The 112,804-nt window shown below is 68.4% G+C and carries 102 protein-coding genes and 1 riboswitch (1 of these 103 cut by a window edge); of the genes, 61 read left to right on the top strand and 41 right to left on the bottom strand.

From position 1 onward, the window contains the following. Positions 1-112 precede the first annotated feature (112 nt). A complete protein-coding gene (locus CVV76_RS14825) occupies positions 113-736 on the bottom strand; it encodes a class I SAM-dependent DNA methyltransferase (RefSeq protein WP_102225456.1) in 624 nt (207 codons plus the stop codon). A gap of 5 nt (positions 737-741) precedes the next feature. After that, positions 742-2,157 (bottom strand): UDP-N-acetylmuramoyl-L-alanine--D-glutamate ligase, encoded by a 1,416-nt coding sequence (murD, locus tag CVV76_RS14830; RefSeq protein WP_102225457.1) that lies wholly within the window; start codon positions 2,155-2,157, stop codon positions 742-744. A 295-nt stretch (positions 2,158-2,452) separates the two neighbouring features. Here murD and CVV76_RS14835 point away from each other — a divergent pair, with 295 nt between their 5' ends. From CVV76_RS14835 to CVV76_RS14845, 3 genes are all read left to right on the top strand, one after another. Further along, positions 2,453-4,246 carry an ABC transporter transmembrane domain-containing protein gene (locus CVV76_RS14835; RefSeq protein ID WP_102225458.1) on the top strand — a complete coding sequence of 598 codons (1,794 nt, stop codon included), beginning with the start codon at positions 2,453-2,455 and terminating at the stop codon, positions 4,244-4,246. 158 nt (positions 4,247-4,404) lie between these two features. Continuing rightward, a complete protein-coding gene (locus CVV76_RS14840; RefSeq protein WP_102225459.1) occupies positions 4,405-6,300 on the top strand; it encodes an acyl-CoA synthetase in 1,896 nt (631 codons plus the stop codon). 129 nt (positions 6,301-6,429) lie between these two features. Then, positions 6,430-6,969: a hypothetical protein gene (locus tag CVV76_RS14845; RefSeq protein ID WP_146010302.1), complete on the top strand. Its 540-nt coding sequence runs from the start codon at positions 6,430-6,432 to the stop codon at positions 6,967-6,969. Positions 6,970-7,025: 56 nt separating this feature from the next. Here the strand turns inward: CVV76_RS14845 and CVV76_RS14850 are convergent, their stop codons facing one another. Further along, positions 7,026-8,600, bottom strand: coding sequence for a 5-guanidino-2-oxopentanoate decarboxylase (locus CVV76_RS14850; RefSeq protein ID WP_102225461.1), 1,575 nt, complete (start codon positions 8,598-8,600; stop codon positions 7,026-7,028). Between the two features lie 130 nt (positions 8,601-8,730). On the opposite strand from CVV76_RS14850, the gene CVV76_RS14855 reads away from it, so the two are divergent. From CVV76_RS14855 to CVV76_RS14870, 4 genes are all read left to right on the top strand, one after another. Then, entirely contained in the window at positions 8,731-9,546 is an 816-nt protein-coding gene (locus CVV76_RS14855; RefSeq protein ID WP_102225462.1) for an ABC transporter ATP-binding protein, read from the top strand. Positions 9,547-9,612: 66 nt separating this feature from the next. Then, positions 9,613-10,386, top strand: a complete 774-nt coding sequence (locus tag CVV76_RS14860; RefSeq protein ID WP_102225463.1) for a transporter substrate-binding domain-containing protein — start codon at positions 9,613-9,615, stop codon at positions 10,384-10,386. A 9-nt stretch (positions 10,387-10,395) separates the two neighbouring features. Next, positions 10,396-11,148 (top strand): ABC transporter permease, encoded by a 753-nt coding sequence (locus CVV76_RS14865; RefSeq protein ID WP_102225464.1) that lies wholly within the window; start codon positions 10,396-10,398, stop codon positions 11,146-11,148. Beyond that, positions 11,145-11,933 (top strand): ABC transporter permease, encoded by a 789-nt coding sequence (locus tag CVV76_RS14870; RefSeq protein ID WP_102225465.1) that lies wholly within the window; start codon positions 11,145-11,147, stop codon positions 11,931-11,933. The genes CVV76_RS14865 and CVV76_RS14870 overlap by 4 nt, the downstream gene beginning before the upstream one ends. A 28-nt stretch (positions 11,934-11,961) precedes the next feature. Here CVV76_RS14870 and CVV76_RS14875 read toward each other — a convergent pair whose 3' ends face one another. The 4 genes from CVV76_RS14875 to CVV76_RS14890 all read right to left on the bottom strand — a co-directional run bounded on the left by CVV76_RS14875 (position 11,962) and on the right by CVV76_RS14890 (position 16,295). Then, complete coding sequence (locus CVV76_RS14875; RefSeq protein ID WP_102225466.1) at positions 11,962-12,537, bottom strand: TMEM175 family protein; 576 nt, start codon at positions 12,535-12,537, stop codon at positions 11,962-11,964. 7 nt (positions 12,538-12,544) lie between these two features. Continuing rightward, positions 12,545-12,859: a hypothetical protein gene (locus tag CVV76_RS14880; protein ID WP_102225467.1), complete on the bottom strand. Its 315-nt coding sequence runs from the start codon at positions 12,857-12,859 to the stop codon at positions 12,545-12,547. Between the two features lie 128 nt (positions 12,860-12,987). Then, positions 12,988-15,522: an ABC transporter permease gene (locus CVV76_RS14885; protein WP_102225623.1), complete on the bottom strand. Its 2,535-nt coding sequence runs from the start codon at positions 15,520-15,522 to the stop codon at positions 12,988-12,990. Between the two features lie 2 nt (positions 15,523-15,524). After that, on the bottom strand, positions 15,525-16,295 hold the full coding sequence (locus CVV76_RS14890) for an ABC transporter ATP-binding protein (RefSeq protein WP_102225468.1): 771 nt from the start codon (positions 16,293-16,295) through the stop codon (positions 15,525-15,527). Positions 16,296-16,365: 70 nt separating this feature from the next. On the opposite strand from CVV76_RS14890, the gene CVV76_RS14895 reads away from it, so the two are divergent. The 3 genes from CVV76_RS14895 to CVV76_RS14905 all read left to right on the top strand — a co-directional run bounded on the left by CVV76_RS14895 (position 16,366) and on the right by CVV76_RS14905 (position 19,768). Further along, the gene (locus tag CVV76_RS14895; protein ID WP_233192968.1) at positions 16,366-17,037 is read left to right on the top strand and encodes an arylesterase; all 672 of its coding nucleotides are present in this window, start codon (positions 16,366-16,368) and stop codon (positions 17,035-17,037) included. A 110-nt stretch (positions 17,038-17,147) separates the two neighbouring features. Then, positions 17,148-18,560: an FAD-binding oxidoreductase gene (locus tag CVV76_RS14900; protein ID WP_102225470.1), complete on the top strand. Its 1,413-nt coding sequence runs from the start codon at positions 17,148-17,150 to the stop codon at positions 18,558-18,560. A gap of 179 nt (positions 18,561-18,739) precedes the next feature. Then, positions 18,740-19,768, top strand: a complete 1,029-nt coding sequence (locus tag CVV76_RS14905; RefSeq protein ID WP_102225471.1) for an NADP-dependent oxidoreductase — start codon at positions 18,740-18,742, stop codon at positions 19,766-19,768. A gap of 172 nt (positions 19,769-19,940) precedes the next feature. Here CVV76_RS14905 and hemC read toward each other — a convergent pair whose 3' ends face one another. Continuing rightward, positions 19,941-20,900 (bottom strand): hydroxymethylbilane synthase, encoded by a 960-nt coding sequence (gene hemC, locus CVV76_RS14910; RefSeq protein ID WP_102225472.1) that lies wholly within the window; start codon positions 20,898-20,900, stop codon positions 19,941-19,943. A 123-nt stretch (positions 20,901-21,023) separates the two neighbouring features. Between hemC and hemE the strand changes: the two genes are divergently transcribed. The 20 genes from hemE (at position 21,024) to lpdA (ending at position 44,893) form a co-directional block, all read left to right on the top strand. Next, the gene (gene hemE / locus CVV76_RS14915; RefSeq protein WP_102225473.1) at positions 21,024-22,061 is read left to right on the top strand and encodes a uroporphyrinogen decarboxylase; all 1,038 of its coding nucleotides are present in this window, start codon (positions 21,024-21,026) and stop codon (positions 22,059-22,061) included. Positions 22,062-22,484: 423 nt separating this feature from the next. Next, the gene (locus tag CVV76_RS14920; RefSeq protein ID WP_102225474.1) at positions 22,485-24,044 is read left to right on the top strand and encodes a 2-isopropylmalate synthase; all 1,560 of its coding nucleotides are present in this window, start codon (positions 22,485-22,487) and stop codon (positions 24,042-24,044) included. Positions 24,045-24,290: 246 nt separating this feature from the next. Next, complete coding sequence (locus tag CVV76_RS14925; RefSeq protein ID WP_102225475.1) at positions 24,291-25,328, top strand: rod shape-determining protein; 1,038 nt, start codon at positions 24,291-24,293, stop codon at positions 25,326-25,328. 38 nt (positions 25,329-25,366) lie between these two features. After that, on the top strand, positions 25,367-26,362 hold the full coding sequence (mreC, locus tag CVV76_RS14930; protein WP_102225476.1) for a rod shape-determining protein MreC: 996 nt from the start codon (positions 25,367-25,369) through the stop codon (positions 26,360-26,362). Continuing rightward, positions 26,355-26,894, top strand: coding sequence for a rod shape-determining protein MreD (locus CVV76_RS14935; protein WP_102225477.1), 540 nt, complete (start codon positions 26,355-26,357; stop codon positions 26,892-26,894). The genes mreC and CVV76_RS14935 overlap by 8 nt, the downstream gene beginning before the upstream one ends. Further along, a complete protein-coding gene (mrdA, locus tag CVV76_RS14940) occupies positions 26,891-28,837 on the top strand; it encodes a penicillin-binding protein 2 (protein ID WP_102225478.1) in 1,947 nt (648 codons plus the stop codon). The genes CVV76_RS14935 and mrdA overlap by 4 nt, the downstream gene beginning before the upstream one ends. Positions 28,838-28,852: 15 nt before the next feature. Then, the gene (gene rodA, locus CVV76_RS14945; RefSeq protein ID WP_102225479.1) at positions 28,853-29,998 is read left to right on the top strand and encodes a rod shape-determining protein RodA; all 1,146 of its coding nucleotides are present in this window, start codon (positions 28,853-28,855) and stop codon (positions 29,996-29,998) included. Between the two features lie 185 nt (positions 29,999-30,183). Continuing rightward, a complete protein-coding gene (locus tag CVV76_RS14950; protein WP_102225480.1) occupies positions 30,184-31,125 on the top strand; it encodes a 2-hydroxyacid dehydrogenase in 942 nt (313 codons plus the stop codon). Positions 31,126-31,248: 123 nt separating this feature from the next. After that, positions 31,249-32,610, top strand: coding sequence for a glutamine synthetase family protein (locus CVV76_RS14955; RefSeq protein ID WP_102225481.1), 1,362 nt, complete (start codon positions 31,249-31,251; stop codon positions 32,608-32,610). After that, positions 32,607-33,014, top strand: a complete 408-nt coding sequence (locus CVV76_RS14960; protein ID WP_102225482.1) for a VOC family protein — start codon at positions 32,607-32,609, stop codon at positions 33,012-33,014. The genes CVV76_RS14955 and CVV76_RS14960 overlap by 4 nt, the downstream gene beginning before the upstream one ends. A 348-nt stretch (positions 33,015-33,362) precedes the next feature. Further along, positions 33,363-34,325, top strand: coding sequence for a malate dehydrogenase (gene mdh, locus CVV76_RS14965; protein WP_102225483.1), 963 nt, complete (start codon positions 33,363-33,365; stop codon positions 34,323-34,325). Between the two features lie 305 nt (positions 34,326-34,630). Beyond that, on the top strand, positions 34,631-35,824 hold the full coding sequence (gene sucC, locus CVV76_RS14970) for an ADP-forming succinate--CoA ligase subunit beta (protein WP_102225484.1): 1,194 nt from the start codon (positions 34,631-34,633) through the stop codon (positions 35,822-35,824). 55 nt (positions 35,825-35,879) lie between these two features. Next, the gene (locus tag CVV76_RS14975) at positions 35,880-36,155 is read left to right on the top strand and encodes a hypothetical protein (RefSeq protein ID WP_102225485.1); all 276 of its coding nucleotides are present in this window, start codon (positions 35,880-35,882) and stop codon (positions 36,153-36,155) included. A 152-nt stretch (positions 36,156-36,307) separates the two neighbouring features. Beyond that, positions 36,308-37,192: a succinate--CoA ligase subunit alpha gene (gene sucD, locus CVV76_RS14980; protein WP_102225486.1), complete on the top strand. Its 885-nt coding sequence runs from the start codon at positions 36,308-36,310 to the stop codon at positions 37,190-37,192. 305 nt (positions 37,193-37,497) lie between these two features. Continuing rightward, positions 37,498-40,452: a 2-oxoglutarate dehydrogenase E1 component gene (locus CVV76_RS14985; protein WP_102225487.1), complete on the top strand. Its 2,955-nt coding sequence runs from the start codon at positions 37,498-37,500 to the stop codon at positions 40,450-40,452. Between the two features lie 6 nt (positions 40,453-40,458). Beyond that, positions 40,459-42,000 carry a 2-oxoglutarate dehydrogenase complex dihydrolipoyllysine-residue succinyltransferase gene (gene odhB / locus CVV76_RS14990; protein WP_102225488.1) on the top strand — a complete coding sequence of 514 codons (1,542 nt, stop codon included), beginning with the start codon at positions 40,459-40,461 and terminating at the stop codon, positions 41,998-42,000. A gap of 66 nt (positions 42,001-42,066) precedes the next feature. Continuing rightward, on the top strand, positions 42,067-42,462 hold the full coding sequence (locus CVV76_RS14995) for an MAPEG family protein (RefSeq protein WP_102225489.1): 396 nt from the start codon (positions 42,067-42,069) through the stop codon (positions 42,460-42,462). A gap of 139 nt (positions 42,463-42,601) precedes the next feature. Continuing rightward, a complete protein-coding gene (locus tag CVV76_RS15000) occupies positions 42,602-42,991 on the top strand; it encodes an MAPEG family protein (RefSeq protein WP_102225490.1) in 390 nt (129 codons plus the stop codon). Positions 42,992-42,996: 5 nt separating this feature from the next. Next, on the top strand, positions 42,997-43,512 hold the full coding sequence (locus tag CVV76_RS15005) for a hypothetical protein (protein WP_102225491.1): 516 nt from the start codon (positions 42,997-42,999) through the stop codon (positions 43,510-43,512). Beyond that, positions 43,505-44,893 carry a dihydrolipoyl dehydrogenase gene (gene lpdA, locus CVV76_RS15010; protein WP_102225492.1) on the top strand — a complete coding sequence of 463 codons (1,389 nt, stop codon included), beginning with the start codon at positions 43,505-43,507 and terminating at the stop codon, positions 44,891-44,893. The genes CVV76_RS15005 and lpdA overlap by 8 nt, the downstream gene beginning before the upstream one ends. A gap of 288 nt (positions 44,894-45,181) precedes the next feature. Here lpdA and CVV76_RS15015 read toward each other — a convergent pair whose 3' ends face one another. The 6 genes from CVV76_RS15015 to metZ all read right to left on the bottom strand — a co-directional run bounded on the left by CVV76_RS15015 (position 45,182) and on the right by metZ (position 50,683). Next, positions 45,182-45,838 (bottom strand): DUF1523 family protein, encoded by a 657-nt coding sequence (locus tag CVV76_RS15015; protein WP_233192969.1) that lies wholly within the window; start codon positions 45,836-45,838, stop codon positions 45,182-45,184. A gap of 36 nt (positions 45,839-45,874) precedes the next feature. After that, positions 45,875-46,147, bottom strand: a complete 273-nt coding sequence (locus CVV76_RS15020; protein WP_102225493.1) for a hypothetical protein — start codon at positions 46,145-46,147, stop codon at positions 45,875-45,877. Continuing rightward, entirely contained in the window at positions 46,147-46,491 is a 345-nt protein-coding gene (locus tag CVV76_RS15025; RefSeq protein WP_102225494.1) for a hypothetical protein, read from the bottom strand. Before CVV76_RS15025 ends, CVV76_RS15020 begins: the two co-directional genes overlap by 1 nt. A gap of 155 nt (positions 46,492-46,646) precedes the next feature. Continuing rightward, positions 46,647-48,095 carry a TrkH family potassium uptake protein gene (locus CVV76_RS15030; RefSeq protein WP_102225625.1) on the bottom strand — a complete coding sequence of 483 codons (1,449 nt, stop codon included), beginning with the start codon at positions 48,093-48,095 and terminating at the stop codon, positions 46,647-46,649. A 160-nt stretch (positions 48,096-48,255) separates the two neighbouring features. Further along, complete coding sequence (gene folE2, locus CVV76_RS15035; protein WP_102225495.1) at positions 48,256-49,380, bottom strand: GTP cyclohydrolase FolE2; 1,125 nt, start codon at positions 49,378-49,380, stop codon at positions 48,256-48,258. 121 nt (positions 49,381-49,501) lie between these two features. Continuing rightward, complete coding sequence (gene metZ / locus CVV76_RS15040) at positions 49,502-50,683, bottom strand: O-succinylhomoserine sulfhydrylase (RefSeq protein WP_102225496.1); 1,182 nt, start codon at positions 50,681-50,683, stop codon at positions 49,502-49,504. Between the two features lie 58 nt (positions 50,684-50,741). After that, positions 50,742-50,820: riboswitch (SAM riboswitch) on the bottom strand. A 264-nt stretch (positions 50,821-51,084) separates the two neighbouring features. Between metZ and CVV76_RS15045 the strand changes: the two genes are divergently transcribed. Continuing rightward, a complete protein-coding gene (locus CVV76_RS15045) occupies positions 51,085-52,368 on the top strand; it encodes an acetylornithine deacetylase/succinyl-diaminopimelate desuccinylase family protein (RefSeq protein ID WP_102225497.1) in 1,284 nt (427 codons plus the stop codon). A gap of 28 nt (positions 52,369-52,396) precedes the next feature. Here the strand turns inward: CVV76_RS15045 and serB are convergent, their stop codons facing one another. Beyond that, a complete protein-coding gene (serB, locus tag CVV76_RS15050; protein ID WP_102225498.1) occupies positions 52,397-53,278 on the bottom strand; it encodes a phosphoserine phosphatase SerB in 882 nt (293 codons plus the stop codon). Between the two features lie 154 nt (positions 53,279-53,432). On the opposite strand from serB, the gene CVV76_RS15055 reads away from it, so the two are divergent. The 3 genes from CVV76_RS15055 (at position 53,433) to CVV76_RS15065 (ending at position 57,202) form a co-directional block, all read left to right on the top strand. After that, positions 53,433-54,587: a phosphoserine transaminase gene (locus CVV76_RS15055; protein ID WP_102225499.1), complete on the top strand. Its 1,155-nt coding sequence runs from the start codon at positions 53,433-53,435 to the stop codon at positions 54,585-54,587. A gap of 102 nt (positions 54,588-54,689) precedes the next feature. Further along, positions 54,690-56,285, top strand: coding sequence for a phosphoglycerate dehydrogenase (gene serA, locus CVV76_RS15060; protein ID WP_102225500.1), 1,596 nt, complete (start codon positions 54,690-54,692; stop codon positions 56,283-56,285). Positions 56,286-56,455: 170 nt separating this feature from the next. Beyond that, positions 56,456-57,202 (top strand): metallophosphoesterase, encoded by a 747-nt coding sequence (locus CVV76_RS15065; protein ID WP_102225501.1) that lies wholly within the window; start codon positions 56,456-56,458, stop codon positions 57,200-57,202. 69 nt (positions 57,203-57,271) lie between these two features. On the opposite strand, the gene CVV76_RS15070 is transcribed toward CVV76_RS15065, so the two are convergent. Beyond that, positions 57,272-58,804, bottom strand: coding sequence for a DUF2125 domain-containing protein (locus CVV76_RS15070; protein ID WP_102225502.1), 1,533 nt, complete (start codon positions 58,802-58,804; stop codon positions 57,272-57,274). Positions 58,805-59,050: 246 nt separating this feature from the next. On the opposite strand from CVV76_RS15070, the gene CVV76_RS15075 reads away from it, so the two are divergent. The 3 genes from CVV76_RS15075 to CVV76_RS15085 all read left to right on the top strand — a co-directional run bounded on the left by CVV76_RS15075 (position 59,051) and on the right by CVV76_RS15085 (position 61,130). Further along, positions 59,051-59,803: an SDR family oxidoreductase gene (locus tag CVV76_RS15075; RefSeq protein WP_102225503.1), complete on the top strand. Its 753-nt coding sequence runs from the start codon at positions 59,051-59,053 to the stop codon at positions 59,801-59,803. A gap of 80 nt (positions 59,804-59,883) precedes the next feature. Then, positions 59,884-60,462: an enoyl-CoA hydratase/isomerase family protein gene (locus tag CVV76_RS15080; RefSeq protein WP_233192979.1), complete on the top strand. Its 579-nt coding sequence runs from the start codon at positions 59,884-59,886 to the stop codon at positions 60,460-60,462. Between the two features lie 5 nt (positions 60,463-60,467). Further along, entirely contained in the window at positions 60,468-61,130 is a 663-nt protein-coding gene (locus tag CVV76_RS15085; protein WP_102225504.1) for a pseudouridine synthase, read from the top strand. Between the two features lie 215 nt (positions 61,131-61,345). On the opposite strand, the gene CVV76_RS15090 is transcribed toward CVV76_RS15085, so the two are convergent. Continuing rightward, positions 61,346-62,794 carry an aldehyde dehydrogenase family protein gene (locus CVV76_RS15090; protein ID WP_102225505.1) on the bottom strand — a complete coding sequence of 483 codons (1,449 nt, stop codon included), beginning with the start codon at positions 62,792-62,794 and terminating at the stop codon, positions 61,346-61,348. A gap of 338 nt (positions 62,795-63,132) precedes the next feature. On the opposite strand from CVV76_RS15090, the gene CVV76_RS15095 reads away from it, so the two are divergent. Then, positions 63,133-63,786, top strand: a complete 654-nt coding sequence (locus tag CVV76_RS15095) for a peroxiredoxin (protein ID WP_102225506.1) — start codon at positions 63,133-63,135, stop codon at positions 63,784-63,786. Between the two features lie 169 nt (positions 63,787-63,955). Here the strand turns inward: CVV76_RS15095 and CVV76_RS15100 are convergent, their stop codons facing one another. Genes CVV76_RS15100 through CVV76_RS15110 form a run of 3 tightly spaced genes read right to left on the bottom strand, consistent with a single transcriptional unit; the run spans position 63,956 to position 68,369 of the window. Then, complete coding sequence (locus CVV76_RS15100; RefSeq protein ID WP_102225507.1) at positions 63,956-64,834, bottom strand: dimethyl sulfoxide reductase anchor subunit family protein; 879 nt, start codon at positions 64,832-64,834, stop codon at positions 63,956-63,958. After that, positions 64,834-65,571, bottom strand: a complete 738-nt coding sequence (locus CVV76_RS15105; protein ID WP_102225508.1) for a 4Fe-4S dicluster domain-containing protein — start codon at positions 65,569-65,571, stop codon at positions 64,834-64,836. Before CVV76_RS15105 ends, CVV76_RS15100 begins: the two co-directional genes overlap by 1 nt. Further along, positions 65,568-68,369, bottom strand: a complete 2,802-nt coding sequence (locus tag CVV76_RS15110; RefSeq protein ID WP_102225509.1) for a molybdopterin oxidoreductase family protein — start codon at positions 68,367-68,369, stop codon at positions 65,568-65,570. The genes CVV76_RS15105 and CVV76_RS15110 overlap by 4 nt, the downstream gene beginning before the upstream one ends. A 218-nt stretch (positions 68,370-68,587) precedes the next feature. Here CVV76_RS15110 and CVV76_RS15115 point away from each other — a divergent pair, with 218 nt between their 5' ends. The 3 genes from CVV76_RS15115 to lpxK are packed head-to-tail and all read left to right on the top strand — an operon-like array spanning position 68,588 to position 71,205. Then, a complete protein-coding gene (locus CVV76_RS15115; protein ID WP_102225510.1) occupies positions 68,588-68,833 on the top strand; it encodes a DUF4170 domain-containing protein in 246 nt (81 codons plus the stop codon). A 12-nt stretch (positions 68,834-68,845) separates the two neighbouring features. Beyond that, positions 68,846-70,210 carry a 3-deoxy-D-manno-octulosonic acid transferase gene (locus tag CVV76_RS15120; protein ID WP_102225511.1) on the top strand — a complete coding sequence of 455 codons (1,365 nt, stop codon included), beginning with the start codon at positions 68,846-68,848 and terminating at the stop codon, positions 70,208-70,210. Beyond that, positions 70,210-71,205 carry a tetraacyldisaccharide 4'-kinase gene (gene lpxK, locus CVV76_RS15125; protein WP_102225512.1) on the top strand — a complete coding sequence of 332 codons (996 nt, stop codon included), beginning with the start codon at positions 70,210-70,212 and terminating at the stop codon, positions 71,203-71,205. Before CVV76_RS15120 ends, lpxK begins: the two co-directional genes overlap by 1 nt. Positions 71,206-71,283: 78 nt before the next feature. Here the strand turns inward: lpxK and CVV76_RS15130 are convergent, their stop codons facing one another. Next, a complete protein-coding gene (locus tag CVV76_RS15130) occupies positions 71,284-71,853 on the bottom strand; it encodes a DNA-3-methyladenine glycosylase I (RefSeq protein WP_102225513.1) in 570 nt (189 codons plus the stop codon). A 235-nt stretch (positions 71,854-72,088) separates the two neighbouring features. Between CVV76_RS15130 and CVV76_RS15135 the strand changes: the two genes are divergently transcribed. The 3 genes from CVV76_RS15135 (at position 72,089) to phbB (ending at position 75,101) form a co-directional block, all read left to right on the top strand. Beyond that, on the top strand, positions 72,089-72,889 hold the full coding sequence (locus tag CVV76_RS15135) for an EAL domain-containing protein (RefSeq protein ID WP_102225627.1): 801 nt from the start codon (positions 72,089-72,091) through the stop codon (positions 72,887-72,889). 198 nt (positions 72,890-73,087) lie between these two features. Further along, complete coding sequence (locus tag CVV76_RS15140; RefSeq protein ID WP_102225514.1) at positions 73,088-74,263, top strand: acetyl-CoA C-acetyltransferase; 1,176 nt, start codon at positions 73,088-73,090, stop codon at positions 74,261-74,263. A 115-nt stretch (positions 74,264-74,378) separates the two neighbouring features. Further along, a complete protein-coding gene (gene phbB, locus CVV76_RS15145) occupies positions 74,379-75,101 on the top strand; it encodes an acetoacetyl-CoA reductase (RefSeq protein WP_102225515.1) in 723 nt (240 codons plus the stop codon). Positions 75,102-75,329: 228 nt separating this feature from the next. Here phbB and CVV76_RS15150 read toward each other — a convergent pair whose 3' ends face one another. The 3 genes from CVV76_RS15150 to CVV76_RS15160 all read right to left on the bottom strand — a co-directional run bounded on the left by CVV76_RS15150 (position 75,330) and on the right by CVV76_RS15160 (position 76,616). Continuing rightward, the gene (locus tag CVV76_RS15150; RefSeq protein WP_102225516.1) at positions 75,330-75,497 is read right to left on the bottom strand and encodes a YdcH family protein; all 168 of its coding nucleotides are present in this window, start codon (positions 75,495-75,497) and stop codon (positions 75,330-75,332) included. A gap of 74 nt (positions 75,498-75,571) precedes the next feature. Beyond that, complete coding sequence (locus CVV76_RS15155) at positions 75,572-76,423, bottom strand: tRNA1(Val) (adenine(37)-N6)-methyltransferase (RefSeq protein WP_102225517.1); 852 nt, start codon at positions 76,421-76,423, stop codon at positions 75,572-75,574. Further along, positions 76,401-76,616 carry a putative signal transducing protein gene (locus tag CVV76_RS15160; RefSeq protein WP_102225518.1) on the bottom strand — a complete coding sequence of 72 codons (216 nt, stop codon included), beginning with the start codon at positions 76,614-76,616 and terminating at the stop codon, positions 76,401-76,403. Before CVV76_RS15160 ends, CVV76_RS15155 begins: the two co-directional genes overlap by 23 nt. 54 nt (positions 76,617-76,670) lie before the next feature. Here CVV76_RS15160 and CVV76_RS15165 point away from each other — a divergent pair, with 54 nt between their 5' ends. Further along, positions 76,671-77,672, top strand: a complete 1,002-nt coding sequence (locus CVV76_RS15165) for a polyprenyl synthetase family protein (RefSeq protein ID WP_102225519.1) — start codon at positions 76,671-76,673, stop codon at positions 77,670-77,672. A 110-nt stretch (positions 77,673-77,782) separates the two neighbouring features. Here CVV76_RS15165 and CVV76_RS15170 read toward each other — a convergent pair whose 3' ends face one another. After that, entirely contained in the window at positions 77,783-78,442 is a 660-nt protein-coding gene (locus CVV76_RS15170) for a YggS family pyridoxal phosphate-dependent enzyme (RefSeq protein WP_102225520.1), read from the bottom strand. A 121-nt stretch (positions 78,443-78,563) separates the two neighbouring features. Then, complete coding sequence (locus CVV76_RS15175; RefSeq protein WP_102225521.1) at positions 78,564-79,505, bottom strand: porin; 942 nt, start codon at positions 79,503-79,505, stop codon at positions 78,564-78,566. Positions 79,506-79,777: 272 nt separating this feature from the next. On the opposite strand from CVV76_RS15175, the gene CVV76_RS15180 reads away from it, so the two are divergent. Further along, positions 79,778-80,302 (top strand): DUF3576 domain-containing protein, encoded by a 525-nt coding sequence (locus CVV76_RS15180; RefSeq protein WP_102225522.1) that lies wholly within the window; start codon positions 79,778-79,780, stop codon positions 80,300-80,302. A gap of 124 nt (positions 80,303-80,426) precedes the next feature. On the opposite strand, the gene CVV76_RS15185 is transcribed toward CVV76_RS15180, so the two are convergent. Together CVV76_RS15185 and CVV76_RS15190 are read right to left on the bottom strand one after the other, a co-directional pair. Then, positions 80,427-80,879: a hypothetical protein gene (locus CVV76_RS15185; protein WP_102225523.1), complete on the bottom strand. Its 453-nt coding sequence runs from the start codon at positions 80,877-80,879 to the stop codon at positions 80,427-80,429. 9 nt (positions 80,880-80,888) lie between these two features. Further along, complete coding sequence (locus tag CVV76_RS15190) at positions 80,889-82,130, bottom strand: FAD-dependent monooxygenase (RefSeq protein ID WP_102225524.1); 1,242 nt, start codon at positions 82,128-82,130, stop codon at positions 80,889-80,891. A 218-nt stretch (positions 82,131-82,348) separates the two neighbouring features. On the opposite strand from CVV76_RS15190, the gene CVV76_RS15195 reads away from it, so the two are divergent. From CVV76_RS15195 to CVV76_RS15215, 4 genes are all read left to right on the top strand, one after another. Beyond that, positions 82,349-83,680 (top strand): amidase, encoded by a 1,332-nt coding sequence (locus CVV76_RS15195; RefSeq protein WP_102225525.1) that lies wholly within the window; start codon positions 82,349-82,351, stop codon positions 83,678-83,680. 232 nt (positions 83,681-83,912) lie between these two features. Continuing rightward, positions 83,913-85,094 carry an aminotransferase class I/II-fold pyridoxal phosphate-dependent enzyme gene (locus CVV76_RS15200; RefSeq protein ID WP_102225628.1) on the top strand — a complete coding sequence of 394 codons (1,182 nt, stop codon included), beginning with the start codon at positions 83,913-83,915 and terminating at the stop codon, positions 85,092-85,094. Positions 85,095-85,107: 13 nt separating this feature from the next. Then, a complete protein-coding gene (locus CVV76_RS15205) occupies positions 85,108-88,527 on the top strand; it encodes a DNA translocase FtsK (RefSeq protein ID WP_102225526.1) in 3,420 nt (1,139 codons plus the stop codon). 259 nt (positions 88,528-88,786) lie between these two features. Then, the gene (locus CVV76_RS15215; protein WP_102225527.1) at positions 88,787-89,989 is read left to right on the top strand and encodes an APC family permease; all 1,203 of its coding nucleotides are present in this window, start codon (positions 88,787-88,789) and stop codon (positions 89,987-89,989) included. Between the two features lie 28 nt (positions 89,990-90,017). Here CVV76_RS15215 and selD read toward each other — a convergent pair whose 3' ends face one another. From selD to CVV76_RS15230, 3 genes are all read right to left on the bottom strand, one after another. Then, positions 90,018-92,219, bottom strand: coding sequence for a selenide, water dikinase SelD (gene selD / locus CVV76_RS15220; protein WP_102225528.1), 2,202 nt, complete (start codon positions 92,217-92,219; stop codon positions 90,018-90,020). Then, positions 92,219-93,262 carry a tRNA 2-selenouridine(34) synthase MnmH gene (mnmH, locus tag CVV76_RS15225; RefSeq protein WP_102225529.1) on the bottom strand — a complete coding sequence of 348 codons (1,044 nt, stop codon included), beginning with the start codon at positions 93,260-93,262 and terminating at the stop codon, positions 92,219-92,221. Before mnmH ends, selD begins: the two co-directional genes overlap by 1 nt. Positions 93,263-93,400: 138 nt before the next feature. Continuing rightward, entirely contained in the window at positions 93,401-94,597 is a 1,197-nt protein-coding gene (locus CVV76_RS15230; protein WP_102225530.1) for a calcium-binding protein, read from the bottom strand. A gap of 361 nt (positions 94,598-94,958) precedes the next feature. Between CVV76_RS15230 and rpsO the strand changes: the two genes are divergently transcribed. Then, entirely contained in the window at positions 94,959-95,228 is a 270-nt protein-coding gene (gene rpsO / locus CVV76_RS15235) for a 30S ribosomal protein S15 (protein WP_102225531.1), read from the top strand. A 144-nt stretch (positions 95,229-95,372) separates the two neighbouring features. Here rpsO and CVV76_RS15240 read toward each other — a convergent pair whose 3' ends face one another. Then, positions 95,373-95,600, bottom strand: coding sequence for an N-(5'-phosphoribosyl)anthranilate isomerase (locus tag CVV76_RS15240; protein WP_233192970.1), 228 nt, complete (start codon positions 95,598-95,600; stop codon positions 95,373-95,375). Between the two features lie 218 nt (positions 95,601-95,818). Between CVV76_RS15240 and pnp the strand changes: the two genes are divergently transcribed. Beyond that, complete coding sequence (gene pnp, locus CVV76_RS15245; protein ID WP_102225533.1) at positions 95,819-97,960, top strand: polyribonucleotide nucleotidyltransferase; 2,142 nt, start codon at positions 95,819-95,821, stop codon at positions 97,958-97,960. Between the two features lie 150 nt (positions 97,961-98,110). Beyond that, on the top strand, positions 98,111-99,271 hold the full coding sequence (locus CVV76_RS15250) for a TIGR03862 family flavoprotein (protein ID WP_102225534.1): 1,161 nt from the start codon (positions 98,111-98,113) through the stop codon (positions 99,269-99,271). A 123-nt stretch (positions 99,272-99,394) separates the two neighbouring features. Here the strand turns inward: CVV76_RS15250 and CVV76_RS15255 are convergent, their stop codons facing one another. Beyond that, on the bottom strand, positions 99,395-99,772 hold the full coding sequence (locus CVV76_RS15255; protein ID WP_102225535.1) for an HIT domain-containing protein: 378 nt from the start codon (positions 99,770-99,772) through the stop codon (positions 99,395-99,397). Positions 99,773-99,779: 7 nt separating this feature from the next. Further along, on the bottom strand, positions 99,780-101,357 hold the full coding sequence (locus CVV76_RS15260) for a DUF5928 domain-containing protein (protein WP_102225536.1): 1,578 nt from the start codon (positions 101,355-101,357) through the stop codon (positions 99,780-99,782). Positions 101,358-101,523: 166 nt separating this feature from the next. On the opposite strand from CVV76_RS15260, the gene CVV76_RS15265 reads away from it, so the two are divergent. Then, positions 101,524-102,342 (top strand): sulfotransferase family protein, encoded by an 819-nt coding sequence (locus tag CVV76_RS15265; protein WP_102225537.1) that lies wholly within the window; start codon positions 101,524-101,526, stop codon positions 102,340-102,342. Positions 102,343-102,633: 291 nt separating this feature from the next. Here CVV76_RS15265 and CVV76_RS15270 read toward each other — a convergent pair whose 3' ends face one another. Together CVV76_RS15270 and nth are read right to left on the bottom strand one after the other, a co-directional pair. Beyond that, positions 102,634-103,620 carry an adenosine kinase gene (locus tag CVV76_RS15270; RefSeq protein WP_102225538.1) on the bottom strand — a complete coding sequence of 329 codons (987 nt, stop codon included), beginning with the start codon at positions 103,618-103,620 and terminating at the stop codon, positions 102,634-102,636. Further along, positions 103,617-104,261, bottom strand: coding sequence for an endonuclease III (gene nth / locus CVV76_RS15275; protein WP_102225539.1), 645 nt, complete (start codon positions 104,259-104,261; stop codon positions 103,617-103,619). Before nth ends, CVV76_RS15270 begins: the two co-directional genes overlap by 4 nt. Before the next feature lie 136 nt (positions 104,262-104,397). On the opposite strand from nth, the gene CVV76_RS15280 reads away from it, so the two are divergent. The 4 genes from CVV76_RS15280 to CVV76_RS15295 all read left to right on the top strand — a co-directional run bounded on the left by CVV76_RS15280 (position 104,398) and on the right by CVV76_RS15295 (position 108,211). Beyond that, positions 104,398-105,474 carry a Hint domain-containing protein gene (locus CVV76_RS15280; protein WP_158243167.1) on the top strand — a complete coding sequence of 359 codons (1,077 nt, stop codon included), beginning with the start codon at positions 104,398-104,400 and terminating at the stop codon, positions 105,472-105,474. Positions 105,475-105,616: 142 nt separating this feature from the next. Continuing rightward, positions 105,617-106,486: a methylated-DNA--[protein]-cysteine S-methyltransferase gene (locus CVV76_RS15285; protein WP_102225541.1), complete on the top strand. Its 870-nt coding sequence runs from the start codon at positions 105,617-105,619 to the stop codon at positions 106,484-106,486. Between the two features lie 110 nt (positions 106,487-106,596). Further along, positions 106,597-107,262 (top strand): OmpA family protein, encoded by a 666-nt coding sequence (locus CVV76_RS15290; RefSeq protein WP_102225629.1) that lies wholly within the window; start codon positions 106,597-106,599, stop codon positions 107,260-107,262. A 178-nt stretch (positions 107,263-107,440) separates the two neighbouring features. Continuing rightward, on the top strand, positions 107,441-108,211 hold the full coding sequence (locus tag CVV76_RS15295; protein ID WP_102225542.1) for an FCD domain-containing protein: 771 nt from the start codon (positions 107,441-107,443) through the stop codon (positions 108,209-108,211). Positions 108,212-108,317: 106 nt separating this feature from the next. On the opposite strand, the gene CVV76_RS15300 is transcribed toward CVV76_RS15295, so the two are convergent. The 5 genes from CVV76_RS15300 to CVV76_RS15320 all read right to left on the bottom strand — a co-directional run bounded on the left by CVV76_RS15300 (position 108,318) and on the right by CVV76_RS15320 (position 110,974). Next, positions 108,318-108,908 (bottom strand): F0F1 ATP synthase subunit B, encoded by a 591-nt coding sequence (locus CVV76_RS15300; protein ID WP_102225543.1) that lies wholly within the window; start codon positions 108,906-108,908, stop codon positions 108,318-108,320. A gap of 4 nt (positions 108,909-108,912) precedes the next feature. Further along, entirely contained in the window at positions 108,913-109,467 is a 555-nt protein-coding gene (locus tag CVV76_RS15305; protein WP_102225544.1) for a F0F1 ATP synthase subunit B', read from the bottom strand. 82 nt (positions 109,468-109,549) lie between these two features. After that, on the bottom strand, positions 109,550-109,786 hold the full coding sequence (locus CVV76_RS15310) for a F0F1 ATP synthase subunit C (protein WP_102225545.1): 237 nt from the start codon (positions 109,784-109,786) through the stop codon (positions 109,550-109,552). A gap of 56 nt (positions 109,787-109,842) precedes the next feature. Then, positions 109,843-110,589, bottom strand: a complete 747-nt coding sequence (locus tag CVV76_RS15315; protein WP_102225546.1) for a F0F1 ATP synthase subunit A — start codon at positions 110,587-110,589, stop codon at positions 109,843-109,845. A 1-nt stretch (position 110,590) separates the two neighbouring features. Next, entirely contained in the window at positions 110,591-110,974 is a 384-nt protein-coding gene (locus tag CVV76_RS15320) for an AtpZ/AtpI family protein (RefSeq protein ID WP_102225547.1), read from the bottom strand. Positions 110,975-111,192: 218 nt separating this feature from the next. On the opposite strand from CVV76_RS15320, the gene CVV76_RS15325 reads away from it, so the two are divergent. The 3 genes in view from CVV76_RS15325 to CVV76_RS15335 are tightly spaced (at most 52 nt apart) and all read left to right on the top strand, a layout consistent with a single transcriptional unit that may run on beyond the window. Next, a complete protein-coding gene (locus CVV76_RS15325; protein WP_102225630.1) occupies positions 111,193-111,597 on the top strand; it encodes an ArsR/SmtB family transcription factor in 405 nt (134 codons plus the stop codon). Between the two features lie 52 nt (positions 111,598-111,649). Next, the gene (locus CVV76_RS15330) at positions 111,650-111,970 is read left to right on the top strand and encodes a hypothetical protein (RefSeq protein ID WP_102225548.1); all 321 of its coding nucleotides are present in this window, start codon (positions 111,650-111,652) and stop codon (positions 111,968-111,970) included. Next, positions 111,954-112,804, top strand: the 5' end (the start) of a protein-coding gene (locus CVV76_RS15335) for a methyl-accepting chemotaxis protein (protein WP_102225549.1). It continues 871 nt past the right edge of the window; only the first 851 of its 1,722 coding nucleotides appear in the window; the start codon lies at positions 111,954-111,956; its stop codon lies beyond the right edge, outside the window. Before CVV76_RS15330 ends, CVV76_RS15335 begins: the two co-directional genes overlap by 17 nt.

Here is a 112,804-nt window from a genome sequence, read left to right on the forward strand (position 1 = left end):
TTCTTCCCTTTCTGCTCGAAAATATCCCGGGGGGTGCAGGGGGCAGCGCCCCCGCCGCCGACATCTCCGTCCTGCGCAGGGGCCGGGGCTGTTCTCCCCGACGCGGGCGGGGTCAAAAGCCGCGCTGCGCGAGCCAGACCGAATGGCGGTCGCAGTCCGCGTCCTCGGCCAGGTAGCCGCGCAGGTTCAGCCCGTTGTCCGTCAGGAGCGACGCGTATTCCCCGGCGGCGAGGCTGGCGTGATAGACGGCCTCTTCGCCCACCCTGCCCCAGGCCTCACCCGCCGCGGGGCCGGAGGTGAAGAGGAGGCGCCCGCCGGGCGACAGGTGGCGCGCGAAGATGGGGAACATCTGCCGCTGAGCCGCGGGCGAGAGGTGGAAGAAGCTGTCCCAGGCGACGATCAGGTCGAACTGCCGCCCGAGCGAGAGGGTCCGCATGTCGGCCCGGATCCATTCGGCCTGCGGGAAACGGTCCCGCGCGAGCGCCAGCATCTCATCGGCCACGTCCGCCCCGGTCAGCGCGTAGCCCTGCGCGATCAGCCAGCTCGCGATCGGCTCCCCCGCGCCGCAGCCAAGGTCGAGAGCCTGCGCGCCGGGCGCAAGGCCCTCCGTCGCCCGGAGGAGCCAGCCCTTTTCAAAGAAGCTGCGGGCGCGGTCCGTGTCCCAGCGCATGGCCTGGCGGCGATAGGTATCCGGGATCGCATCGGGGCCTGGGAAGCTGCCGACCGGCTCCGCCATTCGCCTCAGCCTTCGATGGGCGGGCCGGCAAGGGCCTCGACCAGCGCGGTGAAGTGGTCGCCCCGCTTCTCGAAGTTCGGATATTGGTCGAAGCTGGCCGCGGCGGGGGCGAGGAGCACCGTCTCGCCCGGCTGTGCCTCGGCGGCGGCGCGGGTGACGGCGGCCTCCATCGTTTCGCAGATCTCCTGCGGGGTTTCGCCGATCTGGAGCGCGAAGTCGCGCGCCGAGTGGCCGATCAGGTAGGCCTTGACCACCGATCCGAGGAACGGCGTCAGCGCCCCGATCCCGCCGTCCTTGCCCAGGCCCCCGGCGATCCAGCGGATCTTCGGGAAGGCCTGCAGCGCCTTGGCCGCGCTGTCGACGTTGGTGGCCTTCGAGTCGTTCACGAAGCGCACCCCGCCGCGTTCGGCCACGAGTTGAGAGCGGTGCGGCAGGCCGGCGAAGGAATGCAGCGCCTCCTCGATCAGCTTCGGCGCAAGGCCGAGGGGGCGGACGGCGGCATAGGCCGCACAGGCGTTCTGGTGGTTGTGCGCGCCGGGCAGGCCCGCGATGCCCCGCAGGTCGATGGAGGCCACCTGCCGCGACTTGCGCCACTCGGACAGAAAGCCCTTGCGCGCAAAGACCGACCAGCCCGGGGTTTCCAGTTTCGTCCCCGAGGAGATCCGGATCACCCGGTCGTCCCCCGGGCCGACGGAAAGCTGGTTGGCGAGGAAGCGCCCCTCGACCTCGTCCACGCCGATCACCGCGCGGTCCGGCCCGCCCTCGGCAAACAGCCGGCGCTTGGCCGCGAAATACCCGCCAAGCCCGCCGTGCCGGTCGAGGTGGTCGGGCGAGAGATTGGTGAAGATCGCGATGTCCGGGGTCAGGGCCCGCGCCAGGTCGGTCTGGTAGGAACTGAGCTCCAGCACCACCACCGCACCGTCGCCCGGCGGGTCGATGTCGAGAACGCCGCGGCCGATGTTGCCGGCCATCTGCACGGGTTTGCCCGCAACCTCGAGGATATGGTGGATCAGCGCGGTCGTCGTCGACTTGCCGTTGGAGCCGGTCACCGCGATCACCTTGGGCGGCTGATCGAACTTGTTCCACTCGGGCGTCGCCAGCGAGGCGAAGAACAGGCCGATGTCGTTGTCGACCGGCACGCCCTCGGCTAGCGCCTTGGCGACGATCGGGTTCGGCGCGGGGTAGAGGTGGGGAATGCCGGGGCTGACGATCAGCGCGGCCACACCTTCCAGGCCTCGTGCGCGCGACAGATCTTCGGGGGCAAAGCCCGCAGCCTCGGCCTTTTCGCGCGCTTCGGGGCTGTCATCCCAGACGACGGGGGTCGCCCCGCCCTCGGCCAGCGCCCGCGCCGTGGCAAGGCCCGAGCGTCCGAGCCCGAGAACCGCCACCTTCTGCCCCTGGTAACCCCTGACCGGAATCATCCGCACCCCCTGGTTCGTCCGCCTGGTTAGGCGCGGACCTTGCCCCTTTCTTCGGCAGCTGTTCAAGGGGCCGACATTCGAAACCCTCTCCGCGCCGCCCTCCACCAGGCGGAGGGGCAGCCACCCCGCGCACCGGCGCGCGGCCCGCCGCAGCCCGGGATCGGCGCATGTTACGGAGGTCTCGCGCCCCTGTGACAAGATTTGGGGAACCCGAGGGAACCCACCCCGCCCGCACGGCTTGCCGGATGGGGTCCGGAGGTCTAAGGGCATGGGCAAACCGAAGAGGGGAAGACCCATGCCAAGACGGGGCGACGCAACGCTGGAAGAGCGCGACAAGGCCAAGCGGGTAAGCGGGCTGAGGGGCCTCGGCCCGTTCCTCAGGCCGTATCGCGGCATGGCTTTCCTCGTGCTCGTGGCGCTTGTCGTCACCGCCGGGATCTCTCTCATCCTGCCGCTTGCGGTGCGCCGGGTGATCGACGGCTTCGGCCATTCCTCTGCCGCGCTGCTCGACCAGTATTTCCTCGCGGCGCTCGGCATCGCGGCGGCTCTCGCGCTCGGGACCGGGGCACGCTACTACCTCGTGACCCGGCTGGGGGAGCGCGTGGTCGCCGACATCCGCCGGGCGCTGTTCGACAAGGTCGTGGGGCTGTCGCCCGCCTTCTTCGAGAGCATCATGACCGGCGAGGTGCTCAGCCGCCTGACCACCGACACCACGCTGATCCTGTCGGTCATCGGCTCGTCGGTGTCGGTCGCACTGCGCAACGTGCTGCTGCTGGTCGGCGGCCTTGCCCTGATGCTTTATACCAGCGCCAAGCTGACCGGCCTCGTGCTGCTGATCGTACCGGTGGTGATCATCCCGATCATCGTGCTGGGCCGGCGGCTGCGGGGGCTGAGCCGCGAGAACCAGGACTGGATCGCGCAATCCTCGGGCAACGCGTCCGAGGCGCTGCTGTCGGCCCAGACGGTGCAGGCCTTCACCCACGAGGACCAGAGCCGGGCGGAGTTCGCCCGGGTCACCGAGGCGTCCTACCTTTCAGCCAAGCGCCGGATCGGCGTGCGCGCGGCGCTGACCATGATCGTGATCTTCCTCGTCTTCGCGGGCGTGGTGGGCGTTCTGTGGATCGGCGTGCGCGACGTCCGCGCGGGCGACATGAGCGTGGGCGCCCTCATTCAGTTCGTGATCTACGCCGTGATGGTCTCCGGCTCCGTCGGCGCGCTGTCGGAGATCTGGGGCGAGCTGCTGCGCGCCGCCGGGGCGACCGAGCGGCTGGTGGAGCTGCTGAACGCGACCGACAACGTGTCGGACCCGGCGCAGCCGAAGGCCCTGCCGCAGCCGGCGAAAGGGGCGATCGGCTTCGACGGCGTCACCTTCCACTACCCGACCCGGCCCGAGAAATCGGCGTTGGAGGGGATCGACCTGGCCGTCGCCCCGGGCGAGACGATCGCACTGGTGGGGCCCTCGGGGGCGGGCAAGACCACGGTGATCCAGCTGCTGCTGCGGTTCTACGACCCGGCCAGCGGGGCGGTGACGATCGACGGGATGGACCTGCGCGAGATGGCGCGGTCGGATTTCCGCCGCTCGATCGCGCTGGTGCCGCAGGACCCGGTGATCTTCGCGACCTCGGCGCGCGAGAACATCCGCTTCGGCCGGCCCGAGGCATCGGATGCCGAGGTCGAGGCCGCCGCCCGCGCCGCCAACGCGCACGACTTCATCAGCGCGCTTCCCGGCGGCTACGAGGCCCAGGTCGGCGAGCGCGGCGTGATGCTGTCGGGCGGCCAGAAGCAGCGGATTGCCATCGCCCGCGCGATCCTGCGCGACGCGCCGATCCTGTTGCTGGACGAGGCCACCTCGGCGCTGGACGCGGAAAGCGAGCGGCTGGTGCAGAACGCGGTCGACGAACTTGCCAAGACCCGCACCACGCTGATCGTCGCGCACCGACTGGCGACGGTGAAGAAGGCCGACCGGATCGTCGTCTTCGACGAGGGCCGGATCGTCGCCACCGGCACCCACGATGCCCTGGTGGCCGAGGGCGGTCTTTACGCCCGCCTCGCCCGGCTTCAGTTCACCGAGGGCGTCGCGGCGGAGTAGGCCCCGCGCCGCCCGCGCGGGGGCGCCCGGCAGCGCCTGACCGGTCACGCGCGCCCGCTCTGACGTTGCGTTTCCGCGCGCCGCGCGGCCTTGCGCCCCTTCGCCAAAAGTCCCAACTTGCCCGCCAAGGGGACCCGTAAAGGGCCGGAGGAGACGCCATGAACACCTATGCCAACGCCGCGGACCGCGACGCCATCGAGGCCGAGTGCCCGTGGGAAGCGCGCGACGTGCCGCGCACCATGCACCGCTTCATCTCGGCCACCGCCGACCTTTACGGCAGCAGCCCCGCGCTGTCGTTCCAGCTGTTCTCGGGCGCCGAGGATCCTGCGGAGACGCTGACATGGACCCAGCTGCTGGCCCGCGTGACCAAGGCCGCGAACATGCTGCGTGCGCTCGGGGTCGGGCCGAATGACGTGGTGGCCTTCGTCCTGCCCAATGCCACCGACACCGCGGTGACGTTGCTGGCCGGAATGGTTGCGGGGATCGTCAACCCGATCAACCCGCTGCTCGACGGCGAACAGATCGGCGCCATCCTGCGTGAGACGAACGCCAAGGTCGTGGTCTCGCTCAAGGCCTTCCCCAAGACCGACATCGCCCAGAAGGTGGCCGAGGCCGTGGCGCTGGCGCCGAATGTCGAGACGGTGGTCGAGGTCGACCTGTTGCAGCACCGCACCGGCATCAAGAAGCTGATCGTGCCGCTGATCCGCCCGAAGGTGGCGGTGAAGCACAAGGCGCGCGTCCTCGATTTCACCCGCGAATGCGACCGCCAGCCCGCCGACCGCCTGACCTTCGACGACCCCGAGGAAGACCGCGTCGCCGCCTATTTCCACACCGGCGGCACCACCGGCATGCCGAAGGTGGCCCAGCACCGCGTCTCTGGGATGGTCTACAACGGCTGGCTCGGCGCGCGGATGCTGTTCCGGCCCAGCGACAAGGTGCTTTGCCCGCTGCCGATGTTCCACGTCTTCGCCGCCTACCCGGTGATGATGTCGGTGATCGCCTCGGGCGCCCATGTCATCCTGCCCACCCCCGCCGGCTATCGCGGCGACGGCGTGATGGACAATTTCTGGAAGCTGGTGGAGCGCTGGAAGATCACCTACCTGATCACCGTGCCGACCGCGATCTCGGCGCTGATGCAGCGCAAGGTCGATGCCGACGTCTCCTCGCTCCGCTATGCCTTCTCCGGCTCCGCCCCCCTGCCGGTGGAGCTTTACCGCCGGTTCGAGAAGGCCACCGGCCTGACGATCTGCGAAGGCTATGGCCTGACTGAGGCGACTTGCCTCGTGTCCATCAACCCACCGGACGGGGAGAAGAAGATCGGGTCCGTCGGCCTGCCCTTCCCCTATACCGACGTGCGCATCCTGCAATGTGACGAGACAGGCCACGTGCTGAAGCAATGCGGTACCGACGAAGTGGGCGAGATCTGCGTGAAGAACCCCGGCGTCGTCACCGGCCACACCTACACCGAGGAGGCCAAGAACCGTGGCCTGTTTGCCGATGGCGAGTGGCTGCGCACCGGCGACCTCGGGCGGCTGGATCCCGATGGCTACCTGTTCATCACCGGCCGCGCCAAGGACATCATCATCCGCGGCGGCCATAACATCGACCCGGCCGAGATCGAGGAAGCGCTGATGGGCCACGAGCAGGTCGCCTTTGCCGGCGCCATCGGCCAGCCCGACGCCCATTCCGGCGAGGTGCCCTGCGTCTATGTCGAACTGACCGACGGCGCCGGCGTGACGGTCGAGGAGCTGATGACTTACGCGCGCGAAAACATCCACGAGCGCGCCGCCATCCCGCGCCATCTCGAGATCCTGCCGGAGCTGCCCAAGACGGCGGTCGGCAAGGTGTTCAAGCCGGATCTGAGGAAACGCGCAATCAAGCGGGTCTACGACGCGGCGCTGGCCGAGAGTGGCGTGGCGGCCGAAGTGGCCGAGGTGGTAGAGGACAAGAAGCGCGGCCTGGTCGCGCGGCTGCACAAGACCGGCAAGGTTGATCCTGCCGCCGCGACACAAGCCCTGGGGGCGCACACCCGCCCCTGGGAATGGGCGGACTGAGGCGACACGCGGCGTGATGCCCTATTTGGCATCACACCGTGATCGCGAAACATCACAAACCCTTGATCGACCTCCGGGCTTGCCCCAAGCTGGACGCGTTGTTTCAGCGCCGTTCCGGGGAGGTTTTCGATGAAATCCATTTCATGCGCAGTCGCATTGTCCGCGCTGTCCGCGCTGGCACCGGCCCGTGCCGACGCCGCGATCACCTCGAAGGTGATTTATTCCTATCGTGACTGGGAGGTCCGCCTGGTCAATTACGACAACAGGAACCTGCGCTGCCAGGCCCGGGTCTCGCGCAACGGCTACAGCTTCTCGCTCTATGCCAGCCCGGGCAGCGGGGTCAGGATGCAGTTCTATTCGACCGGCTGGGCCTTCGGCGACCCCCACCGCGGCAACCTCAAGCTCAGGATCGGCGGCTACCCATCCTGGCGGCTGTCGAACGCCGAACTCTACAAGCACTCGGTGCTGTTCAACCTGCCAGGCGGAAGCAAGGGGTCCAAGTTCCTGATGGAGGTCTCGAACGGGTCCACCCTGACGCTCTACAACGACAGGGGCAGCCATGTGCACACCTATTCGCTGTCCGGTTCGCGCGCCTCGATGGACGCGCTGATCAAGTGCGTCAGGGCCCTGCGCCAGGGCGGCAGCCGCTCCAGCAACCCGTTCGACTGAACAGCACCAGCGCCGCGCACCGCAGCACAGCCCCGCCCTCCGGGGGAGGGCCGCGCTCAGCCGACGGCCACCTCGACCAGCTTCGGGCCGCGGATCGCGCGGCTGCGCACCAGCACGTCGCCAAGCGCCTCGGGATCCGGCGCAATCCGCTCATAGGGCAGGCCGCAGGCGCGGGCGAGGTCGGCAAAGCCGGGCGGCGTCGGATCGCAGCCCAGCACCTCGACGCCTGCCCCCTCCATCGCCTCGGCGATCTCGCGGTAGCCCCCGTTGTTCCAGACCAGGAAGGTGACATCGACCCCCTCGTCGCGCGCGGTCATGAGCTCGGCCAGGCTGAACTGCAGCCCGCCATCGCCGGTAAGGCAAACCACCGGCGCCTCGGGCGCGGCCAGGGCTGCACCGATCGCCGCGGGGGCGCCGTAGCCCAGTGCGCCGTAGCCGGTGGCGGCGTTGAACCAGCCGCAGGGCCGGTCGTGGTCGTAGTAAAGGTTGCCTGCGTAGACCGGCTGGGTGCTGTCGCCCACCACGATCGCCCCTGGCAGGGCGCCGCGCAGCGCATCGAGCATCGCGACCATGGCGCGATAGCCCTCGCCGATCTCCTCCCAGGCCGCGGCGCGCGCGGCGCCGGCACGCGCGGCGCCGCCGCCCTCCACCCCGCTTTCCCGCGCCACCACAGAATCGAGGAGCGCAGCGAGGAGACGCCCCGCATCCCCCTTGAGCGCCACCGCAGCGGGGTGGCGGCCAAGCTGGTCCGCATCCGCGTCGATCCGGATCATGCCCGAAAGGTCGGGCAGTCCACCGCGCACGTACATGTCGTAATCGGTGGGGCCGAACTCGGTGCCGACCGCCAGCACCTGGTCGGCATCGGCGATCAGCGCGCGGACGGCCGTGAGCGAGGGGCTGGCCGGCACGCCCAGGGGGTGGCCATGCATCACGCCCCGCGCATTCGCCGTCATCACCACCGGCGCGTCCAGCGCCTCGGCCAGCGCGGTCAGCGCGCTCCCCGCCCGCTTGGCCCCGCCGCCCGCCAGGATCACCGGGCGCCGCGCCGCCGCCAGCCGTTCCCGCGCGGCCGAGAGGTCCGGCAGAGGCGGCTCGACCGGCGGGACCGGCGCGGGCAGCGCGGCAGCGGGGGCGGGCATCACGTCGAGCGGCACCTGCAGGTGCGCGGGGCCGCCCCGCCCCGCCATCGCGGCGAACGCACGGTCGAGCGCGGGCCCCACCGTCTCGCCCGAGGCGATCTCCTCGGCATGCAGCGCGACCGAGGCCATCGTGGCCAGCTGGTCGGGCAGCTCGTGCAGATGGCCGAGGCCGCGGCCCTGCACCGCCCGGGGGTTCACGCCGCTGACCACCAGCATCGGCACGGAATCGGCCCGCGCCTGCGCCATCGGCGTCAGCATGTTCGTCGCCCCCGGCCCTGTGATCACGAATGCGAGACCCGGCCGGCCGGAAACCCGTGCATATCCGTCGGCGGCAAAGCCCGCGGCCTGTTCGTGGCGCACCGTCACGTGGCGCAGGCCCGAGCCGGGCAGCGCGCGGTAAAGTTCAACGGTATGAACGCCCGGGATGCCGAAGACCACCGAAACGCCCCGCGCCTCCAGCCCCGCGACCAGCGCCGCACCTACAGTCTGCATGTCCGTTTCTCCCTCGTTTCCGGGCGCTCTCCCCGCTGCCGCCGTTCATAAAGCGCAAAAAATTTGCGCTTGCACTTCATTCAGGCAGAATGGTTTAGTCAGTGCTATTCCACAACGGAGACGATGCTGCATGACGGCTGCCACGGCCCAGGACGCCCCGCAAGAGCGAAACGGCACGGCAAGACCGGGCAGCAGAGCGGAAGCGATCCGCATCGACAATCTGCACAAGTCCTTTGGCGATCTCGAGGTTCTCAAGGGGGTCTCGCTGACCGCGCACGAAGGTGACGTGGTGTCGATCATCGGCGGGTCCGGCTCGGGCAAGTCGACCACGCTGCGCTGCATCAACTTTCTCGAGACGCCGACCTCCGGCAAGATCGTGATCGGCGGGGAAGAGGTGCAGATGCGGGCCGACGGCACGCCCGCCTCGCGGCGCCAGATCGAACATATCCGCCAGCGGTTGGGCATGGTGTTCCAATCGTTCAACCTGTGGTCCCACAAGACAGTGATGGAAAACCTTATCGAGGTGCCCGTCCACGTCCTCAAGGTGCCCAAGGCCGAGGCCATAGCGCGGGCCGAGAAGCTGCTTGCCCGGGTCGGTCTGTCGGACAAGGCCGATGTCTACCCCGCCTTCATGTCGGGCGGCCAGCAGCAGCGCGCCGCGATCGCGCGCGCGCTGGCGATCGAGCCGCGGGCGATGCTTTTCGACGAACCCACCAGCGCGCTCGACCCCGAACTCGTGGGCGAAGTGCTGGGGGTGATCCGCGACCTCGCCGCCGAGGGCCGCACCATGCTGATGGTCACCCACGAGATGAAGTTCGCCCGCGAGGTGTCGGACCACGTGATCTACCTCTACAACGGACGCGTGGAGGAGGAGGGGCCGCCGGAACAGTTGTTCGGCGACCCGAAATCGGATCGCCTGAAACAGTTCCTGCGCACGGTCGGCTGACCGGCCGGGGGCCCTTCGGGCATCCGCAAACATTCAAGACAAGACTGACCAACAGAGAGGAAAAACATGAAAATCAAATCCCTCGTCATCGCAGGCGTCGCCGTCCTCGGCTTCGCCGGCATGGTTCAGGCCAAAGAGATCAAGGTGGGCGTCGCCTCCGAGCCCTACCCCCCGTTCTCGACGCTGGACTCGTCGGGCCACTGGCAAGGCTGGGAAGTCGACCTGATGAAGGCGATCTGCAAGGATCAGAAGCTTGATTGCGTGATCAAGGCGGTGGCCTGGGACGGCATCATCCCGGCGCTCAAGGCCGGCCAGATCGACGTCATCATGGCCTCGATGTCGATCACCGCCAAGCGCGCCAAGGTCATCGACTTCTCGGACAAGTACTACGAGACCCCGGCCTCGGTCGTCGCCCCGAAGAGCGCGACCTTCAAGGCCACGCCTGAATCGATGAAGGGCAAGGTCATCGGTGTCGAGGTCGGCTCCACCAACCAGGCCTATGCCAAGAAGTTCTTTGCCAAGACCGCGACGCTGAAGACCTACCAGACCCAGGACCAGGCCGACCAGGACCTTGCCGCGGGCCGCATCGACGCCACCATCGCCGACAAGATGGCGCTTGAGGGCTTCCTCGCCACCTCGCAGGGCAAGTCGTGCTGCAAGATGATCGGCGACCTGCCCTATGACAACGAAACCCTGGGCAAGGGCATCGGCGCCGGCTTCCGCAAGAGCGACACCAAGCTGCGCGAAGAGTTCAACAAGGGGATCAAGGACGTGCGCGCCAACGGCGAGTACGACAAGATCACCAAGAAATACTTCGACTTCGACATCTACGGCAGCTGAGGCCGGACGATGAACTGGTTGCTCGGACTTTTCGAACCGGGCCACGCGTTGGGCCTTCTGGCCCTGGACCCTCCCGGCTGGGGGGGTCCGCTACTGGAGGGCCTCCTGCACACGCTGGAGGTCGCCGCGGGGGCCTATATCGTCGGGACCCTGCTGGGGGTTCTTGGCGCATTCGGCAAGCTGTACGGCGGGCCGCTGGTCAAGGACATCGCGGCGATCTACACGACCGCGGTGCGGGCGATCCCCGAACTCATCGAGATCCTCATCCTCTACTATCTCGTGCCGGACATGGTGAACAAGGTGCTGCTCAGCCTTGGCCGTGACCGCATCGACCTGCCGCCGATGCTGGTCGGCACGATCGTGCTGGGCTTCGTCCTCGGCGCCTACATGACCGAGGTGCTGCGCGGCGCGATCCTTGCCGTCCCGCATGGCCAGATCGAGGCCGGCCGCGCCTATGGCATGACGCCGCTGCAGATCGCCTGGCGCATCACACTGCCGCAGATGCTGGCCAACGCCCTGCCGGGCATGGCGAACCTGTGGCTGAACCTGACCAAGGATACCGCCCTTCTGGCCGTGATCGGCTTCAACGAGCTGACCGAGACCTCGCTTCAGGCCGGCGGCACGACCAAGGCATTCATGCTGTTCTTCACCGCGGCGGGCGTCCTCTACATGCTCATCTCGGTCCTCTCCGGCCGGCTCTTCGCGCTGGCCGAACGCCGGGCGCGGCGCGGCCAGCCAAGCCTGCGCGGAGGCGGCGTATGAAAGCCCTCGTCCGATCCATGATGGTGCCGCACCGGATCGTTCTGCTGCTGATCGGGGTGGCGATCTTCGGCTGGGCGATCTACGCGCTCGACTGGAGCTGGCTGCCCGAGTACATCCAGAACGGCCTGCTGCTGAAGGGGCTGTGGACCACGATCTACATGCTGGTGATCAGCTGGGCGGTGGGCCTGTTCCTGGCGATCTGGCTGGGCCTCGCGCAAGCGGCGGGGCCCTGGTACCTGGCGCTGCCGGCCAAGGGCTTCTGCTCGGTGATCCGGGGTACGCCGCTCCTGCTGCAACTGTGGTTCTTCTATTACGGGCTGGGCTCGATCTTCCCGCACTTCCCCTCGATCCGGGAAAGCTGGGCATGGGAGTACCTGCGGCAGGCCTGGCCCTACGCCTTGTTCTCGCTGACCCTCAGTTTCGCGGGCTACGAGGGCGAGGTGATGCGCGGCGCCTTCCTCGGTGTGCCGAAGGGCCAGCTGGAGGCCGCACGGGCCTACGGCATGCCGCGGTTCACGATCCTGCGGCGGATCTGGCTGCCGCAGGCGGTTCGCCGGGTGCTGCCGACCATGGGCGGCGAGACCGTGCTGCAGCTGAAGTCGACGCCGCTGATCGCGACGATCACCGTGCTCGACCTCTACCAGGCCAGCCTGCAGATCCGGCAGGACACCTACATCATCTACGAACCCCTGCTTCTGCTCGCCGTGATCTACCTGATCGTCACCGGGATCATCGTGGCCCTCTTCCACCTCGTGGAACGGCAGGTGCCCTCCAAGCGCAGCTGACGCTGACAGGCCGGGCCGGGGGGCGCGCTCAGCGCCCCGGCCCGCGCTCGAACCGCCGGTCAGGCACCAGCCACAGCGCCGCGACCACGACCACCCCGATCAGCGCGGCGTAGCCCGAGACGAAGGCCACCGGCAGCGCCACGAGGTAGACCAGCACCGACACGACCTCCTTTCCCGACCGTCCGGCAGACATGGCGAAGACCGAGTCATGCGCATGTTCGGCCACCAGCAGCCGCTCCAGCACACCATAGGCGGCGCCACACATGAAAAGATCGAAGATATAGACCGCGACGGGCCAGGCGGCGAAATGGTTCTCGCCCATGAAACCGGTGGCGAAGGGCATCAGCGACAGCCAGAACAACAGGTGCAGGTTGGCCCAGAGCACCCGCCCGCTGACACGCTCCACCCGGTGAAACATGTTGTGGTGGTTGTTCCAGTAGATGCCGATATGCGCGAAGGACAGGACATAGGCCAGGAACACCGGCCAGAGCGGCGCCAGCGCCGACAGGTCCTCACCCTCCGGCACCTTGAGCTCCAGCACCATGATCGTGATGATGATCGCGAGAACACCATCCGAGAACGCCTCGACCCTTGTCTTCTTCACCCTACCCTCATGACATCGGGCGACAGCGCCGCCAGCTCTGGAAATCATCGCCGGTCAGGACTTCGACCTCGTCCTCGGACAGAAGCCGCATCTCGATCCGCGTGCCCGCCCCCGGTTCGTCCGCGGGCGCGGTATAGGCAAAGAAATGTCGGCTGTACTCCCCTGTCAAGCGACGACCGCCCGGGGTCACGATCCTTGGCCCGTCGATGGTCAGGGCCCGCGCGCTGCCCGGCTGGCACCAGTCGCCGTCGATCCGGTCGGCCAGCGCCGGCCCGGCCACCAGTGCGGCCGCCGCCGCGAGTATCGAAAGCCGGCACCGCATCGCGCCCTCCTTCGCGCAGGCCACCCTGTCTCTCGCACACAGCGTATCACGGCACGGACCAAATTCCTTAACAAGGAATTTGCAAAACTCTTCGGAAGAGTTTTGGCGCCCGGCCGGACCCGAGCCGCCTACTCCCGCGCGCGCAGCACCTGCGCCGGCCGCGCCGCCAGCGGCCGGAGCGCGAACACCAGCCCCGACAGCAGCACCGCCGCGATACCGCCCAGCACGATCGCCAGCGCGGGCCCGACCTCCAGCGTGAAAGGCGCATCCATCACGAAGCGCATCACCGCCCAGGCCCCGAGGCTGCCGGCGGCCAGCGCCACCACGCCCGCCGCCGCGCCGAGGATCGCGGCGCGCAGCGCAAAACTTGCAAGGATGCGCGCGCGGCTCGCCCCCAGCGTCTTGAGCACCGCCGCCTCGTAGATCCGCGCCCGCTCGCCCGCCGCCGCGGCACCGATCAGCACCACGATCCCGGTCAGCAGCGTCGCTCCCGCCGCGGCCGAGGTCGCCCGGGCGATCGCACCCAACGCGTCGGTCACCTTGCCGATCGCCTCTGTCACGCGGATCCCGGTAATGTTGGGAAAGGCCTCGCCGACCCGTCGCAGGATGCCGCTTTCGGCCTCCGGCCCGGTGCCCGGCGCGGTATAGACCGTGGCGATGGAGCTGTGCGGCGCGCCGGCCACGGCGGCCGGATCCATCGACAGCACGAACCCGATCCCGCCCGAGGCGAAATCGACGTCGCGGAAACTGGTGATCGTCGCGGTGATGTCGCGGCCGAGGATGTTGACGGTCATCGTGTCGCCGAGGTGCAGCCCCATCTCCTGCGCCTCCTTGGCGGCAAAGCTGATCTGTGGCGGGCCCTTGTAATCTGCGGGCCACCAGGTGCCCGCGGTGATCTTCGTCCCCCGCGGGGGGCTGGCCGAGAAGGTGACGCCGCGGTCGCCCTTCACCACCCAGCTGTCGCCCGCCACCTCGCGGGCGGGCCGCCCGTTGATCCGCGTGATGATGCCGCGCAGCATCGGCGCGGTCTCGACCCGGGTCACGCTTGGGCTGTCCTTCGCGGTCTTGAGAAAGCCCGGAAGCTGGTCGGGCTGGATGTCGATGAAGAAGTAGGACGGCGCGCGTTTCGGAAGGTCGGTGTCGATCGCGCGGCGCAGGTTGCCGTCGATCTGCCCCACCGCCGCCAGCACCGAAAGCCCCAGCCCCAGCGACAGGATGACCGAGGCCGCCTCGCCCCCGCCGCCACGCCCCGGCCCGCCGATCGCCCCCAGCGCGAGGCGCAGCGCGGTGCGGCCCCGGAACATCCGCGCCCGGCTCAGCCTGCGCGCGAGCCGCCGCAGGCCCCAGGCGGCCAGCCACAGCACCTCGAGCGCGGCGACGATCCCCATCGCGGCCCAGAGCGTCAGCGCCGCGAGGCCCGAGAACAGCGCCGCCGCCGCCACCAGCGCCGCCGCCGTAAGCCCCAGCGCCAGGACGGTGCCCGGCCCGGGCACCGCCGCCGTGCCATCGTCGCGGTAAAGCGCGGCGGCCCGGGTAGCCCTGGCGCGCGCCAGCGGCCAGAGCGTGAACAGAAGCGCCGCCAGCGCACCGTAGAGCGCCGCCTCCATCAGCGGCGCGGGATAGAGCGCGAAGGAAGAGGGGAACGGCAGCAGCGCCGCGATCACCGGGGCAAGCACCATCGGCACCGCCGCCCCCAGCGCCACGCCAAGCACGATCCCCAGCGCCGTGAGGGCCGCGATCTGCATCAGGTAGACCGCGGTGATCAGCCGCCCGTCCGCCCCCAGCGTCTTCAGCGTGGCGATGGTCGCGGTCCGGCCCTCGACATAGGCCCGCACGGCGGCCGAGATCCCCACCCCGCCGACCGCCAGCCCCGCCAGCCCCACCAGGACGAGGAACGACCCGATCCGCTGCACGAAGGTGTCGATCCCCGGCGTTGCCCGGCGCCGGTCGGTCCAGCGCATGCCGCTATCGCGAAACCGCTTTTCCGCCAGCGCCTTGAGGGCAGGCAGGCTTTCGCCGGGCGGCAGCATCAGCCGGTACTTGGTATCGAAAAGCGTGCCGGCGGCGAGGAGCCCCGAGGCCCTGAGGGCCGAGGTCGCGACGAGGGTGCGCGGCCCGAGCGTCAGCCCCGCCGTCGCGCTGTCGGGCTCTGCCGCAAGCACCGCCATCAGCCTGAATTCCGTGTCGCCCAGCCGGAACGTCGCGCCCGGCTTCAGCCCCAGCCGGTCGACCAGCGCCCGCTCCATCACCGCGCCGGGCAGGCCACCGGACCCCGCCAGCGCCTTCCCGAGCGGTATCGCGGGCGAAAGCGCCACCTTGCCGGTCAGGGGATAGGCATCGTCCACCCCCTTCACCTGGGTCAGCGCCCTGTCCTGCCCCACCACGGCCATCGATCGGAATTCGACCACCTGCGAAACCTTGTCGGCATGGCTGGCCATGAAGGCGCGTTCGGTGTCGTTGGCGAAGCGGTAGGTGAATTCCATCTGCGCGTCGCCGCCAAGCAGCACCGCGCCCTGCCCGGTCAGCCCGGCCTCGATCGCCGAACGGACCATGCCGACCCCGGCGATCGCGGCCACCCCCAGCGCGAGGCAGGCAAGGAAGACGCGAAATCCCCGCAGCCCTCCCCGCAGCTCACGGCGCGCAAGGCGCGCGGCAAGGCGCAGTCTCACGGTCTGCCCCCGGCAGCGGCAGAGGGGCGCGCGCCGTTTTCGGCATTCGCCTCAGTCTCTGGCCCAGTCTCGGCCCCCGTCTCCCTCTCCGTTTCCGGCACGACGATCCGGCCGTCGGCCAACTGCACCACCCGGTCGCAACGGGCGGCCAGTTCGGGTGCGTGGGTCACCATCACCAGCGTCGCGCCATGGCTTTCGCGAAGGTCGAAAAGCAGCTCCATGATCTGCGCCCCGGTGGCCCCGTCGAGGTTCCCCGTCGGCTCGTCCGCCAACAGGATCGCGGGCCGTGTCACCACCGCGCGGGCCAGCGCCACGCGCTGCTGCTCGCCACCCGAAAGCTGCCCCGGGTAGTGCCCTGCGCGGTGCGCCAGACCGACCGCGCCCAGCTCGGCCTCGGCCCGGTCAAAGGCATCGGCGGCGCCGGCAAGTTCCAGCGGCACCGCGACGTTCTCCAGCGCGGTCATCGTGGGGATCAGGTGGAAGGATTGGAACACCACCCCCATATTCCCCCTGCGGAAGCGTGCCAGCCCGTCCTCGTTCATTGCCCCGAGGTCGTGGCCCAGCGCCTCGACCCGCCCCCCGGTGGCGCGTTCCAGCCCACCCATGAGCATGAGGAGTGACGACTTGCCCGATCCCGACGGCCCCACCAGCCCCAGCGTCTCGCCCCGCGTCACCTCGAGGTCGATGCCGCGCAGGATTTCCACCGGTCCGGTGTTGCCGTCGAGCGTGAGACGCGCGTCGGCGAGGCGCAGGATCGGGTCGGTCATCGGGATGTTCCGGTCGCTGAAAGGGTCGGGAAGGGCGCGGGGTCGTGCAGGTCTTACAGGGGGATATGGGGTGCCGGCGGGTCTGCGCAAGTTCGCACTGGCCGTCCTGCTCTCGCTGAGCGCGGCGGGCGGCATGACGGCAGCGGTCGCCCTGCCTGCCGCCGCGCAGGACAAGGTGATCGCCTTTGGCGACAGCCTGACCCAGGGCTACGGTCTACCCGACGGCGACGGCTTCGTGCCCCAGCTTCAGGCATGGCTCAAGGCGCAGGGCCATGACGTCGCGCTGGTCAATGCCGGGGTCTCGGGCGACACCACGGCGGGCGGACGCGCCCGGATCGACTGGACGCTGGGAACGCCCGCACAGGCGGTGATCGTGGAGTTGGGCGCCAACGACATGCTGCGCGGGCTTCCCGTGGCGCAGATGAAGGCCAATCTCGACGCGATCCTCGGCGCGATCTCTGCAAGGGGGCTGCCGATCCTGCTGATCGGCGTGCAGGCGCCGGGGAATTATGGCGCAGATTACGCAAAGGCCTTCGACGCGGTCTACCCGGCGCTGGCCGCAAAGTACCATACCCTGCTGATCCCCGATTTCTTCGCCGCGCTGAAGGCGAAGGGCGAGACCCCGGCCCATATGCAGAAGTACATGCAGGGCGACGGGCTGCATCCATCGCCCGAGGGCGTGAAGCTGATCGTGGCCGCGATCGGGCCGAAGGTCGAGGACCTGCTGGCCGAGGCGAAGTGATGCCCGCCCCGTAGGCTGCGTTCAAACGCACCCTCCCCTGCGCCGCGCCCCCGCTTGACCCGCCCCCGCCCCCGGTCCATCAACACCGGGATGGCGGAGGAGAGCGCGGCATGGACCTGATTGCAGAGCTGACAGCGGAGCTTGGCGCCGCCCATGTCCTGACCGGTGAGGATGCCGCACGTTTCGGCCGCGACTGGCCGGGAAAATACCACTGGACCCCGCTGGCCGTCGTCCGCCCCGGCTCCACCGACGAGGTTGCCACCGTCCTGCGCCTCGCCCATGCCGCGAAGGTGCCGGTTGTCCCGGTCTCGGGCAACACCGGCCTTGCTGGCGGCGCCCGCGCCGAGGGCCTGCTGATGGTCTCGACCGAACGCCTGAACCGGATCCGCGAGATCCGCCCCGCCGCCCGCAGCGCCGTGGTCGAGGCTGGCGTGATCCTGTCGACCCTGCATGCCGCGGTGGAGGAACACGACCTCGCCTTCCCGCTGTTCTTCGGCGCGCGGGGGTCGGCGATGATCGGGGGCGTCCTGTCGACCAACGCGGGCGGCTCGAACGTGCTGCGCTACGGCAACACCCGCGCGCTGGTTCTCGGGATCGAGGTGGTCCTTGCCGACGGCCGGGTGATGGATCTAATGAGCGCGCTGCACAAGGACAACACCGGGCTCGATCTGCGCGACCTGTTCATCGGCGCCGAGGGCACGCTGGGGATCATCACTGCCGCAGTGGTGAAGCTGGTGCCCAAGCCGCGCGCCCATGCCACCGCGATGGTTTCGGCCCCCGACCTGCCCGCCGCACTCGACCTGCTGAACCGGCTGCAAGAGGCCACGGGCGGCGCGGTCGAGGCGTTCGAATACATGCCGCGCAGCTATACCGAGCACCTCCACCGCCTGCACCCCGAGCTACGGCCTCTCTTCGCCGAAACCCCCGAGGTCTCGATCCTGATCGAGGTCGGCGCGACCGCCCCCCGCGACGTGACGCCCGGCCCCGACGGCGCGATTCCCGTGACGGCGCTGCTGGAAGAGACGCTGGCCGAGATGATCGAGGCGGGCCTCGTCGCCGATGCGGTGGTGGCCAGTTCCGAAGCCCAGCGTCGCGATCTCTGGGCCCGGCGCGAGGCCGCGGCCGAGGTTCAGCTTACCCGCCACCCGCTGGTCGACACCGACATCGCCGTGCCGCTCGACCGAGTGGCCAGCTTTCTCGAGACGATCCACGCCCGCCTGCCCGCGCTGGACGCCGGCGCCGAAACGCTGACGGTCTGCCACCTCGGCGACGGCAACCTGCATTTCACCATCTACCCGACCCGGGACGATGCCGACCTGATGGACAGGATGCGCGACGCGGTGGAGGACGTGGTGGCCGATCTTGGCGGCAGCTTCTCGGCAGAGCACGGCATCGGGACGTCCAAGCTCAACACCATGCGGCGGCGCAAGGATCCTGTCGCGCTCGACGTCATGCGCGCGATCAAGGCGGCGCTCGACCCCTCGGGACAGATGAACCCCGGCAAGCTGATCCCCCCCGATTGACCCTGCCCGGCGGATCCCCCGCAGCCGTTCCTGCCCGATAGATCCTGCGCGACCGAGACGCCCGAACGGCCCCCTCCGGCCGACTCGGCCACGGCCCGCGTGCACCGCCAACAGCGCCCGCCCCTTGCCACGGCGCGCCCCGACGCTAGGCTCTGCCGCCAACCGCGAGGGAGACGAGAATGACCGAGACCATGCAACGCATCGTTCTGGCCAGCCGGCCGGACGCGAAACCCGAACCCGCGAACTTCCGCCTCGAAGAGGTGCCGATGCCGATCCCCGGCGAGGGAGAATTCCTCGCCCGCACGATCTGGCTCTCGCTCGACCCCTACATGCGCGGCCGGATGTCGGCAGCCAAGAGCTACGCCAAGCCGGTCGAGATCGGCGAGACGATGACGGCGCAGGTGGTGGCCGAGGTGGTCGCATCGCACCACCCCGACTACGCGCCCGGCGACATCGTGATCGCGCCCTTCGGCTGGGCCTCGCACGGCATCTCCGACGGCACGATGATCGAGAAGATCGACGGCGACGCCGCCCCGCTCTCGGCCTATCTCGGCGTGCTCGGCATGCCCGGCACGACCGCCTGGGTGGGGCTGAACGACATCGCCGCGGCACAGCCGGGCGAGACGATCGTCGTCTCCGCCGCCACCGGCGCGGTCGGCTCGCTGGTCGGCCAGCTTGCCAAGCTCAAGGGCATGCGCGTGATCGGCGTCGCCGGCGGGGCCGAGAAATGCGCCTACGCGGTCGAGGAACTGGGCTTCGACACCTGCCTCGACCACCGCGCGCTCGACAAGGCCGAACTGACCGAGGCGATCGCCAAGGCCGCGCCCGACGGCGTGCATGTCTATTTCGAGAATGTCGGCGGCAAGACGCTGGAGGCCACGCTGCCGAACATGCGCGACTTCGGCCGGATCGCGATCTGCGGCATGATCGCCTGGTACTCGGGCGCCGATAATCCCGCCCCCGCCCCGGTCGTCTGGGGCGCCATACTGCGCCAGAAACTGCGCGTGCAGGGCTTCATCGTCTTCGATCACTGGAACCGCCGCCCGGCCTTCCTCGAAGAGGTCGCGCCGCTGGTGAAGGCCGGCAAGATCACCTTCCGCGAGACGGTGGAAGACGGCCTCCAAAACGCCCCCGCCGCCTTCCTGCGCCTGCTCGAAGGCGGGAATTTCGGCAAGCAACTGGTGCGGGTCGGCGCAGACCCGGCCTAGGTGCGAACGGACAGGCCGGGGGTTTCACACCCCCGGACCCCCGTGGGATATTTTCGCTCAGAAGAAAGGCCGTAACGCCTCTGATCTTCTTCTGAGCGGAAAGTATCCCGGGGGGTCACAGGGGGGCAGCGCCCCCCTCGAAGGAAACGTCTTGCGCGCCCTGGCGCGCGCCTCAGGATCGCCAGTCGAAGAAACCCTTCGGCGCCTGATCCAGAAGCTCGCGGGCAAGGTCGGTTCCCATGATGGCCGCTTCGGAGACCGGGCCGCGGCGCGCGCCCGCGATGACCTCGGAGCCGTCCGGTCGCAGGATCTCGCCGCGGAGCCAGAGTTCCGTGCCTTTCAGGAGCGCGAGCCCCGCGATCGGTGTCTCGCAGGAGCCGTCGAGTGTGGCGAGGAAGGCGCGTTCGGCCGCGAGGCGTTCGGCCGTGGGGATGTCGTGGATCGCGGCGACGAGGTCGGCGGTCGCGGTGTCCTCCGTGCGCCGTTCGATCCCGATCGCGCCCTGGGCGACGGCGGGGAGCATCTCCTCCGGCGCGATCGCGGAGCGGGCGACGGAGGCGAGGTCGAGGCGGTTCAGCCCCGCCATCGCGAGAAAGGTCGCTCTGGCCACGCCCTCGTCGAGCTTGCGCATCCGGGTCTGCACGTTGCCGCGGAATTCCACCAGCTTCAGGTCGGGTCGGCGCGCGGCGAGCTGCGCCCGGCGGCGCAGGCTGGACGATCCCACCACCGCGCCCTCGGGCAGCTCGGCGATCCCGGCCGCGGAGGGCGAGACGAAGGCGTCGCGCGGATCCTCACGCGGCAGCAGGCCGTCGAGGACGAGGCCCGGCGGCTGCTCCGTCGGCATGTCCTTCATCGAATGCACCGCGATGTCGATCCGGCCCGAGGTCAGCGCCTCCTCGATCTCCTTGGTGAAGAGCCCCTTGTTGCCGATTTCCTTCAGCGCGCGGTCGGCCGCGATCATCGCGCGGTCGTCTCCGGTTGTGTGGATGACCACGACCTCGAACGCCTCGGACGGCAGATCGTGCGCCGCCATCAGTCGGTCGCGCGTCTCGTGGGCCTGTGCCAGCGCCAGCGGCGAGCCGCGGGTGCCGATACGGAGGGGCTTTGCGGGGGTCGGGAATGCACGGGTCATGCCTTCCTCTACCCCCGGCCAAACGGCCTGACAATGGCCTCGGGGATGGGGCCTGCGACGGCCTGCGCCTTGACACCGCGCGCCGGAGCGTCAAGGCAGGGCCGCGCGGTATCGGAGGCGGTGATGACGGCAAGCAAGGACAAGACCCTTCTCAGGGCGCTGGCGGGCGAGACCCAGGCGGTGCCGCCGGTCTGGCTCATGCGGCAGGCCGGGCGCTACCTGCCGGAGTATCGCGCCACGCGGGCGAAGGCGGGCGATTTCCTGTCTCTTTGCTACAACCCCGAGCTTGCCGCCGAGGTCACGCTGCAGCCGATCCGCCGCTACGGCTTCGACGCGGCGATCCTGTTTGCCGATATCCTTCTGCTGCCGCAGGCCCTCGGGGCCGACCTGTGGTTCGTCACCGGCGAAGGGCCGCGGCTGTCGACCCTCACCGATGCGGCGGGTCTCCGGGCGCTGAAGGGGCGCGACGACATCCACGAGACGCTGGCGCCGATCTACGAGACCGTCGGGATCCTTGCGCGGGAACTGCCGCGCGAGACCACACTGATCGGCTTTGCCGGCGCGCCCTGGACGGTGGCCACCTACATGATCGCGGGCCGCGGGACCAAGGACCAGGGGCCGGCGCATGCGCTCAAGGATACGGACCGGGCAACCTTTGCCGCGCTGATCGACCTGCTGACCGAGGCGACGGTGGAATACCTCTCGAAGCAGGTCGAGGCCGGGGCCGAGGTGGTCAAGCTCTTCGACAGCTGGGCCGGCAGCCTGAAGGGGCAGGATTTCGACGATTTCTGCCTCGAGCCCGCAAAACGGATCATCGCCGCCCTCAAGGCCCGCCACCCCGGCCTGCCGGTGATCGCCTTCCCGCGTGAGGCGGGGGAGCGGTATGTCGGCTTCGCCCGCGCCACGGGGGCCGATTGCGTGGCGCTGGACAATTCGGTCGAGGCCGGATGGGCGGCGGAAAAGGTCCAGGTGGACGGCTGCGTGCAGGGCAACCTCGATCCGAAGCTGATGGTCACCGGCGGCGAGGCCCTCGCCCGGGAGACTCGGCGGATCCGAGATGCCTTTTCCAAGGGGCCGCACATCTTCAACCTCGGCCATGGCATCACCCCGGACGCCGACCCCGAGAATGTGCATGTCATGCTTCAGGCGCTCCGGGGCTGAGGCCGCGCGGAACCCGGTGCAGGTTTGCGTATTTCGGGAACAATGAAGGACAAGTTCCTTTCATTGTTCCGCAAATACGCGTCTCGGCCGACAGGCACCCCGCGCGCGGTCAGGCGGGCAGCACAACGCCCGACGGAGCGGCCCCGACGGAGCGGCATCGCGCAGAAAACCCGCAGTCGCATGAATTTTCAGCGCGTTTCAGACTTTCCTTTTCTCCTTCGGTCAGTATAGTGCGACGCCATGACACGGGATTTTCATATCGCATCGCAGACGGGGGCCACCGGCGCCTTTCCGTTGCGCGCGCTGTCCCGCGGGATTCTGCTTCTCCTTAGCCGCCTCTGAGCGTGCCCGTTCACCGGCGCGCCGCTCAGGGGTGACCAGCGCCGGGATCGCAGACGAGAACCAGACACGAAGAGACCCATCATGACCGACAAGACCGAACAGGACCGCGTCCTGATCTTCGACACCACCCTGCGTGACGGCGAGCAGAGCCCCGGCGCGACCATGACCCATGACGAGAAGCTGGAGATCGCCTCCATGCTCGACGAGATGGGGGTGGACATCATCGAGGCGGGCTTCCCCATCGCCTCGGAAGGGGATTTCGAGGCGGTGCGCGACATCGCCAAGCTGGCCAGGACCTCGGTGATCTGCGGGTTGAGCCGGGCCAACTTCAAGGACATCGACCGCAACTGGGAGGCGGTCAAGCACGCCAGGCGCCCGAGGATCCATACCTTCATCGGCACCTCGCCGCTGCACCGGGCGATCCCGAACCTGACGCAGGACGAGATGGCGCAGCTGATCCACGAGACGGTGACCCATGCGCGCAACCTTTGCGACGACGTGCAATGGTCGCCGATGGACGCGACGCGGACCGAGCATGACTATCTCTGCCGGGTGGTCGAGATCGCGATCAAGGCGGGCGCCACGACGATCAACATCCCCGATACCGTGGGCTATACCGCACCGCGCGAATCTGCCGACCTGATCCGCATGCTGATCGAGAAGGTCCCCGGCGCCGACGAGATCATCTTTGCCACCCATTGCCACAACGACCTGGGCATGGCGACGGCGAACTCGCTGGCCGCGGTCGAGGCCGGCGCGCGGCAGATCGAGTGCACGATCAACGGGCTGGGCGAACGCGCCGGCAACACCGCGCTGGAAGAGGTGGTGATGGCGCTCAAGGTGCGCAACGACATCATGCCCTACCAGACCGGGATCGACACGCGGCGCATCATGAACATCTCGCGCCGGGTGGCGCAGGTGTCGGGGTTCGCCGTGCAGTACAACAAGGCGATCGTCGGCAAGAACGCCTTCGCGCACGAATCGGGCATCCACCAGGACGGGATGCTGAAGAACCCGCTGAACTTCGAGATCATGCGCCCCGAGGACGTGGGCCTGGCCGAGACCAACCTGGTGATGGGCAAGCACTCGGGCCGGGCCGCGCTGCGCGCCAAGCTGCGCGACCTGGGCTACGAGCTGGCCGACAACCAGCTGGCCGACGTCTTCGTGCGTTTCAAGGCCCTGGCCGACCGCAAGAAGGAGGTCTACGACGACGACCTCGTCGCGCTGATGCAGGACCAGACCTCGCCCGAGGACGACCGTATCGTGCTGAAATCGCTGAAGGTCGTCTGCGGCACCGAGGGTCCGCAGACCGCCGACATGACCCTGGCCATCGACGGGCGGGAGCAGTCGGTGCACGCCACCGGCGACGGCCCGGTCGACGCCACCTTCAACGCGGTGAAGTCGCTGGTGCCGCACAACGCCCGCCTCGCCCTCTACCAGGTGCATGCGGTGACCGAGGGCACCGACGCCCAGGCCACCGTCAGCGTGCGAATGGAGGAGGACGGCTACATCGGCACCGGACAGGCCTCGGATACCGACACGGTGGTGGCCAGCGCCAAGGCCTATGTGAATGCGCTCAACCGTCTCGTGCAGCGCCGCAAGAAGACCAAGCCCGAGGCGGAGGTGAAGTCCGCCTCGTGAGCGGGACGTGAGGCGGGCGTGAGCCCGCGGTGAGCGGCCCGGGCGCGGGTTTCCTCCGCCCGGGTCAAATCCGCGTCAGGCGGCCCTCACAGCGGCGTTGCCGCGCAATTTTGCGCCGAGGCAACCCCCTCTGCCCTCTTTCCCTCAAGGCGTTGCCCGGCTACAAGATCGACGGCCCGCGACAGGGGAGTCGCGGGCTGCAGCTTATTCGGGCACACTTTTTCGGGCACAAGGGGCACCCCCAGCATGGCAGGCTTTTCGGGCATCTTCTCGTCGGACATGGCGATCGACCTCGGGACGGCGAACACGCTCGTCTACGTCAAGGGGCGGGGGATCATCCTGAACGAGCCGTCGGTGGTGGCCTACCACGTCAAGGACGGGAAGAAGCAGGTGCTGGCCGTCGGCGAGGACGCCAAGATGATGCTTGGCCGGACCCCCGGCTCGATCGAGGCAATCCGCCCGATGCGCGATGGCGTGATCGCCGATTTCGACGTCGCCGAGGAGATGATCAAGCATTTCATGCGCAAGGTGCACAAGCGCACGACCTTTTCGAAGCCGAAGGTCATCGTCTGTGTGCCCCACGGCGCGACCCCGGTTGAGAAACGCGCGATCCGCCAGTCGGTGCTGTCCGCGGGCGCCCGCCGCGCCGGCCTCATCGCCGAACCCATTGCCGCGGCCATCGGCGCCGGCATGCCGATCACCGATCCCACGGGGTCGATGGTGGTCGACATCGGCGGCGGCACGACCGAGGTGGCCGTGCTGTCGCTGGGTGACATCGTCTATGCCCGGTCGGTCCGCGTCGGCGGCGACCGAATGGACGAGGCGATCATCTCCTACCTGCGCCGCCAGCAGAACCTGCTGATCGGCGAATCTACCGCCGAGCGGATCAAGACCCAGATCGGCACGGCCCGCATGCCCGACGACGGCCGCGGTGCGGCGATCCAGATCCGGGGCCGCGACCTTCTGAACGGCGTGCCGAAGGAGACCGAGATCAACCAGGCGCAGGTCGCCGAGGCGCTGGCCGAGCCGGTGCAGCAGATCTGCGAGGCGGTGATGATCGCGCTCGAGGCCACCCCGCCCGACCTGGCGGCCGACATCGTCGACCGTGGCGTGATGCTCACGGGCGGCGGCGCACTGCTGGGTGAGCTGGACCTCGCGCTGCGCGAGCAGACGGGGCTTTCGATCTCGGTCGCGGACGAGTCGCTGAACTGTGTCGCGCTCGGGACCGGCAAGGCGCTGGAATATGAAAAGCAGCTGCGCCACGTTATAGATTACGACAGCTGACACGCCGCTTGTCGCGGTGTGGGTGAAGTGGGGCAGTCGTGGCGAAGGACCGCAACGGTAGCGATGAATTTGTCCGGCCGATCAGGCGTATCCTGATCGGGTTCCTGGTGTTCATCCTGGTGGCATTGTTCGCGCTCTGGCGCATCGACAGCCCGCGCGTGGAACGCTTTCGCGCGGCGCTGGTCGACCGGGTCGTGCCGAACTTCAGCTGGGCGCTGGTGCCGGTGACCAGGCTGGCCGGCATGGCGAACAACTTCGAATCCTACACCCGGATCTACGAACAGAATCAGGAGCTTCGGCGCGAGCTGCAGCAGATGAAGGCCTGGAAGGAAGCGGCCCTTCAGCTGGAGCAGAAGAACGCCAAGCTGCTGGATCTGAACCAGGTGCGGATCGACCCGCAGCTGACCAAGGTGACAGGGCAAGTGCTGGCCGACAGCGGATCTCCTTTCCGGCAGTCGGTGCTTCTGAACGTGGGCGCCCGCGACGGAATCGTCGACGGCTGGGCGGTGATGGACGGGCTGGGCCTCGTCGGGCGGATCTCGGGCGTGGGGCGGACCACCAGCCGGGTGATCCTGCTCACCGATTCCAACAGTCGCATCCCGGTGACGATCCAGCCCTCGGGCCAGCATGCGCTCGTGGCGGGCGACAATACCGCCGTGCCGCCGCTGGAATTCCTCGAACACCCCGAACTGGTGCGCCCCGGCGACCGGGTGGTCAGCTCCGGCGACGGCGGGATCTTTCCCGCCGGCCTTCTGGTCGGGCAGGTCGTGCAGGGCGCCGACCACCGGCTGCGGGTGCGGCTGGCCGCCGATTACGAACGTCTCGACTATCTGCGCGTCCTGCGCAGCCATGCCACGCCGAAGGTCAACGACCCGGGTAGTCTGATCGCACCGCCCGGCGGGCCGGAGGGCAGCGGCGCAGGCCAGCCCGTCCCGGGCACGGCGGGCGACGACACCAAAGCGCCCAAGCCGGCCAAGGGCGGCACTTCCGGGGGCGCGTCGGGCGGCAGCTCGGGGAGCAGCGGCAATGGCTGAGTCGCAGGCCCGGATCCGCTGGGCCTACCGGGGCCTCTACGTCGCACTGGCGGGGTTTCTGATCTTCCTGCGCCTCCTGCCGATCGACAGTGCGCCGGTGAAGTGGCCGGGGCCCGACCTCCTGCTGGGCTTCACCTTCGCCTGGGTGCTGAGACGGCCCGACTACGTTCCTGCCCTGCTGATCGCGATGGTGGTGCTGCTCGAGGATTTCCTGACCATGCGGCCGCCGGGCCTCTGGGCGGTGATCGTGCTTCTGGGGGCGGAATTCCTTCGCGGGCGCGTCGTGTTCCTTCGTGAGGTGGGATTCCTCGCCGAATGGCTTATGGTGGCGATCGTCATGCTTGCCTGCTTCGCCGCCTACCGCTTCGCCTTCGCCGCGGCCTTCCTGCCCTTGCCGGACTTTGCACCGGCCTTCGCCCGGGCGGCCGGAACGGTGCTGGCCTATCCGTTGGTGGTGGCGCTGACCGCGCTGGCACTGGGGCTGCGCAAGGCGCAGCCGGGAGAAGTCGACAGCCTGGGGAAACGGCTATGAAACGCACGCCGCGCGATACCGACGGAAGCCACCGCAAGGTGAGCCGCCGCGCGCTCCTCATGGGGGGGGCGCAGCTGGCCGTGGTGGCAGGCCTTGGCCTGAGGATGCGCTACATGCAGGTCGTCGAGTCCGGCAAGTACCGCATGCTGGCAGACGAGAACCGGATCAACATCCGGCTGATCCCGCCGGCGCGCGGGCTGATCTTCGACCGCAACGGCATCCTGCTGGCCGGGAACGAGCAGAATTATTCTGTTGTGATCGTGCGCGAGGACGCGGGCGACAATGTGCACGACGTCCTTGCCCGCCTGAAGGACCTGATCCCGATCACCGACGAGGATGTCGAGAACACGATCAAGGAGATGAAGCGGCGCAGCCCCTTCGTGCCGATCACCGTGGCCGACCGGCTAAGCTGGGAGGACCTGTCGCGCGTCGCGGTGAACGGCCCGGCGCTGCCGGGGATCTCGCCCTCGGTCGGGCTGTCGCGGCACTATCCGCTGGACACCGACCTTGCCCATGTCGTGGGCTACGTGGGCCCGGTGTCGGAACGCGACCTGAAATCGCTGGACGACCCCGACCCGGTGCTGCAGATCCCCGATTTCCAGATCGGCAAGACCGGGGTCGAGCAGAAGCTAGAGGACGACCTGCGCGGCAAGGCCGGAACCAAGCGGATCGAGGTGAACGCCGTCGGCCGCGTGATGCGAGAGCTTGACCGCGTGCCGCCGGTCACCGGCAGGAACGTGCAGCTGACGATCGACGCGGCGCTGCAGGATTACCTGCACGCGCGGCTGGGGGGAGAGGCCGCCTCGGCCGTAGTGATGGACGTCACCAACGGCGACCTGCTGGCGATCGGCTCGTCGCCGTCGTTCGACCCGAACCTGTTCGTGCGGGGTATTTCCTACAAGGATTACAACGCGCTGATGCACAATGACCACCGGCCGCTGGTGGACAAGTCGGTGGCGGGCACCTACCCGCCCGGATCGACCTTCAAGATCGTCACCGGCTCGGCCGCGCTGCATGCCGGCAAGCTCAACACCAACGAGACGATCTACTGCCCGGGTTACATCGAACTGGGCAACCGCCGGTTCCATTGCTGGAAACACTCGGGCCACGGCCACCTGAACCTGCGCGGCGCGCTGGAACAATCCTGCGACGTCTTCTTCTACGAGGTGGCACAGCGCGTCGGCATCGACGCCATGAGCGCGATGGCCCATGAGCTGGGCGTCGGCGTGCGCCACGACCTGCCGATGTCGGCGATCGCCGAGGGGTTGGCACCGACGAAGGAGTGGAAGCGCCGGGTGCACAAGCAGGACTGGCTGATCGGCGACACCGTCAACGCGGCCATCGGGCAGGGCTTTGTCCTGGCCTCGCCGCTGCAGCTGGCGGTAATGGCGGCGCGGATGGCCACCGGCACCGCGCTGCAGCCCCGCCTCGTCCGGTCGGTCGACAGCATCGACCAGCCCCGCACCCCTGCTCCGCCGCTGGGGCTGCACCCCTTCGCGCTGGACGGCATCCGGTCGGGGCTGTTTTCCGTCGTCAACGGCAGCCACGGCACCGCCCGCACCGCGCGGATCGAGACGGACGGCATGACCATGGCCGGCAAGACCGGATCGAGCCAGGTCTGGAGCATCACGGCCGCCGACCGCGCCCGGGGCGTGATCAAGAACGAGGACCTGCCGTGGAACCGCCGCGACCACGGGCTGTTCGTGGCTTACGCGCCCTATGACAACCCGCGCTACGCCCTGTCGGTGGTGATCGAGCATTCCGGCGGCTCGCACCCCGCCGCGCTGATGGCACGCGACATCATGCTCCAGACGCTCTATGGCGGCACGCCGCCGCTGACGGCCTATCCAAGCTTTCAGCGCAAGGATATCGAGGCACAGCAGAATTCGCTGCAGCTACGCGACCTCGCCGCGCCGACGACCCCGGCGCGGGCGCGGACCTGACGGAGGCGCGGGGCGATGAGCTATCTCGAGTATTCGGTCAAGACGATCCCCTCCGGCCTGAAGAAGGTGCTCTACGTCAACTGGGCACTCGTCATCCTTCTGAGCGCGGTCTGCGGTGTGGGCTTTCTCATGCTCTACTCGGTCGCCGGGGGCTCGATGCAGCCCTGGGCCGAACCGCAGGTGGAACGCTTCGCGCTGGGGCTGGTGGTGATGTTCGGCATCGCCTTCACCCCGATCTGGTTCTGGCGCAACATGGCGGGGGTGGCCTATCTCGGCTCGCTCGGGCTGCTGCTGCTGGTAGAGCTGATCGGCACCGTCGGCATGGGCGCGCAACGCTGGATCGACATCGGCTTCATGCGGTTGCAGCCGTCGGAGGTGATGAAGATCTCGCTGGTGATGCTGCTGGCGGCCTATTACGACTGGCTGCCGCCCAAGAAGGTCTCGCGGCCGTTCTGGGTGCTCGTGCCGGTGGTTCTCATCCTTGTCCCGACCGCACTGGTGCTCAAGCAGCCCGACCTCGGCACGGCGATTCTGCTGCTTCTGGGCGGCGGGGTGGTGATGTTCGTGGCCGGCGTCTCGATCTGGTATTTCGTGGTCGTCGCGGGCATGGGGGCGGGCCTTGTCACGCTGGTGATGATGTCGCGCGGCAAGCCGTGGCAGCTTCTGAAGGACTACCAGTTCAAGCGCATCGACATCTTCCTCGATCCCGGGTCGGACCCGCTGGGCGCGGGCTATCACATCACCCAGGCCAAGATCGCGCTGGGATCTGGCGGCTGGACCGGGCGCGGCTACCTCCAGGGCACCCAGTCGCGGCTGAATTTCCTGCCCGAGAAGCACACCGATTTCATCTTCACCACGCTGGGCGAGGAATTCGGCTTTCTCGGGGCCTTCTCGCTTCTGGTGCTTTACGTGCTGGTGGTGGCGTTCTGCGTCTCGGCCGCGATGCAGACCAAAGACCGGTTCTCGCAGCTGCTGATCCTGGGCGTGGCGGCGACGTTCTTCTTCTACTTCGCGGTCAACATGGCGATGGTGATGGGGCTGGCGCCGGTGGTGGGGGTACCGCTGCCGCTGGTGTCCTACGGCGGGTCGGCGATGCTGGTGCTGCTGGCGGCCTTCGGACTGGTGCAGAGCGCGCATATCCACAAGCCGCGCGGTCGTTAGGCCATGCGCGGGACGGATGCGGACGGTCGGGTGCCTCCGGGACTCTGCCGTCTGCGTTGGGGCAAGCCCCGGCGCACCCCCCGTTCGTAAGGGGGACACATCCGCGCAAACACCTTTCTTGCGGGGGTTTCACACCCCCGCACCCCCGTGGGATATTTCCGCTCAGAAGAAGAGAGGAATAGCAGATGTCCGTGAACGTGTATTTCGCCGCCGGGGCGGCACATTGGCCAGCCTACCGCGCACCGCTGGAGCAGGCGCTGGCCGAGGCCGGGGTCGAGGCGGTGCTGAGCGACAGTGTCGACCGGCCCGAGGAGGTGGATTACATCGTCTTCTCGCCGGGCGGGGAGATCTCCGATTTCGGGCCTTACCGCAACGCGAAGGCGGTGCTGAACCTTTGGGCCGGGGTCGAGAACATCGTGGGCAATGCGACCCTGACCCAGCCGCTGTGCCGCATGGTCGACCCGGCAATGACCGAGGGCATGGTGGAATGGGTCGTGGGCCAGGTGCTGCGGCACCACCTGGGAACCGACCTGCACGTGCTGAACCAGGACGGGATCTGGCGCCATGACCGGGCGGTGCCGCCGATCGCGCGGGAGCGGCCGGTCGCGATGCTGGGCCTTGGCGCGCTGGGGCAGGCCTGCGGGCAGGCGCTGGCGGCGCTGAACTTTCCCGTCACCGGGTGGAGCCGGTCGCAGAAGGAGGTGCCGGGGATCCGCTGCCTTTCCGGGCGGGCGGGCCTCGACGAGGCGCTGAGCGGGGCACAGATCGCCGTGCTGCTGGTGCCGCTGACGGCCGAGACGGAGAACCTGCTCGACGCCCGGCGGATCGCGCTCATGGCGCCCGGCGCCTTTGTCGTGAACCCGGGCCGGGGGCCCCTGATCGACGACGCGGCCCTGATCGCGGCGCTGGACGGCGGGCAGCTGGCGCATGCCACCCTCGACGTCTTCCGCGAGGAGCCGCTACCGCCCGCGCATCCGTTCTGGGCGCATCCGAAGGTGACGGTGACACCGCATGTGGCCTCGGAAACCCGGCCAGCGACCGCTGCACGGGTCATCGCCGAGAACATCCGCCGCGGCGAGACCGGCGCGCCCTTCCTGCACCAGGTCGACCGCACACGGGGATATTGAGGCGGCGCGTCGCCCCCATCGCGCCCCCCGTTCGCATCTGCGCGGAGGGCGCTCGGGCGCCCTTCCCTCTCCCCTGCCGCTGTGCCACCATCCGCCGGGTTCGGGGCAGGCATAGGGACGGATATGGCGGGAAACCTGAGCTTCGACGCGCTGCGCGCGGCCGCGGCCGATGGCACGATCGACACGGTGATTGCGGCGGGGATCGACATGCAGGGCCGCCTCATGGGCAAGCGCTTTCACGCCGCGCACTTCCTCGACAGCGCCCATGCCGAGAGCCATTGCTGCAACTACCTGCTGGCAACCGACCTGGAGATGGCGACTGTTCAGGGCTATGCCTCGACCAACTGGGACAGCGGCTATGGCGATTACGTGCTGCGCCCGGACATGGCCACGCTCCGGCGCATTCCCTGGCTGGAGGGGACCGCGCTGGTAATCTGCGACATGCTGGGTCCGGATCACACCGAGGTGCCGCAGGGCCCGCGCGCCATGCTCAAGGCGCAGGTCGCCCGGGCCGAGGCCATGGGCTACACCCCGATGATGGCAAGCGAGCTTGAATTCTTTCTGTTCTCGCAAAGCTACGACGCCCTGCGCGAGGCCGACTGGCAGCATCCGCGTACCCTGGGCGGGCAGAACATCGACTATTCGGTCTTCGGCACCACCAAGGAAGAGGACGTCATGCGCGCGATCCGCAACGGTCTCTACGGGGCCGGGGTCGCGGTGGAATGTTCCAAAGGCGAGGCCGAGATCGGGCAGGAGGAGCTCAACACCCGGTATTCCGACGCGCTCGACGCGGCGGACATGCATGCGCTGACCAAGAACGCCTGCAAGGAGATCGCCTTTCTCAAGGGCCGGTCGCTGACCTTCATGGCCAAGTACCGCCACGACCGCGCGGGATCGTCGAGCCATGTACACCAGTCGCTGTGGAAGGACGGAGCACCCGCCTTCCTCGACCCCGGGGCCGCGCACGGGATGTCGGCGCTGATGCGGTCCTACGTGGCGGGGCAGCTGAAATACGCGCGTGAGGTGACATGTTTCCTCGCCCCCTACGTCAACAGCTACAAGCGCTTCACCGAGGGGCTGTTTGCACCCACCAAGGCGGTCTGGAGCCTCGACAACCGTACCGCCGGCTTCCGGGTCTGCGGCGAGGGCACCAGGGGGGTGCGGATCGAGTGCCGGATCGGCGGCGCCGACCTCAACCCCTATCTCGCGATGGCGGCGCTTCTGGCCGCGGGGCTTGCGGGGATTGAGGAGGGGCTGAAGCTGGGACCGCCCGCGACCGGCGACATCTACAAGGCCGAGGGCGTGACGGAGGTGCCGCGTACCCTGGGCGAGGCGGCGGCGGCGCTGGAGGGGTCGGTGATGCTGCGCGCAGCCTTTGGCGATGCCGTGGTCGACCACTACACCCGCGCAGCGCGCTGGGAGATCGAGGAGCAGAACCGCGTGGTGACCGACTGGGAACGCCGCCGTGGGCTGGAACTGGCATGATCCGCGCCATCGACCACGTCGTCCTGACGGTCCGCGACCCGGATGAAGCGGCGGCGTTCTATGCCCGCGTCCTGGGGATGGAGCCGGTCACGTTCGGCGCGGGCCGCCGGGCGCTGCGCTTCGGCGCGCAGAAGATCAACCTGCAAAGCCTCGGGCAGGAAACCCGCAACCACGCCTGCATCGGATCGGGCGACCTGTGCCTTCTGACCGACCTGTCGCCCGGGGACGTCGTGACACGGCTGACCGCCGAGGGGGTTGCCGGGATCGAGGGGCCGGTGACGCGGTCGGGCGCGCGGGGACCGATCACCTCGGTCTATTTCACCGACCCCGACGGCAACCTGATCGAGATTTCCAGCTACACCGCGCCCGGGGACCACGGCCCCGACGGCGGCAAGACGGCCTAGCGCCAGCCCGCGCGGGACATCCCGCGTGAGGCAATGCGGGGGGCGCCCTGCCCGCCCGGCCCGCGCGCCCTTGCCGGACGAACGGCCCGCTGCGGGGCAAATTCTGTCACCGCGCGCACTTGCCTCCGCTCGGCCCGCCCGGCCGCCGGGGAGCAGCTGGCGACGTGCCCCCATCATGACCCCGTCATGGACCCCTTCGCAGGCCCCGCGCCGTGTTCGCCCTTGGCGTGCAGAGCCCCCGCGGCCTTGCACCCAAAGCCCCGAGGGGCTACCCCTCTGCCTGACCATGACTTCAGACTCGCGGTGCCGGAACCTCCGGTCCGCCTCAACGAAACTTGGAGATTTTCCATGGCCCGACCCAAGATCGCCCTCATCGGCGCCGGCCAGATCGGTGGCACGCTCGCCCATCTCGCCGCGATCAAGGAACTGGGCGACGTCGTTCTTTTCGACATCGCCGAAGGCACCCCGCAGGGCAAGGCGCTGGACATCGCGGAATCGGGCCCGGCGGAGGGCTTCGACGCCCAGCTCAGGGGCACCAACGACTATGCCGACATTGCGGGGGCCGACGTCTGCATCGTCACCGCCGGCGTGCCCCGCAAGCCGGGGATGAGCCGCGACGACCTGCTGGGCATCAACCTCAAGGTCATGAAGTCCGTGGGCGAAGGCATCCGCGAACACGCGCCGAACGCCTTCGTCATCTGCATCACCAACCCGCTGGACGCCATGGTCTGGGCGCTGCGCGAATTCTCGGGCCTGCCGCACCAGAAGGTCTGCGGCATGGCGGGCGTCCTCGACAGTGCGCGCTTCCGCCACTTCCTGTCGCTGGAATTCGGCGTCTCGGTCAAGGACGTATCGGCCTTCGTCCTCGGTGGACACGGCGACAGCATGGTGCCGCTGAAGCGGTATTCGACGGTCGGCGGCATCCCCCTGCCCGACCTGGTGGAGATGGGCTGGACCAGCAAGGAAAAGCTCGACGCGATCATCCAGCGCACCCGCGACGGCGGAGCGGAGATCGTGGGCCTGCTGAAGACCGGGTCGGCCTTCTACGCGCCCGCGACCAGCGCGATCGAGATGGCCGAGGCCTACCTCAAGGATCAGAAGCGGGTGCTGCCCTGCGCCGCCTGGGTCGACAACGCGCTGGGGCTCAACGGTCTCTACGTGGGGGTGCCCACGGTGATCGGCGCCAAGGGGATCGAGCGAGTTCTCGACATCAAGCTCGACAAGGAAGAGAAGGCGATGTTCCAGAAATCCGTCGCCTCGGTACAGAGCCTCGTCGATGCCTGCAAGGCGATCGACCCGGCGCTCGGCTAGGCCGGATCGCCCTGCCCCGATGCCGCCCCGCGGGCCGGCATCGCCCGAAACCGACACGCCGCCCCGCACCGGAGGGCGGCGTTTCGCTTTCTGCACCCGGCCGAGTCGGCCTTCGGCGGGGCGACTCGGCCGCGACACCCCGTCGCAGGGGTTAACGACTCCCTGCTTGTGATCACGCCCTGGAAAACTGTGATCACAAAACCCGCGAATTTCAGCCGAAACCCGGAAATCACGCAGGAATTTCTTTCCCCACGGTTTTCGATATGCCATGCGGGCCCAAATTCCACGACAGACGGGACGAGTTCATGAACATCCATGAATACCAAGCCAAGGCCCTCCTCCGCGACTACGGCGCTCCGGTGTCCGACGGACGGGTCGTTCTCAAGGCCGACGAGGCCAAGACGGCGGCGGGCGAACTCGACGGTCCGCTCTGGGTCGTGAAGGCGCAGATCCATGCCGGCGGCCGCGGCAAGGGCCACTTCAAGGAGGCCGAAGCCGGCGACAAGGGCGGCGTGCGCCTTGCCAAGTCGGTCGAAGAGGCCGAGGCGATGGCCAAGCAGATGCTGGGCCGCACCCTCGTGACGCACCAGACCGGTCCGGCCGGCAAGCAGGTGAACCGCATCTACATCGAGGCCGGTTCGGGCATCGAGCGCGAGCTGTACCTCGCCCTCCTCGTCGATCGCGTGACCAGCCGCGTGTCCTTCGTCTGCTCGACCGAGGGCGGCATGGACATCGAGGAAGTCGCAGCCTCGACCCCGGAAAAGATCCTGTCCTTCTCGGTCGATCCGGCCACCGGATACCAGCCGTTCCACGGCCGCCGCGTCGCGTTCGAGCTGGGACTCAAGGGCGCCCAGGTCAAGCAATGCGTCGCGCTGATGGGCACGCTCTACAAGGTCTTCATGGACAAGGACATGGAGATGCTGGAGATCAACCCGCTGATCATCTCGGACGGCGGTGAGCTCAAGGTGCTGGACGCCAAGTTCGGCTTCGACAACAACGCGATGTACCGCCACGCCGACATCGCCGCGCTGCGCGACGAGACCGAAGAGGACCCCAAGGAACTCGCGGCCTCGAAATACGACCTGAACTACATCGCGCTGGACGGCGAGATCGGTTGCATGGTCAACGGTGCGGGCCTGGCGATGGCCACGATGGACATCATCAAGCTGTTCGGTGCGGAACCGGCCAACTTCCTCGACGTCGGCGGCGGCGCCACGAAGGAGAAAGTGACCGAGGCGTTCAAGATCATCACCTCGGACAAGAACGTCAAAGGCATCCTCGTCAACATCTTCGGCGGCATCATGCGCTGCGACATCATCGCCGAGGGCGTCATCGCCGCGGTGAAGGAAGTGGGCCTGCAGGTTCCGCTGGTCGTGCGCCTCGAGGGAACCAACGTGGAGCTCGGCAAGGAGATCATCTCCAACTCCGGCCTCAACGTGATCGCCGCAGACGACCTTTCGGACGCAGCGCAGAAAATCGTGAAAGCCGTGAAGGGCTAATCCTCAAGATATGGTATGAGTGTGCACCTGTAGTGCAATGAAAGGGGATTAGGGAATGAGGAAACACCTTCCGAAAGCGGCGCTGATCGGGTTCGTCGGCTGCCTGGCACTTGCCGGGTGCGGCGAACAGGTCAAGGTCGTGGATCACGAGGTTGCGGGCACGACGGACTGCCCGAACATGGATCCGGTCGCGCAGAAGTACATGCATGGCACGCCCAGCGTGCCGGTGCGCTGCGAGCCGCAGAAGGTGAACTACTGGGATCCGACGGTCACCACGACCGGAGGTCATTCGACGCCCACGGCGGCCGACGCCACCAAGACGACGGGCTGAGACGAACCCCATGGCGCGGCGGCCGGGCTGAGCCGCCGCGCCACGACCGCCCTGCCCCCCCGCCGGTCGAAACGGCGGCAGGAAGAATTTTGCAGCCAAGTGAATACAGGCGCCCCCGGGTGCCGACCCCAAGGACCAAGCAGGAGGGCCAGATGGCCGTACTCGTCGACAAGAACACCCGCGTGATCTGCCAGGGCATCACCGGCAGCCAGGGCACCTTCCACACCGAACAGGCGATCGCCTACGGCACCCAGATGGTCGGCGGCGTGACCCCGGGCAAGGGCGGCCAGAGCCACCTCGACCTGCCGGTCTTCGACTCGGTCCACGAGGCCGTCGCCAAGACCGAGGCCAACGCCTCGGTGATCTACGTTCCCCCGCCCTTCGCCGCGGATTCGATCCTCGAGGCGATCGACGCCGAGATCGAGCTGATCGTCTGCATCACCGAAGGTATCCCGGTGCTCGACATGATGCGCGTGAAGCGCGCGCTGAACGGGTCGAAATCGCGCCTGATCGGGCCGAACTGCCCCGGCATCATGACCCCCGGCGAATGCAAGATCGGCATCATGCCGGGCAGCATCTTCAGCCGCGGCTCGGTCGGCGTCGTGTCGCGTTCGGGCACCCTGACCTACGAGGCGGTCAAGCAGACCACCGACGTGGGCCTGGGCCAATCGTCGGCCGTGGGCATCGGCGGCGACCCGATCAAGGGGATGGAGCACCTCGACGTGCTCGAGATGTTCCTTGCCGATGACGAGACCCAGTCGATCATCATGATCGGCGAGATCGGCGGTTCGGCCGAAGAAGAGGCCGCGCAGTTCCTCAAGGACGAGGCCAAGAAGGGCCGCAAGAAGCCGGTCGCCGGTTTCATCGCGGGCCGCACCGCCCCTCCCGGCCGCCGCATGGGCCATGCCGGCGCCATCGTTTCGGGCGGCAAGGGCGACGCGGAATCGAAGATCGAGGCCATGAAATCGGCTGGCATCGTCGTGGCCGACAGCCCGGCGACCCTGGGCGAGGCCGTGCTGAAAGCGATCAAGGGGTAACGACCATGCGACCGGCGGCAGCCAGCGCTCTGCCCGTGACCCGACAGCGCCGCGCACCGCGGCCTGCCGGTGCGCGCTGCGCGGCTGCCCCGGTTCCGCATTTCGTGCCGAAGACCCTTGTTTCATCCGCCGCCGGCCCCGCCGCGGCGGATTTTTCCCCTCGGGCCGGGTCACTGGCGACGCGGCCCGATCGCCATGTTTTCCGACCCCTCGCGCTGACCGTGCGCCCCGGGCCAGACCGGACGCAGGCTGGCAGCCCGTGCCCGAGCACCTATCTAGACGGTCAAACCCAGTGAGGTGACACCATGACCGAGCAATCCCCCAACGAACAATTCCGCTCCTCGTCCTTCCTCGACGGGGCGAACGCCGATTACATCGACCAGCTCGAGGCGCGCTATGTCGCCGACCCGAACAGCGTCGACCCCGAATGGGCCGCGTTCTTCGCCGCGATCGGCGATGCCGGCACCGACGCCAAGCAGGCCGCCGCTGGCCCGAGCTGGGCGCGCACCGATTGGCCCCCTGCCCCGCAGGACGAGCTGACCTCGGCCCTGACCGGCGAATGGCCCGCGACCGAGATGAAGGATGCGGGCAAGAAGATCTCGAAGGAGGCGCAGAAGGCCGGCGTCAGCCTGACCGACGATCAGGTCCAGCGCGCCGTGCTGGATTCGATCCGCGCGCTGATGCTGATCCGCGCCTATCGGATCCGCGGCCACCTTGCCGCAGACCTCGACCCGCTGCGGATGCACGAGGAGAGCAAGTTCCCCGAGCTCGACCCGAAATCCTACGGCTTCACCGAGGCCGACATGGACCGGCCGATCTTCATCGACAACGTGCTGGGGATGCAGTTGGCGTCGATGCGCCAGATCGTCGACATCGTGAAGCGCACCTATTGCGGCACTTTCGCGCTGCAGTACATGCACATCTCGAACCCCGAGGAATCGAGCTGGCTGAAAGAGCGGATCGAAGGCTACGGCAAGGAGATCAGCTTTACCCGTGAGGGCCGCCGCGCGATCCTCAACAAGCTGGTCGAGGCCGAGGGCTTCGAGAAGTTCCTGCACGTCAAGTACATGGGCACCAAGCGCTTCGGCCTCGACGGCGGCGAAAGCCTGATCCCGGCGATGGAGCAGATCATCAAGCGCGGCGGCGCGCTGGGTGTGAAGGAGGTCGTCGTGGGCATGCCCCACCGCGGGCGCCTGTCGGTCCTGTCGAACGTGATGATGAAGCCCTACCGGGCGATCTTCAACGAATTCCAGGGCGGCAGCTTCAAGCCCGAGGACGTGGACGGTTCGGGTGACGTGAAATACCACCTTGGCGCCTCGTCCGACCGCACCTTCGACGGCAACACCGTCCACCTTTCGCTGACCGCGAACCCCTCGCACCTCGAGGCTGTGAACCCGGTCGTGCTGGGCAAGGCGCGCGCCAAGCAGTCGCAGCTGAACGACCCGACCCGCAGCCAGGTGCTGCCGATCCTGCTGCACGGCGACGCGGCCTTCGCGGGCCAGGGCGTGGTGGCGGAATGCTTCGGCATGACCGGCCTTGTCGGGCATCGCACCGGCGGGACGATCCACATCGTCGTGAACAACCAGATCGGCTTCACCACGGCGCCGCACTTCTCGCGCTCGTCGCCCTACCCGACCGACATCGCCCTGATGGTCGAGGCGCCGATCTTCCACGTCAACGGGGATGACCCCGAGGCCGTGGTGCATGCCGCCAAGGTCGCGACGGAATTCCGCCAGAAGTTCCACAAGGACGTGGTCATCGACATCTTCTGCTATCGCCGCTTCGGTCACAACGAAGGCGACGAGCCGATGTTCACCAACCCGATCATGTACACCAAGATCAAGAAGCAGAAGACCACGCTTCAGCTGTACACCGACCGGCTGGTCAAGGACGGCCTGATCCCCGAGGGCGAGATCGAGGACATGAAGGCCGCGTTCCAGGCCCATCTGAACGAGGAATTCGAGGCCGGCAAGGAATACAAGCCGAACAAGGCCGACTGGCTGGACGGCCGCTGGTCGGGCATCGACCGCGAGGGGGCCGAGTACCAGGCCGGCCAGACCGCGATTTCGCCCGACACGATGGCCGATGTCGGCGCCGCGCTGACCCGGGTTCCGGACGGCTTCCACCTGCACAAGACGGTGGGGCGCCTGCTCGACTCGAAGAAGAAGATGTTCGAGGAAGGCAAGGGCTTCGACTGGGCGACCGCCGAGGCGCTGGCCTTCGGCAGCCTCGTGACCGAGGGCTTCCCGGTGCGCCTGGCGGGCCAGGACAGCGGCCGCGGCACCTTCTCGCAGCGCCACTCGGCCCTGATCGACCAGGAAACGGAAGAGCGTTTCTACCCGCTCAACAACATCCGCGAAGGTCAGGCGCGCTATGACGCGATCGACTCGATGCTGTCGGAATACGCGGTGCTGGGCTTCGAGTACGGCTATTCGCTGGCCGAACCCAACGCGCTGGTGATGTGGGAGGCCCAGTTCGGCGACTTCGCCAACGGCGCCCAGATCATGTTCGACCAGTTCATCTCGTCGGGCGAGCGCAAGTGGCTCCGGATGTCGGGCCTCGTGATGCTGCTGCCACACGGGTTCGAAGGCCAGGGCCCCGAGCACTCCTCGGCGCGGCTGGAACGGTTCCTGCAGATGTCGGCGGAAGACAACTGGATCGTCGCCAACTGCTCGACGCCCGCGAACTACTTCCACATCCTGCGCCGCCAGCTGCACCGCAGCTTCCGCAAGCCGCTGGTCCTGATGACGCCGAAATCGCTTCTGCGTCACCCGATGTGCATCTCGGATGCCGACGACTTCACCACCGGCTCGCATTTCCACCGCGTGCTGTGGGACGACGCCGAAAAGGGCCATTCGGACACCCAGCTGGTCGCCGACGACAAGATCAAGCGCGTCGTCATGTGTTCGGGCAAGGTCTACTACGACCTTCTCGCGCAGCGCGACGAGCGGGGCCTCGACGATGTCTATCTGATGCGGGTCGAACAGTTCTATCCCTTCCCGGCGCTGGCGCTGGTGAAGGAGCTCGAGCGGTTCAAGCAGGCCGAGATCGTCTGGTGCCAGGAAGAGCCGAAGAACCAGGGTGCCTGGAGCTTCATGGAACCGAACATCGAATGGGTGCTGACCCGGATCGGGGCGAAGCATTCGCGGCCCCGCTACGTCGGCCGTGCCGCGTCGGCCTCGCCGGCGACCGGTCTGGCCAGCCAGCACAAGAAACAGCAGGAAGCGCTCGTCAACGAAGCGCTGACGATCGAAGGATAAACAGATATGTCTACGGAAGTGCGTGTTCCCACGCTGGGTGAAAGCGTCTCGGAAGCCACCGTCGCCACCTGGTTCAAGAAGCCCGGCGACAGCGTCGCGGTCGACGAGATGCTGTGCGAACTGGAAACCGACAAGGTGACCGTCGAGGTTCCCAGCCCGGTTTCCGGCATCCTTGACGAGATCGTCGCGAACGAAGGCGACACGGTCGGCGTGAACGCCCTGCTCGCCCAGGTCGCCGAGGCCGGCGCCGCCGGGTCGGAAGAGACCAAGCCGCGCAAGTCGGCGGACGAGGCGCCCAAGGCCGCCGAGGCCGCCGAGGGCGGCGAGGGCAAATCGGTCGACGTCATGGTGCCGACCCTGGGCGAGAGCGTGAGCGAAGCCACCGTCGCCACCTGGTTCAAGAAGGAAGGCGACACCGTCGCGCAGGACGAGATGCTGTGCGAGCTTGAGACCGACAAGGTCTCGGTCGAGGTTCCCTCGCCCGCCGCCGGTGTGCTGGGCAAGATCCTCGCCGGTGAAGGCGAGACGGTGTCTGCCGGCGGCAAGCTGGCGGTGCTGTCCTCGGGCGGTGCCGTGACGCCGTCGTCGGAAGGTGCGGCCCCCGCGTCTTCCCCCGCTCAGGCCGAGGCGCCCGCCGCCTCGGGCAAGAAGGACGTGGAGGATGCGCCCTCGGCCAAGAAGGCGATGGCCGATGCCGGCCTGAACCGTGACCAGGTGCAGGGCACCGGCCGCGACGGCCGGGTGATGAAGGAAGACGTGGCCAAGGCGATCGCCGCCGGAACCTCGGCGTCGAAGACCGCCAGCGCCCCGGCGCCGGCGCAGCGCGCCCCCGTGCCGGCCGACGACGCCGCCCGCGAGGAGCGGGTCAAGATGACCCGCCTGCGCCAGACCATCGCCCGCCGCCTGAAGGACGCGCAGAACACTGCCGCGATGCTGACGACCTACAACGAGGTCGACATGCAGGCGATCATGGACCTGCGCAACGAGTACAAGGGTATCTTCGAGAAGAAGCACGGGGTGAAGCTGGGCTTCATGTCCTTCTTCGTGAAGGCCTGCTGCCACGCGCTGAAGGAGGTTCCCGACGTCAATGCCGAGATCGACGGCACCGAGGTGATCTACAAGAACTACGTCCACATGGGCGTGGCCGTGGGCACGCCCTCGGGCCTTGTCGTGCCGGTGGTGCGTGACGCCGACCAGATGTCCTTTGCCGCGATCGAGAAGAAGATCGCCGAGCTTGGCACCCGGGCGCGCGACGGCAAGCTGTCGATGGCCGAGATGCAGGGCGGTTCGTTCACCATCTCGAACGGCGGCGTCTACGGGTCGCTGATGTCCTCGCCGATCCTGAACCCGCCGCAGTCGGGCATCCTGGGCATGCACAAGATCCAGGAACGCCCGATGGTCGTCGGCGGCCAGATCGTCATCCGCCCGATGATGTACCTCGCGCTCAGCTACGATCACCGCATCGTCGACGGCAAGGGCGCGGTGACCTTCCTCGTCCGCGTCAAGGAAGCGCTCGAGGATCCGCGCCGCCTGCTGATGGATCTGTAATCCCGCGGATCCTTTCAACACAGCCCCGGCCTTCCTGGGCCGGGGCCCCAACCAGGGCCCGAGACAATGACACCGGAACTCACCGCCCTCGCCGTCGCGATCCTGGTCCACATGGCGCTGATCGGCCTCTTCGCCTATCGCGCCAATCGCGAAATCGGCACGAAATATACCACCAGCCCGCGTGACGACGCGCCCCAGCGGCCGCTCTCGATCGTCACCGGCAGGCTGCAACGCGCGGTCTCGAACTCCTTCGAAAGCCTGATCATGTTCGCGCCCGCCGCGCTGATGGTCGGCCTCACGCACCAGTCGAACGGCTGGACCGCCTTCCTCGCCTGGATCTTCGTCCTCGCGCGGATCGCCTATATCCCTGCCTATGCCACCGGCCTCGCCCCCGGGCGCTCGGGGATCTGGGGCCTGGGCTTCCTCGCCACCCTGCTCCTCGTCATCGCCGCCCTCGTCTGACGCGGTGCTTCATCTTGGCGAACATAGGCCCGGGGGCAAACCGGCCGCAGGCCAGAAGCGGGCGACGCGCCCCGTCGCCAACGGTTCCGCCGCCGCGCCCTTCGCGCTAGGCTGATCCGGCACCGCAGGAGACAGAGCCATGGCCCTGATCACGAACGAGCTCAACATCCTCGCCCTCTACGGGCTGTTCCTCGCGCTCCTGATCCTGTTGCAGGTCAGCGGCGCGGCGGGCCAGCTGGGCATGGGGTACCTGCTGTCCTCGCGCGATGAGGGCCGCACCCTCGACGGCCTGACCGGTCGGCTTGAGCGGGCGATCGCCAATTCCGTCGTCGCGATGGCGCTCTTTGCCCCCGCCGTGCTGATCCTCTCGGCCGAGGCGGATTTCAGCGGCGCCACCCTGATGTGCGCCCAGATCTTCCTGATCGCGCGGGTGCTCTACGTGCCCGCCTATGTCTTCAACATCGTCGGCATCCGCACGCTGCTCTGGCTCGTGGCCTTTGCCTGCACCGTGGCCCTCTACCTGCTCTGATCCCGATGTTCCGCACCGCCCGACAGACCGCTCTCGCAACCGAAGGACTGGCCCTTGCCGGGATCCTTTCGGCGCTTGGCGCGATCGGCCTGGGCAGCCGGGCCGCGGGGGCGGCGCTCGCGCTCGGGCTGTTTGCCGTGGCGTGTTACCTCGGGGCGCTCGGGGCGCTGCGCCACCTCGCCCACCTGCAGGAGGTCGCGCCGGGTGAGTTTCCGCGCTCGCTGACGATCTCGATCGTGGCCGGGCTCGCCTTCGTCGGCGCGATCTACCACCTGCCCGGGCTCATGCCCCTCTTCGGCGACGTGCATGTCGCCATCGACCACCTGGTCCCGCTCTGGGTCGACCATGTGCTGGCACTGGCGCCGGGCGTGGCGCTGCTTCTGCTCGCCGCCTGGCTGCGCCGGCAGCAGCCCGGCACCTGGGCGATGCAGGAAGGCGGGCATCTCAAGATCTCCCGGCCGCGCGGTGCCGCGCGGGCCGGGCGCAAGCTCAAGAAATCCAAAGGAGGCCTGAATGGCTAGCTATGATGTCATCGTGATCGGAGGCGGCCCGGGCGGCTATGTCTGTGCCATCCGCTGTGCGCAACTGGGTCTGAAGACCGCCTGCGTCGAGGGCCGCGACGCCCTGGGCGGCACCTGCCTGAACGTCGGCTGCATCCCGTCCAAGGCGCTCTTGCACGCATCGCACATGCTGCACGAGGCCGAGCACAACTTTGCCACCCTCGGCCTGAAGGGCAAGGCGCCCTCGGTCGACTGGAAACAGATGCTCGCCTACAAGGACGACACGATCGGCCAGAACACCAAGGGCATCGAGTTCCTGTTCAAGAAGAACAAGATCGACTGGATCAAGGGCTGGGCCTCGGTCCCCGAGGCCGGCAAGGTCAAGGTCGGCGACGAGGTGCACGAGGCCAAGAACATCGTTCTGGCCTCGGGCTCGGAACCCGCGCCGCTGAAGGGTGTCGAAGTCGACGAGAAGGTGATCGTCACCTCAACCGGCGCCCTGTCGCTGTCCAAGCCGCCGAAGGAGATGGTGGTGATCGGCGGCGGCGTCATCGGGCTGGAACTCGGCTCGGTCTACGCCCGTCTCGGCGCCAAGGTCACCGTGGTCGAATTCCTCGACGCGATCGTGCCGGGTGCGGATGCCGAAGTCGCCCGTACCTTCCAGCGCCTGCTGAAGAAGCAGGGGATCGAGTTCGTGACGGGCGCAGCGGTGCAATCCGCCGTGGTCGAGAAGGGCAAGGCCAAGGTCGTCTACAAGCTGAAGAAGGACGAGAGCGAGGTCACGCTGAGTGCCGATGCCGTGCTGCTGGCCACCGGCCGCCGCCCGTTCACCGAAGGGCTGGGCCTCGACAAGCTGGGCGTCAAGCTGACCCAGCGCGGCCAGATCGAGACCGATGCCTCCTGGCAGACCTCGGTCAAGGGCGTCTACGCCATCGGCGACGTGATCCAGGGCCCGATGCTCGCCCACAAGGCCGAGGACGAGGGCATGGCTGTGGCCGAGGTGATCGCGGGCCAGCACGGCCACGTCAACTACTCGGTCATCCCGGGCGTGATCTACACCGCCCCCGAGGTCGCGTGGGTCGGCCAGACCGAGGAGCAGCTCAAGGCCGAGGGCCGCGCCTACAAGGCGGGCAAGTTCTCTTACATGGGCAATGCGCGCGCCAAGGCGGTGATGCAGGCCGACGGCTTCGTCAAGATCCTGGCGGACAAGGAAACCGACCGGATCCTCGGCGTGCACATCATCGGCCCGGCGGCGGGCGAGCTGATCCACGAGGCCTGCGTCGCGATGGAATTCGGCGCGGCGGCCGAGGATTTGGCGCGCACCTGCCACGCCCACCCGACCTTCTCGGAAGCGGTGCGCGAGGCAGCCCTGGCCTGCGGCGACGGCCCGATCCACTCGTAAGCAGGCCTCCCGCGAAACCCTGGGGCGCCCGGAAACAACCCGGGCGCCCTTCTTCATGGCGCACTGGAGGGCCTCCCCAACGCCGCAACATCCCCCGCGGCAGCCGCGCCAACAGAGGCCCGAAAGCCTCCCCCACCTTTCTTCTGAGTCCAAATATCCCGGGGGTGCAGGGGGCAGCGCCCCCGCCACCGACCTCGACACCCCGAGACTCCACCTAAGCCTCGCGCTCCGAGGCCGTGCCGACCCAGGGCCGCGCCGCGGCCCGAAGGCCCGGCCCGCGTCGCCGTGCTACTTCTTCCGCCCGAAGTTCCGCCGCCACCAGTTGCGCGCGTCCACCTTCGCGGTCTCGGCCCGGGCCTCGGTGCGGTCCAGCCGCTCCTGCCCGCCGGCGATCAGCGGGTCGAGCGTGCGCTCGCGGAACCGTACCCACATGCGCCACAAAAAGAAGACGATCAGCGCCAGCACCGCCAGGATGACGATGTTGAGCCAAGGGAAGATCGACACGTCGGGCCCGGCGACCTGCTTCACGCCGATGGCGTTCGGATAGATCGACAGGAACGGGATGCGCCAGCCGTACTTGGTGACCACCACCCATTTCGGGCTGTCGCTGCTCGACTTCAGCGCCGAGGCCTTGGCCTGCAGGTTCGAGCTGTCATACTTGAAATAGGGTGGCCAGATCCAGCCGGTGTCCTCGTTGCGGTAGACGATCACCTTGCCGCTCGGATAGACCGCCTCGATGAAGCGGATATCGCGGCTGTCCTTGGCTTCCTTGGTGCCGGCATCGGGCGAGGCGTAGAAGAACCTGTTCAGGCTGCCCAGCGTCGTCACCCGGTTGTAGCTGTTGGTGATCCGCACCACGTCATGCTGCGGCAGGGTATAGTCGAGGAACAGCCCGATCACCACCGCGACGAAGGCGATGAAGCCCCATTTCAACTTGCTAGCCATCCCCATCCTTCCTGTCCGCCCGTCCCGGGCCGGCCGCTACTGGCGGTTCACGAAATAGGCGATCACCGCGACCGCCACGATCGGCACGACATAGACACCCAGGATCAGCCTGCGCCTCAGCGACCCGTGGTATTCCTTCATGCCCGACTCGATATATTCATCGCGGGCGTCGCCCTCCAGCCCCGGGTACTGCTCCTCCCAGTCGCGTTCCAGCCGCTCGCGCGCGACCGACCGGAAATAGGCGGCGATCAGCAGGTAGAGCACGGTGAGCACCGCAAGCCCGAGGACGACGGCGCGCACGAAGCCCATCAGCGCCCCCCGCCGGCGCGCAGGGTCGCGGCAAGCACGACCACCGGCGCCCAGAGCAGGCCCGCCATCAGGCCCAGCCAGAGAAAATGCCACAGCGCCGCCATCGGTTCCGCCGCGATGGCACCGGCGACGCGGGGCGCCTCGATCACGTAGAGCACGGCGAAATACCCGCCCGAGACGATCAGCATCGCGACCGACGACAGCGCGATGTTGGTCGAGCGCGCGCGCAGGTCGTGGCCCAGCCTGCGCGCCAGCCAGATCGGCACCATGGCCGCGATCAGCACCAGCGCCGCGACCGGCACCAGGATCGCCAGGCCGCCCCGGATCATCTCGGCATTGTCCATCTTTCCCCTCCGCCGGTGCTGTCTCGGCCCAGTGTAACCCAGAAGCCCCGCGGTCCGACACCGCCAATCGTGCTGGGCAATCGTCTTGTGGGGCAATCGTGCGGGCGCACTTCCCCGGCCCAATGTCCCATCTGCGGCACCCGGACGGCTCCGCCTCAGGCGCGCCAGAACCGCGGCACGAAGAGGACGAAGACCGACAGCATCTCCAGCCGCCCGCCCAGCATGCCGAAGGCCATCAGCCACTTGGCCGAGGGCGGAAAGCCGTCCATCGCGCCGGTGGGCCCCACCCCGGGCCCGAAGGCCGGCCCGATGTTGAAGACCGAGGTCCAGGCCGCCGTCACCGCGGTCTCGGAATTCAGCCCGATGAACGACAGCCCCACGGCGACCACGCCGAAGGTCACTACGAAGGCAGTGAACAGCACGATGACCGAATTGATCACGTCCTCGCCCACCGGCCGCCCCTCCAGGCGCACAGGCAGCACGGCGTTGGGCCTCAGGATCCGGCGGATCTGGGTCCGGACCGCCTCGAACAGGATCAGGAAGCGGAACACCTTGATCGAGCAGCCGGTCGACGCGGTGCAACCGCCGATCATGCCCACCGTGAACACCACGATGAACGGGAACGGCCCCCACTGGCCGATATCGACGGAGGTGTAGCCGGTCCCCGAGAAGATCGTCACGACGTTGAAGGTGGTTTCGCGCAGCGTCGCGAACAGCGGCGCGCCCCGGTCCCAGACCTCGTAGACGGTGATGGCGGCGATCGCATAGGCAGCCCAGCGCAGGTAGGCGCGCACCTGCACGTCGCGCCACAGCGGCCGCCAGTTGCCTGTGCTCAGCTGCACGAAGCGGATGAACGGCATCGAGGCCAGCAGCATGAAGGCCGCCGACGCATATTCGATCGGCCCGGCGTAGGCCGCGAAACTGCCGTCGGAATTGGCGAAACCGCCGGTCGAGACGGTAGTCAAAGCATGCACCATCGCGTCGAAGCCCCCCATGCCGAGCGCGAAATAGGTCGTGGCGCAACCCAGCGTGAGCATCAGGTACACGCGGATCAGCCCGTTCGAGATGTCCAGCGCCCGGGGCAGGATCTTTCCCAGCGTGTCAAAGCTTTCGGAGCGGAAATACTGCATGCCCCCGACCTTCATCACCGGCAGGAAGACCATGGCCACGATGACGATCCCGAGGCCCCCCAACCATTGCAGCAGGCCGCGCCACAGCAGGGTTCCTGCGGGCAGGTGATCGAGGTCGGTGAACACGGTCGAGCCGGTGGTCGTCAGCCCTGACATCGCCTCGAAATAGGCGTCCGTCAGGCTGGCATGCGGCGCGCCCAGCATGAAGGGGATCGCGCCGAAAAGCGGCAGCAGGGCCCATGTGCCGGTGGTCAGCAGAAAGCTTTGCTGGATCGTCAGGCCATGGCGCACCCCGCTCTGACAGGCAAGTGCAAGGCTGCCGCCCGCAAGCCCGGTGAGGGCCGCAGCGCCAAGGAAGACGGGCCAGTGGCCCTCCCCTTCCCACAGGTCGGCGGCAAAGGGCAAAAGCATCGTCGCCCCGAGGGCGGCGACGAGCAGGCCGATCACATATCCGACAGGGCGCAAATCCGACATGACCGCCGAGGCTTGGCCCGCGCGGGTGCCCCTGTCAAGCGCGCCGCACATGGATGCTTCCCCACCCCCGCCGCCATTGCGCGCGGACCGCGGGCCGAAGCGACGAGAAGGTACGGGCCGGGGCGGCGGAGGCCGGGGAGGAGTTCCCGCCCCCTGCGCCTCAGCCCTCGCGATGCAGCGACGCGAAGAGCCGCGGCTCCAGCCCGCCCGAAGCGAAGGTCGGGCCCTGGGTCAGCACGCTGACCGCGTCGTGGTTGTGCAGGCTTTCCTGATGGCTCGCCGCGACCCGGAAATCCCCGATCCGCGGATCGGCCTCGAGCGCTTCGGCAAAGAGCCGCGCCGCGTCCTCGACGAAGATCGGGTTCGACGCGTTCAGCTCGGCGAAGGCCTGTTCGTCCTCGCGCTTCACCATGACCTGCGTTTCGGTCGGTACCGCGCGGCGGCACATCTCGACCAGTTCCTCGATCGCCAGGGGCGCCTCCCCCAGCGCGACCGAGATCCGCGCGACCGACCGCTGCGAATGCGGCGTGGCCAGCCGCCCCCGGGTGGCGCGGGCATGTTCGGCCAGTTCCAGCGAGCAGGGGCAGGTCGAGCTGTAGACATAGTCGAGGTGCATCGCAGCGATCCGCGCGCCACCCTCCTCGGCGAGTTCCAGCGTGACGTCGTAGTATTGCCACCCGGTCAGGCCCGAGCGCAGCGACGGCACCTGCATCGGGTAGGAGAACCGCAGCGCAAGCCGCGCGTCCAGGCTGTCGAGGTCGCGCTTGTAGGCGTCGAGCGCGGCCCGCGCCACGTCGAGGCCCGCGTGATCCTCGGCCAGCGCGTAGAAGCTGCGCAGGATCCGCGACATGTTGATGCCCTTCTTGTCCGCCTCGAGGCTGACCGTACCGGTCACCGAGGTCTCGAGCATCAGCGTCTCGCCCGACCGCGTGACGTGGCGCAGGGGCAGGCGGAAATTCGAGATGCCCACGTGCTGGATCCGCCGGTGCGCCCCGCGGATCAGGCTTTCGGGGCCGTTCTGCAGGTCCGGCAGGCTGTCGCGATAGGCCTCGGTCACCGTGAAATTGTCGTCGTATCGGCGCGCGGGGGCATCGGCAGGAAGATCGGCGGCGGTGTCGGCAGGGGCCTCTGCCCCTGCGCCCGCATCCCCGCCCAGCCGGGCGATTTCGGCGGCAAGGGCCGCGCGGGCCGCCTCGGGGTCGGCCGCGGCCCAGCGGCGCAGCACGGCGAGGGCATCGAGCGTGAGCTCGTCACCAAGTTTCGGCTCGTCAATCCGGATGTTCATCGCGCGTCCTCTCCCGGCCGTTCCCATGTCAAAGCCGACCCTTCAAGATGGGGTCCCGGGCGGGGAGTTTCCACCCGCCCGGAAGAACTACGCCCGAACCCGCGCGACGGATCACCGCGGATCAGGCGACGGAAAGCGCGTGCAGGAGGTCGGCGATCAGATCGCTTTCGTCCTCCAGCCCGATCGACAGCCGGACGAGACCGGGGGTGATGCCCAGCTCGGCCTTCTTCTCGTCCGTCAGGCGCTGGTGCGTCGTCGTCGCCGGATGGGTCGCGATCGACTTGGCATCGCCGAGGTTGTTCGAGATCACGAAGACCTCCAGCGCGTTGAGAAAGCGGAACGCCGCCTCCTTGCCGGCCGCGATGTCGATCGTCACCACGGTGCCGCCCGATCCGGTCTGTTCCATCGCCAGCTTGTGCTGCGGATGGCTTTCCAGCCCCGGGAAGATCACCCGCGACAGCTTATCGTGGCCTTCCAGCGCCTTGGCCACAGCCAGCGCGCTGTCGGCCATCGCCCGGCAGCGCAGGTCCAGCGTCTGCATGCCGTTCAGCATCAACCAGGCGTTGAACGGGCTCATCGAGCCGCCGGTGTGCTTCATGTAGGTCTCGACGGTCTTGCGGATCATCTCCTCGGTGCCGCAGATCACGCCCCCCAGCGCCCGGCCCTGGCCGTCGATGTGCTTGGTGGTGGAATAGACGATCAGGTCGGCGCCCAGCTCCACCGCGCGCGAGAAGATCGGCGTGGCGAAGACGTTGTCGACCACCACGGTCGCGCCCACGGCATGGGCGATCTCGGCCACACCCTTGATGTCGACGACTTCCAGCGTCGGGTTGGACACGCTTTCCAGGAAGACCACCTTGGTGTCGGGCCGGACCGCCGCGCGCCAGGCGTCCAGGTCGGTGCCGTCGATGAACGTCACCTCGACCCCGTAGCGCCCCAGCACCTCTTCGAGCACGTAGGTGCACGAGCCGAACAGCGCCTTGGCCGAGACCACGTGATCCCCCGCCCTCAGGAGCGAGGTCAGCGCGCCCGAGACGGCGGCCATGCCCGAAGCGGTGGCAAAGGCGGCCTCGGTGCCCTCGACCGCGGCGATCCGGTCCTCGAACATGCGCACGGTGGGGTTGCCGTAGCGGGCGTAGATGAACTCGTCATCCTCGGTCTTGATGAAGCGCGCCTCGGCCTGTTCGGCGCTGTCGTAGGCGAAGCCCTGGGTCAGGAAGATCGCCTCGGCCATCTCGCCCCAGCCCGACCGCCTGGTGCCCGCGTGGACCAGTTTCGTGCGCCGTTTCCAGTTGTCCGTCATCGCGCGCCTCCTTATGCGCATCAAAAAACCCCCGGCCGAAAAAAGGCCCGGGGGTGTTCGGAAACGCGCCGTGCCCTCTTTAGCGGCTTCTTTAACGTGGCCCGCAATCCGGTGAACAAATCGCCACGGGGTCCGCGATACGCCTGCCGGGCCCGGGCGTCAAGGCACAGGGCATCTCGGTGAAAGGCATCTCGGTGCAGGGCATCACGACCTCCGGCGCAGAAACGGGCACAGAAACGGGCGCCGCCGCGGGGCGGTTGGGACGGAGTGCGTATTTGGAGAACAATGAAAAGGGAAAGGCGCCGCGTTTGCGGGCAGCGCGGTGGCGCGGCCCGATGCCGGGGGGCATGCCGGGCGCAGGGGCCATTGCGGGCGCCCGCACGCGGGGCTAGCCTCGCGCCATGTCCCATGACGACGCCCTCCGCTCCGCCATCGAAAGCCGCCGTGACGCGCTGATCGCGCTGACGCAGTCGCTTGTCCGCATTCCCACGCTGAACCCGCCGGGACGGCATTACCACGACATCTGCGTCGCCTTGCGCGACTATCTCGAACCGCTGGGGTTCGACTGCCGGATGATCCGGGCCGAGGGTGCGCCCGCCGACAGCGACAAGTACCCGCGCTGGAACCTCGTGGCGCGGCGCGACGGCAGCAGGCCCGGCGAGTGCGTGCATTTCAACGGCCACCACGACGTGGTCGAGGTGGGGCACGGCTGGACCACCGACCCGTTCGGCGCCGAGCTGAAGGACGGCCGGATCTATGGCCGCGGCACCTGCGACATGAAGGGCGGCATCGCGGCATCGGTGATCGCGGCCGAGGCCTTCATCGCCACATGCCCCGACTATGCCGGCGCGATCGAGATCAGCGCCACGGCGGACGAGGAATCGGGCGGCTTCGGCGGCGTGGCCTATCTTGCCGAAAAGGGGTTCTTCGCACCCGAGCGCGTGCAGCACGTGATCATCCCCGAGCCCCTGCACAAGGACCGGATCTGCCTTGGCCACCGCGGCGTCTGGTGGGCCGAGATCGAGACCAAGGGGCGGATCGCCCATGGCTCCATGCCCTTCCTCGGCGACAGCGCGATCCGCCACATGGGCGCGGTGCTGCACGAGATAGAGGAGGTGCTCTACCCCATCCTCGCCACCAAGCGCACCGAGATGCCGGTGATCCCCGAGGGGGCGCGGCAATCGACGCTGAACATCAACTCTGTCCATGGCGGAGAGCCGGAGCAGGAAGAGGATTACACCGGCCTTCCCGCCCCCTGCGTGGCCGACCGCTGCCGCATCGTGCTCGACCGGCGCTTCCTGATCGAAGAGGATCTCGCGGAGGTGAAATCCGAGGTGACGCGCCTGCTGGAACGGGTGAAGGCGGCGCGGCCGACGTTCGACTACGAGATCCGCGATCTGTTCGAGGTGATCCCCTCGATGACCGACAAGGACGCGCCGGTCGTCCGCTCGGTCGCCCGCGCGATCGAGACCGTGCTGGAGCGCGAGGCGGGATATGTCGTCTCGCCCGGGACCTACGATCAGAAGCACATCGATCGGATCGGCAAGCTGAAGAACTGCATCGCCTACGGGCCCGGGGTCCTCGACCTTGCGCATCAGCCGGACGAATGGATCGGGGTGGACGACATGCTCGATTCCGCCCGCGTCATGGCGCTGACGCTGGCGGAACTTCTGCTGGACAAGTGACGATTCGGGGGCGGCCTGGGCGCGGGGCTCAGGGCGCTGCGATGAATTCCTCGCCCGCGTAGCCCTGCAGGTAGAGCAGCGCGGTCAGGTCGCCGTGGTTGACGCGGATGTCGCATTGCGCGGCGACCGAGGGCTTGGCGTGCAGCGCGACGCCGGTGCCCGCGCGGTGCAGCATCGCCAGGTCGTTCGCGCCGTCACCGACCGCGATCACGGCGTCCTCGGGGATGCCCAGCCGGTCGCAGACCTCGGAGAGCCGCGCGACCTTGGCCTCGCGCCCCAGGATCGGCTCGGCCACCGTACCGGCAAGCCGCCCACCCTCGACCTGCAGGGTGTTGGCGTGGTCCTCATCGAACCCTAGGTAGGCCGCGACCGCCTCGGTAAACGCGGTGAACCCGCCGGACACCAGCACCGCGTAGCCGCCGTTCGCCTTCATCGTGCCCACCAGCTTGCGCCCGCCCGAAGCGAAGGTGATCCGCTCGGCCAGCACCTTGGCGATCGCCTCGGCGGGCAGGCCCTTGAGCAGCGCCACGCGCTCGCGCAGCGCGGCCTCGAAGTCGAGCTCACCGTTCATCGCCCGCGCGGTGATGCTGGCCACGAATTCGCCCGCGCCCGCCTCGGCGGCCAGCTCGTCGATGCATTCCTGCCCGATCATCGTCGAATCCATGTCGGCCAGAAGCACCCGCTTGCGCCGCCCCTCCTCCGGCTGGACCGCGATGTCGAAGCCCTGGGTCTGCAGCGCCTGCCAAACCCGCCAGAAATCGCCCGGCACTGTCTCGACCCCGAACTCGGCGGCCAGCCCCTCATCGAGCCAGCGCAGATCGCCCCCGCCCCAGCGGGCGCGAATCGGATCTGCGACAGCCGCGGTCAGGTCGGCGCGGTCAGGATGGGCGAGAAGGGTGACGATCTGCATATGGCCTCCGGACTTGAGCAGGCAAGTCGCATTCTTGCGCTCAGGCGGCGCAATAGCGCAATAATCCCTCTTGCACCAGAGCACGGCCGGGCGTATCTCCGGCAGCGGGACACCCCTCCCCAACGAGGGGCGTATATCTGTAAGGATACTATCGATGAATACCCCGCAACCGGCCGCGCGGCCGGCCAATTCGCGCTTCTCTTCTGGTCCCTGCGCCAAGATCCCCCAATATTCGCTGGACATGCTCGCCGACGCGCCCCTGGGCCGGTCGCACCGCGCTGCCGTCGGCAAGGCCAAGCTGAAGGCCGCGATCGACCAGACGCGCGAGATCCTAGGCGTTCCCGACGATTACCGCATCGGCATCGTGCCGGCCTCGGACACCGGCGCCGTCGAGATGGCGCTGTGGTCGATGCTCGGCGCACGCAAGGCGACCATGCTGGCCTGGGAAAGCTTCGGCGCCGGCTGGGTCACTGACGTGGTCAAGCAGCTCAAGATCGACGCCGAGGTGAAGACCGCCGAGTACGGCGAGATCGTCGACTTCGGGACGGTCGATTTCGACACCGACGTGGTGTTCACCTGGAACGGCACCACCTCGGGCGTGCGGGTGCCGAACGGCGAGGCGATCCCGGCGGACCGTGCAGGCCTCACCATCTGCGACGCGACCAGCGCGGCCTTCGCGATGGACCTGCCGTGGGACAAGCTCGACGTCGTCACCTTCTCCTGGCAGAAGGTGCTGGGTGGCGAGGCGGCGCACGGGATGCTGATCCTGTCCCCCCGTGCGGTCGAACGGCTGGAAAGCTACACTCCCGCCTGGCCGCTGCCAAAGATCTTCCGCATGACCAAGGGTGGCAAGCTGAACGAAGGCATCTTCAAGGGCGAGACGATCAACACGCCCTCGATGCTGGCGGTCGAGGATTACCTCGTGTCGCTGAACTGGGCCAAGTCGATCGGCGGCCTTGCCGGGCTGGTCCAGCGCGCCAAGGACAATGCCGATGCGGTCGCCGCCTTCGTGGCACAGCATGACTGGATCGAGAACCTGGCGGTGGATCCGGCGACGGCCTCGACCACCTCCGTCTGCCTAAAGTTCACCGATGCGCGCATCGCCGATGGCGCGGCCTTCGCCAAGGCGGTGGCCAAGCGGCTGGAACAGGAAGGCGTGGCGCTGGATGCGGGATCTTACCGCGATGCGCCTCCGGGCCTGAGGATCTGGTGCGGCTCGACGGTCGAGACCTCGGACGTCAAGGCGCTGATGCCCTGGATCGAATGGGCGTTCGACGCCGAGATCGCGGCGCTGACGCAAGCGGCCTGACCGGCGCGCGGGGTGCGTTGAAACGCACCCTGCCCATGCGACCCGCAGGGTGCGTTCAAACGCGCCCTCCCTCCCCCCAATTCCATCGCAAAGGAGCCTGACATGGCCCCCAAGGTTCTCGTTTCCGACAAGCTTTCCGAAACCGCCGTGCAAATCTTCCGCGACCGCGGCATCGAGGTCGATTTCGAACCCAACCTCGGCAAGGACAAGGACCGTCTGGCCGAGGTGATCGGCCAGTACGACGGCCTCGCCATCCGTTCGGCCACCAAGGTGACCGAGAAGATCCTCGCCGAGGCGACCAACCTCAAGGTCATCGGCCGGGCGGGTATCGGCGTCGACAACGTCGACATCCCCGCCGCATCCAAGAAGGGCGTGATCGTCATGAACACCCCCTTCGGCAACTCGATCACCACGGCCGAGCATGCCATCGCCATGATGTTCGCCGTCGCCCGCCAGCTGCCCGAGGCCTCGGCCTCGACCCATGCCGGCAAGTGGGAAAAGACGAAATTCATGGGGGTCGAGCTGTTCAACAAGACGCTCGGCGTGATCGGTGCCGGCAACATCGGCTCGATCGTCTGCGACCGCGCGCTTGGCCTCCACATGAAGGTGGTGGCCTACGACCCCTTCCTGTCGGAAGAGCGTGCCAAGCAGATCGGCGTGACCAAGGTGGAGCTGGATGAACTGCTGGCGCGTGCCGATTTCATCACCATGCACGTGCCGCTGACCGACAAGACCCGCAACATCCTGTCGCGCGAGAATCTCGCCAAGACCAAGAAGGGCGTGCGGATCATCAACTGCGCCCGCGGCGGCCTGATCGATGAGGAGGCGCTGGCCGAGGCGCTGCAATCGGGCCATGTCGCCGGGGCCGCGCTCGATGTCTTCGCGGTGGAACCCGCGACCGAGAACGTCCTGTTCTCGCTGCCGAACGTGGTGGTCACGCCGCACCTCGGCGCCTCGACCACCGAGGCGCAGGAGAACGTGGCGCTGCAGGTGGCCGAGCAGATGTCGGACTACCTGCTGACCGGCGCCGTGCAGAACGCGCTCAACATGCCGTCGGTCACGGCGGAAGAGGCGGCCGTGATGGGCCCGTGGCTGAAGCTTGCCGACCATCTGGGCACCTTCATCGGCCAGATGACGGACGAGCCGATCACCGCGATCAACGTGCTCTACGACGGTACGGTGGCCGAGATGAACCTGGCCGCGCTGAACTGCGGCGTGATCGCCGGGATCATGAAGGCCACCAACCCCGACGTGAACATGGTCTCGGCCCCGATCGTCGCCAAGGAGCGCGGGATCAAGGTCTCGACCACGAACCAGGGCAAGTCGGGCGTGTTTGACGCCTACATCAAGGTGACCGTCGTCACGAAGGAGCGCGAGCGTTCCATCGGCGGCACGGTGTTCTCGGACGGCAAGCCGCGGTTCATCCAGATCAAGGGCATCAACATCGACGCCGAGGTGGTGCCGCACATGCTCTACACCACCAACAAGGACGTCCCGGGCATCATCGGCACGCTGGGCGGCACGCTGGGCCAGGGTGGCGTCAACATCGCCAACTTCACGCTGGGCCGGTCAGCCGTCGGCGCCGACGCGATCGCGCTTCTCGCCCTCGACGGCCCGCTGCCGGCCGAGGTGAAGGCCGCGCTCGAAGGCACCGGTCTGTTCCAGCAGGTCCGCCCGCTGGAATTCGACGCGGCCTGAGCCTGACGACCCTCCGGCCGGCGCCTTCCGGGGCGCCGGCCGGTCCTGCTGCTACCTCTGCGAGAGGCCCGCGAGGGGCCCGCCCCCTGCCCTGACGTGCCCCCTGTTCCTTCCCGACCCGCCCCTGTAGCGTCGCGCCCGGGGAGCGGACGACAAGGAAGACGGATCACATGACCCTCCGCAGCTACGCGATCGGCGACATCCACGGCCAGCTCGGGCTTCTGAAGCAGGCGCATCAGCGGATCGCCGAAGACCGCGCCCGGACCGGGGATGCGGACGCGCCGGTTGTCCATCTCGGCGACCTCGTGGACCGTGGCCCCGACAGTGCGGGCGTCATCGCCCTGCTGGTGGAGGGCATCGCCGCGGGCCGCCCCTGGATCGCGCTCAAGGGCAACCACGACCGGATGTTCGCGCTCTACCTCGACACCCCGGCAGAGCACGACCCGATGCTGCGCGCCGATTACGATTACGTCCACCCCAAGATCGGCGGGATCGAGACTCTGGCCTCCTACGGCGTGGCCGAACCGACGGCCCGCCCGGCGCTGGAGGTCCACGCAGACGCGATCGACCGGGTGCCCGCGAACCACCGGGCCTTCCTGTCGGCGCTGCCCGATCATCACCGCCGCGGCGAGGTCTTCTTTGCCCATGCCGGCATCCGCCCGGGCGTTCCGCTCGACGATCAGGTCGAAGACGACCTGATCTGGATCCGGGGGCTGTTCCACCAGGACCGGCGCGACCACGGGGCGCTGATCGTGCATGGCCACACGCCCGTGGAGGCCGCCACCCACTACGGCAACCGCGTCAACCTCGACTCCGGCGCGGCCTTCGGCGGCCCGCTGAGCGCCGTTGTGATCGAAGGGCGGGACGTCTTCCTGCTGACGGACGACGGGCGCCGGAAGCTGGAACCGCAGGGCTGACATCGCCCCCCTGCGCGCCCCCCCGCGGAAGGGCGGGGGCACATCCCCCGCCGGTTGCGACGCCGGCCGTTACTTGATGCGCTGCCCGTTGGCGAGGATCTGGCCGTCCTTCTTGACCTCGATCTTCGAGGTCATGGTGTCCGGCCCGTCGCCGGGCTTGGCGAAGAGACCCAGCATCATCTTGGTGCCCGCCGCCTGATCCTCGGGGACGAAGCCCATCTTCACCAGGTTGTCGATCAGCTCCATCCCGCCCTTCAGCGTCAGGTCCACCGACCCTTCGGGCACCGGCTGCGGCCCCATCGAATTGTCGAAGGTGAAGGCGCCCGTGCCCGACAAGTCGGCCCCCGCGGCCGCGACATGAACCTTCCTGATATCGACCGAGTCGATCTGGCCCGGAGGATCCATCGGCGCGGTCGCCGTCTCGGTGCCGAACAGGTCGCGCGCCAGCGTGACCATCCCGCCAAGGTCCACCTCCAGCTCGGCCGGATCGTGGGGCAGCACGTTGCCGGGGTCGATCATCGACCAGATCTCGTCGCTCGGCTTCACGCCGCCAAGCGCGAGCATGAGCGAGAACGGCTGTTTCGCATCGTCCTTCATCAGCGGCAGCACCATGTCGAAGGCGGTCTTCGCCAGCGCCAGGCTGACCTTGGGCACCGGCATCTCGCTGCCCGACAGCGTCAGGTCGCTGGCGCCGCTCGACGTGCCGTAATGCATGCGCTCCTTGCTCAGCCCGACGGTCAGCTTGCCGTCGGCGACCGATCCGTTGCCCTGGGTCTGCTTGCCGTTCTCGTCGACCGCGAAGTCGTAGGTCATCGACCCCACGCCCATCTTCGCATCGACCGTGGCCCCGGCCTTGAGGGCGGCATCCATCATATTCATGGAGGTGCCCTTGATCATCGTCGACTCGGACGAACCGCCGAGATCCTTGGCCTCGGCGTTGAAGGTCAGCGTGCCCCCGCCCGCTCCGGTGCCCGCACCGGCGCCCGTGTCGCCACCCTTGTCCTCGGGCTTCGTGGCCGACAATGCGACCGTCAGGTGCCGGGCCGCGAAGGTCGAGGACACGTGCATCGTGTCGCTTCCCTTGATCGCATAGCTCGCCTTCAGCGCGGTCAACTTGCCCGACGCCTTCAGATCCGCCCTCCTTCCGTCGGCCTCGACGTTCGGCAGGTCGAACGTTATCTCGGGCGCGTCGATGTCGTAGCGCGTGTCGCCGGGGCTGCCGGTGGCGGTGATCTTCAGGCCCTGCTGGTGGATGTTCAGGGTCATGTGCATCGACTTGCCGTCGTCGCCCTCGGCGTCGAACACCACCGGGTAATCCGGCGACATGGTGATCTGAACCGAACCGTCGCCCATTTCCCTGAGGTCGACCTCGTCCAGCGTACCGGTGAAGCTGGCGCCGCTGTCGTGTTCGGCCACGGTCTTCACACCCTTCAGACGCAGGGTGTCACCCTTCTTGTCCTGGCTGGTGGCGGTGATGGTCTGCCCGCCGTTCGCGGCCACCTCCTTCCACTGATCCCAGACCTGTTCCGCGGTGACGTCCGCCCGGGCCGCAGTCGCGGCGAAGAGCGCGGCCACGGCCACCGTTCCGGCGAGAATGCGCATCTGTCCCAAAACCTTTTCCTTTCGGATGAAATCGACTTTGGCGCGACTCTCGTTTGCACCGCCGCCCCGGTCAAGGGCAGGTTTCGGGGGACAGGTCTCAAGGGGCAGGATCGCGCCCGGTCCGCGCCGGGCAGAAGGCCGCCCCACACACCCGCGCACCCCACACCGGCGCGCCCCGGGGGGTTCCGGGTCGCGGGGCGATCAGCTAAGGGAAGGAGAGGGAGCGCGCAGTCAAGGAGAGACAGCATGGACATGACCGGCAAGGTGGTGGCGATCACCGGCGCAAGCCGCGGCATCGGAGCCGCTGCGGCCCGCGAATTCGCGTCGGCGGGGGCCCGTGTCGGCCTGATGGCGCGCTCCGAGGCCGAGATCGGCGCGCTGGCCGCCGAGATCGGCGAGGCCGCCATCGCGCTGACCTGCGACGTGGCCAGCCAGGCCTCGGTTTCCGGCGCGATCCAGCGGCTGGAAGGGGCGTTCGGTCCGGTCGACGTCTTGATCAACAACGCCGGCATGATCGACCCGATCGCCCCGCTGAGCCGGGTCGACCCGGCGGAGTGGAGCCGCGCGATCGACGTGAACCTGAAGGGCGTCTTCCACGGCATGCGTGCGGTCCTGCCCGGCATGACCCAGCGGCGGGCCGGCACCATCCTCACGGTAAGCTCCGGCGCGGCGCACAACCCCCTGGAAGGCTGGTCGGCCTATTGCAGCGCCAAGGCCGGCGCCGCGATGCTGACCCGCGTGGCGCATCACGAGGCGGGCGCGGCGGGCCTGCGCATCATGGGCCTGTCGCCGGGCACGGTGGCGACCGAGATGCAGGTCAAGATCAAGGCGTCGGGCATAAACCCGGTCAGCCAGCTCGACCCCGCCGTTCACATCCCTGCCGACTGGCCGGCGAAGGCGCTGCTCTGGATGTGTTCGGCCGATGCCGACGATTTCCTCGGCGAAGAGATCGCACTCCGGGACGAGGCGATCCGCCGCCGCATCGGACTGATCCAGTGATCCGGACCCGGGTCGGCGACGGCGCAACCGGCGGGTCCGCCAAGGGGCCCGGACACGGCCCGGAGAGCGGCCTCCGGACACTGATCATCGACCGGCCCGACAAGGCGAATTCCCTGACCCCCGACATGCTCGCGGCCCTGTCGCGCGAGGTCGAGCGCGCTGCGGACGAAGATGTCCGGGTGCTGGTGCTGACCGGGACCGGCAAGGTGTTCTCGGCCGGCGCCGACCTCGACGCGGCCCGCGCGGGGCTTGCCACCGATCCGGTCTGGGAACGGCTCTCCGGCGCGATCGTCGCCCTGCCCTGCCTGACGATCGCCGCGCTCAACGGCACCGCCGCCGGCGGCGCTTTGGGGATGGTGCTGGCCTGCGACCTGCGGGTGGCGGTGCCGGCAGCCAAGATCTTCTACCCGGTGATGAAGCTCGGCTTCCTCCCGCAACCCTCGGATCCCGGCCGCCTTTCCGCGCTGGTGGGGCCGGCGCGCGCCAAGATGATCCTGATGGCCGGCGCGAAGATCGGCGCCGAGGAGGCCGCCGCCTGGGGCCTGATCGACCGCGTCGTCCCGCCCGAGGCGCTGGACGAGACGGTCGCAACCCTCGCGGCCGACGCGCTGGGGGCTGGTCCGGCCCATGTCGCGGCGATCAAGCGGATGATCGGGTAACCCCCATGACCGAGGCCGCCTACACTCCGCCAGACGAACCGCTGCGCATCCTGCACCACGACCACCACCTCCTGGTGCTCGACAAACCGCCAGGCCTCCTGTCGGTCCCGGGCAAGGGGCCGGAGCTTGCGGATTGCCTGATCAGCCGGGCACAGGCGGCCTTTCCCGAGGCGCTGCTGGTCCACCGCCTCGACCGCGACACCTCGGGCGTCATGGTCTTCGCGCTGACCAAGCAGGCCCAGCGCGACCTCTCGCTGCAATTCGAGCAGCGCCGAACCAAGAAGATCTATGTCGCCCGCCTCTGGGGCGCGCTCGCGGAAAGGACCGGCACGGTCGACCTGCCCCTGATCGTCGACTGGCCGAACCGCCCGCTCCAGCACGTCAACCACGAGAGCGGAAAGCCCGCGGTCACCGATTGGCGCGTCCTGCGCCGCGACGAGGGCCCGGAGGGCCCCACCACCCGCGTCCGGCTGATGCCCCGCACCGGCCGCAGCCACCAGCTGCGCGTCCACATGAAGGAACTGGGCCACCCGATCCTCGGCGATCCGTTCTACGCCGAAGGCCCCGCCCGCGACTTCCCCCGCCTGATGCTGCATGCCGAGAGCCTGCGGGTGAATCATCCCGACGGCGGCCGGGGCGAGACCTTCAAGGCGCCCTGCCCGTTCTGACCATCTGCCCGCTCCGACCTGCCCTATTGATCCAGCGGCGCGCGCCAGGGCGCGCAAGTTTCTACTTCGGTGGGGGCGCTGCCCCCACACCCCCGGGATACTTGTCCTCAGAAGAAAGGAGAGACTCTTCCGTCTTCTTCTGAGCGGAAATATCCCGCTGGGGGTGTGGGGGGCGCGAAGCCCCCCACCGCAGGAAAAGGCGTGCGAAGCGCCGCTTATTCGGCGGCTTCGACACCCCAGCCCGAGATCGCCTTGACCTCGAGGAATTCCTCGATGCCCCAGGTGCCCCCTTCCCGCGCACGGCCCGAGGATTTCACGCCGCCGAAGGGTGCGCCCGCGCCGCGCGGCTGGCCGTTCATCTCGACCATGCCCGACCGCAGGGCCCGCGCCATGCGGTTGCGTTTTGCCGGATCTTCGGATTGGACGTAGTTGGTCAGGCCGTAGGCGGTGTCGTTGGCGATGCGCACTGCCTCTTCCTCGGTCTCGAAGGGGATCATCGACAGGACGGGGCCGAAGATCTCTTCGCGCTCAATGGTCATGCCGGGGGTGACGTCGGCAAAGACCGTGGGTCGGACGAAGTAGCCGCGGTTCAGGCCTTCGGGGCGGCCGGTGCCGCCGGCGACGAGGCGGGCGCCCTCGTCGATGCCCTTCTGGATCAGTGCCTGGATCTTGTCGTACTGGGTCTCGTTCACCACGGGGCCGATGTGGCGGCCCTCCTCGTGCGCGGAGGCCACGGCGGTCTTTTCCGCGACCTCGCGGGCGATCTCGACGGCCTGGTCGTAGATCGGGCGTTCGACCAGCATCCGGGTTGGCGCGTTGCAGCTTTGGCCGGAGTTGTTGAAACAGTGCAGCACGCCGCGCTTCACCGCCTTCTCGTCGGCATCGGCAAAGACCACGTTGGCCCCCTTGCCGCCCAGTTCCAGGCACACCCGCTTCAGCGTCTCGGCCGCGGCGACCGAGATCGCCTTGCCCGCCCGGGTGGAGCCGGTGAAGGAGATCATCTCGACATCCGGGTGGGTCGACAGCTGCGTCCCCACCCCCGCGCCGTCGCCATTCACGAGGTTGAAGACGCCCTTCGGCACCCCCGCCTCGTCAAGGATCTCGGCAAACAGCAGCGACGAGAGCGGCGCCACCTCAGAGGGTTTCAGCACCATGGTACAGCCCGCCAGAAGCGCCGGGATCACCTTCAGCGTGACCTGGTTCATCGGCCAGTTCCACGGCGTGATCAGGCCGACGACGCCGATCGGTTCCAGCGCGATCCGGTCGTTGGGGGCATGGGGGCCCAGCGGTCGGATGAACTCGATCTGGTCCATCGCGCGGATGAAGTTCTTGATGTGGAAGGCGCCGGCGGTCACCTGGCTGCTGCGCGCAAGATCGATCGGCGCGCCCATCTCGAGGCTGATCGCCTGCGCCATCTCCTCGGCGCGGGCGGTGTAGACCTCGAGGATCTTCTTCACGATCCCGAGGCGCTCGGCCGGCGGCAGCGCCGACCAAGGGCCGAAGGCGCGCTTGGCCGCGGCGACGGCGGCGTCGGTATCGGCCTTGTCGCCCAGCGAGATCACCGCACAGGGCTCTTCGGTCGAGGGGTCGATGACATCGAAATCGCGTTGCGCGGCCGGCGCAACCCAGGCGCCGTCGATGTAGAAATCGGTCTTGCGGATCATGGCAAACCTCCGGTGACGATCGTGCGGCACCCTGCCACCGGGGCGGGCCGCCCGCAAGTGGCCGTGCCCGGCACCTGTCCATTCCACCTGTCCTCCGCCGCCTCTCCTCCGCCGCCTCTCCTCCGCCATGCCCGCACACCCGCGTGCCCCCCCGCCCCGCGTCGCGCCGCCTTTGACATGGCCTGATACGCTGCCCATTGCCGCGCCCGTCACTAAGGTCGCTCACAGGCTCCTTCGGCCCCCGGCACGCGCCGGGGGGTGCAAAGCGCATCGAAGCGGCCTATCTCTGGCCCGTGACATTCGAACCGACGTGACCTTACGAAGCAAAAGGATCTCAGATGGGACTGCGCATCAACGACACCGCCCCCGATTTCAAGGCCGACTCGACCGCCGGCGAAATCTCGTTCCACGACTGGGTTGGCGACAGCTATGCCATCCTGTTCTCGCACCCGAAGGATTTTACCCCGGTCTGCACGACGGAATTCGGCGCCGTGGCCCAGCTCGCCCCCGAGTTCGAGAAGCGCAACACCAAGGTGATGGGCGTCTCGGTCGACTCGGTCGAGGAGCACAAGAAGTGGAAGGCCGACATCGAGAAGGTGGCGGGCGCGCCTGCCAGCTTCCCGATCATCGACGACACCTCGCTGACCGTGGCCAAGGCCTATGACATGCTGCCCGCCGACGCCTACCTGCCCGACGGGCGGACCCCGGCCGACAGCGCGACCGTGCGCACCGTGTTCATCATCGGCCCGGACAAGAAGGTGCGGCTGACGATGACCTACCCGATGTCGGTGGGCCGCAACTTCGCCGAGGTGCTGCGCGCGCTGGACGCGGTGCAGGCGACCGACGGCGTGCCCTTCGCCACCCCGGCCAACTGGGTTCCGGGGCAGGACGTCATCGTCGCGCTCTCGGTCTCGACCGAGGATGCGAAGGCGAAATACGGCGATGTCGACGTGAAGCTGCCCTACCTGCGCACGGTGAAGGCGCCGAAGTAAACCGCGCGTAAGCGTGCCGGACGAAGGGCGGGGGGCCACGGCCTCCCGCTCGCCCGCTGCCTTTCATTGTTCCTCAAATACGCAAGCAGCCTTGCCACCTGCCTATGCCCTCGGGAGTGCGGGGCCCTCGGGATTGCGGGCGCCCGGGAACCGAACCCCGGGGGCCGCGTCAGCGCGCGCCGTAGTAGAGGCCCACCACGTGCTCCGCCTCGGCGAAGAACAGCCAGCGCGCCGCGAAGGCGCCCGTGAGGTGCAGGACCACCGCCAGCGCGATCGCCCAGAGGCTCCCCCCCGGCGCGATCAGCAGCACCAGCGCCGGCAGCAGCGCCGCGAAGACCACGGCGATCACCCGAAGCTTCTGCGCATGCCTGCGGCCCACCACGTGGATCATCTCGCGCATCAGGTAGTTCGTCCCCGTATGCGGCCCCTCGTAAAGCCGCACCTTGCCGATCCGACCCAGCCCCGTCGCGCTCTCCAGGGTGGATCCGCTCTCGGCAAGCCGCCGGTCCCCCAGCACGAAGCTCGCGGCCAGCACCGCCGCAAGCGCAAGGCACAGCACGATCGCGGGCCATTTCAGCCCGGCCAGAATCGCGCCCCCGGTCAGGGCGAAGCCGAGGAACATCACCGGCGTGATCCAGAGGTTCCAGCGTGGCACGGTCCTGAGCTGGGTGTAGATCATCGAGGTGCAATAGACCGTGGCCAGCGCCAGAGCGGCCCCGGGCAGGCCGAAGGTGGCGCTGGGAAACCGCAGGAAGATCGCCGTCAGCGCGACCGGCGCCAGCACGACAAGGGTGATCACCGCGGCCCAGCCCTCGCGGCTGAGCCACGAACTGCGCCATTGCGAGAAGGCGCGCCAGGCGTTCCGCGGATTCTGCAGGTGCAGGGTCGAGGCCATCAGCCCCGCCACGGCGAAGGCATAGCCAAGCGCCCAGACCCAGAAGGCCGTGGCGCCCACCGGGGCGGCCAGGCCCAGACCGAGATAGGCGAGGAAGCCGAACCCCAGCCCGGACAGCACGGTGAAGACGATGACGGAGGGCGCGGGATGCATCAGAGCTTCTCCAGCAGGCGGTCGAGCCAGCCGGCGATGCCGGTGGCCTTCACATCGGCAAGGGCGGCCAGCGGCGCCTCGGCCGGGCGGTCCTTGGGCCGGGGCGGCAGGTACTTGTTCACGGGCCTGGTGCCTTGTTCGGGCATCAGGTCCATGCCGCCGCGGTCGGCCACCAGCTGGCTGACCGCGCTATCGGGGTCGCCCAGGTCGCCGAAGTGGCGCGCGCCCGAGGGGCAGGTGCGCACGCAGGCCGGCACACGGTCCACCTCGGGCAGGTTCTCGTTGTAGATCCGGTCGACGCAGAGCGTGCATTTCTTCATCACGCCCGCCGCCATGTCCATTTCCCGCGCGCCGTAGGGGCAGGCCCATGCACAGAGGCCGCAGCCCATGCAGGCATCCTCGTTCACCAGAACGATCCCGTCCTCGGCCCGCTTGTAGCTGGCCCCGGTGGGGCAGACGGTGACGCAGGGGGCGTCCTCGCAATGCAGGCAGGATTTGGGGAAGTGGATGGTCTGGGAGCAGCCGCCGTCAGAGGGCTGCACCTCGTAGGAATGCACGCGGTTGAGGAAGGTGCCCGAGGGATCCTCGCCATAGGCGTCGATATCGCTGAGCGGCGCGCCGTAATTCTCGGTGTTCCAGCCCTTGCAGGCGGTGACGCAGGCGTGGCAGCCGACGCAGATGTCGAGGTCGATGACCAGCCCGAGCTTCTTTTGCGTGTTGGTCGGCAGTTCCGTCATTCCTCGGCCCCCCAGCGGCGGTTCTCGGGTGCCGGCGGCACCGGCGACTTGATCGGCGGAAAGCCCGGTTCCGCCTGTGCCCGCGCGGCGACCCGCTCGATCTTCACCCGCAGATCGAACCACGCGGCCTGCCCCGTGACGGGGTCGGAATTCGACCAGCGCAGCCCGTCGCCCCTGGGCGGCATCAGCTCCCCGATCACGTGGTTCAGAAGAAAGCCCTTGGTCGCCTCCGGCGCGTTCTCGTCCAGCGCCCAGGCGCCCTTGCGCTTGCCGATGGCGTTCCAGGTCCAGACGGTGTTGGGGTTCAGACCCGCCATATGCGCGACCGGCACCACGATCTCGCCATGCGGCGAGGTCACGCGCGCCCAGTCGCCATCGCGGAACCCGTGCTTTTGCCACAAGGCCGTCGGCAGGTAGAGCGGGTTGCGCCCGTGGATCTGCCGAAGCCAGGCGTTCTGGCTGCCCCAGCTGTGATACATCGCCATCGGCCGCTGGGTCAGGGCGTGAACGTCATATTCCTCCGTTCCCGCATCCCCCAGCGGCGCGTACCAGGTGGGCAGCGGATCCATCACCACCCTGAGCCGGTCGCGCAGATGCTCGGGCGGCTGACGGTCGCCGTGACCTTCCGCCGCCAGCTGGAAACGGCGCATCGGTTCGGAATAGATCGGAAAGAGATAGGGCGCCGGCGCATCGTAAAGGCCGATCTTCACCGCCCAGTCCTGGTAGGTCGCGTTCCACGGTTTGAAGAACTCCGCCTCTTCCGGGACGTGCGCGGTGAAGAACGCGCCGTTCTCGATGTATTTCTGCATCTGCTCGGGGTTCGGCGCGCCCCGCCCCACGCCGTCGCCATTGCCGCGGAAACCCATCAGCGGGCCGACCCCGGGGCGGCGTTCGTGGTTCACGATGTAATCGGCGTAATCCTTGTACCTGGCGCTGCCGTCCTCGTTGACGAACCCCGGTAGCCCCAGCCGTGCGCCAAGGTCGATGATCACCGACTGAAAGCCCCGCACGTTGCGGTCCGGCTCCACCACCGGCCAGCGGATCGCATCCGCCGCCGCGTCCGGTTCGCAGATCGGCCGGTCGAGCAGCGAGATGCAATCGTGCCGCTCAAGGTAGGTCGTATCTGGCAGGATCAGGTCGGCATAGGCGACCATCTCGGACGAATAGGCATCGGAATAGATGATCCGCGGGATCACGTAGTCGCCGCTCTCGTCGGTGTCCGTCAGCATGTCGATCACGGCGCGGGTGTTCATCGACGAGTTCCACGCCATGTTCGCCATATAGAGGAACAGCGTGTCGATCCTGTACGGGTCGCCCGCATGGGCGTTCGAGATCACCATGTGCATCAACCCATGCGCCGACAGCGGGTTCTCCCACGAGAACGCCTTGTCGATCCGCGCGGGGCTGCCGTCGTCCTTGAGCGCCAGATGCTCGGGCCCCAGCGGATAGCCCAGGTGCGGGCCGTTCAGCGGCTTGCCCGGGGTGACGCCGCAATGCGGGCGGGGATGGGCCTCGACCGGCTTCGGATAGGGCGGCTTCATCCGCCAGCCGCCCGGCACCTCGACCGAGCCCAGAAGCACCTGCAGCATGTGCAGCGCGCGGGCGGTCTGGAACCCGTTGGAATGCGCAGAGATCCCGCGCATGGAATGGAACGAGACCGGGCGGCCCACCATCTTGTCATGCCGGTCACCGCGGAAGTCGGTCCAGGCGCGGTCAATCACGATCGCCTCGTCGAAGGCCACGCGGGCAAGCTCCGCCGCCAGCCCCTTGATCCGCTCGGCCGCGATGCCCACACGCTCGGCCACCGCCTCAGGGGCGTAGCTGTCCGACAGGTATTTCTCGGCCATCAGCTGGAAGGCCGTGACGTTGCCTTCGTGCCGCGCACCAAGGTCGGGCTGCACGCCGGGCGTGTCGAAGGCCACAGGCTTGCCGGTCCGCTTGTCGATGACCAGCTGCTTGCCGTTCGCGTCGCGCAGCAGGAGGCCCTTCTCCGGCCCCTCCGCGCCGTTCACCAGACAGGGCGCGTTGGTGAACCGCGCGAGATAATCGAGGTCGATCTTGCCGGCCTTCAGAAGCTCATGCACCAGCGACAGGATCAGGAGGCCGTCCGACCCCGGCGTCACCCCATACCAATCGTCGGCCACGGCGTTGTAACCCGAGCGGATGGGGTTCACGCCCACCACCTTGCCGCCCCGCGACTTGAGCTTGCCGATCCCCATCTTGATCGGGTTCGAATCGTGATCCTCGGCCACACCGAACAGAACGAACAGCTTCGTCCGCTCCCAGTCCGGCGATCCGAATTCCCAGAAAGCGCCGCCGATCGTGTAGATCCCGCCCGCCGCCATGTTGACCGAACAGAACCCGCCATGCGCGGCATAGTTCGGCGTGCCATAGGCCTGCGCCCAGAACCCTGTCAGGCTTTGCGACTGGTCGCGCCCGGTGAAGAACGCCATCTTCTCGGGGTCGGTCTCGCGCAGCGGCTTGAGCCAGCTCACCGCCAGCTCCATCGCCTCGTCCCACGAGATTTCCTGAAACTCCCCCGAACCGCGTGGCCCCACCCGCTTCATCGGCGCGCGCAGGCGCGAGGGCGCGGTGACCTGCATGATGCCCGACGACCCCTTGGCGCAGAGGACGCCCTTGTTCACCGGGTGATCGCGGTTGCCCTCGATATAGGCGACGCGGCCGTCCTTCATGTGCACGTTGATGCCGCAGCGGCAGGCACACATGTAGCACGTCGTCTTGCGAACCTCGTCCGATACGCGTGGCGAAGTGTCCAGCGCCGGCTGTCGATACGTCATGGTAAGCTGGCCTCCCCCGGCATCACATGCATGCGTCGGAATATCATAATCAGTAAACTTTCCCGAGGCCAAGCGCCGTCACGACGCTGTGTTCGGCTTTTTATGCGCCGGCGGCCGGGCGATCCGCCTCGATGCGGCCCTCGTGGCGCAAGCGCGGCTTGACCGCGCCCCAGCTTTGTCTAGGTTGCGCGCAACCCCAGCGCAATAGGAGCATGGCAATGACGCAACGCCTTCACCTCGTCTTCGGCGGCGAGCTGGTGAACCCTTCGAAATCGGTCTTCAAGGACGTGTCGAAGATCCACATCGTCGGCATGTACCCGGATTACAAATCTGCTCACAAGGCGTGGCAGGCCGAGGCGCAGCGCACCGTGGACGATGCGCACACCCGTTACTTCATCGCCCATATCCATCGTCTGCGCGACGAGGAAACCCCGCACAGCCCGACCGAAGAGCTGGGCGCGTAAGGCCCTCTCGGAATGGCATTCCCGGTCGGCCTCGGGCTCTATCTGCTGGCGACGGCGCGGCGCAGCCGCGCGGGGGCCGGCGGTGACGGCCCAAGACCCGGCCGGCCGTCGGGCCCGCTGATCTGGTTCCCGCTGGAAACGGGCGCCGACGGCGGGGCCTCGGGCGCACCACCCGGCCTGCCCGAACTCCTCCACCACATACGCGACTCCGCCCGTGCGCCCGAGGTGCTGGTCACCCGCGTGATGCCCGAGCCTGCCCCGGCACAGCGGGAGCATGGCACCGAAGGCGCCGGCGCGGCGGATCTGCCCGAAGACATCTGGCAGGTTCCCGCTCCGCCGCCGACCCTGCCCGACATCCGCGCCTTCCTGCGGCACTGGCGGCCCGACCTGATCGTGCTGACCGGCGACGCCCTGCCCGCGGCGCTGATCCACGAGGCGGGGCGCGCCGGCATACCCGTCCACTGGATCGACGCGCGCCCGCCCCGGGCCGGGCATCCGCGGCGCTTTCCCGGCGTCCTCCCCACGCTGCTGCAAAGCCTGTCGCTGATCACCGCGCCCGACGCCGGCAGCGCCCGGGCCCTGCGCCGCCTCGGCGCGCCACAAAGCCGGATGACGATCGGCGGTGCGTTGCACGAGGCGCCGGTCGTGCTGCCCCATGTGGAGGCCGAGCGCGAGGCGCTTGCACTTCTGGCGAAGACCCGACCGATCTGGCTTGCCGCCTGCCTGCCCCAAGCCGAGGAGGCCGCGGTGATCGAGGCGCACCGGCTGGCGCTGCGCCGGGCGCATCGATTGCTGCTGATCGTGGTACCGCGGGATCCATCCCGTGCCGACACGCTGATCCGCAAGATGGAAATCGCTGAGGGCTGGACCGTCGCCCGGCGATCCTCCGACGAGGAACCCGAAGAGGAGGTGCAGGCCTATGTCGCCGATACCGAGGGCGAGATGGGCCTGTGGTACCGCCTTGCGCCGATCACCTACCTCGGCGGCAGCCTGAGCGAGGGGGTCATACGATCCCCGCTGGAGCCCGCGGCGCTCGGCTCCGCCATCGTGCACGGGCCGGAGGCGGGGCGCCACGGCGCGGCGCTGTCCCGGCTGGCCGCGGCGCGCGCCGCCCGCGCGGTGCAACGCGCGCAGGAACTGGGCGAGGCCGTGAGCGACCTGATCGCACCGGATCGCGCGGCGGCCCTGGCCCACAACGCGTGGGAGGCCTCGACCGCCGGGGCCGAAGTGGCAGACCGGCTTGCCGCCTCGATCCTCGGCGCGCTTCCCGCGCAGCAAACGGACAGCCCCGACGCGGAACCCGCCCCGAAAGCCGACCTAAACCCCCAGACGGGGCCGGAGCCCACCGGGGCCGCACCCTCGAAGGATCGGGGCTGATGCGCGCGCCCGCCTTCTGGGATGCCCCCCACCCGACCGTGGCGGCCCGCCTGCTATCGCCGCTTGGCGCGCTCTATGCCCGGGCCACGGCGCGCCGGTTGGCGGGGGGCACGCCGCTGCACGCCGGCGTTCCGGTGATCTGCATCGGCAATCTCAACGCCGGGGGAACCGGCAAGACGCCCACCGCGATCGACCTGCTGCAACGCCTCGCTGCCCGGGGGGTGGAGGCCCATGCCGTATCACGCGGATACGGCGGACAGCTCGAGGGGCCGGTGCAGGTGGATCCGCGCACCCACACCGCGGCCGATGTCGGGGACGAGCCGCTGCTGCTTGCCGCCTTCGCCCCGGCCTGGGTCGCGCGGGACCGCGCCGCCGGGGTGCGCGCGGCGGTGGCGGCCGGGGCGCAGGCGATCGTGCTCGACGACGGCTTCCAGAACCCGGCGGTCGCCAAGGACCTGTCGCTGATCGTGGTCGATGCCGCGCGCGGCTTCGGCAACGGGCTGTGCCTGCCGGCCGGCCCACTGCGCGAACCGGTGGCGGCCGGGCTTGCCCGCGCCAACCTCGTGCTGTCCATCGGGCCGCCCGAGGCGCAGGCGCGCTTTGCCGGGCGCTGGGGCGAGCGGATCGGCCTGCCCCACCTTCGCGGCGCGCTGGCACCGCTGGAAACCGGCATGGACTGGCACGATCAGCCGGTCCTCGCTTTCGCCGGGATCGGCCACCCCGAGAAGTTCTTCCTCACCCTGCAGGCACTTGGCGCGCGGACGGTGCGGACCGAGGCGCTGGCCGACCACCAGCCGCTGACCGAGGCGCTGATGACCCGGCTCGAACGCGACGCCGAGGCCGCGGGGGCGCAGCTTGTCACCACCGAGAAGGACGCCGTGCGCCTGCCGGACAGCTTTCGCGCCAAGGTGCTGACAGTGCCCGTGCGGCTGGCGATCGAGGATGCCACGCCGCTGGAAACTGCGCTGGACGGGCTGTTCGGCCCCGGCCGCTGAGACGCCTCCGGATCCCGCGCGCCACGGCCCCTCTGCGCAGATCACCCCGCCGGGGATGACGGAAACCGGCGCAGGCGGTCAGCCGAGGGCCGCAACGCGGTCGTGGGCGGGACAGGTAACGACGTGGTCGTTGACCATGCCCACGGCCTCCATGAAGGCATAGGTGATGACCGGGCCGCAGAAGCGGAACCCCTCGGCCTTCAGATCCTTCGAGATTCGGGCCGACAGATCGGTCTGCGGGGGCACGTCGGATTGCGCGGCAAACCGGTTCTGGATCGGGGCGCCGCCGACACGCGACCACAGGAAGCTGTCGAACCCCTCGCGCGCCTCGATCCGCTGCCAGGCGCGGGCATTGCCAATCGCCGCCTCGATCTTGGCGCGCGACCGCACGATACCCGGATCGGCCAGCAGGCGCTGCACCTCGGCCTCGCCCCAATCGGCAACGACGTTCGGATCGAACCCCTCGAAGGCGTCGCGGAAGGCGGGGCGTTTGCGTAGGATGGTGATCCAAGACAGGCCGGCCTGGAACCCGTCGAGAATCAGCTTCTCCCAAAGCGCCCGGCTATCCCATTCCGGCACGCCCCACTCGGTGTCGTGATAGGCGACGTACAGCGGATCCTGCCCGCACCAGCTACAGCGCTCGGTCATTGCCTCCCCTTCCGTTTTCCTTGCAATGGCGGAGGTTAGACGGGCCCATAGAATTTTAACAGCGTTGTCTTAAAATGCGTAGCTTAACCGCATGTTTACGGATCGCCCCCGATAACCGAATCCGAGTGAAAGGAGCGACGGGATGACCGAGGCGGGGGAACTCATCATCGGCGGCGGGTCGGGCGTGGCATCGGGGCAGGCCCAACCTGACGCGCGTGGCCCGGCGGCGGACGGCATGGACAGCCCGCTGGCCGCCGCGGTGACCGAACGCGACGCCGAGACGTTGCAGATGGTACGGCGCGCGCTTGGCGACCGGCATGTGCTGCTGGCCTTCCAGCCGGTGGTGATGGCGCGCGACACAGGGCGCACTGCGTTTCACGAAGGACTGATCCGCATCCTCGACGACGGCGGCCGGGTGATCCCCGCGCGCGATTTCATCAGCGCAGTCGAGACCTGCGAACTGGGCCGCCGGATCGACACGCTCGCCCTCGAGATGGGGCTTGCCGCGCTGCACAGGACGCCGACCTTGCGCCTGTCGGTGAACATGTCGGCGCGGTCGATCGGCTACCCGCCGTGGAAAAGCACGCTGCTCGGCGCGCTTGCCGCCGATTCGACGGTGGGGGAGCGGCTGATCCTCGAGATCACCGAAAGCTCCGCCATGGTCATGCCCGACCTGGTTTCCGTCTTCATGCAGGAGATGCAGCGCCTGGGGATCTCGTTCGGGCTGGACGATTTCGGCGCGGGCTACACCGCGCTGCGTCACTTCAAGGAATTCTACTTCGACATCCTGAAGATCGACGGCCAGTTCGTGCGCGGCGTCCATGCCGATGCGGACAACCAGGTGCTGGTTTCGGCAATGATCGCGATCGGGCGGCATTTCGACATGTTCACCGTCGCCGAATGCGTCGAGGATGCGCGCGATGCCGAATTTCTGATACGCGCCGGGGTGGATTGCCTACAGGGCTATCTTTACGGCGCGCCCAGCACGAAGCCACCGCACGCCGCGCAGATGGATCGCCGCGCCCTTCGCGCCTGACACGCGCGGCCGCTGTGCCCGCCGTTCCGGCAAGCGACCTGTCGGGGCCGGCCGGAGTTCGCCCGCAGGGACGATTGCACTCCGATTCGCGCCCGTTTTCGTTGCATGTGTGTCCGCAAAGGCCTACCTCTGCTGCAGAGCGGCGCGCCCGCCCCCTTGCGACGGCGCGCCGAGGACCGGCCATCGAAAGGATTGCCCATGACCAATGTCGTTATCGTCTCGGCCGCGCGCACGGCTGTCGGCTCTTTCAACGGATCCTTCGCCAACACCCCGGCGCATGAGCTGGGCGCCACCGTGCTCGAAGCCCTGGTAGCCCGCGCGGGGATCGACAAGTCCGACGTGTCCGAAACCATCCTTGGGCAGGTGCTGACCGCGGGTCAGGGCCAGAACCCGGCGCGTCAGGCGCATATCAACGCCGGCCTTCCGATCGAAAGCGCTGCCTGGGGCATCAACCAGGTTTGCGGCTCGGGCCTGCGGGCCGTCGCGCTTGGTGCGCAGCACATCCTGCTGGGCGACGCCAAGGTGGTGGCCGCCGGCGGGCAGGAAAGCATGAGCCTGTCGCCCCACGTCGCGAACCTGCGCGCCGGGCACAAGATGGGCGACATGAAATTTATCGATTCGATGATCAAGGACGGGCTGTGGGACGCCTTCAACGGCTACCACATGGGGCAGACGGCCGAGAACGTCGCGAACCAGTTCCAGATCGGGCGTGAACAGCAGGACGAGTTTGCGCTGGCCAGCCAGAACAAGGCCGAGGCGGCGCAGAAGGCCGGCAAGTTCGCCGACGAGATCACGCCCTTCACGGTCAAGACCCGCAAGGGCGAAACCGTGGTGGACCAGGACGAATACATCCGTCACGGCGCGACGATCGAGGGGATGCAGAAGCTGCGCCCGGCCTTCGCCAAGGACGGCTCTGTCACCGCGGGCAATGCCAGCGGCATCAACGACGGCGCGGCCGGCGTGCTGCTGATGTCGGCCGAGGAGGCGGAGAAGCGCGGGCTGGAACCGCTGGCGCGGATCGCGAGCTATGCCACCGCCGGCGTCGACCCCAAGATCATGGGCACGGGCCCGATCCCGGCCAGCCGCAAGGCGCTGGAAAAGGCGGGCTGGAAGGCCTCGGATCTCGACCTCGTCGAGGCGAACGAGGCTTTTGCCGCCCAGGCCTGTGCAGTGAACAAGGACATGGGCTGGGACCCGTCGATCGTGAACGTGAATGGCGGCGCGATCGCCATCGGTCACCCGATCGGCGCCTCGGGCGCGCGCATCCTGAACACCCTGCTGTTCGAGATGAAGCGCCGCGACGCCAAGAAGGGCCTTGCCACGCTGTGCATCGGCGGCGGCATGGGTGTGGCGATGTGCCTCACGCGGGCGTGATCGGAAAGACACGGTACGCCGCCCCATAAGCACCCGCCATACGCGCAACTTAATTGCGCGTATGTCCATTTTTGAGTAACACCCTTTCCAGCAAGTCAGAAGTGCGGGAGGAATCATGTCGAGAGTTGCGATCGTCACCGGCGGCAGCCGGGGCATCGGTGCGGCCATATCGGTGGCGCTGAGAGACGCGGGTTACAAGGTTGCCGCCAACTATGCCGGCAACGACGCGGCCGCTTCGAAATTCACCGAAGAGACCGGGATCAAGACCTACAAGTGGAACGTCGCCGATTACGAAGCCTCGAAGGCAGGTCTGGCGCAGGTCGAGGCCGATCTCGGCCCGATCGACGTGGTCGTCGCCAATGCCGGGATCACCCGCGACGCCCCGTTCCACAAGATGACGCCCGAGCAATGGCACCAAGTGGTCGACACCAACCTGACCGGCGTGTTCAACACCGTGCACCCGGTCTGGCCGGGCATGCGCGAACGCAAGTTCGGCCGCGTCGTCGTGATCTCATCGATCAACGGCCAGAAAGGGCAGTTCGGCCAGGTGAACTACGCGGCGACCAAGGCGGGGGATCTCGGGATCGTCAAGAGCCTTGCACAGGAAGGTGCACGCTTCGGAATCACCGCGAACGCGATTTGCCCGGGCTACATCGCGACCGAGATGGTGATGGCGGTGCCGGAGAAGGTGCGCGAGTCGATCATCGCGCAAATTCCGACCGGCCGACTTGGCCGCCCCGAAGAGATTGCGCGCTGTGTGGTCTTCCTCGTCTCGGACGACGCGGAATTCACCAACGGATCGACCATTACCGCGAATGGCGGCCAGTTCTTCGTCTGACGGCAAAGGCCCCGCAACTGACAAGGCCAGCGTGCCGAACGGGTCCAAAGGCCTCGCCCCCCGGCGGGGCCTTTGTTATTGCAGGATGGGCTATGCGAAGTATCGTGCTTTTACGCGCGATACAGGGCCGTCGCCCACACAGGAAACGGGGGCGGGTACATCCTGCTCCCGCCGACGCCCCAGCACCACGGCGCCCGCCAAGAACGCGTGGCCCGGGGGCACGCTGGCCTAGGACTGGCTAAGCCGTTGAATTTCCTCTTTCAGCCGGAGTTTCTGCTTCTTCATCTCAGCGATCGTGAGCCCGTCGGTCGCGGGGTTTCGCTGCGCCTGTTCCACCTTGTCGGAAAGATTCTGGTGCTTGCGCCGCAGCTCCTGCAGGTGGGACGTCATCGACATGGTCTTCCTCCTCTGCTGAATGGAACAGTTTGATGACAGCACGTTTGCCGAGTCGTGTCATCCCTCTGTCCCGGTCACGCGCCATCACCGCCATTGGACCCGCCAAAAGTTGCCGAAACCTTAAGGGCGGATGAGCGTGGCGCCCAGGCAAGCGGCGCGCCCTCGCGCAGGATCGCCTCGGCCGCATCCGTGTGCCCACTTCCCTGCCCGCCGTCATGCCCGCTGCCGGCGTGCAGGATGAAGGGCGCCAGCATCCGGAACGCCCCGCGCCCGCCCTTGCGCGCCCGCAGCAGGATGCGCCCGGCCGGCCGCCCGGCACGCGGCGCCAGTGGCAGAAGATCGATGCTGCCCAGCCGCCCGTCGCAGGCCGCCAGAAGATCGGGCAGCCGCTCGGCCAGCTGGATCGCGACCAGCCAGCCGCCGGGCCGCAGTCGGCGGGTCGCGGCGTCGATCCACACCGACAGCGGCGTCGCCTCGCGCAGCCCGGTCTCTCGCCCGGCGTCCCGCGCCGGCGTGCCGCCGCCCGCCGGATACCAGGGCGGGTTCAGGATGACGTGATCGAAGTGTCGTGCGCGCAGGGCCCCGGGCAGCGCTGACACGTCGCCCTCGAGCACCTCGAGCGGGCTTCCGTTCATCGCCGCGTTGCGCCGCGCCAGCCCGGCATAGGCGGGCTGCAGTTCCAGCCCCGTCAGAGCGACGCCCGGAACCCGCGCGCCGAGGCAAAGCGAGGCCACTCCCGCGCCGCAGCCCAGCTCCAGCACCGCGGCACCCGGCGTGGCCGCGCAGGCCGCGGCCAGCAGCACGGGATCGGTCGCCGCCCGGTAGCCCGCGCGCGGTTGCACGATGCGCAGCCGCCCGCCAAGGAACCCGTCCTCGGAAAGCTCTGCCTCGGCGAACCCGCCGTCAGCGCCCGGGGTCGATGTCATTGTCGCGCAGGATGCTGGTGGCGCGGAAGTGATCCGCCTCGCGCACCATCAGCCGCCGCGGCAATATGCCGACCGACCCTTCGAGTACGCTCATGTTTACGTCGAGCGGAAAGGCGTCTATACCCTCGCCTTGCAGAAGCGCCGTGGCGAAGGCGATGATCGTCGGATCGGTCGTGCGCAGAAGCTCTTTCATGACCCGCGAGTTAAGTCCAATCGCCGGTCAATGTCGAGAACATGTGGGGCAACCATGGGGCTGATGGAATCCGCCGACAAACCGCAGGACCGGCTGGCCCGCGCGCTGGCCGAGGACATGGCGGGGGTGAACGCGCTGATCCGCGACCGGATGGCCAGTGAACATGCGCCGCGCATCCCCGAGGTGACGGCGCACCTGGTCGAGGCCGGGGGCAAGCGCCTGCGCCCGATGATGACGCTGGCGGCCGCGCGGCTCTGCGGCTACGCCGGCCCCTACCACATTCACCTTGCCGCGACGGTGGAGTTCATCCACACCGCCACGCTGCTGCACGACGACGTCGTCGACGAAAGCAAGCAGCGCCGCGGGCGGCCCACGGCGAACCTTCTGTGGGACAACAAATCCTCGGTGCTGGTGGGCGACTACCTCTTCGCGCGGTCGTTTCAGCTGATGACCGACAGCGGCAACATGCGCGTGCTGTCGATCCTGTCGAACGCCTCCGCGGTGATCGCCGAGGGCGAGGTGCTGCAGCTCACCGCGGCGCAGGACCTGAAGACCGACGAAGGGATCTACCTTCAGGTGATCCGCGGCAAGACGGCGGCGCTGTTTGCCGCGGCGACCGAAGTCGGCGGCGTGATCGCCGGCGCGCCCGATGATCAGGTCGCGGCGCTTCACGCCTATGGTGACGCGCTCGGCATCGCCTTCCAGATCGTCGACGACCTGCTCGACTACGGCGGCACCAGCGCGGTGATCGGCAAGAATGTGGGCGACGACTTCCGCGAGCGCAAGCTGACCCTGCCGGTGATCAAGGCCGTGGCCGCCGCCGATGCCGAGGAACGCGCCTTCTGGTCGCGGGTGATCGAGAAGGGCGACCAGCGCGAAGGCGACCTCGAGCAGGCGATGGCCCTGATGGCGCGTCACGGCACGCTCGAGGCCACCCGCGCCGAGGCGCTCTCCTGGGCCAACCGCGCCAAGGACGCGCTCACCCCCCTGCCCCGCCACGAGCTGCGCGACATGCTGCGCGATCTGGCCGATTACGTCGTCGAACGGGTCGCCTGACGGGGATTCTGACAGAGCGGGCCGCAACCGGCCCCTCCTTCTTCTGAGCGGAAATATCCTCGGGGAGCGCGAGGGGCAGACGGCCCCTCGCTCCTGTCCCCGCCGCCCGCTCAGCCCTTCGAATAATCGCGCGCGCCGAAGATCGCGCTGCCCACCCGAACATGCGTGGCGCCATGGGCGATGGCTGTCTCGAAATCGGCGCTCATCCCCATCGACAGGCCGCTCAGACCGTTGCGCTCGGCGATCCCCGCGAGGGCGGCGAAATGGGGGGCCGGGTCGGCGCCGTCCGGGGGGATGCACATCAGCCCCTCCAGCGCCAGGTCGCGTGCGCGGCATTCGGCGATGAAGGCATCCGCGTCGGCCGGCAGAACGCCCGCCTTCTGCGGCTCCTCCCCGGTGTTGACCTGCACGAAAAGCTCCGGGCAGGTGCCGCGTTCCTGCGCGATGCCGGCCAGCTTCTTCGCGAGCGAGGCGCGGTCCAGCGTGTGGATCGCGTCGAACAGCTCAGCCGCCTGCCGGGCCTTGTTCGATTGCAGCGGGCCGATCATGTGCACGGACACGCCCTCGTACCGGGCGCGGAAGGCCGGCCATTTTCCGGCGGCCTCCTGCACGTAATTCTCGCCGAAAAGCCGGTGCCCCGCCTCCAGCACCGCCTCGACCCGTTCGTCGGGCTGCACCTTCGACACCGCGATCAGCCGGACCGAACCCTCGGCCCTGCCCGCCTTCGCCTCTGCCGCGCGCACGCGGTCCATGATCTCGGAAAGTCCCATTCCGCCTCCGTCCGTCAGGCCGCCAAAAGGCCATAGACCCGCCGGAAAGAAAAGAGTGGAGGCGCAAAAGAAAAGAGCGGGCCGAAGCCCGCTCTTCCCTGAACCGAGGTTCTGTTCTGGATCAGAACGAGAACTTCACGCCGAAGTCGGCTTGGGTCGAGGTGTCGCGCAGTTTGGCGACCGAACCCAGCAGCGTCGCGCCGCCGAGGTCGTAGCTCATGCCCAGGCCGTAGCCGGTGGTGTCGGCGTCGACGTTGTCCTTGGTCACATAGGCCTGGAGGCCGATGCCGTTGACCAGGGTGGTGTTGCCGAACAGGGTGTACTGGTTGCCCAGACCCGCGGTCTTGTTGCCGGCCTGGATGCCGATGGTCGACTTGCCGAACGAGTACTGGAACGAAGCGAACGAGGCGCTGCCGTCGGTGGCGAAGCCCGGGTTCTTCACGTAGCCCACGCCCATGGCGAAAGCGCCCATGGTGTAGTCGATCGCGATCGCTTTCTCGTCGTCCTGGGTCGGGTTCGACTTCAGGGTCTGGTCCGGGGTGACGTACGAGATGTTCACGGTCAGGCCGTTGGCGGCGTAGGTGGCGAGGACGCCGACCTGGTTGCCGTTCGAGTAGGCCGAGGAACCGTAGCCCCAGAAGCCCGTGCCGGCGATGACTTCCTGGTCACCCCAGCCGAGCAGACCGAGGTCGCCGTTGTAGTAAACGTTGTCGGCGTCGATGGCGTCCGAAACGTTACCCACTTGCAGGGTGAACGGGCCCGATTTCGCCCAGAAGGTCGCGGCGTTGTTGGTCATCGCCTGCGAACGCGACGAACCCACGATGGTGCCCTGGTCGCCCTGGATGCGGAACTTCGCACCGAACTCGACGCCCGAGTCGGTCGTCTTGGTCGCGGCGATGTTCAGACGGAAGCGCGACGTGATGTTCGCTTTCTTGTTACCGTCGCCCGGCTTGTTGTTGTACACGACGCCGAAACGGCCATAGCCCGAGAAGGACACGCCGTCCGCGGCGGCGGCGCCGGCGGTCAGCGCGACAGCAGCCGTGGCAAGGAGGATCTTTTTCATGGTTTCCCTCGTTGTCTCAAAAGGTGCGGCCCAACTCGGGACATTCCAAATTGGGTATGGCCCTATTTCCCGTTTCCCCCCTTTCAATGCAAGGTGAACTCCCCGGGCATCCAGAAACCCCGGAAAATTGGTGCAGCTTTGCCACAGTGGCTTCACCGCCCCGCCACGCTGCTGCCGTACTCGCGTGAAAGGCCCTTTCGCGTGCGCTGCAAAAGCCTTGTTCCCCTCGGGATGCTCGGCTAGACAGGCCGAAACGGAAAGGGGCAGGCAGTATGAGCTTGGCACGCATTCTCCGCGCGGGGGTCCTGGGCGGCCTGGTCGCAACTGTGGCGGCCTGCGGCGGAATCAGCAGCGGCAACCTGTTCGGCAAGCCGAACCCGCAGCGGGTTCAGGCGACCGAGGCGAACCCGACCGATCCGGCCGGGCTGACCGCCAAGGAAAAGATCAACAACCGGTCTTCGATCTGGGACGTCTTCGGCAAGAAGAAGAACCCCAACACCTCGATCGAGGTGAACAAGTATATCTGGAATGCCGCGCTCGACGTGCTGAACTTCCTGCCCGTCGAATCGGTCGATCCGTTCTCGGGCGTGATCATCACCGGCTACGGCACTCCGCCCGGCGGCGGCCGCGCCTACCGCGCGACGGTCTACGTGCAGGACCCGGCACTCGACGCGCGCTCGCTGCATGTCGCGCTGGCCACCCGGTCGGGCCCGGTCAGCGCCGCGACCCAGCGCGCGGTCGAGGATGCGATCCTGACCCGCGCCCGCCAGCTGCGCATCGCCGACGGCAAGCTCTGACGCCCCGGACCGGCGGCCTATCATGGCCGCCGTCTTGCACCGGGCTGCCCCCCCCCCCCGACGCCCTCGCAGCCACGCGCGAGGGCGTTTTCATTTCCGAATGCCGGCGCCCCGGGCCAGACCGCTACCTTCGCGGAGCGATCGCCCCGAACACCGCAGAGAGAAGAAGACACAGCCCCGCCGCCAGCGCCGCGGCCACGATCGTCACCCCGGCCATCAGGTTACCCGCCAGGATTGGCGCCAGGGCGGAGCCGAAGATCGTTCCGAACGGGTTGTGCCCGGTCGCGGCCCCAGCCGACTGCCCCGAGCGCATCGCAAGCACGGCCAGCGGGAGTGCGCCCAGACCAAGCGACAGGCCCAGAACGGCAAAGCCCCGACTGGCCCGGACGACCGGCCCGGCGCCGCGCGCGATCAGGCCCTGACCCAGCACCATGGCGGCCATCGCGGCGACAAGCGCCCCCATGCCCGACAGCACCGGGTCCAGCCCCGCGCCGATCCCGAGCGCAAGCGCCACGCGCCCCCACCACAGGCCAAGCGCCACCGTGAAGACCAGTGTCACCGAAAGCGCCGCCGCCATCGGCCGACCTCAGATCGCCTGGCCGCGCAGAAGCCGCGGCACCTCGCCCGACAGCCCCGCGGCCTCGCGGATGAAGCGCCGGCGCAGCCCCGGCAGCGCGCTCACCGCGCCCAACCCCAGGTCGCGCACCCCGCGCAGCAGCGGGTTGTCGTTGGAAAACACCCGGTTCACCGTGTCCATCCCCAGCGCCAGCAGTGTCGAATCGAACCGACGCCAGCGCTGGTAACGTTCCAGCACGTCGAGCGCGCCGATATCCTCGCCCCGCCGCTGCGCCTCGACCAGCACCTCGGCCAGCGCGCCCACGTCGCGCAGCCCCAGGTTCAGCCCCTGCCCGGCGATCGGATGCACCCCGTGCGCGGCATCGCCCACCAGCGCCAGCCGCGGCGCGACATAGGAATTCGCCAGCGTCAGGCTCAGCGGATAGGTATAGCGCTTGCCGACCAGCCGGATCCCGCCCAAGTAATCGCCGACCCTCAGCCGCAGCGCCTCCAGATACGCCGTGTCATCCAGCGACTGGATCGCCTTCGCCGTCTCGTCCCGCTCCGACCAGACGATCGCGGTACGGTTGCCCGGCAGCGGCAGCATCGCCAGCGGCCCCGACGGCATGAAGAACTGCTGCGCGATGCCGTGATGCGGCAGGTCATGCTCGATCGCGCAGACCAGCGCGGTCTGGCCATAGCCCCAACCGGTGCGGCGAATCCCCGCCCGCACCGCGGTGCCCGAGGCCCGCCCGTCGCACCCCGCCAGCACCCGCCCGCGCACCGCGCGACCCGAGGCCAGCGTCACCCGCGCCTCGCCCGCGTCGATTTCCTGCGCGACGACGGTTTCGCCCGACAGCCGGGTGATCCCCGGCTCGGCCGCCATCGCCTCGATCAGCGCCCCGCGCAGGAACCGGTCCTCGAGCATGAAGCCCATCGGCCCCTCCTCGATCTCGCCCGACTCGAAATGCAGGAACAGCGGTGCGGGGCCTTCGCCCGCGCGCCCGTCCGAGGCCTTTACCTCGTTGATCGGCTGCGCCCTGTCGGCAACCCGCGACCAGAGCCCCAGCACCGCCAGCATGCGCTGCGATGCCAGCGCGAGCGCGTAGGCCCGGCCGTCGAAATCCTCGGCCGCCCGCGCGGCCTCCGGCAGCGCGTCGATCACCACCGTGCGCAGCCCCGACTGCGCCAGCGCCAGTGCCAGCGCCGGCCCGTTCAGCCCGCCGCCGACGACGATGACGTCGTGAAGCCCGTCCTCGTTGGATCCGTCCATCAGATGCCTCCTTGCCCCTTCCCCGTCATCTCGGCCCGAATGCGCCGGGGGGTGCCGGGGACCGCGGTTTTTGGAATGCGACCCCAACAATGTGGTCGCCGCAATTTGGTCCCCCGAATGGGGCCCCGCAATGTTGCCGCAACTATGCCCCCTTCACCGGGATTGTCCATCCGCGCCCCTGCGGCTACCGTCGCGCCGAACAGGCGAAAGGGCAGAGCATGGAAGACTGGCTTCGGATGAGCGCATCGGATCTCGGGCGCGGGATCGGCGCGGGGCGCATCGACCCGGTCGCACTGACCCAGGCCTTCCTCGACGCGATCGCGGCCCACCCTGACAGCGACAGGATCTATGCCCGCGTCACCGCGCCGCGGGCGCTGGCCGAGGCCGGCGCCGCCCGCGCGCGGGCCGTCGCGGGCCAGCGTACCGGCTTGCTCGACGGCGTGCCGATCTCGTGGAAGGATCTCTTCGACAGTGCCGGCGTCGCCACCGAGGCAGGATCCGCCCTGCTCGAGGGCCGCACCCCGAAGGCCGACGCCCGCGTGCTCTCGGTGGCGACGCTGGGCGGCTCGGTCTGCCTCGGCAAGACCCACATGTCGGAACTCGCCTTCTCGGGCCTCGGGCTGAACCCGGTCACCGCCACGCCGCCCTGCATCAACGACCCCGCGGCCGTGCCCGGCGGATCCTCGTCCGGCGCCGCCGCCTCGGTGGCCTTCGGGCTCGCGGCCGCGGCGATCGGCTCGGACACCGGCGGATCGGTACGCATCCCCGCCGCCTGGAACGACCTCGTGGGCCTCAAGACCGGCCATGGCCGCGTCAGCCTCGACGGCGTCGTGCCGCTGTGCGAGACCTTCGACACCGTGGGCCCGCTGACCCGCACGGTCGAGGACGCGGCCGAGGTGCTCGCGCTGATCGAGGGCGGGGCGCCCGCAGATCTGAAGGGCGCCACCCTCTCGGGCGCCCGCCTCGCGATCCTCGACACCGTGGCGCTCGACGACCTGCGCGCCGAACCGGCGAAAGGCTTCGAAACCGCCTGCGACCGGCTCGCCCGCGCGGGGGCCACGATCGACCGGATCCAGGCGCCCGAGGTGGCCGAGGCGATGGGCCTCGCCGGCGCGCTCTTCACCGCCGAGGCCTATGGCATCTGGTCCGAGGTGATCGAGGCGGCGCCGGACAAGATGTTCGCGCGCATCCTCGAACGCTTCCGCGGCGGCGCAGACACCGCGGCGGCGGATTACGTCGCCGGCTGGCGCCGCCTGCGCACCCTGCGCGCGGCCTGGACCGCCCGGGTCGCCGGCTACGACGCGATCATCCTGCCAAGCGCCCCGAACCTCCCGCCCGAGGCCGCAAGGCTGATGACCGACGACCGCTATTATGTCACCGAGAACCTGCTGACCCTGCGCAACACCCGGATCGGCAACCTGATGGGCAGCGCCGGCCTGACGCTCCCCACCGGGGTACCCTCGACCGGCATCCAGTTCCTCGGCCTGCCGATGAGCGAGGAACGCCTCCTCCGACTCGGCGCCGCCGCCGAAAGGGCGCTGCCCGGCTGACGCGGGCCCGGCGCACACCCTGCTCTTCTTCTGAGCGGAAATATCCCGGGGGTGCAGGGGGCAGCGCCCCCGCCGGCCCTGCCATCGCCGCCCGAATCACCCGCTCGGCGAAAAAGCCACAATCAAGTCATATAACTGCCCGGAACCGGGGCGTTTTTCTGGACCCCGCGCGCGGGAGCCGGTACATTGAACTCTGAAACGGGGCGAGATGATCCCGGTCACGAGGCAGCACATGGCATTTCCAGAGCGGTTTTCGAACCTGCCTGATTACGCATTCCCGCGTCTTAGGACGCTTCTCGACTCGCACCAGCCGGGCGGGCCGCAGATCGCCATGACGATCGGAGAGCCGCGGCATGCGCAGCCGCCCTTCGTGGGCGAGGTGCTCGCGGCCAACCTCGAGGGTTTCGGCAAGTATCCCCCGAACGACGGCACGCCGGAGCTTCTGTCAGCGATCACCGGGTGGATCGGGCGCCGCTTCGGCACGCTCCTCGATCCCGCCAGCCAGGTGATGACGCTGAACGGCACCCGCGAGGGGCTGTTCAACGCGGCCCTCGCGCTCTGCCCCGAGACCAAGGGCGGCAAGACCCCGGCGGTGCTGCTGCCGAACCCGTTCTACGGGGTCTACGCGTTCTCGGCGCTGGCGCTGGGGGCCGAGCCCGTCTACCTGCCCGCGACCGCGGCGACCGGCTTCCTTCCCGACTACGCGGGCCTGCCCGCCGAGGTGCTGGACCGCACCGCGATCGCCTATCTCTGCACGCCCTCGAATCCGCAGGGCGCGGTGGCCTCGCCCGAATACCTCGCCGACCTTTTGGATCTCGCGGAGAAGCACGACTTCATCGTCTTCGCCGACGAATGCTATTCCGAGATCTGGCGGACCGCGCCGCCGACCGGCGCGCTGTCGGTGGCCCGCGCGCGCGGTGCCGACCCCGAGCGGCTGTTCGTCTTCCACTCGCTGTCGAAGCGGTCGAACCTGCCCGGGCTGCGGTCGGGTTTCGTGGCTGGCGGCGCGAAGGGCATGGTGCAGATCAAGCGCGTGCGCGCCTATTCCGGCGCGCCCCTGCCCCTGCCGCTGCAGCGGGTGGCCGAGCGGGCCTGGGGCGACGAGACCCATGTCGAGGCCTCGCGCGCGATCTACCAGGAGAAGTTCCGTGTCGCGGACCGGGTCTTCGCGGGCGTCCAGGGTTACCAGGGGCCCGAAGGCGGCTTCTTCCTCTGGCTGCCGGTCGACGACGGCGAGGCCGCGGCGCTCAGGCTCTGGCAGGAGACCGGCGTGCGGGTCCTGCCGGGCGCCTATCTCGCGCGCGAGGTGGGCGGCGAGAACCCCGGCAAGGGATACATCCGGGTCGCGATGGTGGCCCCAACAGACGAAATGCAGCGCGGACTGACCCTCCTCCGCGACTGCCTCTACGGGTAAGGTGAGGACAGGCATGGCTTCCTATCAGATCAGACAGCGCGATCCGCTTCTCGACCAGAAGATGCAGGCGATCCTCGAAAGACGCGGCCGCGAACTGGTCGGCGTCGGCATGGTGTTCGTGGCGTTCCTGATGGCGCTCATCCTCGGTTCCTATGCCGCAGGCGATCCGGGCTGGATGGCCGCGACCGACGGGCCGACGCAGAACCTTCTGGGCCGGTTCGGCGCCACCATCGCCTCGCCGCTGGTGATCATCGCCGGCCGGGGGGCCTGGGGGATCGTCGTCGTGCTGGCGGTCTGGGGGCTGCGCTTCATCCTGCACCGCGGATCGGACCGGGCGCTGAACCGGGTGATCTTCGCCCCGATCGCCGTGGCGGTTCTGTCGGTCTATGCCTCGACCCTCGCGCCCGGCGCCGACTGGCACCACAGCTTTGGCCTTGGCGGCCTGTTCGGCGATACCGTGCTGGGCGCGGTGCTGGGCCTCGTGCCGTTCGGCGCGGCCTTCGGGCTGAAGCTGATGTCGCTGATCAGCGCTGCCGGGGTGATCGTGCTGGGCCTCTTCGTCACCGGCTTCGACCGGTCCGAAGTGAAGGTTCTGACCCGCTTCCTGCTGCTCGGCGTGGTCCTTCTCTATGCCGGGATCCTCAGGGCGATGGGCCGCACCGCCTCGGGCAGCGCGGGTTTTGCCGTCGCCGCCGCGCAGCGCCGCCGCGACCGCCGTGCCGAGGCGGCGGAGGAACGCGCGAACGCGCCGCGTGGCCGAGCCGCGCGCCAGGCCGCCGGCGAAACCTCACTGCGCCCCGAACCGATGGTCGTGGGCACCCGCGCCGCCGGTTCTCCGCTGCGCCGCCTCGTCGAGGCCCGCGAGGAGGAGCAGGACGAGCTGATCGACGATACCGCGCAAGACGACTGGGCCCCCGAGGACTATGCGCCCCGCAGCCCGGCCCCCCGTGGTCAGGCTCCCCGCCCCCATGCCACCGCGCCCGAGGAGGCCGCACCGCAGGCCGGGTCGCAGAAGGGGTCGTTCCTGTCGCGCATGCCGGGCCTCGTGAAGCGCGCCCCCGCGCCCGAGCCGGAGCTGGTGGCGCATAATGCCGACTGGGACGGTGACGCGCCCAGCGAGGATCGCATCCGCGCCCGCATCACCAGCGCGATCCACGCCCGGTCACAAGCCCGCCCCGAGCCGGTCGCACCGGTGCGCGAAGAACCGGCCGTGACGATCCCCGAGGACGTCGCGCCGCGGTTCCGCCTGCCGCGTTTTGGCGCCGGCAAGGCCAATCGCGCCGAATCCCGGGCCGAACCGCCGCTGACCTCCGCCGGCCGGGCCGAGCCCCCGGTGACCGCGGCGACCGCCGCCGCCGCCGCACCCGCGGCCTCTTCCGCCGTCAGCCGCGCGGTTGGCGCCGCCCTTGCGCGTGGCCCGAAGCAGCGCCCTGGCCCCGCCCCCATGGCCGTCGACGTCGAGATCCCCGAAGGCGATTACCTCCCCGAGGACCACGGCGCCTACGACACCGCCGCGCGCCCGGATTATGCCACCCTCGGCTATGACGCGCAGGGGTATGACACCCAGACATATAACGCGCAGGGGTACGACGACCGCGGCCACCACGAATACGCCGCCGAGGACGCCGAGATGGCCCGGGGCGCGGCCCCCTCCCCTGCCGTCGTCCATGCCGACGAGGAGGATTACCCCTACGGCATCGGCGACCAGTCGGACGAACCCTATGACGACGGCTACGACGCGGCCAGCTTCGACGCGGGCTACGACCCGTCGACGCAGGCGCCCACGCCGGTTGCCGCCCCGCGCGTGCCCGCGCCCGAGCCCAAGCGCGTGGTCCAGCACGCCCTGCGCAAGCCCGCCCCGCCCTCGCGGCAGGCGGTTGCCGAGGCCCAGCCCACGCTGCGGTTCGAGGAAAGCCGGCACCCGGCCTACGAGCATCCGCCGCTCAGCCTGCTGACCAACCCCGCCGAGATCGAGCGTCATCACCTCTCGGACGAGGCGCTCGAGGAAAACGCGCGGATGCTGGAAACCGTGCTCGACGATTACGGCGTGAAGGGCGAGATCGTCAGCGTCCGCCCCGGCCCCGTGGTCACGATGTACGAGCTTGAACCGGCGCCGGGCCTCAAGGCCAGCCGCGTGATCGGTCTGGCCGACGACATCGCGCGGTCGATGTCGGCGCTGTCGGCGCGGGTTTCCACCGTGCCGGGCCGCTCGGTCATCGGGATCGAACTGCCCAACGCCAACCGCGAGAAGGTGGTGCTGCGCGAGATCCTCGCCAGCCGCGATTTCGGCGACAGCCACCTGCGGCTGCCGCTGGCGCTTGGCAAGGACATCGGCGGCGGATCGGTCGTGGCCAACCTCGCCAAGATGCCCCACCTGCTGATCGCCGGGACCACCGGCTCGGGCAAGTCGGTGGCGATCAACACGATGATCCTGTCGCTCCTCTACAAGCTGACGCCCGAGGAATGCCGGCTGATCATGATCGACCCGAAGATGCTGGAACTGTCGGTCTACGACGGCATCCCGCACCTTCTGTCGCCGGTCGTGACCGACCCCAAGAAGGCTGTCGTCGCCCTCAAGTGGGTCGTGGGCGAGATGGAAGAGCGCTACCGCAAGATGTCCAAGATGGGCGTGCGCAACATCGAGGGTTACAACGGCCGCGTGAAAGAGGCGCTGGACCGTGGCGAGATGTTCAAGCGCACGATCCAGACCGGGTTCGACGAGGACACGGGCGAGCCGGTGTTCGAGACCGAGGAGTTCCAGCCGAAATCCTTCCCCTACATCGTCGTCATCGTCGACGAGATGGCCGATTTGATGATGGTCGCGGGGAAAGAGATCGAGGCCTGCATCCAGCGTCTTGCCCAGATGGCGCGGGCGTCGGGCATCCACCTGATCATGGCGACGCAGCGGCCCTCGGTCGACGTCATCACCGGCACGATCAAGGCGAACTTCCCCACCCGGATCTCGTTCCAGGTGACCTCCAAGATCGACAGCCGCACCATCCTGGGCGAACAGGGCGCGGAACAGCTGCTGGGCATGGGCGACATGCTCTACATGGCCGGCGGCTCGCGCATCACCCGCGTCCACGGGCCCTTCGTCAGCGACGAGGAAGTCGAGGACATCGTCAACCACCTGAAAAGCTTCGGCCCGCCGGAATACATGTCGGGCGTGGTCGAGGGGCCGGAGGACGACAAGGCCGACGACATCGACGCGGTGCTGGGCCTCGGCGGCAATACCGACAGCGAGGATGCGCTGTACGATCAGGCGGTCGCGGTGGTGCTCAAGGATCGCAAGGTGTCCACCTCCTACATCCAGCGCAAGCTGGCGATCGGCTACAACAAGGCCGCGCGCCTGGTGGAGCAGATGGAGGAGAACGGCCTCGTCAGCCCCGCGAACCACGTGGGCAAGCGCGAGATCCTGGTACCGGAACAGTAACCGCCCTCCCCTGCCGGAGCGTGACACGCCGGGGCCTTCGGGCCCCGGTTTTCTTTTGCGCGGGTCAACCGGCGCGATCCTGCGGGGTACGCCCGTTCGCCCCCGACCCACGACCTCCCGACCCACGACCTCCCGACCCACGACCTCCCGACCCACGACCTCCCGGCCCGCGACCTTCCCGGCCCTTGAACCAACGGCGCGCCCGTGCGTTAAGCCGGGATGGGCCACCTTCCGGCCCGACCCACGAGGATGACGCCGCGTGACCACCGACATCGCCGTCCTGATCGCCTGCGCCCTCGTCGGGGCCGTCTTCGCCTTTCCCCGCATCGCCCGCTGTCAGCTCTGGCGCGCCTCGATCACGCCACTCGCATCGATCATCGGGTCGGGCTTCCTCGTCCTCGGGCCGATCCTGATGGACAAGTTCGGCTGGGCCGCGCCTTTCGTCATGGCCGCGCTCTGCCTCGGCGCCTGGGCCTTCGGGGCGGCGATCCGCTTCAACATGGCCGACGGCGCCGAGGAGAACGCGAACCAGACCCGCGCCGAGAACTGGGTCGATACCGCCTCGCAATGGGCGCTGGCCTTCGCCTACGTGATCTCGGTCGCCTATTACCTCAACCTGTTCGGCGGCTTCGCCGTCTCGCTCACCCCGGTCGATGGTGACATCGCCGCCCATGTGGTGACCACCGCGGTCTTCGCCCTGATCCTCGGCGTGGGCTTCACCCGCGGGTTCAAGTGGCTGGAATGGATGGAATACGGCTCCGTCTCGGTGAAGCTCGCGATCATCGCGGGCCTGCTGGTCGGGCTTGGCTTCTTCTTCGGTGACAAGATCTCGGCCGACGCCCTGACCTTCGAGACGCCGCAGATCGGCGGCTGGCAGGCGATCGCCCTCGGCTTCGGCCTGATCGTCACGGTGCAGGGGTTCGAGACGTCGCGCTACCTGGGCGACAGCTATGACCGCAAGATGCGCATCCGGTCGATGCGGATCGCGCAGATCGTCGCGGCGGTGATCTACATGATCTACATCCTGCTTATGGCCTATGCCTTCAAGGCCGACAGCGTGCCGTTGAAGGAAACCGCGATCATCGACCTGATGAAGCAGGTCTCGCCCCTCCTGCCGGTCCTGCTGGTGGTTGCCGCGCTCAGCGCGCAGTTCTCGGCGGCGGTGGCCGATACCGGCGGCGCCGGCGGCCTGGTGGAGGAGCTGACGCGGCGGCGGCTGACCCCGCGCAAGGCCTATGCCGTGCTGGGGGTGCTGGGGATCGCGCTGACCTGGACGACCGACATCTTCCAGATCATCGCCTATGCCTCGCGCGCCTTTGCCGCCTACTACGCGCTGCAGGCGGCGATCGCCGCGATGCGGGCGCGGCGCCGGCACGACGGCCTTCTGACCGGGGTCTTCGCGGGGCTGGCCGTGCTGGGGACGGCGATCGTGATCTTCGGCACCCCGGCCGAGGGGGGCTAGACCACCGGCGCCCTGGACCATCGGCGCCCTAGACCGCGCGCACCCGCGGCGCGCCGGCCGTCACAGTGCCGATCAGCGCGGCCGCCACGCCGGCCTCGCGCAGCGCCGTCAGCATCGCATCCGCCTCCGCCCCGGGCACCGCGGCCAGAAGGCCGCCCGCCGTCTGCGGATCGAACAGAAGGTCCGCTTCCGGCCCCTCGGGCAGCGTCATCCGCGCCGCCACCGCCGCCCGGTTCGCCGGGTAGAGGGTCGAGCGGTGCCCGGCGCGCGCCAGCGCCACCGCGCCCTCAAGGAAGGGAATCGCGCCCAGCTCCAGCTCCGCCGCGCAGCCCGAGGCGTCGAGCATCTCGACAAGGTGACCGGCAAGGCCGAAACCGGTGACGTCGGTCATCGCATGGGCCACCGGCGACAGGATCCCGGCCTCGGTCGACAAGGGCCGTTGCTGGCTGGCGAAGCACCCCGCCACCGCACGACCGAGCGACAGGCCGGGGACAGAGGCGCGGGCCATCTCGGCCGCAAGGATCGTGCCGGTGCCCAGCGGCTTGGTCAGGATCAGCCGATCGCCCGGCTGCGCACCGCCCTTGGCCGTCGCCCGGGGCGCAAGTCCAGTGATGGTGAAGCCCAGCGTCAGCTCCGACCCGACCGAGGTGTGGCCGCCCACCAGATCGGCCCCCGCAGCGCGGAAGACGGCGCCCGCGGCCTCCATCACCTCGGCCAGCGTGCGGGCCTGCAAGGCCGGCGAAAGCCGCGGCAGCGTGATCTGCGCCAGCGCCGCCTGCGGCGCGGCCCCCATCGCCCAGATGTCCCCCAGGGCATGGGTGGCCGCGATCCGCGCCATCAGCCACGGGTCTTCGGTGAACGCCCGCAGGTGGTCGGTGGTGATCACCTGAACGCCCGCACCATGGGCCAGCACCGCCGCATCGTCGCCCGGCCCCGACAGCGTATCCGCCCGCTGCGGCGCGGGCATTCCCGACAGCGCCGCGCGAAGCGCCCCGGGGCCCACCTTGGCGCCGCAGCCACCGCACAGCGGCTTGCCCCCCGCCAGTTCCTCGGCCACCCCGGCGGCGACCTCGGGCGGCAGGGGCGCGGCGGGCATCTGCGGCAGATCGAGGAACCGGCGCATGAACTTGCGGTCGATCCGGTTCTTCCAGTGCCAGAGCCAGCGACCGTTCAGACGCAGCCCCCCCTTGTCGGCCACCGCGCCCTTGAAGCCGGTGGAGACGAGCTTGAGATAATCCTTCTGCGGCTGGTAGGCGCGCATCCGCCCCACCCCCAGCGCCGCGCGCAGGTTGTCATAGAGGAACGGCGCCTCGCGCACGGCAAAGACACCGGCCTTGGGGCGCGGCGCATGGGTCAGGTGGGCGCAATCCCCCGCGGCGAAGACAGCCGGATCAGACAGGCTTTGCAGCGTCGGGCCGACATCGACATGACCATCGGTCAGTTGCAGCCCGGTCGCGGCCAGCCACGGCTGCGGCCGCGCCCCGGCCGCGCCCAGCAGGAACCCGGCGGCCAGAAGCCGGCCGTCCGACAGACGCAGGCCCTCTGCCGCAGCCTCTGTCGCCGTGGCACCGGTCAGAACCTCGACCCCGGCGCGCCGCAGGTGGGCCAGAAGGCGCTGCCGTGCGCCCGGGCCGATGTTGGGCAGCGCCTCGGCCGCGCGCTCGACGATGGTCACCGACGGTGTGACACCGGCCTTGCGCAGCCGGTGCGCCGAGGCAAGCGCAAGCTCCACCCCCGCGATCCCGCTGCCCAGCACGACCACCACTGGCGCGGCCTCGCCCCGGGCGGCAGCCTCGACGAAGGCCTCCCACCGGGCGGCGTAATCATCCATCGGCTTGGCCGGGGCACCGTGGAGGGCGAACCCCGCAAGGTCGGGCATCTCGGTGGTGATCCCGATGTCGAGCGAGGCCACGTCATAGGCCACCGGCGGCCGGCCCGGCACGGCGACCGTGCGCGCGGCAAGGTCCATCCCCTCGGCCCGGCCGAGGATCACCCGCGCCCCGGCGTGGCGCGCAAGGCGCACGAGGTCGATCTCCAGCTCCTCGCGCCGGTAGTGACCCGCGATATGGCCGGGCAGCATGCCGGAATAGGGCGCGGTCGGGTGCGGGTTGATCAGGGTCACCCGCACCCCCGGCAGCGGTTTCATCCCCCAGCGGCGCAGCACCAGGGCATGGGCATGCCCGCCACCGATCAGCACGAGGTCGCGCGTGGCCGGGATCTGGACCTGCATCAGATCAGGTCCCGGATCCGGTCGGCGAGATCGGGCAACGCCGCCTCCGACAGGTCCTCCGCCATCACCGTGCGCCCGGCCTCGCCCGCCGTGCGGGCGCGCTGCCGGTTGTAGCGCGGGTCGTAGTGCATCTCCATCAACTCGGCGGCCAGCGGCTCGAACGTGCCCGCCTCGGCGTAGCCGTGCCACCGCTCGATCGCCTCGCCCGGTTGCATCGGGCGCAGCTTGTCGATGACGTCGTGCAGCGCGGCGATATCGGCGGTCAGGTCGGCATAGGCCCGGGCGAGATAGGCCGCCCGCGCGGAAAGCGGGGCCGAGACGTGGATCCGCGGCGCATCGCACATCGCACGCCACAGCTTCGGCGGAAGGCGCAGATCGCCCACCTTGCTCGATTCCGCCTCCACCACCACCGGTCGGGCCGGGTCGAGCGCCGCGATCTCCATCGCCAGCGCCGTCTCGAACCCTTTCTGTGCTGGCTGCCCACCGGCCCGGTGACCGAAAAGCGACCCGCGGTGATTGGCCAGGCCTTCGAGGTCGATCACCTGCACGCCCCGGGCGCGCAGGAGGTGCAGAAGGTCGGTCTTGGCGGTGCCGGTGTTGCCGTCGAGCACGATGACCGGTGCCGGGAACGGCGTCTCGTAGAGCGCCTTGACCACCAAACCGCGAAACGCCTTGTACCCGCCCTGCACCGTTTCCGCGCGCCAGCCGATCTGCCCCAGGATCATCGCGAAAGAGCCCGAGCGCTGCCCCCCGCGCCAGCAATAGACCAGCGGGCGCCAGCCGCCATCCATGTCGGCGAGCGGCCCCTGGATATGCGCCGCCGCATTCTTTGCCACCAGCGCGGCCCCGATCTTGCGCGCCTTGAAGGGGCTGTCCTGCTTGTAGATCGTGCCGACGCGGGCGCGTTCCTCGTCATCCAGCACGGGAAGCGAGATTGCGCCGGGAACATGGTCTTCGGCGAATTCGGAGGGCGAGCGCACGTCGATCACGCTGTCGAAGCCAAGCGCGGCGATGTCGGAGAGGGAGGTCAGGGTCACGGCCATCCGCTTGGCTTAGCGCGGTAGCCGCAGGCTGGAAAGGGGGCGCAGACGGGCACCCCCCCGCTGTACCGGGAAGGAGAGGAGGCCGGAGCGTGGCGCGCGCCGCCCCCGCCGTATCTACGGGCCGGGAGGAAGGGCCGGTCAGGCGGCCTGTGCGGCGGTCAGGGATTGCAGCGCGATATCCTCCGGGCCGAGGCCGCCGGCAGAGAGGACCTCGGCCAGGCGCAGGCCGTCGAGCGTGACGTAGACCGAGCCGGGCGTTTCTCCCGGTTCGACGCCGACGCGCGGATCGGGATGCGCGGCAGGATCGTAGACGACGACCAGCCGATCCTCGGCCGCGTCGTAGTCATGGATCATGGCGGGGCCGGCCGGCGCCGCGGGATCGGCATCCCCGCTTTCGCCAAGCAAGAAGGTATCGGCCCCCGCGCCCCCGGTCGCGTGATCCAGCGCGCCGAGCGCAATCACGTCCGCCCCGTCGCCGCCATTCAGGTAATCGGGGCCATCGGCGGCAAAGACGTCGCCCATGGTGCCGCCGATCATCAGGTCATCGCCCAGCCCTCCGTCAAGCGTGTCCTCACCCGTGCCCCCAACCAGCAGGTCGTCACCCTCGCACCCCTGAAGGGCGTCGGCCCCTGCGCCGCCGTACAATGCATCTGCCCCCGCGCCACCGATCAGCGTGTCATCGCCATTGCCAGCGACGAGCGTGTCGTCGCCGTTCTGACCGCAAAGCAGATCGGCATCGGAATTGCCGCGCAGGAGGTCGGCGCCGTCACCGCCAAGCAGGGTATCGTTCCCGGCGTCGCCTTCCAGCGTATCCGCGCCGCCCTCGCCCGCCAGCCAGTCGTTGCCGTTCTCGCCGGCCAGGCTGTCGTCGCCGTCGCGGCCGTTGATCTGGTCGAAACCGTCGCCGCCCAGGATCGTGTCGTTCCCGGCCTCACCCGACAGGATATCGTCGCCGGAACCGCCCCGGAGGGAAAACCCGGCGATCCGGGTTGCGTCCGCGTCCGGCATGGCATCCCTGCCTTGCGTAGCATCCCCGACCGTGGGCTCCCCGCTCGTAGGCTCCTGGGCCGCGCTGTCTTCGGCGGGGGGAGCCGCGGTCACGGGATCTGCGGCGGCCAGCTCTTCGGTGCCGGCCCCCTCGTCCTGCACGGTGGCATCCCCCGACGCGACCGCCATGTCCAGCAGATCGCCGTTCCCGCCGTCGGGTGCGATCTGTGCCCCGGTGTCTGCCGCGCCGTCCTCGTCCGAAGGCTCCTCCGTCTCGCGCCCCGACAACGTCAGGTCGGCAAAGACGCCCATCGCCACCATTCCAAGCAAACCCGCCAGCCCCAGCATACCCACACCTCCACTGCGCCACCCCTGACGCGTTAACCATGAAACCCGGTAAACACCTGATCCTGAAGGGCTTTCATGGCAGAGGATCCGGGCAGGAAGAGGGCGCGGCCAGAGAAAAATGCCGTGCATTTTAGCCATTGCCGCGGCGAACCGTGCCGAAACCCGCGCCGCGGTCTTCGGGGAAGGAACCCCGCCACGCAGGGGCGGCACCGCCGCAGCGCAGACAGGGCTTTCCTTTCACGGCGATTCCGCCTATACGCCCCCGATCCGCGCAGCCCGTCGGGCGGCGGACCACCCTCCAAGGGCCCTGCTGGACGACATCCCGGCTTGCGCCATCACCCTTTTTTCCAAGGAGACCCCGATGTCGATCACGGTTGAAGAAAAGACCCGCCTGATCAAGGAATTCGGCACCAAGGAAGGCGACACCGGTTCGCCCGAGGTGCAGGTCGCGATCCTCACCTCGCGGATCACCACGCTGACCGAGCACTTCAAGTCGCACAAGAAGGACAACCACTCGCGCCGCGGGCTGCTGATGATGGTTGCCCAACGCCGCAAGCTGCTCGACTATCTCAAGGCGAAGGACGAGGGCCGTTACCTCGACCTGATCGGCAAGCTCGGCATCCGCCGCTGAGCCTGTCCCGCCAGGGAAACCGCAAGCGCCCGTTCCGCAAGGAGCGGGCGTTTTGCATATCAGGGCGCCGTGTCTTGCCCCGTGCGAATTTTCGACGAAAATTCTCGGTCGCAGTCAGGGCAGTCATGGTCAGGGCTGTCGCAATCAGAGCAACCGGCGGATCGGCCCGCGCTGACAGATAACGACGAACTGTCCTCCGCATTCGAGCAGCGAGAACCCGCGCTCCGCGACTGCGCCGATGAAACGCTCGCGCCCGATCTCGTGCTCGACCCACGCCACCGAGCGACGGATCACGCCGCCGCGCGCGACCGCCTTGGCCGAGAACAGGTGATCGAGCCAGCGCTCGGTGTCGTCTGCGGTCGCCATATCCATGTCCCGATCCCACCGCAGCAGGGTTAAGCGGCCCTTAACGCCCGAACACACGCCTTTCCATCGGGGTGATTTTCCTGTAAGGCCCCCCAATCTGAGACGTGACGCCTACCAGCCCCCGGGCGCGTGCAACGAAGGATAGGGGGCGGCGGCAATGGGGCCGCCAGAACCAACGGGAGACCCGGCAGGGGCCGGGAGGGCTCCCAGACAGGATACGACAGATGTTCAACGAAGTGAAAAAATCCATCCAGTGGGGCGAGGAGACGCTCACGCTGGAAACCGGCAAGGTTGCCCGTCAGGCCGACGGTTCCGTCATCGCCACGCTGGGCGAGACCTCCGTCATGGCCAACGTGACCTTCGCCAAGGCGCCGAAGCCCGGGCAGGACTTCTTCCCGCTGACGGTGCACTACCAGGAGAAATACTACGCCGCGGGCAAGGTGCCCGGCGGCTTCTTCAAGCGCGAAGCCCGGCCGTCCGAGAAGGAAACGCTGACCGCGCGCCTGATCGACCGTCCGTGCCGCCCGCTGTTCGTCGAAGGCTTCAAGAACGAAGTCCTGGTGATGTGCACCGTGCTCTCGCATGACCTCGTGAACGAGCCCGACATCGTGGCGATGATCGCCGCCTCGGCCGCGCTGACGATCTCGGGCGTGCCGTTCATGGGCCCGATCGCCGGCGCCCGCGTCGGCTTCGTCGACGGCGACTACGTGCTGAACCCCGAAGTCGACGACATGACCAAGCTGCGCGACAACCCCGAGCAGCGCCTCGACCTCGTCGTCGCGGGCACCAAGGACGCCGTCATGATGGTGGAGTCCGAGGCCTACGAGCTGACCGAGGCCGAGATGCTGGGCGCGGTGAAGTTCGGCCACGAGCAGATGCAGCCGGTGATCGATCTTATCATCGACCTGGCCGAAGCCGCTGCGAAACCGCCGTTCGACTTCCAGCCGCCGCAATACGGCGACCTCTACGCCAAGGTGAAGGCCGCGGGCGAAGAGCAGATGCGCGCCGCGTTTGCCATCAAGGACAAGCAGGAACGCACCAACGCGATCTCGGCTGCCCGTGACGCGGTCAAGGCGACGCTGAGCGAGGAAGAGCTCGAGAACCCGAACCTCGGCTCGGCCTTCAAGAAGCTGGAAAGCTCGATCCTGCGCGGCGACATCATCGCCGGCGGCGCCCGCATCGACGGCCGCGACCGCACCACCGTGCGCCCGATCGTGTCCGAGGTGGGCCTGCTGCCGCGCACCCACGGCTCGTCGCTGTTCACCCGGGGCGAGACGCAGGCGCTGGTCGTGACCACGCTGGGCACCGGCGAAGATGAGCAGATCATCGACGCGCTGCACGGCAACTTCCGCTCCAACTTCCTGCTGCACTACAACTTCCCGCCCTACTCGGTCGGCGAAGTCGGCCGCGTGGGCAGCCCGGGCCGCCGCGAGATCGGCCACGGCAAGCTGGCGTGGCGCGCGCTGCAGGCGGTTCTGCCGGCTGCGACCGACTTCCCCTATACCATCCGCCTCGTGTCGGAGATCACGGAATCGAACGGCTCGTCCTCGATGGCCACGGTCTGCGGTTCGTCGCTGGCGATGATGGATGCGGGCGTGCCGCTGAAGGCGCCGGTCGCCGGTGTGGCCATGGGCCTGATCCTGGAAGATGACGGCAAGTACGCGGTCCTGACCGACATCCTGGGCGACGAGGATCACCTCGGCGACATGGACTTCAAGGTTGCGGGCACGTCGGACGGCATCACCTCGCTGCAGATGGACATCAAGGTCGCGGGCATCACGCCCGAGATCATGGAGCAGGCGCTTGCGCAGGCGAAAGATGGCCGGATGCACATCCTCGGCGAGATGTCCAAGTCGATCACCTCGGCGGGCGAATTCTCGGCCCATGCGCCGCGGATCGAGACGATGCAGATCCCGACCGACAAGATCCGTGAAGTGATCGGCTCGGGCGGCAAGGTGATCCGCGAGATCGTGGAAACCTCCGGCGCCAAGGTCGACATCAACGACGACGGCGTGATCAAGATCGCCTCGGCCAACGGCGAGGCCATCCAGAAGGCCTATGACATGATCTACTCGATCGTGGCGGAGCCCGAGGAAGGCAAGATCTACACCGGCAAGGTCGTGAAGCTCGTCGATTTCGGCGCCTTCGTGAACTTCTTCGGCAAGCGCGACGGCCTCGTGCACGTCAGCCAGATCGCCAACAAGCGTCTGAACCACCCGTCCGACCTGCTGAAGGAAGGCCAGGAGGTGAAGGTCAAGCTTCTCGGCTTTGACGATCGCGGCAAGGTGCGCCTTGGCATGAAGATGGTCGACCAGGAAACCGGCGAGGAAATCGCGCCGGAAGCCAAGAAGGAAGATGCCGAGTAATCAGGCGGTCCTTCTTCTGAAGGATCGGGGCCCCGGCGGCGACGCCGGGGCCCTTTTCTTTGCGGCGCCGGGATGTTTGTGGTCCTGTGACGCAGATCCGGATTGCGGCGGGCGCGGGAAAGGGCGGGGATGAACGGAGCGACGGAGAGGATGGATGCCCTTGTCATCGGCGCCGGTCCCGCCGGGCTGATGGCAGCTGAGGAGATGGCGCGGGCGGGCCTTGCCGTGACTGTGGCCGAGGCGATGCCCAGCCCGGGGCGCAAGCTTCTCATGGCCGGAAAATCCGGGCTGAACCTGACCAAGGACGCGCCACGGGAGGCTTTCCTCTCCGCCTATGCCGAGGCCGAGACCTGGCTTGCACCGATGCTGATGGCCTTCGGTCCCGCGCAGGTCTGCGACTGGGCCGAGGGGTTGGGGCAGGAGGTCTTTGCCGGGTCGTCGGGCCGGGTGTTTCCGCGGGCGATGAAGGCCTCGCCATTGCTCCGTGCCTGGCTGGCGCGGCTGGAGGGGCTGGGCGTCACACTTCGGCGGCGCTGGCGCTGGACCGGGTTCGAGAATGACGATTTCGCCTTCGAGACACCCGGCGGGCGGCAGGTGCTGCGCCCTGCCCGCGTGATCCTGGCGCTGGGGGGTGCGAGCTGGTCACGCCTCGGGTCCGATGGCGCCTGGGCGCCCTGGCTGGCCGCGCGCGGGGTCGGCATCGCGCCGTTCCTGCCCGCCAACATGGGGTTCGGGGTGGCGTGGTCGGGCCATATGGCGCGGCACTTCGGTCAGCCGGTGAAGGGCGCCGTGCTGAGCGCGGGGGCGGTGCGGGTCAGGGCGGAATGCGTGATCTCGGCCCGCGGGGTCGAGGGCGGCGGGATCTACGCCCTGTCGCGCGCGTTGCGTGACGGCGCGCCGCTGGTCTTCGACCTCGCCCCCGACCGCGACGTGGACGACGTCGCCCGGAAGCTGGCCGGCCGGGGCAAGGAGAGCGTCACGAACCGGCTGCGCAAGGCGGGGCTCGGGCCGGTGCAGATCGCCCTCATGCAGGAATGTGCACGGCCCTTGCCAGCGGATCCCGCGGCGCTGGCCGCGCGGATCAAAGCGCTGACCCTGCCGCTGACCGGCCCGCGCCCGCTGGACGAGGCGATCTCCACCGCCGGGGGGATCGCGCGGACCGCTTTGACCGACCGGCTGGAGCTGCGCGCGCTGCCGGGGGTGTTCGTCGCGGGTGAGATGCTGGACTGGGAGGCGCCGACGGGCGGCTACCTGCTCACGGCCTGCCTTGCCACCGGACGCTGGGCCGGCCGGGCGGCTGCGGAACTGTAACAGCCCGGGCCGCTGATGCCCGCGGGGCCCGCGCCTCGTCGAGGCCTTCGGCGCTCCTCGTCCCGCCGCAGAGACGACGCGCGCCCGAAGGGGGCAAGGAGGCGCGCGCCTGATGGGCGCCTGTCACTCGGGCTGCAGCATCTTCCCCAGGCGCCGCCCGCCGAGGATGTGGATGTGCAGGTGCGGCACCTCCTGCACCCCGTGCGCCCCGGCGTTGGAGATGGCGCGGAAGCCCTGCCCCTCGTCCAGCGTGACGCCCGTCATCTCGCAGACCTTGCCCACGGCGCGGGTGAAGTCGAGGATCTCGGCATCGGAGGCCTCACGCGCGAAATGGTCGTAGCTCACGTATGGCCCCTTCGGGATCACCAGCACGTGCACCGGTGCCTGCGGCCCGATGTCGTGAAAGGCGAGGCTGTGCTCGGTCTCCAGCACCGTCTTGTTGGGGATCTCGCCGCGCAGGATCTTCGCGAAGATGTTCTGGTCGTCGTAGGTATAGGGCATCTTTTCCTCAGTCCACGAAAAGGTATTCGGTCGCCGCGATCTCACGCGCCTTGTGTTCCGACACATCGAGGAACTGTGCAAGCGGATAGGTATTCTCGTCGACCGAGGCGCTCTCGCGCAGGCGCTGGTATCCGCCGAAGGCCGCATCGCGGATCCGGTCGCTTTCGAACTTCACGTCGTAGCGCACCGTGGGCAGCAGCCGCGCCAGCGTGTCGGGCGGCGTGCGCTCGCCCGCAAGACCGATGCGGCGTGCGTGGCCGATCAGGTAGTCGTCGGAAAAGTCGCACTCGATCTCCAGCAGGCGCGTGGTCGAGCGGTCGGCGTAGAAATCCTGCATCAGGTCGAGGTTCGCCGTATCCATGCAGATGATCAGGCGATTGGTCTCGTAATAGTCGAACAGCATCCGCACCAGCGCGCGGCGGTGGCGGGTGCGTTTCTCCAGCGTCGTCTCGATCCCGCCGAGGTCGGGAAGCGGGGTGGTCTCCTCGTTGAACAGATAGTCGATCGCGGGAAGGTTGGTGACCTGCCGCACCCGTTCCACCAGCCGCTTGGCGACGTGCCACTTCTTGCAGGTCACGATCATCAACTCGCGCTCGCGCCCGAGGCTGGCCTCGGTCTCCCAGAAGCGGGGGGCGAAGCGTCGCCCGATCCGGCCCCTGCCGGTGAGGAACTTGAACAGGTCCCGCCCCTCGTTCGAGATCGGGAAATATACCCCCTTGGTGGCGTAGAGACGGCCCAGCCGCGCCTTCAGCTCCGTCGCGTCGGGCGAGACCTTGCGCGCGAACAGGTAATCCTGGCTGAGCAGCAGGTCGAAATGATCGTTGTAGAAGGTCACCGGCATGCCATAGTCGGTGAACAGCAGGAACGTCAGCGTGCGCGACCGGATCTCGGGCTCCGGCACCAGATGGCGCACGAGCGTCTGAAAGAAGGTCTCGTCCGGGATCCAGGTGGTGCGGAAGAAGCGCACGACGTCGGGCCGGTCGCGCAGGAAGGACAGGATCCATTCCACGGTGCGGCGGCGCAGGCACCACCACTGGCTGCCGATCTGCACCTCGATATCGGCGGGGATGGCGCGCTTCAGCCCCAGCTTCCGCTGCGCCTCCAGCACCTTGTAGAACAGCCACTTGTGCTTGCGCTCGTTCAGCAGGTGGCGATAGATCAGCCGGTCCTCCTTCATCCCGGTCTTGATCCAGTCCGAGGTGAAGAAGTCGTAGCTCTCGATGTAATCGACATCTTCGCGGTCAAGGAAGTCATGGGCATATTCGGCCGACTTGATGACCATGCAATCGCCCGAGAGCATATAGAAATGCGTGGCGCGCGGGAACGCCTCGACCGCCGATTCGACCGCGTTCAGCGTCGCCTGCACGAGGCTCCACTCCCCCCAGCCGCATTTCACCCGCTTGCGGGCGAAGGTGACCGAAGGGTTGTCCTTCAGCGCGGCACGGATCTTCGCGAAATCCTCGCGCGCGGCGCGGGCGTCGAAATGGATCGCCATGTAGTCGCCGGCCGCCGTCAGACGCTCCGCCTGGGCGATTACCCCCTCGGGGTCCTTGTGACACAGCAAGATGAAGGCGATTCTCGACATCGCGTTGTGACTGCCCGCTCCCGGTTGCCGGCCTCGCGCCCTATTCTTTCCTTAAAATAGCTTCATCAAGCGTTGAAAAGACAGAACTTGTTTGCTTTTTTGTGAACCAATTGTCCGGGCGCGTGGCCAGCATGGCCCCGACCACGGGCATCGGAGGCAGAGACATATGGGTTTCCCAGGAACCTGGATGACCGAGAGCGAAAGCGTCGTCTATCGGGTGGTGCCCAAGTGCGCCTGCTCGTCGATCGGTCAGATCATGTACTACTCGGATCACGGGCGTTTCTTCGACGGCGACATCCACGACTCGACCGAGGGGCTGCACAAATGGGCCCAGGAGGAGAGCCAGCCGCTGATCACCGCCAACGTGAAACGGCACGGGTCCTATGCCTTCACCTGCGTGCGCAACCCCTACACCCGGATCCTGTCGTCCTTCTTCGACAAGATCTGCGGCATCCAGCGCAATGGCCGGCGTTACCGCGGCAAGCTGGTGCCGATGCTGGTGCAGAAATACGGGATCGAGGTGGGCGACCCCGAGACCGGGTTCGAATTCGACCAGATCGCCAGCTTCCGCCGCTTCCTGCTGTTCGCGCGCGACACCATCCGCTGGAAGAAACCGATGGAGCCCGACATCCACTGGTCGGCCATGTCGGGGCACATCTCCACCTTCATCCTGAACGGCGGGCGCTACGACCACATCTTCTTCACCGAGAAGTTCGACGAGGGGATGCAGGTCGTGCTCGACCATATCGAGACGCCGGTCGCGGTGGATCTCAAGCAGGTCCCGCGGTTCAACGAGAGCGAGGGCCACGGCCCCAGGCGCGCCCACCCGGTCGAGGCCTATTTCGATGACCTGTCGATGCACCTCGTCTACGAGATCTACAAACGCGACTTCGAGCTCTTCAAGTATGATTTCGAGAACCCGGCGAACAAGATGCCACGGGGCGAGGTCGACCTCGACGAGGTCCACGCCAAGCTGGGATCGTAACACCGGCGGCGGAGCGAGCGGCAGAGGACGCGCCGGCGGGGGGTTTCCACCCCCGCACCCCCGGAGGATATTTTCACTCAGAAGAAAGCGGGACGGATCGCAACGCCCCGCGGCGGTCTGAACCGCGCGGGGCGCCTTCTCCTGAGGCGGTCATCGGCTTCCCAGCCTGTACCGCGCCGACAAGTCTGCGCGGGCACGGTTAAGAAAGCCTGAATTTCCGTTCTTCTGAGCGGAAATATCCCGGGGGGTGCAGGGGGGCAGCGCCCCCCGCCCTGCCCGTGCCGCACGCGCCTAGATCAGGCCCTTCTCACGGAACGATGCCTGCATATCGGCTTCGGGCCGGGCGCCGAAGTGACCGATCACCTCGGCCGCCGCGGCCACGCCCATCCGGCCGCAGGTCTCCAGCGACTGGCCCGTGGCCAGGCCGTAGAGGAAGCCCGCCGCGAACTGGTCACCCGCGCCGGTCGCATCGACCGGCGTCACCGGCGTCACCGGGACCGAGACCTCCTCGTCGCCGCGCACCAGCACCACGTCATGGCCCGAGCGGGTGCAGACGATCAGGCCGCTTTCCTGCGCGGCCTGTTCCAGCGCTGCGCTCAGGTCGGTCTCGTAGAGCGCCTCCCACTCGTGCTGGTTGCCGATGACGAAGTCGAGGTCGCGCACCAGGCGGCGGAAATCCTCGCGGTGCCGGGTCACGCAGAACGGGTCGGACAGGGCGATGCCCGCCTTGCCGCCCGCCGCATGGCAGATCTCGACCGCGCGTTCGAAGGCCTGCTTGCCCTTCGGCTTGTCGTAGAGATAGCCCTCGAGGAACAGGATCTCGGTCTGCCCCGCGACCTCTTCGGGGACGTCGTCCGACCCAAGCTCGGCGCCGATGCCGAGGTAGGTGTTCATCGACCGCTCGCCATCCGGCGTCACGAAGATCATCGAGCGCGAGGTCGGCAGCTCGCCCTCGGCCACCGGCGGGTTGACGAAGGCGGTGCCGCCCTTCTCCATCCCCTCGGCATAGAACCGGCCCAGTTCATCGTCGCGCACCCGGCCGATGAAGGCAGTAGCGAGGCCGAGGCTGCCGATCCCCGCCAATGTGTTCGCGACCGAGCCGCCGGGCGCCTGGGTGCGCTGGTCCATCGCGTCGTAGAGAAGCTCGCCCCGGTCGCGTTCGATCAGCTGCATCACGCCCTTGTCGATGCCCATCCGGGACAGGAAGCCGTCGTCGCACTGGGTCAGGACATCGACGATCGCGTTGCCGATGCCGACCACCTTGTAGGTCTTGGTCACGTTGTCTTCTCCTCGTAGGGACAGAGGTCGCGGATCAGGCAATCCGGGCAGCGCGGCTTGCGCGCCGTGCAGATGTAGCGCCCGTGCAGGATCAGCCAGTGATGCGCGTGTTGCTGGAATTCGGCGGGGATATTGTCCTCGATCGCCCTCTCGACGATCTCCACCGTCTTGCCCGGCGCGATGCCGGTGCGGTTGCCGACGCGGAAGATGTGTGTATCGACCGCCTGCGCCGGCTGGCGGAACCACATGTTCAGGACCACGTTCGCGGTCTTGCGCCCCACCCCTGGCAGCGCCTGCAGCGCCGCGCGGGACGAAGGCACCTCGCCACCGTATTCCTCGACGAGGATCCGGCTGAGCTTGATGACGTTCTTCGCCTTCTGGCGATAGAGGCCGATCGTCTTGATGTGTTCGGTCAGCCCCTCTTCGCCCAGGGCCAGCATCTTCTCGGGCGTGTCGGCGACCTCGAAGAGGCCGCGCGTCGCACGGTTCACCCCGGCATCGGTGGCCTGCGCCGAAAGGGCGACGGCGACCAGCAGGGTGAATGCGTTGAGATGCTCCAGCTCGCCCTTCGGTTCGGGTTCCGCCGCCTGGAAGCGGGCAAAGATCTCGCGGATCGTATGGTAGGGCAGCTGCTTGGCCATCCCGGACGGTATGCAACGCCGCCCCGCGGGGGGCAAGGGTGCGCACAGCATCCTGCGCCCTCCAGGCATGCCCGGTGCCTGTTAACCGGGCATTTCCCAATGCTGGTGCATGGTCCACCCGGAAGTGGAGGGTGCCATGGTCTACATCTACACGGCGGATGCCCCGGTGTTCGACGGCGCCGGTCACATCACCTTGCGTGCGGATTACGACCCGCAGCTGCACCGTGCCGCGCTTGTCATTTCCGACGGCGATCTGGTCTTTGACGGCGACATCAGCGACCGACACATCGGCAACGACGCGAACCAAACCGGCGCGCTCCATGACCTGCAGGGGGCGCTGATCGTCTCCGGCCCGGTCTATTCCGACGGCTACAGCCTTCTGCGCGCGCCCGACGGTATCCTGATCCGGGCGGACCTGGTGAAATTCGGCGGCGGGGCGCAGGACGACATCCTCTACGGTTACGCCATGTCGACCCCGCTGGAGGCCGGGGTCACCTACACGATGATCGAAAGCGGCGACACCGGCAAGGTGGCCAAGGTCGACGTGGACAACCGCACCACCGACGATATCTTCACCTCTGTCCCGTGCATCGCCGCCGGCACCTCGGTGATGACATCCGAGGGCATGGTGCCGGTGGACTGGCTGCGCCCCGGCGACCGGCTGTTGACACGAGATCGGGGGTTCCAGCCATTGCTGTGGGTCGGCCGGCTAGACCCCGACGAGGCCGGAGGCGGAACGGGGCGGGCGATTTTGATCGCCGCGGGGGCGCTGGGGGCCGAGATGCCCACCGCGCCGCTTCGCGTGTCGCCACATCACCGGGTCCTGGTCAGCGATACGCAGCTGCAGCTTTGCTTCGGGCACGATGCGATGTTCTGCGCGGCGGATTTCCTGACCCACCTGCCCGGCATCGCGGCCGAGACCGAGGGGCCGGCGCCGGTCTATTACCGCCTGCTCCTCCCTCGGCACGAAGCGATCCTGGCCGAGGGCACGTGGGCCGAGTCGCTGTTCCTCGGCGACCTGGTGCAGGAAGTGATCGCCCCCGACACGCTGGCCGCACTGTCGGAGCGGCTCGACCTCACGCAAGGCGCGCACCGGCACACCGCCTACCCCTGCCTGAAGCGATGGGAGGCGGCCCTGATCCGCCCACCCGTCGGCGCGACACCGGCAGAGGACGACGGCGAGGCCCAAGGGCCGCTGCGAGCCCGGGCCTGAGGCCACTCCCGGCCCCAGCCATCCCTCCCCGGCCCTCCCTGCCCCCCCGGGAAGAACCACTTCAGGCCAAATGCGCAGGAAGCGGGTCGCGAAGACGGCCTCGCCCGCCTATCTTCGGAGCATGCAGACAGGAACCCCCGCCATGCTCGACCAGACCGAAAGCCCCGCCTATCACTACCGGGTCATCGCCCGGGCGCTCGAAGAGATCGACTCGGGCGGCGCGCAGATGCCGCTGGAGGATCTGGCCGCCCGGATGGGGATGAGCGCGGCGCATTTCCAGCGGGTGTTTTCGCGCTGGGTTGGCGTGTCGCCCAAGCGCTATCAGCAATACCTGACGCTCGACCTCTCGCGCCGGCTTCTGGCCGAGCGGCATACCGTCCTCGACACGGCGCTGGCGGCCGGGCTGTCCGGTGGCGGGCGCCTGCACGACCTGTTCCTGCGCTGGGAGGCGATGAGCCCCGGCGATTATGCCCGCGGCGGTGACGGGCTGACGATCCGGTGGGGCTGGTTCGACAGCGCCTTCGGCCCCGCGCTGGCGATGGGCACGGACAAGGGGCTGTGCGGCATCGGCTTTGCCGGGGAAACCGGGCCCGAAGCCACCATGGCCGATTTGCGCGCCCGCTGGCCGCGCGCGGCCTATGTCGAGGATGCGGCGCGCCTCGCCCCCTGGGCCGAGGCCGCGCTTGGCGGCCGGCGCGACCGGACCGCGCTCCACCTGATCGGCGCGCCGTTCCAGATCAAGGTGTGGGAAGCGTTGCTGACCATTCCCGCGGGCCATGTCACCACCTACTCCGACATCGCCAGCGCCATCGGCCACCCGAAGGCCGTGCGCGCGGTGGGTACCGCGGTCGGGCGCAATCCGCTGTCGTGGCTGATCCCCTGCCACCGCGCGCTCAGGCGGTCCGGCGGGCTTGGCGGCTATCACTGGGGGCTACCGGTCAAGCGCGCGATGCTGGCTTGGGAATACGCCCGCAGCGAGGGTGGCGCGGCGATGCCGGGCGATGCCGCCTGAACCACGCGCAAGTGATGCGCGATTTGCTGCCGATCGGCGCGTGGAACCTTCGCCGGGGCGGATCCTTGGGCTATCCATGGGGCACGCATAACCACCCGATGGGGGACAAGATGAATTTCCGAATTTCCGCGCTGTTGCTGGCCACCGCAGGCACGCTGGCCCTTAGCGGCTGCGAGCAGCCGAACCCGAACGCCTACCCGAACGACCCGAACGCCCGCGCCAAGAACGGTGCGATCGCGGGAGCCATCGCGGGCGCCGGCGCCGGGCTGATCTTCGGCAAGGGCGACCGCGCGGCACAGGCCGTCGCCGGCGCTGCTCTGGGGGCCGCCGTCGGCGGTGCCGTCGGCCATTCGCTCGACCAGCAAGCCGCGGACCTGCGCCGCCAGATCGGCGACGGGCGGATCTCGGTCACCAATACCGGCAACACGCTGGTGGTGAACATGCCGCAGGACATCCTCTTCGCCACCGACAGCGACCACGTGCGCCCCGCGCTCCGCAACGAGCTGAGCGGTGTCGCGCAGAACCTGTCGAGCTATCCCGACAGCACGGTGCAGGTCGTGGGCCACACCGACAACACGGGAACGGCCAGCTACAACCAGAACCTGTCCGAACGCCGCGCCGGCGCGGTCGCGGGCATCCTGATCGGCGACGGCGTCGCACCGCAGCGGATCCAGGCCATCGGCCGGGGCGAGGATCAGCCCATCGCGACCAACCAGACCAGCGAGGGCCGCGCCCGCAACCGCCGGGTCGAGATTATCATCATTCCGAACCGCTGATCCCGCACCGGGCAGCAAGATCGCAAAGGCCGGGCCGCAGCGCCCGGCCTTTCGCGCTTCGGTCCTTCCTTCGTGCCCGGATATCCCTGCCAAGGGCGCAGGCTGCACCGCCGGACCGCCGGGCCGCTTGCACCCCGCCCCGGCTGGTCATATCTCTTGACCAATTCCGGAGATCCCCATGCCATTCACCAAGGTCCAGCCCGAGAAGCTGTCGCAAACCGTCGTCCGCCAGATCGAACTCCTGATCCTGCGCGGCGTACTGCGTCCGGGCGAGCGCCTGCCGTCGGAACGCGACCTGGCCGAGAAGCTGGGCGTCTCGCGCCCCAGCCTGCGCGAGGCGTTGTCGGAACTGCAGGCGCGGGGCCTTCTGGCGACGCGGGCCGGTGCCGGCGTTTACGTGGCCGAGGTGCTGGGCTCGGCCTTCGCGCCAGCGCTCGTGCAGCTCTTCGCGGCGCATGACGAGGCGGTGTTCGACTACATCGCCTTCCGCCGCGACATGGAGGGGCTGGCCGCCGAACGCGCGGCGCGGATGGGCACCGATACCGACCTGCAGGTGATCGCCGCCATTCTCGGGCGGATGGAGACGGCCCATGCGAAACGCGATGCCTCGGACGAGGCCGCGCTCGACGCGCAGTTCCACATGGCGGTGATCGAGGCCAGCCACAACGTCGTCATGCTGCACATGATGCGGTCGATGTACGACCTTCTGCGCGAGGGCGTCTTCTACAACCGCCAGATGATGTTCCGCCAGCGCACGACCCGGGGTGACCTGCTGGACCAGCACAGGGCGATCAACATCGCGCTGCAGGCCCGCGATCCCGAGGCCGCCCGCGCGGCCGTTGCCCGCCACATGGATTACGTCGAAGCCGCGTTGAGGGCCGAGAAGCGCGCGGCGGCGCAGGAAGAGGTTGCGCGCCAACGCCTGGAACATAACGCCGAAAAGTCTTGACCAAGACTTCTGCAAATTCCTTTCGAAGGAATTCGGCCCAGCCCCGCGCCGAAACGACAAAGCCCGACCACTGGGGCCGGGCTTTGCCTGAATCTGGAACCGAAGCTCAGTTCAGCCGGGTCTCGACCTCACCGATCGCGCTGTCGATCATCTGATCGGCGCTTTCGGGCGTCATCTGCTTGGCCATCACGTCGCCCGCGGCCGCCACGGCCACGGCGATCGCACGGTCGCGCACTTCCTTGATCGCGGCTTGCTCGGCCGAGGCGATCTGGTCCTCGGCGGCGGCAAGACGCCGCGCGATCGAGGCCTTGAGATCTTCCTTGGCCTGCTCGGCCGCGGCGGTCGCCTCTTCCTTGGCCTGGGCGACGATGCGCTCGGCCTGGGCCATCACTTCCTTCTGACGCCGCTCGTACGAGGCCAGGATGGTCTGGGCCTCCTCGCGCAGCGCCCGGGCCTCGTCAAGGTCGCGCTTGATCTGCGCGGCGCGCTTGTCGAGCATCCCGCCCAGCATCTTCGGGACGCCGGCATAGACCAGCACCCCGACGAAGATGAGGAAGCCGATGATGATGATCAGGATCGGGTTCCCGAGCGAGAAGAACGGCCCGTGGTGTTCGCCGCCCGGCCCGCCCTCGGCGAGCGCCGGACCAGCCGCGAGCAGAAGCGCGGGAAGCGCGGTCATGCTGAGGAACTTGCTCATCGCCCTACCCTTTCAGCCGCTGGTTGACCGCGGCGGTAACGCTGCGCGCGTCGGCCTTGCCACCCAGAGCCGCGACCAGCTCCTTGGCGGTGTCCTTGGCGACCTCGGTCACGCTTTCGACCGCGCTGGCGCGGATCTCGGCGATCCGGCCCTCGGCCTCGGCCTGCTTCGCCGCGATCTCGGCATCGGCCTCGGCCATCGCGGCATCGAGGTCAGCCTGGATCTCGGCCCGGGCCTCGCCGACGATGCGCGACGCCTCGGAGCGGGCATCGGCCAGCGCCTGGTTGTAGGCCTTCTCGGCCTCCTGCGCCTTCATCTTCAGCTCTTCCGCCGCGGCGATGTCGTTGGTGATCGTGCCCTTGCGCTCGGCCAGGACGGCACCGATGCGCGGCAGCGCGATACGGCTGAGCATCAGGTAGATGATAACCAGCGCCACCGCGAGCCAGAAGATCTGGTTCGGGTAGGTCGCAAAGTCGAGCTGCGGCATCGCCGCGCCCTCGGTCGCGAGCGTCGGCGCGTCCGCGGCGTGCTGGCTTACCGCTGCTGCTGCTGTAGACATGACGTCCTCCTGTTCCCTGCTGTCCCGGCCGGGCGATCAGACGCCCGGCCCCCCCGAAGGAGAGTTGGCGGGGTCGCGGAAATCAGAGGGCGAACATCAGCAGAAGCGCGACGAGGAACGAGAAGATCCCGAAGGCTTCGGCGAAGGCGATGCCGATGAAGAGCATGGCGGTCTGACCCGGAGCGGCCGACGGGTTGCGCAGCGCGCCCGACAGGAAGTTGCCCACGATATTGCCAACGCCGATCGCGGCGCCGCCCATGCCGACGCAGGCCAGACCGGCGCCGATGTAGAGACCCATTTGAACGATATCGCCAGTCATTGCAGTTCTCCTTAGGATTGGAATGGCTTTGAATTTCGGTGTTCGGTGCGTCGCCGTCAGTGGTGCGGGTGCAGCGCATCCTTGAGGTAGACGACGGTAAGGATGGTGAAGACGTAGGCCTGCACGAAGGCGACCAGCAGCTCCAGCGCGTACATCGCGGCGATGCCGATGACCGACAGCGGCGAGATCAGCGCGATCGCGGCGAAGGCCGCGAAGACCTCGAGCACGGCGTGGCCGGCCATCATGTTGCCGCCAAGACGAATGGAGTGGCTGACCGGACGCACGAAGTACGAGATCACCTCGATCAGCGCCAGGAACGGGCGCAGCGGCAGCGGCGCGGCGGTGACCCAGAACAGCCCGAGGAAGCCAAGGCCGTGGCGCACGAAGCCGATGATCGTGACCGAGAAGAAGACCAGAAGCGCCAGCGTGCCGGTGATGGCAAAGTGCGAGGTGGTCGCGAACGACGCCGGGATCAGCGACAGCATGTTGGCGAAGACGACGAACATGAAGATCGTCATCACGTAGGGGAAGAACTTCAGCCCGTCCTTGCCCGCGATGTCCTCGACCATCTTGTAGACGAAGCCATAGGCGACCTCGGCCACCGACTGGGCACGCGACGGGATCACCGCGCGGCCGCGCGAGCCGACGACCAGCAGCAGGAACACGCCGAGGATCGCGATCGCCATCCACAGCGTCTGGTTCGTGGGGGTGTACCAATGGATGGTGTCGCCGCCGAAGAGCGGCTTCATCGCGAACTGCGCCATCGGGTGGATCGCGAGGCTGGACCCCTGTTCCGCTGCCATTCTAGTCCCTTTCGCCACCGGCGGGGTTGCCCGCCTCTGCCTTGTCGGCGGATGTCTCCGCCTCTCTGTCCTGGGCGGGTTGCCCCGCCTGCTTCTGCAGCTCCTTGGCGGTGCGCAACATCACGTTCACCCCGGCCCCGAAGCCCAGCAATATGAACAGCACCAGAAACCACGGGCGGGTGCCGAACCAGGCGTCGACCGTGTATCCGATGCCGAAGCCGATCGCGAGACCGGCCACAAGCTCCGTCACCATCCGCCAGGCATAGTTCGCCTGGCTCAGGTTCGTTTCCACCCGGGGCTTCGGTTTTGGCGCCGCCGTCTTCCGCACCGCCGCGATCCGCTCCTCGAGGCGTTTCAGACGGTCTTCTTCGGCTGGATCCGCCACGTTTTCGAACCCCCGGGTCAATCGCGAAGGAACCTACGGAGAGGGGGGGCGCGAGTCAATCCTTCACGAACCCGCGATTTCCGAAAAATAGCATTTGTTTTCAATGGTCTTCTCATGTGCAATCCGCCCTGCGACACCCTGCCGGGGAGGAATTCGCCCCGCCCCCATATTCAACCAATCGGTTGACGATTTTCGCGCGCCCGGGCAAGGGTTGGGCCATGAACGCCCGCATCGACGCCCACGGCGCCCAACTCGACCAGGTCTTCGCCGCGCTCGCCGATCCCACGCGGCGGGCGATCCTGACCATGCTGCTCGAGGACGACATGGCCGTCACCGACGTGGCCGAGCCGTTCGAGATGTCCCTCGCCGCGATCTCCAAGCATCTGACGATCCTCGCCGCGGCCGGGCTGATCGCACAGGAAAAGCGCGGGCGGGTGAAGTGGTGCAAGCTCGACCCGGATGCCCTGCGCGCGGCCTCGGTCTGGATGCAGGGTTTCGGGCAGTTCGAGCCGGTGAACCTCGACGCCTTCGAACGCTTCCTTGCGGCCGAGCTGGACGACGGATCCGCCACGGCGGATGCCGCCCCCTCCCCCGGGGCCGAGCAGATCCCCGACGGTCATTGACCGTTTCGTAAGGATTCTCGGCGAAAGTCCGGCTCCGAAAGGAACGGAAGGCATGCAGGGGTTCGCAGCGACCACGCTTTTTCTGGCCACCCTGTCCCTGGCCCCCGCCGCGCTTGCGCTGCGGCCCGTGCAGGGTGACGGGCCGGTGGTGGTGATCGGGCCACCCTGGCGCGACCTGTCCGCGATCGTCGGCCGTGCCGGCGCGCGCGAGATCGGGCCGGTCAGGGCACCCTTCGCGGTGCTCGCCTGGGCCGAGGATCCGGACGTCAGGGCCCGGTTGCCCGCCACGCTCCGGGCCGCCGGCGCGTGGGTGGTCGCGGATGCCGCCTTCCTGTCGCAGATATGTGGAGCAGAGAATGAACAGTCAGACTGACGCCTTCGAGGTGGAGCGCCACCGCGCCGCCCGTTCCATCGCGTGGCTCTCCCTCGTCGCGGGGCCGCTGAACATCGCAGTCGCCTGGTGGATCGGTGCGGCCTTCCTGATCGCGGCGATCGGCGGTGCGCTCTTCAGCCTCGTGGCGGTCTGGGTGCTGACCGGCCGACGGGCCGAGGAACGGATCTTCGCCGCACAGGCGCTGACCGGTCAGACCATCGTGCTGAACGCCGCGCTGATGGGCAACCCGATGCAGATCGACGCCCACATGGTCTATTTCGCAAGCCTCGCGATCATCGTCTCGATGGCCGGGCTGCGACCCGTGCTGATTGCTGCCGCCACGATCGCGGTGCATCACCTGACGCTGACCTTCCTGATGCCCGCGCTGGTCTATCCGACCACGGACCTGCTGTTCAACGTCGGCCGCACCGCATTCCATGCCGTCGTCGTGGTGGCGGAGACGATCGCCCTCGGCTGGGCGATCTCGTCGCGGCTGCGGCTGCAGGACCTCTCTGTCGCGCACCAGCGGCAGGCCGAGGAGGCGCTGGCGGGGGCCGAGGCCGCGCTGGCCGATGCCGAGGCCGATAAGCGCCGCGCGGTGGCGGCCGAAACCGAGGCCAAGGCCGCGCTCAAGGCCGCCGCCGACGCGCGCCGCGACACCGAGCGCGCCCATGCCGAGGCCAGCCAGGGCGCCGCTGCCCGCCTGAAGGAACAGGAGGCGCAGGCGCGCGCGATGGAAGCCCGCGAAAGGGCGTTGGTGGACCTGCTCGACACTTTCCGCGATGCGCTCGGGCGGATGGCCCAGGGCGACCTGTCGACCCGCATCACGGCCGC

The organism is Acidimangrovimonas sediminis, assembly GCF_002871005.1.
In the GTDB taxonomy this organism is placed as follows: domain Bacteria; phylum Pseudomonadota; class Alphaproteobacteria; order Rhodobacterales; family Rhodobacteraceae; genus Acidimangrovimonas; species Acidimangrovimonas sediminis.

Coding starts and splice junctions, on each gene's coding strand:
- CVV76_RS15295 (WP_102225542.1), top strand. CDS start 107,441: ATGCCATTCACCAAGGTCCAGCCCGAGAAGCTGTCGCAAACCGTCGTC.
- lpxK (WP_102225512.1), top strand. CDS start 70,210: ATGCGCGCGCCCGCCTTCTGGGATGCCCCCCACCCGACCGTGGCGGCC.
- CVV76_RS15100 (WP_102225507.1), bottom strand. CDS start 64,834: ATGCATCCCGCGCCCTCCGTCATCGTCTTCACCGTGCTGTCCGGGCTG.
- sucD (WP_102225486.1), top strand. CDS start 36,308: ATGGCCGTACTCGTCGACAAGAACACCCGCGTGATCTGCCAGGGCATC.
- murD (WP_102225457.1), bottom strand. CDS start 2,157: ATGATTCCGGTCAGGGGTTACCAGGGGCAGAAGGTGGCGGTTCTCGGG.
- CVV76_RS14935 (WP_102225477.1), top strand. CDS start 26,355: ATGGCTGAGTCGCAGGCCCGGATCCGCTGGGCCTACCGGGGCCTCTAC.
- CVV76_RS15015 (WP_233192969.1), bottom strand. CDS start 45,838: ATGGCTAGCAAGTTGAAATGGGGCTTCATCGCCTTCGTCGCGGTGGTG.
- CVV76_RS15230 (WP_102225530.1), bottom strand. CDS start 94,597: ATGCTGGGGCTGGCGGGTTTGCTTGGAATGGTGGCGATGGGCGTCTTT.
- CVV76_RS15140 (WP_102225514.1), top strand. CDS start 73,088: ATGACCAATGTCGTTATCGTCTCGGCCGCGCGCACGGCTGTCGGCTCT.
- CVV76_RS14880 (WP_102225467.1), bottom strand. CDS start 12,859: ATGCGGTGCCGGCTTTCGATACTCGCGGCGGCGGCCGCACTGGTGGCC.
- CVV76_RS15260 (WP_102225536.1), bottom strand. CDS start 101,357: ATGTCGAGAATCGCCTTCATCTTGCTGTGTCACAAGGACCCCGAGGGG.
- CVV76_RS14975 (WP_102225485.1), top strand. CDS start 35,880: ATGAGGAAACACCTTCCGAAAGCGGCGCTGATCGGGTTCGTCGGCTGC.
- CVV76_RS15250 (WP_102225534.1), top strand. CDS start 98,111: ATGGATGCCCTTGTCATCGGCGCCGGTCCCGCCGGGCTGATGGCAGCT.
- CVV76_RS15170 (WP_102225520.1), bottom strand. CDS start 78,442: ATGGGACTTTCCGAGATCATGGACCGCGTGCGCGCGGCAGAGGCGAAG.
- odhB (WP_102225488.1), top strand. CDS start 40,459: ATGTCTACGGAAGTGCGTGTTCCCACGCTGGGTGAAAGCGTCTCGGAA.
- CVV76_RS14850 (WP_102225461.1), bottom strand. CDS start 8,600: ATGCAGACTGTAGGTGCGGCGCTGGTCGCGGGGCTGGAGGCGCGGGGC.
- CVV76_RS15175 (WP_102225521.1), bottom strand. CDS start 79,505: ATGAAAAAGATCCTCCTTGCCACGGCTGCTGTCGCGCTGACCGCCGGC.
- CVV76_RS15030 (WP_102225625.1), bottom strand. CDS start 48,095: ATGTCGGATTTGCGCCCTGTCGGATATGTGATCGGCCTGCTCGTCGCC.
- CVV76_RS14920 (WP_102225474.1), top strand. CDS start 22,485: ATGACCGACAAGACCGAACAGGACCGCGTCCTGATCTTCGACACCACC.
- CVV76_RS15190 (WP_102225524.1), bottom strand. CDS start 82,130: ATGGACGGATCCAACGAGGACGGGCTTCACGACGTCATCGTCGTCGGC.
- sucC (WP_102225484.1), top strand. CDS start 34,631: ATGAACATCCATGAATACCAAGCCAAGGCCCTCCTCCGCGACTACGGC.
- CVV76_RS15095 (WP_102225506.1), top strand. CDS start 63,133: ATGGGACTGCGCATCAACGACACCGCCCCCGATTTCAAGGCCGACTCG.
- CVV76_RS14855 (WP_102225462.1), top strand. CDS start 8,731: ATGACGGCTGCCACGGCCCAGGACGCCCCGCAAGAGCGAAACGGCACG.
- serA (WP_102225500.1), top strand. CDS start 54,690: ATGGCCCCCAAGGTTCTCGTTTCCGACAAGCTTTCCGAAACCGCCGTG.
- hemE (WP_102225473.1), top strand. CDS start 21,024: ATGACGGCAAGCAAGGACAAGACCCTTCTCAGGGCGCTGGCGGGCGAG.
- metZ (WP_102225496.1), bottom strand. CDS start 50,683: ATGACGGACAACTGGAAACGGCGCACGAAACTGGTCCACGCGGGCACC.
- CVV76_RS15315 (WP_102225546.1), bottom strand. CDS start 110,589: ATGGCAGCGGAACAGGGGTCCAGCCTCGCGATCCACCCGATGGCGCAG.
- selD (WP_102225528.1), bottom strand. CDS start 92,219: ATGCAGGTCCAGATCCCGGCCACGCGCGACCTCGTGCTGATCGGTGGC.
- CVV76_RS15205 (WP_102225526.1), top strand. CDS start 85,108: ATGGCTTCCTATCAGATCAGACAGCGCGATCCGCTTCTCGACCAGAAG.
- serB (WP_102225498.1), bottom strand. CDS start 53,278: ATGCAGATCGTCACCCTTCTCGCCCATCCTGACCGCGCCGACCTGACC.
- CVV76_RS15290 (WP_102225629.1), top strand. CDS start 106,597: ATGAATTTCCGAATTTCCGCGCTGTTGCTGGCCACCGCAGGCACGCTG.
- CVV76_RS15195 (WP_102225525.1), top strand. CDS start 82,349: ATGGAAGACTGGCTTCGGATGAGCGCATCGGATCTCGGGCGCGGGATC.
- CVV76_RS15085 (WP_102225504.1), top strand. CDS start 60,468: ATGACCGAGGCCGCCTACACTCCGCCAGACGAACCGCTGCGCATCCTG.
- CVV76_RS14900 (WP_102225470.1), top strand. CDS start 17,148: ATGGACCTGATTGCAGAGCTGACAGCGGAGCTTGGCGCCGCCCATGTC.
- CVV76_RS15160 (WP_102225518.1), bottom strand. CDS start 76,616: ATGAAAGAGCTTCTGCGCACGACCGATCCGACGATCATCGCCTTCGCC.
- CVV76_RS15200 (WP_102225628.1), top strand. CDS start 83,913: ATGGCATTTCCAGAGCGGTTTTCGAACCTGCCTGATTACGCATTCCCG.
- CVV76_RS14995 (WP_102225489.1), top strand. CDS start 42,067: ATGACACCGGAACTCACCGCCCTCGCCGTCGCGATCCTGGTCCACATG.
- CVV76_RS15265 (WP_102225537.1), top strand. CDS start 101,524: ATGGGTTTCCCAGGAACCTGGATGACCGAGAGCGAAAGCGTCGTCTAT.
- CVV76_RS14960 (WP_102225482.1), top strand. CDS start 32,607: ATGATCCGCGCCATCGACCACGTCGTCCTGACGGTCCGCGACCCGGAT.
- mdh (WP_102225483.1), top strand. CDS start 33,363: ATGGCCCGACCCAAGATCGCCCTCATCGGCGCCGGCCAGATCGGTGGC.
- CVV76_RS15135 (WP_102225627.1), top strand. CDS start 72,089: ATGGACAGCCCGCTGGCCGCCGCGGTGACCGAACGCGACGCCGAGACG.
- CVV76_RS15070 (WP_102225502.1), bottom strand. CDS start 58,804: ATGCGCATTCTCGCCGGAACGGTGGCCGTGGCCGCGCTCTTCGCCGCG.
- hemC (WP_102225472.1), bottom strand. CDS start 20,900: ATGACCCGTGCATTCCCGACCCCCGCAAAGCCCCTCCGTATCGGCACC.
- CVV76_RS15325 (WP_102225630.1), top strand. CDS start 111,193: ATGAACGCCCGCATCGACGCCCACGGCGCCCAACTCGACCAGGTCTTC.
- CVV76_RS14950 (WP_102225480.1), top strand. CDS start 30,184: ATGTCCGTGAACGTGTATTTCGCCGCCGGGGCGGCACATTGGCCAGCC.
- CVV76_RS15055 (WP_102225499.1), top strand. CDS start 53,433: ATGAATACCCCGCAACCGGCCGCGCGGCCGGCCAATTCGCGCTTCTCT.
- mrdA (WP_102225478.1), top strand. CDS start 26,891: ATGAAACGCACGCCGCGCGATACCGACGGAAGCCACCGCAAGGTGAGC.
- CVV76_RS15240 (WP_233192970.1), bottom strand. CDS start 95,600: ATGGATATGGCGACCGCAGACGACACCGAGCGCTGGCTCGATCACCTG.
- CVV76_RS15185 (WP_102225523.1), bottom strand. CDS start 80,879: ATGGCGGCGGCGCTTTCGGTGACACTGGTCTTCACGGTGGCGCTTGGC.
- CVV76_RS14955 (WP_102225481.1), top strand. CDS start 31,249: ATGGCGGGAAACCTGAGCTTCGACGCGCTGCGCGCGGCCGCGGCCGAT.
- CVV76_RS15065 (WP_102225501.1), top strand. CDS start 56,456: ATGACCCTCCGCAGCTACGCGATCGGCGACATCCACGGCCAGCTCGGG.
- CVV76_RS15025 (WP_102225494.1), bottom strand. CDS start 46,491: ATGGACAATGCCGAGATGATCCGGGGCGGCCTGGCGATCCTGGTGCCG.
- CVV76_RS14860 (WP_102225463.1), top strand. CDS start 9,613: ATGAAAATCAAATCCCTCGTCATCGCAGGCGTCGCCGTCCTCGGCTTC.
- rpsO (WP_102225531.1), top strand. CDS start 94,959: ATGTCGATCACGGTTGAAGAAAAGACCCGCCTGATCAAGGAATTCGGC.
- CVV76_RS15000 (WP_102225490.1), top strand. CDS start 42,602: ATGGCCCTGATCACGAACGAGCTCAACATCCTCGCCCTCTACGGGCTG.
- CVV76_RS14870 (WP_102225465.1), top strand. CDS start 11,145: ATGAAAGCCCTCGTCCGATCCATGATGGTGCCGCACCGGATCGTTCTG.
- pnp (WP_102225533.1), top strand. CDS start 95,819: ATGTTCAACGAAGTGAAAAAATCCATCCAGTGGGGCGAGGAGACGCTC.
- CVV76_RS14825 (WP_102225456.1), bottom strand. CDS start 736: ATGGCGGAGCCGGTCGGCAGCTTCCCAGGCCCCGATGCGATCCCGGAT.
- CVV76_RS15020 (WP_102225493.1), bottom strand. CDS start 46,147: ATGGGCTTCGTGCGCGCCGTCGTCCTCGGGCTTGCGGTGCTCACCGTG.
- lpdA (WP_102225492.1), top strand. CDS start 43,505: ATGGCTAGCTATGATGTCATCGTGATCGGAGGCGGCCCGGGCGGCTAT.
- phbB (WP_102225515.1), top strand. CDS start 74,379: ATGTCGAGAGTTGCGATCGTCACCGGCGGCAGCCGGGGCATCGGTGCG.
- CVV76_RS15300 (WP_102225543.1), bottom strand. CDS start 108,908: ATGAGCAAGTTCCTCAGCATGACCGCGCTTCCCGCGCTTCTGCTCGCG.
- CVV76_RS15130 (WP_102225513.1), bottom strand. CDS start 71,853: ATGACCGAGCGCTGTAGCTGGTGCGGGCAGGATCCGCTGTACGTCGCC.
- CVV76_RS14905 (WP_102225471.1), top strand. CDS start 18,740: ATGACCGAGACCATGCAACGCATCGTTCTGGCCAGCCGGCCGGACGCG.
- CVV76_RS15005 (WP_102225491.1), top strand. CDS start 42,997: ATGTTCCGCACCGCCCGACAGACCGCTCTCGCAACCGAAGGACTGGCC.
- CVV76_RS14925 (WP_102225475.1), top strand. CDS start 24,291: ATGGCAGGCTTTTCGGGCATCTTCTCGTCGGACATGGCGATCGACCTC.
- CVV76_RS15120 (WP_102225511.1), top strand. CDS start 68,846: ATGGCATTCCCGGTCGGCCTCGGGCTCTATCTGCTGGCGACGGCGCGG.
- CVV76_RS15155 (WP_102225517.1), bottom strand. CDS start 76,423: ATGACATCGACCCCGGGCGCTGACGGCGGGTTCGCCGAGGCAGAGCTT.
- CVV76_RS14985 (WP_102225487.1), top strand. CDS start 37,498: ATGACCGAGCAATCCCCCAACGAACAATTCCGCTCCTCGTCCTTCCTC.
- rodA (WP_102225479.1), top strand. CDS start 28,853: ATGAGCTATCTCGAGTATTCGGTCAAGACGATCCCCTCCGGCCTGAAG.
- CVV76_RS15310 (WP_102225545.1), bottom strand. CDS start 109,786: ATGACTGGCGATATCGTTCAAATGGGTCTCTACATCGGCGCCGGTCTG.
- CVV76_RS15110 (WP_102225509.1), bottom strand. CDS start 68,369: ATGACGTATCGACAGCCGGCGCTGGACACTTCGCCACGCGTATCGGAC.
- nth (WP_102225539.1), bottom strand. CDS start 104,261: ATGGCCAAGCAGCTGCCCTACCATACGATCCGCGAGATCTTTGCCCGC.
- CVV76_RS14835 (WP_102225458.1), top strand. CDS start 2,453: ATGCCAAGACGGGGCGACGCAACGCTGGAAGAGCGCGACAAGGCCAAG.
- mnmH (WP_102225529.1), bottom strand. CDS start 93,262: ATGGCCGTGACCCTGACCTCCCTCTCCGACATCGCCGCGCTTGGCTTC.
- CVV76_RS15045 (WP_102225497.1), top strand. CDS start 51,085: ATGTCCCATGACGACGCCCTCCGCTCCGCCATCGAAAGCCGCCGTGAC.
- CVV76_RS15105 (WP_102225508.1), bottom strand. CDS start 65,571: ATGACGGAACTGCCGACCAACACGCAAAAGAAGCTCGGGCTGGTCATC.
- CVV76_RS15075 (WP_102225503.1), top strand. CDS start 59,051: ATGGACATGACCGGCAAGGTGGTGGCGATCACCGGCGCAAGCCGCGGC.
- CVV76_RS15150 (WP_102225516.1), bottom strand. CDS start 75,497: ATGTCGATGACGTCCCACCTGCAGGAGCTGCGGCGCAAGCACCAGAAT.
- CVV76_RS15330 (WP_102225548.1), top strand. CDS start 111,650: ATGCAGGGGTTCGCAGCGACCACGCTTTTTCTGGCCACCCTGTCCCTG.
- CVV76_RS15090 (WP_102225505.1), bottom strand. CDS start 62,794: ATGATCCGCAAGACCGATTTCTACATCGACGGCGCCTGGGTTGCGCCG.
- CVV76_RS15280 (WP_158243167.1), top strand. CDS start 104,398: ATGGTCTACATCTACACGGCGGATGCCCCGGTGTTCGACGGCGCCGGT.
- CVV76_RS14890 (WP_102225468.1), bottom strand. CDS start 16,295: ATGACCGACCCGATCCTGCGCCTCGCCGACGCGCGTCTCACGCTCGAC.
- CVV76_RS15180 (WP_102225522.1), top strand. CDS start 79,778: ATGAGCTTGGCACGCATTCTCCGCGCGGGGGTCCTGGGCGGCCTGGTC.
- CVV76_RS15305 (WP_102225544.1), bottom strand. CDS start 109,467: ATGTCTACAGCAGCAGCAGCGGTAAGCCAGCACGCCGCGGACGCGCCG.
- CVV76_RS14845 (WP_146010302.1), top strand. CDS start 6,430: ATGAAATCCATTTCATGCGCAGTCGCATTGTCCGCGCTGTCCGCGCTG.
- CVV76_RS15285 (WP_102225541.1), top strand. CDS start 105,617: ATGCTCGACCAGACCGAAAGCCCCGCCTATCACTACCGGGTCATCGCC.
- CVV76_RS14840 (WP_102225459.1), top strand. CDS start 4,405: ATGAACACCTATGCCAACGCCGCGGACCGCGACGCCATCGAGGCCGAG.
- folE2 (WP_102225495.1), bottom strand. CDS start 49,380: ATGAACATCCGGATTGACGAGCCGAAACTTGGTGACGAGCTCACGCTC.
- CVV76_RS15255 (WP_102225535.1), bottom strand. CDS start 99,772: ATGCCCTATACCTACGACGACCAGAACATCTTCGCGAAGATCCTGCGC.
- CVV76_RS15165 (WP_102225519.1), top strand. CDS start 76,671: ATGGGGCTGATGGAATCCGCCGACAAACCGCAGGACCGGCTGGCCCGC.
- CVV76_RS15115 (WP_102225510.1), top strand. CDS start 68,588: ATGACGCAACGCCTTCACCTCGTCTTCGGCGGCGAGCTGGTGAACCCT.
- CVV76_RS14865 (WP_102225464.1), top strand. CDS start 10,396: ATGAACTGGTTGCTCGGACTTTTCGAACCGGGCCACGCGTTGGGCCTT.